The organism is Streptomyces sp. NPDC001532, from assembly GCF_040298625.1.
GTDB lineage: Bacteria > Actinomycetota > Actinomycetes > Streptomycetales > Streptomycetaceae > Streptomyces.
In genome coordinates, this window is record NZ_JBEPAL010000001.1 from 112515 (window position 1) to 227857 (window position 115343).

Annotated in this window: 97 protein-coding genes and 4 tRNA genes (2 of these 101 cut by a window edge); 26 read left to right on the top strand and 75 right to left on the bottom strand. The window is 71.8% G+C overall.

What is annotated here, in order from left to right:
- Both ABT232_RS00520 and ABT232_RS00525 read right to left on the bottom strand, forming a co-directional pair.
- On the bottom strand, positions 1–874 hold the 5' end (the start) of the coding sequence (locus tag ABT232_RS00520; protein WP_351833802.1) for a S41 family peptidase. 2321 nt of this gene lie to the left of the window's left edge; only the first 874 of its 3195 coding nucleotides appear in the window; the start codon lies at positions 872–874; its stop codon lies beyond the left edge, outside the window.
- A 45-nt stretch (positions 875–919) separates the two neighbouring features.
- Complete coding sequence (locus tag ABT232_RS00525; protein WP_351833804.1) at positions 920–1405, bottom strand: hypothetical protein; 486 nt, start codon at positions 1403–1405, stop codon at positions 920–922.
- A 139-nt stretch (positions 1406–1544) separates the two neighbouring features.
- Between ABT232_RS00525 and ABT232_RS00530 the strand changes: the two genes are divergently transcribed.
- Positions 1545–1919, top strand: coding sequence for a hypothetical protein (locus tag ABT232_RS00530; RefSeq protein WP_351833806.1), 375 nt, complete (start codon positions 1545–1547; stop codon positions 1917–1919).
- 10 nt (positions 1920–1929) lie between these two features.
- Here the strand turns inward: ABT232_RS00530 and ABT232_RS00535 are convergent, their stop codons facing one another.
- The 4 genes from ABT232_RS00535 to hrcA all read right to left on the bottom strand — a co-directional run bounded on the left by ABT232_RS00535 (position 1930) and on the right by hrcA (position 6035).
- Positions 1930–2679: a 16S rRNA (uracil(1498)-N(3))-methyltransferase gene (locus ABT232_RS00535; protein ID WP_351833809.1), complete on the bottom strand. Its 750-nt coding sequence runs from the start codon at positions 2677–2679 to the stop codon at positions 1930–1932.
- Positions 2676–3749, bottom strand: a complete 1074-nt coding sequence (locus ABT232_RS00540; RefSeq protein ID WP_351833811.1) for a nitronate monooxygenase — start codon at positions 3747–3749, stop codon at positions 2676–2678. The genes ABT232_RS00535 and ABT232_RS00540 overlap by 4 nt, the downstream gene beginning before the upstream one ends.
- 132 nt (positions 3750–3881) lie before the next feature.
- On the bottom strand, positions 3882–5018 hold the full coding sequence (dnaJ, locus tag ABT232_RS00545) for a molecular chaperone DnaJ (protein WP_351833814.1): 1137 nt from the start codon (positions 5016–5018) through the stop codon (positions 3882–3884).
- On the bottom strand, positions 5019–6035 hold the full coding sequence (hrcA, locus tag ABT232_RS00550) for a heat-inducible transcriptional repressor HrcA (RefSeq protein WP_351833817.1): 1017 nt from the start codon (positions 6033–6035) through the stop codon (positions 5019–5021).
- Positions 6036–6198: 163 nt separating this feature from the next.
- Here hrcA and ABT232_RS00555 point away from each other — a divergent pair, with 163 nt between their 5' ends.
- Together ABT232_RS00555 and ABT232_RS00560 are read left to right on the top strand one after the other, a co-directional pair.
- Positions 6199–6930: an MBL fold metallo-hydrolase gene (locus tag ABT232_RS00555; protein WP_351833819.1), complete on the top strand. Its 732-nt coding sequence runs from the start codon at positions 6199–6201 to the stop codon at positions 6928–6930.
- Positions 6931–6962: 32 nt separating this feature from the next.
- Positions 6963–7772, top strand: coding sequence for a DUF3097 domain-containing protein (locus ABT232_RS00560; protein WP_351833820.1), 810 nt, complete (start codon positions 6963–6965; stop codon positions 7770–7772).
- Here the strand turns inward: ABT232_RS00560 and hemW are convergent, their stop codons facing one another.
- The 4 genes from hemW to lepA form a co-directional block, all read right to left on the bottom strand.
- A complete protein-coding gene (gene hemW / locus ABT232_RS00565) occupies positions 7773–9005 on the bottom strand; it encodes a radical SAM family heme chaperone HemW (RefSeq protein WP_351833823.1) in 1233 nt (410 codons plus the stop codon).
- Between the two features lie 27 nt (positions 9006–9032).
- On the bottom strand, positions 9033–11033 hold the full coding sequence (locus ABT232_RS00570) for a SpoIIE family protein phosphatase (RefSeq protein WP_351833826.1): 2001 nt from the start codon (positions 11031–11033) through the stop codon (positions 9033–9035).
- Positions 11034–11312: 279 nt separating this feature from the next.
- Positions 11313–13187 (bottom strand): AMP-dependent synthetase/ligase, encoded by a 1875-nt coding sequence (locus ABT232_RS00575; RefSeq protein WP_351833828.1) that lies wholly within the window; start codon positions 13185–13187, stop codon positions 11313–11315.
- Between the two features lie 271 nt (positions 13188–13458).
- Entirely contained in the window at positions 13459–15327 is a 1869-nt protein-coding gene (lepA, locus tag ABT232_RS00580) for a translation elongation factor 4 (protein ID WP_351833830.1), read from the bottom strand.
- Positions 15328–15566: 239 nt separating this feature from the next.
- On the opposite strand from lepA, the gene rpsT reads away from it, so the two are divergent.
- Entirely contained in the window at positions 15567–15833 is a 267-nt protein-coding gene (gene rpsT, locus ABT232_RS00585; RefSeq protein WP_351833833.1) for a 30S ribosomal protein S20, read from the top strand.
- A 701-nt stretch (positions 15834–16534) separates the two neighbouring features.
- On the opposite strand, the gene ABT232_RS00590 is transcribed toward rpsT, so the two are convergent.
- From ABT232_RS00590 to leuS, 9 genes are all read right to left on the bottom strand, one after another.
- A complete protein-coding gene (locus ABT232_RS00590) occupies positions 16535–16933 on the bottom strand; it encodes a nuclear transport factor 2 family protein (RefSeq protein ID WP_351834773.1) in 399 nt (132 codons plus the stop codon).
- 66 nt (positions 16934–16999) lie between these two features.
- Positions 17000–17989 carry a DNA polymerase III subunit delta gene (gene holA, locus ABT232_RS00595; RefSeq protein WP_351833836.1) on the bottom strand — a complete coding sequence of 330 codons (990 nt, stop codon included), beginning with the start codon at positions 17987–17989 and terminating at the stop codon, positions 17000–17002.
- 85 nt (positions 17990–18074) lie between these two features.
- Positions 18075–18320: a hypothetical protein gene (locus ABT232_RS00600; protein WP_351833839.1), complete on the bottom strand. Its 246-nt coding sequence runs from the start codon at positions 18318–18320 to the stop codon at positions 18075–18077.
- 69 nt (positions 18321–18389) lie between these two features.
- Positions 18390–19235, bottom strand: a complete 846-nt coding sequence (locus ABT232_RS00605) for an arylamine N-acetyltransferase family protein (protein WP_351833840.1) — start codon at positions 19233–19235, stop codon at positions 18390–18392.
- Positions 19236–19239: 4 nt separating this feature from the next.
- Positions 19240–21918, bottom strand: a complete 2679-nt coding sequence (locus tag ABT232_RS00610) for a ComEC/Rec2 family competence protein (RefSeq protein ID WP_502975306.1) — start codon at positions 21916–21918, stop codon at positions 19240–19242.
- Between the two features lie 347 nt (positions 21919–22265).
- The gene (locus ABT232_RS00615) at positions 22266–23345 is read right to left on the bottom strand and encodes a helix-hairpin-helix domain-containing protein (protein ID WP_351833844.1); all 1080 of its coding nucleotides are present in this window, start codon (positions 23343–23345) and stop codon (positions 22266–22268) included.
- 474 nt (positions 23346–23819) lie between these two features.
- Positions 23820–24665 carry a DegV family protein gene (locus tag ABT232_RS00620; protein ID WP_351833846.1) on the bottom strand — a complete coding sequence of 282 codons (846 nt, stop codon included), beginning with the start codon at positions 24663–24665 and terminating at the stop codon, positions 23820–23822.
- Positions 24666–24747: 82 nt separating this feature from the next.
- Positions 24748–25512 carry a hypothetical protein gene (locus tag ABT232_RS00625; protein ID WP_351833849.1) on the bottom strand — a complete coding sequence of 255 codons (765 nt, stop codon included), beginning with the start codon at positions 25510–25512 and terminating at the stop codon, positions 24748–24750.
- Positions 25513–25782: 270 nt separating this feature from the next.
- Positions 25783–28662: a leucine--tRNA ligase gene (leuS, locus tag ABT232_RS00630; RefSeq protein WP_351833851.1), complete on the bottom strand. Its 2880-nt coding sequence runs from the start codon at positions 28660–28662 to the stop codon at positions 25783–25785.
- 396 nt (positions 28663–29058) lie between these two features.
- Between leuS and ABT232_RS00635 the strand changes: the two genes are divergently transcribed.
- Entirely contained in the window at positions 29059–30327 is a 1269-nt protein-coding gene (locus ABT232_RS00635; protein ID WP_351833854.1) for a cytochrome b/b6 domain-containing protein, read from the top strand.
- Entirely contained in the window at positions 30328–31941 is a 1614-nt protein-coding gene (locus ABT232_RS00640; RefSeq protein WP_351833857.1) for an NADH-ubiquinone oxidoreductase-F iron-sulfur binding region domain-containing protein, read from the top strand.
- Between the two features lie 62 nt (positions 31942–32003).
- On the opposite strand, the gene ABT232_RS00645 is transcribed toward ABT232_RS00640, so the two are convergent.
- From ABT232_RS00645 to ABT232_RS00690, 10 genes are all read right to left on the bottom strand, one after another.
- A tRNA-Ala gene (locus ABT232_RS00645) sits at positions 32004–32076 on the bottom strand.
- Positions 32077–32233: 157 nt separating this feature from the next.
- A complete protein-coding gene (locus ABT232_RS00650) occupies positions 32234–32467 on the bottom strand; it encodes a hypothetical protein (RefSeq protein ID WP_003976229.1) in 234 nt (77 codons plus the stop codon).
- 3 nt (positions 32468–32470) lie between these two features.
- On the bottom strand, positions 32471–32647 hold the full coding sequence (locus tag ABT232_RS00655) for a hypothetical protein (protein ID WP_351833858.1): 177 nt from the start codon (positions 32645–32647) through the stop codon (positions 32471–32473).
- 213 nt (positions 32648–32860) lie between these two features.
- Positions 32861–32933 (bottom strand) — tRNA-Ala (locus ABT232_RS00660).
- Positions 32934–33038: 105 nt separating this feature from the next.
- A complete protein-coding gene (locus ABT232_RS00665; RefSeq protein WP_351833860.1) occupies positions 33039–33716 on the bottom strand; it encodes a histidine phosphatase family protein in 678 nt (225 codons plus the stop codon).
- Complete coding sequence (gene rsfS / locus ABT232_RS00670; protein ID WP_351833862.1) at positions 33707–34153, bottom strand: ribosome silencing factor; 447 nt, start codon at positions 34151–34153, stop codon at positions 33707–33709. The genes ABT232_RS00665 and rsfS overlap by 10 nt, the downstream gene beginning before the upstream one ends.
- 102 nt (positions 34154–34255) lie before the next feature.
- Positions 34256–36046: an LCP family protein gene (locus ABT232_RS00675; RefSeq protein WP_351833865.1), complete on the bottom strand. Its 1791-nt coding sequence runs from the start codon at positions 36044–36046 to the stop codon at positions 34256–34258.
- Positions 36047–36062: 16 nt separating this feature from the next.
- Positions 36063–36710 carry a nicotinate-nucleotide adenylyltransferase gene (gene nadD / locus ABT232_RS00680; RefSeq protein WP_351833867.1) on the bottom strand — a complete coding sequence of 216 codons (648 nt, stop codon included), beginning with the start codon at positions 36708–36710 and terminating at the stop codon, positions 36063–36065.
- A gap of 58 nt (positions 36711–36768) precedes the next feature.
- Positions 36769–36933, bottom strand: coding sequence for a hypothetical protein (locus tag ABT232_RS00685; protein ID WP_351833868.1), 165 nt, complete (start codon positions 36931–36933; stop codon positions 36769–36771).
- 109 nt (positions 36934–37042) lie between these two features.
- Entirely contained in the window at positions 37043–37192 is a 150-nt protein-coding gene (locus ABT232_RS00690; RefSeq protein ID WP_351833870.1) for a hypothetical protein, read from the bottom strand.
- 135 nt (positions 37193–37327) lie between these two features.
- On the opposite strand from ABT232_RS00690, the gene ABT232_RS00695 reads away from it, so the two are divergent.
- Positions 37328–38470: a M48 family metallopeptidase gene (locus tag ABT232_RS00695; RefSeq protein ID WP_351833873.1), complete on the top strand. Its 1143-nt coding sequence runs from the start codon at positions 37328–37330 to the stop codon at positions 38468–38470.
- Positions 38471–38476: 6 nt separating this feature from the next.
- Here ABT232_RS00695 and ABT232_RS00700 read toward each other — a convergent pair whose 3' ends face one another.
- The 31 genes from ABT232_RS00700 to ABT232_RS00850 form a co-directional block, all read right to left on the bottom strand.
- Complete coding sequence (locus ABT232_RS00700; RefSeq protein ID WP_351833875.1) at positions 38477–39553, bottom strand: SCO2583 family membrane protein; 1077 nt, start codon at positions 39551–39553, stop codon at positions 38477–38479.
- 111 nt (positions 39554–39664) lie between these two features.
- Complete coding sequence (locus ABT232_RS00705) at positions 39665–40228, bottom strand: SCO2584 family spore wall biosynthesis protein (protein WP_450871579.1); 564 nt, start codon at positions 40226–40228, stop codon at positions 39665–39667.
- A gap of 144 nt (positions 40229–40372) precedes the next feature.
- Positions 40373–41659 (bottom strand): glutamate-5-semialdehyde dehydrogenase, encoded by a 1287-nt coding sequence (locus tag ABT232_RS00710; protein WP_351833879.1) that lies wholly within the window; start codon positions 41657–41659, stop codon positions 40373–40375.
- A gap of 61 nt (positions 41660–41720) precedes the next feature.
- The gene (locus ABT232_RS00715) at positions 41721–42185 is read right to left on the bottom strand and encodes a DUF8830 family protein (RefSeq protein ID WP_351834776.1); all 465 of its coding nucleotides are present in this window, start codon (positions 42183–42185) and stop codon (positions 41721–41723) included.
- A gap of 170 nt (positions 42186–42355) precedes the next feature.
- A complete protein-coding gene (gene proB / locus ABT232_RS00720) occupies positions 42356–43462 on the bottom strand; it encodes a glutamate 5-kinase (RefSeq protein ID WP_351834778.1) in 1107 nt (368 codons plus the stop codon).
- 47 nt (positions 43463–43509) lie between these two features.
- A complete protein-coding gene (locus tag ABT232_RS00725; RefSeq protein WP_351833881.1) occupies positions 43510–43881 on the bottom strand; it encodes a hypothetical protein in 372 nt (123 codons plus the stop codon).
- Positions 43882–43985: 104 nt separating this feature from the next.
- Positions 43986–44747, bottom strand: coding sequence for a S1 family peptidase (locus ABT232_RS00730; protein WP_351833884.1), 762 nt, complete (start codon positions 44745–44747; stop codon positions 43986–43988).
- A gap of 247 nt (positions 44748–44994) precedes the next feature.
- On the bottom strand, positions 44995–46185 hold the full coding sequence (locus ABT232_RS00735; RefSeq protein WP_351833886.1) for a glycosyltransferase family 2 protein: 1191 nt from the start codon (positions 46183–46185) through the stop codon (positions 44995–44997).
- 188 nt (positions 46186–46373) lie between these two features.
- Complete coding sequence (locus ABT232_RS00740; protein WP_351833888.1) at positions 46374–48488, bottom strand: hypothetical protein; 2115 nt, start codon at positions 48486–48488, stop codon at positions 46374–46376.
- 154 nt (positions 48489–48642) lie between these two features.
- Positions 48643–50139 (bottom strand): D-ribitol-5-phosphate cytidylyltransferase, encoded by a 1497-nt coding sequence (locus ABT232_RS00745; protein WP_351833891.1) that lies wholly within the window; start codon positions 50137–50139, stop codon positions 48643–48645.
- A 206-nt stretch (positions 50140–50345) separates the two neighbouring features.
- Complete coding sequence (locus ABT232_RS00750; RefSeq protein ID WP_351833894.1) at positions 50346–51521, bottom strand: hypothetical protein; 1176 nt, start codon at positions 51519–51521, stop codon at positions 50346–50348.
- Positions 51522–51612: 91 nt separating this feature from the next.
- Entirely contained in the window at positions 51613–53220 is a 1608-nt protein-coding gene (locus ABT232_RS00755) for an alkaline phosphatase D family protein (RefSeq protein ID WP_351833897.1), read from the bottom strand.
- 188 nt (positions 53221–53408) lie between these two features.
- The gene (locus ABT232_RS00760) at positions 53409–54890 is read right to left on the bottom strand and encodes an FG-GAP and VCBS repeat-containing protein (protein ID WP_351833900.1); all 1482 of its coding nucleotides are present in this window, start codon (positions 54888–54890) and stop codon (positions 53409–53411) included.
- Positions 54891–54939: 49 nt separating this feature from the next.
- Complete coding sequence (locus ABT232_RS00765) at positions 54940–56448, bottom strand: VCBS repeat-containing protein (RefSeq protein ID WP_351833903.1); 1509 nt, start codon at positions 56446–56448, stop codon at positions 54940–54942.
- A 77-nt stretch (positions 56449–56525) separates the two neighbouring features.
- Entirely contained in the window at positions 56526–57950 is a 1425-nt protein-coding gene (locus ABT232_RS00770; protein WP_351833906.1) for a VCBS repeat-containing protein, read from the bottom strand.
- Between the two features lie 191 nt (positions 57951–58141).
- Complete coding sequence (gene obgE, locus ABT232_RS00775; protein ID WP_351833909.1) at positions 58142–59578, bottom strand: GTPase ObgE; 1437 nt, start codon at positions 59576–59578, stop codon at positions 58142–58144.
- Positions 59579–59703: 125 nt separating this feature from the next.
- Positions 59704–59958, bottom strand: a complete 255-nt coding sequence (rpmA, locus tag ABT232_RS00780; protein ID WP_073938528.1) for a 50S ribosomal protein L27 — start codon at positions 59956–59958, stop codon at positions 59704–59706.
- Between the two features lie 14 nt (positions 59959–59972).
- Complete coding sequence (gene rplU, locus ABT232_RS00785) at positions 59973–60293, bottom strand: 50S ribosomal protein L21 (protein ID WP_004931419.1); 321 nt, start codon at positions 60291–60293, stop codon at positions 59973–59975.
- Between the two features lie 235 nt (positions 60294–60528).
- On the bottom strand, positions 60529–64788 hold the full coding sequence (locus ABT232_RS00790; RefSeq protein WP_351833912.1) for an Rne/Rng family ribonuclease: 4260 nt from the start codon (positions 64786–64788) through the stop codon (positions 60529–60531).
- A gap of 246 nt (positions 64789–65034) precedes the next feature.
- Positions 65035–65832, bottom strand: coding sequence for a TIGR03936 family radical SAM-associated protein (locus tag ABT232_RS00795; RefSeq protein WP_351833915.1), 798 nt, complete (start codon positions 65830–65832; stop codon positions 65035–65037).
- Positions 65833–65878: 46 nt separating this feature from the next.
- A complete protein-coding gene (locus ABT232_RS00800) occupies positions 65879–66874 on the bottom strand; it encodes a hypothetical protein (protein ID WP_351833917.1) in 996 nt (331 codons plus the stop codon).
- An 85-nt stretch (positions 66875–66959) separates the two neighbouring features.
- Positions 66960–68894 (bottom strand): TIGR03960 family B12-binding radical SAM protein, encoded by a 1935-nt coding sequence (locus ABT232_RS00805; RefSeq protein WP_351833920.1) that lies wholly within the window; start codon positions 68892–68894, stop codon positions 66960–66962.
- Positions 68895–69014: 120 nt separating this feature from the next.
- On the bottom strand, positions 69015–70214 hold the full coding sequence (gene rodA, locus ABT232_RS00810; protein WP_351833923.1) for a rod shape-determining protein RodA: 1200 nt from the start codon (positions 70212–70214) through the stop codon (positions 69015–69017).
- Positions 70211–72466, bottom strand: a complete 2256-nt coding sequence (mrdA, locus tag ABT232_RS00815) for a penicillin-binding protein 2 (protein ID WP_351833925.1) — start codon at positions 72464–72466, stop codon at positions 70211–70213. The genes rodA and mrdA overlap by 4 nt, the downstream gene beginning before the upstream one ends.
- A gap of 235 nt (positions 72467–72701) precedes the next feature.
- The gene (gene mreD, locus ABT232_RS00820; RefSeq protein WP_351833927.1) at positions 72702–73370 is read right to left on the bottom strand and encodes a rod shape-determining protein MreD; all 669 of its coding nucleotides are present in this window, start codon (positions 73368–73370) and stop codon (positions 72702–72704) included.
- Positions 73371–73385: 15 nt separating this feature from the next.
- A complete protein-coding gene (gene mreC, locus ABT232_RS00825; protein ID WP_351833930.1) occupies positions 73386–74336 on the bottom strand; it encodes a rod shape-determining protein MreC in 951 nt (316 codons plus the stop codon).
- Positions 74337–74451: 115 nt separating this feature from the next.
- On the bottom strand, positions 74452–75471 hold the full coding sequence (locus ABT232_RS00830) for a rod shape-determining protein (protein WP_006133575.1): 1020 nt from the start codon (positions 75469–75471) through the stop codon (positions 74452–74454).
- A gap of 354 nt (positions 75472–75825) precedes the next feature.
- Positions 75826–76239, bottom strand: coding sequence for a nucleoside-diphosphate kinase (gene ndk / locus ABT232_RS00835; protein ID WP_351833933.1), 414 nt, complete (start codon positions 76237–76239; stop codon positions 75826–75828).
- A 66-nt stretch (positions 76240–76305) separates the two neighbouring features.
- A complete protein-coding gene (locus tag ABT232_RS00840) occupies positions 76306–76662 on the bottom strand; it encodes a DUF4233 domain-containing protein (RefSeq protein ID WP_351833936.1) in 357 nt (118 codons plus the stop codon).
- Positions 76663–76667: 5 nt separating this feature from the next.
- Positions 76668–78182, bottom strand: a complete 1515-nt coding sequence (gene folC, locus ABT232_RS00845) for a bifunctional tetrahydrofolate synthase/dihydrofolate synthase (protein ID WP_351833939.1) — start codon at positions 78180–78182, stop codon at positions 76668–76670.
- A 90-nt stretch (positions 78183–78272) separates the two neighbouring features.
- Entirely contained in the window at positions 78273–80897 is a 2625-nt protein-coding gene (locus tag ABT232_RS00850; RefSeq protein ID WP_351833942.1) for a valine--tRNA ligase, read from the bottom strand.
- 136 nt (positions 80898–81033) lie between these two features.
- Here ABT232_RS00850 and ABT232_RS00855 point away from each other — a divergent pair, with 136 nt between their 5' ends.
- Positions 81034–81954 carry a hypothetical protein gene (locus tag ABT232_RS00855; protein ID WP_351833945.1) on the top strand — a complete coding sequence of 307 codons (921 nt, stop codon included), beginning with the start codon at positions 81034–81036 and terminating at the stop codon, positions 81952–81954.
- Positions 81955–82030: 76 nt separating this feature from the next.
- Here ABT232_RS00855 and ABT232_RS00860 read toward each other — a convergent pair whose 3' ends face one another.
- The 6 genes from ABT232_RS00860 to ABT232_RS00885 form a co-directional block, all read right to left on the bottom strand.
- A complete protein-coding gene (locus ABT232_RS00860) occupies positions 82031–82315 on the bottom strand; it encodes a hypothetical protein (protein WP_351833948.1) in 285 nt (94 codons plus the stop codon).
- Between the two features lie 189 nt (positions 82316–82504).
- Entirely contained in the window at positions 82505–83791 is a 1287-nt protein-coding gene (gene clpX / locus ABT232_RS00865; protein ID WP_351833951.1) for an ATP-dependent Clp protease ATP-binding subunit ClpX, read from the bottom strand.
- Positions 83792–83952: 161 nt separating this feature from the next.
- Entirely contained in the window at positions 83953–84633 is a 681-nt protein-coding gene (locus tag ABT232_RS00870) for an ATP-dependent Clp protease proteolytic subunit (RefSeq protein ID WP_351833953.1), read from the bottom strand.
- Positions 84634–84730: 97 nt separating this feature from the next.
- Complete coding sequence (locus ABT232_RS00875) at positions 84731–85342, bottom strand: ATP-dependent Clp protease proteolytic subunit (protein WP_351834781.1); 612 nt, start codon at positions 85340–85342, stop codon at positions 84731–84733.
- Positions 85343–85570: 228 nt separating this feature from the next.
- Positions 85571–86965 carry a trigger factor gene (tig, locus tag ABT232_RS00880; RefSeq protein ID WP_351833956.1) on the bottom strand — a complete coding sequence of 465 codons (1395 nt, stop codon included), beginning with the start codon at positions 86963–86965 and terminating at the stop codon, positions 85571–85573.
- A 201-nt stretch (positions 86966–87166) separates the two neighbouring features.
- Positions 87167–87243, bottom strand: a tRNA-Pro gene (locus tag ABT232_RS00885).
- 179 nt (positions 87244–87422) lie between these two features.
- On the opposite strand from ABT232_RS00885, the gene ABT232_RS00890 reads away from it, so the two are divergent.
- Positions 87423–87493: transfer RNA gene (locus tag ABT232_RS00890), tRNA-Gly, on the top strand.
- 92 nt (positions 87494–87585) lie between these two features.
- Here the strand turns inward: ABT232_RS00890 and ABT232_RS00895 are convergent.
- Positions 87586–87780, bottom strand: coding sequence for a hypothetical protein (locus ABT232_RS00895; protein ID WP_351833959.1), 195 nt, complete (start codon positions 87778–87780; stop codon positions 87586–87588).
- A 434-nt stretch (positions 87781–88214) separates the two neighbouring features.
- On the opposite strand from ABT232_RS00895, the gene ABT232_RS00900 reads away from it, so the two are divergent.
- On the top strand, positions 88215–89420 hold the full coding sequence (locus ABT232_RS00900) for an acyltransferase family protein (protein WP_450871611.1): 1206 nt from the start codon (positions 88215–88217) through the stop codon (positions 89418–89420).
- 18 nt (positions 89421–89438) lie between these two features.
- Here the strand turns inward: ABT232_RS00900 and ABT232_RS00905 are convergent, their stop codons facing one another.
- Positions 89439–89897: an HD domain-containing protein gene (locus ABT232_RS00905; RefSeq protein WP_351833963.1), complete on the bottom strand. Its 459-nt coding sequence runs from the start codon at positions 89895–89897 to the stop codon at positions 89439–89441.
- A 12-nt stretch (positions 89898–89909) separates the two neighbouring features.
- A complete protein-coding gene (locus ABT232_RS00910) occupies positions 89910–91139 on the bottom strand; it encodes a PP2C family protein-serine/threonine phosphatase (RefSeq protein ID WP_351833966.1) in 1230 nt (409 codons plus the stop codon).
- Between the two features lie 162 nt (positions 91140–91301).
- Here ABT232_RS00910 and ABT232_RS00915 point away from each other — a divergent pair, with 162 nt between their 5' ends.
- Entirely contained in the window at positions 91302–92549 is a 1248-nt protein-coding gene (locus ABT232_RS00915; RefSeq protein WP_351833969.1) for a GNAT family N-acetyltransferase, read from the top strand.
- Between the two features lie 61 nt (positions 92550–92610).
- On the opposite strand, the gene ABT232_RS00920 is transcribed toward ABT232_RS00915, so the two are convergent.
- Both ABT232_RS00920 and ABT232_RS00925 read right to left on the bottom strand, forming a co-directional pair.
- Complete coding sequence (locus tag ABT232_RS00920) at positions 92611–93420, bottom strand: Fpg/Nei family DNA glycosylase (protein WP_351833971.1); 810 nt, start codon at positions 93418–93420, stop codon at positions 92611–92613.
- Positions 93421–93455: 35 nt separating this feature from the next.
- Positions 93456–93944 carry a ribose-5-phosphate isomerase gene (locus ABT232_RS00925; protein WP_351833974.1) on the bottom strand — a complete coding sequence of 163 codons (489 nt, stop codon included), beginning with the start codon at positions 93942–93944 and terminating at the stop codon, positions 93456–93458.
- Between the two features lie 205 nt (positions 93945–94149).
- Between ABT232_RS00925 and ABT232_RS00930 the strand changes: the two genes are divergently transcribed.
- On the top strand, positions 94150–95634 hold the full coding sequence (locus ABT232_RS00930) for an amino acid permease (protein WP_351833977.1): 1485 nt from the start codon (positions 94150–94152) through the stop codon (positions 95632–95634).
- A 101-nt stretch (positions 95635–95735) separates the two neighbouring features.
- Here the strand turns inward: ABT232_RS00930 and ABT232_RS00935 are convergent, their stop codons facing one another.
- Positions 95736–97439: a protein kinase domain-containing protein gene (locus tag ABT232_RS00935; protein ID WP_351833980.1), complete on the bottom strand. Its 1704-nt coding sequence runs from the start codon at positions 97437–97439 to the stop codon at positions 95736–95738.
- Between the two features lie 79 nt (positions 97440–97518).
- On the opposite strand from ABT232_RS00935, the gene ABT232_RS00940 reads away from it, so the two are divergent.
- Positions 97519–98238, top strand: a complete 720-nt coding sequence (locus ABT232_RS00940) for a hypothetical protein (RefSeq protein ID WP_351833983.1) — start codon at positions 97519–97521, stop codon at positions 98236–98238.
- A 172-nt stretch (positions 98239–98410) separates the two neighbouring features.
- On the opposite strand, the gene ABT232_RS00945 is transcribed toward ABT232_RS00940, so the two are convergent.
- The gene (locus tag ABT232_RS00945; protein WP_351833984.1) at positions 98411–98995 is read right to left on the bottom strand and encodes a biotin transporter BioY; all 585 of its coding nucleotides are present in this window, start codon (positions 98993–98995) and stop codon (positions 98411–98413) included.
- Positions 98996–99378: 383 nt separating this feature from the next.
- Between ABT232_RS00945 and ABT232_RS00950 the strand changes: the two genes are divergently transcribed.
- The 5 genes from ABT232_RS00950 to ABT232_RS00970 all read left to right on the top strand — a co-directional run bounded on the left by ABT232_RS00950 (position 99379) and on the right by ABT232_RS00970 (position 105744).
- Complete coding sequence (locus ABT232_RS00950; protein WP_351833987.1) at positions 99379–100767, top strand: amino acid permease; 1389 nt, start codon at positions 99379–99381, stop codon at positions 100765–100767.
- Positions 100768–100881: 114 nt separating this feature from the next.
- Positions 100882–101523, top strand: a complete 642-nt coding sequence (locus ABT232_RS00955; RefSeq protein WP_351833990.1) for a superoxide dismutase — start codon at positions 100882–100884, stop codon at positions 101521–101523.
- Positions 101524–101714: 191 nt separating this feature from the next.
- Positions 101715–103898 carry an MMPL family transporter gene (locus tag ABT232_RS00960; protein WP_351833992.1) on the top strand — a complete coding sequence of 728 codons (2184 nt, stop codon included), beginning with the start codon at positions 101715–101717 and terminating at the stop codon, positions 103896–103898.
- Between the two features lie 5 nt (positions 103899–103903).
- Positions 103904–105109 (top strand): sensor histidine kinase, encoded by a 1206-nt coding sequence (locus ABT232_RS00965; protein ID WP_351833993.1) that lies wholly within the window; start codon positions 103904–103906, stop codon positions 105107–105109.
- Positions 105106–105744, top strand: coding sequence for a response regulator (locus tag ABT232_RS00970; protein ID WP_351833996.1), 639 nt, complete (start codon positions 105106–105108; stop codon positions 105742–105744). The genes ABT232_RS00965 and ABT232_RS00970 overlap by 4 nt, the downstream gene beginning before the upstream one ends.
- A 20-nt stretch (positions 105745–105764) precedes the next feature.
- Here the strand turns inward: ABT232_RS00970 and ABT232_RS00975 are convergent, their stop codons facing one another.
- Positions 105765–106376, bottom strand: a complete 612-nt coding sequence (locus ABT232_RS00975) for a histidine phosphatase family protein (protein ID WP_351833998.1) — start codon at positions 106374–106376, stop codon at positions 105765–105767.
- On the bottom strand, positions 106373–107827 hold the full coding sequence (locus ABT232_RS00980) for an FGGY-family carbohydrate kinase (protein ID WP_351834000.1): 1455 nt from the start codon (positions 107825–107827) through the stop codon (positions 106373–106375). Before ABT232_RS00980 ends, ABT232_RS00975 begins: the two co-directional genes overlap by 4 nt.
- A gap of 162 nt (positions 107828–107989) precedes the next feature.
- On the opposite strand from ABT232_RS00980, the gene ABT232_RS00985 reads away from it, so the two are divergent.
- The 8 genes in view from ABT232_RS00985 to ABT232_RS01020 are tightly spaced (at most 20 nt apart) and all read left to right on the top strand, a layout consistent with a single transcriptional unit that may run on beyond the window.
- Positions 107990–109411 (top strand): ABC transporter substrate-binding protein, encoded by a 1422-nt coding sequence (locus tag ABT232_RS00985; RefSeq protein WP_351834002.1) that lies wholly within the window; start codon positions 107990–107992, stop codon positions 109409–109411.
- A gap of 2 nt (positions 109412–109413) precedes the next feature.
- Entirely contained in the window at positions 109414–110292 is an 879-nt protein-coding gene (locus ABT232_RS00990) for a carbohydrate ABC transporter permease (RefSeq protein WP_351834005.1), read from the top strand.
- A complete protein-coding gene (locus ABT232_RS00995; protein WP_351834007.1) occupies positions 110289–111113 on the top strand; it encodes a carbohydrate ABC transporter permease in 825 nt (274 codons plus the stop codon). Before ABT232_RS00990 ends, ABT232_RS00995 begins: the two co-directional genes overlap by 4 nt.
- Entirely contained in the window at positions 111110–112192 is a 1083-nt protein-coding gene (locus ABT232_RS01000) for an ABC transporter ATP-binding protein (protein WP_351834009.1), read from the top strand. The genes ABT232_RS00995 and ABT232_RS01000 overlap by 4 nt, the downstream gene beginning before the upstream one ends.
- Complete coding sequence (locus tag ABT232_RS01005) at positions 112189–113013, top strand: DeoR/GlpR family DNA-binding transcription regulator (protein ID WP_351834011.1); 825 nt, start codon at positions 112189–112191, stop codon at positions 113011–113013. The genes ABT232_RS01000 and ABT232_RS01005 overlap by 4 nt, the downstream gene beginning before the upstream one ends.
- Positions 112991–114064 (top strand): ABC transporter ATP-binding protein, encoded by a 1074-nt coding sequence (locus ABT232_RS01010; RefSeq protein WP_351834014.1) that lies wholly within the window; start codon positions 112991–112993, stop codon positions 114062–114064. The genes ABT232_RS01005 and ABT232_RS01010 overlap by 23 nt, the downstream gene beginning before the upstream one ends.
- Complete coding sequence (locus tag ABT232_RS01015; RefSeq protein ID WP_351834017.1) at positions 114061–115101, top strand: 2-hydroxyacid dehydrogenase; 1041 nt, start codon at positions 114061–114063, stop codon at positions 115099–115101. The genes ABT232_RS01010 and ABT232_RS01015 overlap by 4 nt, the downstream gene beginning before the upstream one ends.
- A gap of 20 nt (positions 115102–115121) precedes the next feature.
- Positions 115122–115343, top strand: partial view of an FGGY family carbohydrate kinase gene (locus ABT232_RS01020; RefSeq protein WP_351834018.1) — the beginning only. Its footprint extends 1203 nt past the window's final position; 222 of the gene's 1425 nt are visible here — the first part of the coding sequence; its start codon is at positions 115122–115124; its stop codon lies beyond the right edge, outside the window.

Sequence of the window (115343 nt, forward strand, 5' to 3'; positions counted from 1 at the left end):
CCGCCCCGAACCAGCGGGCGGCGTTCACCTGGTACGGCTGCCGGTCGGTGCGCTGCCCGCCGAGCCGGATGTCGAGCCGGCGCGGCTCGGCGCCGTCGAGGTCGTCCAGCAGCCACAGTTCACCGGCGGCGGAGTAGACGACGCGGCTGCCGTCGCTCGCGGCGTGCCGGGCGTAGAAGCCGCCGAGGGGCGTGTGGCGGCGCAGGTCGGAGCCGTCGGCGAGGGAGGAGTAGACGGCGCCGGTGCCCTCGTGGTCGGAGAGGAAGGCGATCCGCTCGCCGGCCCAGAACGGGTACTCGATGTTCCCGTCCAGCTCCTCGTGCAGCCGGACGAACTCCCCGTCACCGCCGCGGTCGATCCACAGCTTGCCCGCCGTGCCGCCCCGGTACCGCTTCCACCAGGCGGCCTCGCGTCCCATCGGCGCGGACAGCAGCACCGTGTGCGGGCCGTGGGCGACGTCGCCGACGGGTCCGTACGGCAGCCGGCGGGAGGGGCCGCCGTCGAGCGGGACGGCGTGCGCCCAGCTGCGGCGCAGGCTGGCCTCGCCGTGGGTGGTGAGGGCGAGGACCTGCCCGTCGGAGGTCCAGCCGCGCACCTGGGTGCGCCAACTGCCCCAGTAGGTGAGCCGCTTGGACGGGCCGCCGTCGACGGGCGCGATGTGCACCTCGGGGGCGCCGTCGCGGGTGGAGGTCCAGGCGACGGTGGTGCCGTCGGGCGAGATGCGCGGCTGGTTCACCGGCATGTTGTCGGCGCTGACCCGCCAGGCCCGTCCGCCGTCGAGCGGTGCGAGCCACACGTCGTCCTCGGCGGTGAAGGCGACCAACTCGCCGTGCGGATGCGGAAATCGGAGATACCCCGGCGTCGGCTGTGTCACCCGATCACCCTATGCAGCCGCGGCCTCGCCGAACAGCGGTTTCGATCACTTCCCCGCGGGCCGGCACTGCGGGTCGCTCTGGCACCAGACGGTCCGGGTGACGGTCACCGTGACGTTCGGCTCGGGGCCGGAGCCGGGCGGCTGGTTCACCGGCGGGGTGCTCGGCGCGTCGCAGTCGCCGAGGCCCTTGACGTGGAACCACTCCTTGCCGTCCACTTTGGCGACGATGTCCCCGCGCACGCAGCGGCCGTTCACCGCGCGGGTCACCTTCCCGGTGACGGTGATGTCCTTGCCGTCGGAGGTCTCGCCCTCGCAGTCGACGTCGGCGACGGTGTCCTCGCTCGCGGTGGGCGTCGAGCGGCCGTCGTCCCCGAAGTCCGCGGTGCAGCTGAGCCATTGCACGTCGGCCTTCTGCCGCTCCAGCTCCCGGGTCACGGTCTCGTCCGTCGTGTACGCCACGGTCGCCGCGCTGAGCCCGCCCGGATCACACGCCACGGCCCCGCCCACGGCCACCACCGCCAGCGACGCCATCGCGACCGCCCGGCGTGCGCCCGACCGCCCCCGAACCCGCCTCAACACCCCCATGAAGGGCATGCTGCCACCGCCTCGCCGGTCGCGGAAGAGGGCTTACGGCCACGCACCGCGGTGCCCGGTCTCCTGGCCTGGCGGCATGCGCAAGAAGGGCAGTCCGAGGAAGCTCGTGGTGGACGAGGCGGCGACGTATCTGTGGGCCGTCCGGCACCGGCACGGCGGCGCCGGACGACCGTGCGAGGAGGTGCTCGGTCTGCACCGGGACGGAAGGCGGACACGGATCGTCTTCCGGCAGGGGCCCGGCCGGTCGGTGGAGGGCGGCTACCAGCCCGGCGGACATGTGATCGACGAGCACGGCAACGGGCTCAACCTGAATCAGCCGGGCAGCGTGCGCGCGCTCGTCGACGAGGCCGTCCGGCGCGGACTGCTGCCCGCCGCCGAGGCCTCGCGGGAGCTGGACGGCTGGGATCTGCTGCCGGCCGCCGCCGCACGCGCGGCGGCCTCCCGGCGGTAGCAGCCGCGGGTCAGGACCAGCGGCCCGTGCGGCCGAGGAGGAGGGCGGTGGCCGCGGTGCCGGCGGTCGAGGTGCGCAGCACGCTCCGGCCGAGGACGTACGCCTTCGCGCCGGCCTCCCGGAACAGCGCCAACTCGTCGGCTGCGACGCCTCCTTCGGGGCCGACGACCAGCACGATCTCGCCCTGCTCGGGCAGTTCGGCGGTGGCCAGCGGCTCGCTGCCGTGCTCGAAGTCGGAGTGCAGCACGGCGGCGAAGTCGGCCTTCGCGAGCAGCGCGGCGACCTGCTTGGTCGTCGCCGTGTCCGCGACCTCGGGGAAGCGGACCCGGCGGGACTGCTTGCCGGCCTCGCGGGCGGTGGCCCGCCACTTGGAAAGGGACTTCAGCCCCCGGTCGCCCTTCCACTGCGTGATGCAGCGGGCGGCCTGCCAGGGCACGATCGCGTCGACGCCGACCTCGGTCATGGTCTCCACGGCGACTTCCCCGCGGTCGCCCTTGGGCAGCGCCTGGACCACGGTGATCCGGGGCTGCTCCGGCGGCTCCTCGGAGTACGAGTCCAGCTGCACGATCAGCCGGTCCTTGCCCTCGGTGCCGAGCACCACGCAGTCCGCCCAGCGTCCGGCGCCGTCGGTGAGGACGACGTCCTCGCCCGGCTGGAGCCGCTTCACCGAGACGGCGTGCCGTCCCTCGGGGCCGTCGAGGACGTACCGGCCGCCGCCTCCCGCGTCGAAGTGCTCGACCACGAACACCGGTGCCGTCATCGCGCGCCACCGCCCGACAACGCTGTCCGCGCCGCCGCCAGTTCGGCCGCCAGCACCTCCACCAGCTGACCGGCGGGCAGCTCGCGGGCCATCCGGTGGCCCTGTCCCGCCCACAGCGCCATGCCCTGCGCGTCGCCGGCCTTGGCGGCGGCCTTGCGCAGCGGCGAGGTGAGGTGGTGGACCTCCGGGTAGGCGGCGGGGGCGTAGGGCCCGTGCTCGCGCATGAACCGGTTGACCAGTCCGCGCGCGGGCCGGCCGGAGAAGGCGCGGGTGAGTTCGGTGCGCGTGAACAGCGGGTTGGTCAGCGCCTGCTTGTGCACGGCCTGCGCGCCGGACTCGGGGGTGGCGAGGAAGGCGGTGCCGAGCTGGGCGGCGCTCGCGCCCGCGGCGAGGGCGGCGGCGATCTGGCTGCCGCGCATGATGCCACCCGCGGCGACGAGGGGCAGCCGGACCGCCTCGCGGATCTGGGCGATCAGGGAGAGCAGTCCGACGCCGGAGCCGTCGTTCTCGGGGATGTCGCGGTGGGTGCCCTGGTGGCCGCCGGCCTCCACGCCCTGCACGATCACCGCGTCGGCGCCGGCCTGTTCGACGGCGCGGGCCTCGTCGGCGGTGGTGGCGGTGACGAGGGTGAAGGTGCCGGCCCGGCGCAGCGCGTCCAGGGCGTCCCGGCCGGGGACGCCGAAGTGGAACGACACCACCGGCACCGGGTTGTCCAGCAGCACCGCGAGCTTGGCGTCGTAGCCGTCGTCCCGGCCGCTGTCCCGGTCGCCCAGCTCGGTCTCGTACCAGGCGGCCTCGCCGGCCAGCTGATGGGCGTAGACGTCGACGGCTGCGGGGTCCGCGTACTCCGGCTGCGGCAGGAAGAGGTTCACGCCGAAGGGGCGGCCCGTCAGCCCCCGCAGCTGCTTGATCTCCTGGTACATGCCGTCGGCCGTCTTGTACCCGGCGGCCAGAAATCCAAGCCCCCCGGCCTCGGACACGGCGGCGGCGAGCCGCGGCACGGAGACGCCGCCCGCCATGGGGGCCTGCACGATCGGATGGGGGAAGAGATCGGTCAGTGCGGAGGACATGACGGCATGTTGTCACGTCCTCCGATCAAGTCCGAATCCGGCCACCCTCCGGCATGTGCCGGAGGCATCACCGCGGCTCAGACCCCGCGCGAGAGGCTCCCGGCGCCCTTCGAGAGCGCCGGGCCGGCCGCCTCAGCGGCCGTTGAACGCGTCCTTCAGCCGCGAGAACAGTCCCTGCTGACCCGGCTGGAACTGTCCCGTCGGACGCTCCTCGCCGCGCAGCTTGGCCAGCTCCCGCAGCAGGCGCTCCTGCTCCGGGTCGAGCTTGTTCGGGGTCTGCACCTCGACGTGCACGATGAGGTCGCCCCGGCCGCCGCCGCGCAGGTGGGTGACGCCACGGCCGTGCAGCGGGATCGACTGACCGGACTGGGTGCCCGGACGGATGTCGACCTCCTCCATGCCGTCCAGCGTCTCCAGCGGCACCTTGGTGCCGAGGGCCGCCGCCGTCATCGGGATCGTCACCGTGCAGTGCAGGTCGTCGCCGCGCCGCTGGAAGGTCGGGTGCGGCAGCTCGTGGATCTCCACGTACAGGTCGCCCGCGGGGCCTCCGCCCGGACCGACCTCGCCCTCGCCGGCGAGCTGGATCCGCGTGCCGTTGTCGACACCGGCCGGGATCTTCACGGTCAGCGTGCGGCGGGACCGCACCCGGCCGTCGCCCGCGCACTCCGGGCACGGGTTCGGCACGACCGTGCCGAAGCCCTGGCACTGGGGGCAGGGCCGCGAGGTCATGACCTGGCCCAGGAAGGACCGGGTGACCTGCGAGACCTCACCGCGGCCGCGGCACATGTCACAGGTCTGCGCCGAGGTGCCCGGCGCCGCGCCCTCGCCGCTGCACGTGGTGCAGACGATCGCGGTGTCGACCTGGATGTCCTTGGTCGTCCCGAAGGCCGCCTCGTCCAGCTCGACCTCGATGCGGATCATCGCGTCCTGGCCCCGGCGGGTCCGCGAGCGCGGTCCGCGCTGCGACGCCGTGCCGAAGAACGCGTCCATGATGTCCGAGAAGTTCCCGAAGCCGCCCGCGCCGAAGCCGCCGGCACCCGCGCCGCCGCTCTGCGACAGCGGGTCGCCGCCGAGGTCGTAGACCTGCTTCTTCTGCGGGTCCGACAACACCTCGTAAGCGGCGTTGATCTCCTTGAACCGCTCCTGGGTCTTCGGATCGGGGTTGACGTCCGGGTGCAGCTCGCGGGCGAGCCGCCGGAAGGCCTTCTTGATCTCTTCCTGCGACGCGTCGCGGCGCACGCCGAGAACGGCGTAATAGTCCGTGGCCACTTACGACTCCGCCAGGATCTGTCCGACGTACCGTGCCACCGCTCGTACCGCTCCCATCGTTCCCGGGTAATCCATGCGGGTCGGTCCGACCACGCCGAGCTTGGCGACTGCCTCGCCGCCCGAACCGTAGCCGACCGACACCACCGACGTGGAGTTGAGTCCCTCGTGGGCGTTCTCGTGACCGATGCGCACGGTCATGCCCGAATCCTTCGCCTCGCCCAGCAGCTTGAGGAGCACCACCTGCTCCTCCAGCGCCTCCAGGACGGGCCGGATGGTGAGGGGGAAGTCATGCCCGAAGCGGGTCAGATTGGCGGTACCGCCGATCATCAGCCGCTCCTCGGTCTGCTCGACCAGCGTCTCCAGCAGCGTGGCGAGCACCGTCTGGACGGTACCGCGATCCTCCGGTTCGAAGCCCTCGGGCAGATCCTGCACCAACTGCGGCACATCCGTGAAGCGGCGGCCGGCGACCCGGCTGTTCAGCCGCGCCCGCAGATCCGCCAGGGACGTCTCGCCGAACGGCGCCGGGCAGTCGATCATCCGCTGCTCGACCCGGCCGGTGTCGGTGATCAGGACCAGCATCACGCGCGCCGGCGCCATCGACAGCAGCTCCACATGCCGCACCGTGGACCGGGTCAGCGACGGATACTGCACGACCGCGACCTGCCGGGTGAGCTGCGCGAGCAGCCGTACCGTGCGCGCCACGACGTCGTCGAGGTCGACGGCGCCGTCGAGGAAGTTCTGGATCGCGCGCCGCTCGGGCGCGGTGAGCGGCTTGACCTCGGCGAGCTTGTCGACGAAGAGCCGGTAGCCCTTGTCGGTGGGGATGCGCCCGGCACTGGTGTGCGGCTGGGCGATGTACCCCTCGTCCTCCAGGGCGGCCATGTCGTTGCGGACCGTGGCCGGCGAGACGCCGAGGCTGTGCCGCTCGGTGAGCGCCTTGGAGCCGACCGGCTCCTCGGTTCCGACGTAGTCCTGGACGATGGCGCGCAGCACCTGAAGCCGTCGTTCACTGAGCATCCGCGCACACCTCCAGCGGTACGTCCCCTTGGCGCTCCCCCTGGCACTCTGCGCATGCGAGTGCCAGCCTTACCCGGCCCAGTGTACGGCTGTCGGGTACGCCCCGGGCAAGGCCGGTCCGGCCGGCTCGTACCCGCGGGGGCGTCACGGTTAGCGTCGCGGTATGACGGTGACTTGGGAAGACCTGGGGTGGGAACGGCTCACGACCGGCGTCGGCCGCTGCCGCCTGCCGGGCTGGGACTGCACGGCCGGACTGGTGCTGGGGCACGGTACGGCGCTGCTGATCGACGCGGGTTCCAGCCTCGCGGAGGGCGCGCGGCTGCGCACCGAGGCGGAGGAACTGGCCGGCCGGCGTGTGACCCATCTCGCGCTCACCCATCCGCACTTCGACCATGTCTTCGGCGCGGCGGCGCTGGCCGGCGCGGAGGTGTTCGGGGCGGTCGGCGTGGAGACCGCGCTGACGTCCCGGCGGGCGCGCGCGGAGCTGCGGGCGGACGCGATCCGCAACGGCCTGGCGGAGCCGGCGGCGACGGAGGCCGCGGACACCCTCGTCGCACCCCGCCACCACGTCTCCGGCGAGTGGACCCTGGACCTCGGCGACGGGCAGCAGGTGCTGCTGGCCAACGTCGGCCCCGGGCACACCGCCCACGACCTCGTCGTCCTCGTGCCCGGCGACCCGGAGGTGGTCTTCTGCGGCGACCTGGTCGAGGAGTCCGGCGAGCCGCAGGCGGGCCCCGACGCCGTGCCGTCGCGCTGGCCGGACGCCCTGGACCGGCTGCTGTCCTTCGGCGGCGAGGACGCGCGGTACGTGCCGGGGCACGGGGCGGTGGTGGACGCGGCCTTCGTCCGCCGGCAGCGCGACGCACTCGCGGCCCGCTTCGGCGTGTCGCGCTGAGCGGGCCCGATGCCGTCCATATCGTCATCCGAATGCGCCAGTATTCCTCCGACCTGACCCCGCCGTGGAAGAAGCCCCAGCCCGTCCCCGAGGTCCCCGCGGAGCCCGGCCTGGTGGTCGAGGAGGCGGGGACCGGGTTCTGCGGCGCGGTGATCCGCTGCGAGGCGGGCACGGTCACCCTGGAGGACCGCTTCGGCAAGCACCGGGTGTTCCCGCTGGAGCCGCGCGGGTTCCTGCTGGAGGGCCGGGCGGTGACCCTGGTGCGGCCGCCGTCCTCCGGCCCGCAGCGGCCCGCCCGTACGGCCTCCGGCTCCGTCGCCGTCCCCGGCGCCCGCGCCCGTGTCGCCCGCGCCGGCCGGATCTACGTCGAGGGCCGGCACGACGCCGAGCTGGTGGAGAAGGTCTGGGGCGACGACCTGCGGGTCGAGGGCGTGGTGGTGGAGTACCTGGAGGGCGTGGACGACCTGGTGTCGATCGTCGCCGAGTTCGCGCCGGGCCCGGACGCGCGGCTGGGCGTCCTGGTGGACCACCTCGTGCCCGGCTCGAAGGAGTGGCGCATCGCCGAGTCCGTCACGAGCGAGCACGCGCTGGTCGTCGGCCACCCGTACATCGACATCTGGCAGGCGGTGAAGCCGGCGTCGGTCGGCATCCCCGCCTGGCCGTCGGTCCCGCGCGGCCAGGACTGGAAGACCGGCGTCTGCCGGGCCCTGGGCTGGCCGGAGAACACCGGGGCGGTGTGGCAGGCGATCCTGAAGCGGGTGAACTCCTACAAGGACCTGGAGCCGGCGCTGCTGGGCAGGGTCGAGGAGCTGATCGACTTCGTGACCGCCCCCGAGGGCTGATCAGTCCACCAGGTCCCGCACCACCGCGTCCGCCAGCAGCCGCCCCCGCAGGGTCAGCACCGCGCGGCCCGCCTCGTACGGCCCCTCCTGGAGCAGCCCGTCCGTCAGGGCCCGGCGGGAGGCCCGCAGGCCCTCCTCGCGGAGCAGGCCCAGCGGTACGCCCTCCCGCAGGCGCAGCTCCAGCAGGATCCGCTCGACGCGGCGGTCCTCGTCGGACAGCACCTCGCGGCCGGCGCCCGGCGACCTGCCCTCCGCCAGGGCCGCCGCGTACGCGCCGGGATGCTTGACGTTCCACCAGCGCACCCCGCCGACATGGCTGTGCGCGCCGGGGCCCGCGCCCCACCAGTCGGCGCCGCGCCAGTACAGCTCGTTGTGCAGGCAGCGGCCGGCCTCGGAGGTGGCCCAGTTGGAGACCTCGTACCAGTCGTACCCGGCCGCCGTCATCGCCTCCTCGGCGATCAGATAGCGGTCCGCGTGCACGTCGTCGTCGGTCATGGGGACCTCGCCGCGGCGGATCCGGCGGGCCAGCTGGGTGCCCTCCTCGACGATCAGCGCGTACGCCGAGACATGGTCGGGCCCGGCCCCGAGCGCCGCGTCGAGCGAGGCCCGCCAGTCGTCGTCGGACTCGCCCGGGGTGCCGTAGATCAGGTCGAGGTTGACGTGCTCGAAGCCCGCCGCGCGGGCCTCCGCCACACAGGCCTCCGGGCGCCCGGGGGTGTGGGTGCGGTCGAGGATCCGCAGGACGTGCTGCTTCGCGCTCTGCATGCCGAAGGAGATCCGGTTGAAGCCGCCCTGCCGCAGCTCGGCCAGGTAGGCCGGGTCCACCGACTCCGGGTTCGCCTCCGTGGTGACCTCCGCGTCGGCCGCGAGACCGAACTCCTCACGGATCGCGCCCAGCATCCGTACGAGATCGCCCGCGGCCAGCAGGGTCGGCGTGCCGCCGCCGACGAAGACCGTGCGGACCTCGCGCGGGTCGTCGCCGAGGACCTTGCGGGCCAGGCGGATCTCGTCGGTCAGGGTGTCGGCGTAGTTGTCGCGGGAGGCGAGGACGCCGCCGGTGCCGCGCAGCTCGGTGGCGGTGTAGGTGTTGAAGTCGCAGTAGCCGCAGCGGGTCGCGCAGTAGGGGACGTGCAGATAGAACCCGAGGGGGCGGTCGGCCGCCCCGGCGAGCGCGGACGCGGGCAGCGCGCCGTCGGCGGGGACGGGCTCGCCGTCGGGGAGTGCGGAAGGCATGTCCTCCATTGTCCCGCACCGCGCGTGCTACTCCGCCTGGAGCACCAGCAGCGCCAGATCGTCCTCCGGCGGCAGCCCGCCGAAGCCGTGCACCAGCTCTCGGATGCGTTCCGCGATCAGCTCCGCGCTCAGGCCCGCACAGCCGGCCAGCGCGGCCGCGAGCCCGTCGCCGTCGTCGAACTGGCGGGGGCCGCAGCGCCGCTCGGTGACGCCGTCGGTGACACAGAGCAGGGTGTCGCCGGGGAGCAGCTCGAAGGTCTCGCTGACGTACGTCTCGTCCTCGACGACGCCGAGCAGGGTCTGCGGGCCGGCGGCCGTGCGGACGGCGCCGTCGGGGCCGAGGACCAGCGGGAGCGGGTGGCCGGCGGAGGCGAGGGTGCAGCGGACGCCGCCGTCGAAGGGGACCAGCTCGCCGTAGAGCAGGGACAGGAACCGCGTCTGCGGGCCGTCGCCGGGGCCGACCGGGCCGGCCAGGGCGCGAGCGGCGGCGTCGGCGGCCTCGGTGGCGTCGTCGAGGAGGAGCTGGTTGAGGCGGTCCAGGACATCGGCGACCTGGTAGCCCTCGCGGGCCAGCAGCCGCAGCCAGGGGCGGGCCAGGCCGATGACGACGGCCGCCTCCGGGCCCTTGCCCTGGACGTCGCCGATGGCGAAGCACCAGCGGCCGGCCCCGGCGGGGAAGAGGTCGTAGAAGTCGCCGCTCGGGCCGCCCACGTCACAGGGCTCGTGCACCAGGGCGCTGCGCAGCCCGGGGATCTCCGCGACCGCGTCGGGCAGCAGCCCGCGCTGGAGGACGGAGCTGATGGTGACCTGCCGGGCGTACTGCCGGGCCGCGCCGATGGCCAGCGCGACCCGGCGGCTCAGGTCCTCCACGAGCCCGGTGACCTCGTCCGGGAACCCCGTGTCACCGTCCCGCCCGATGACCAGCGAACCCAGCGGCCGGCCTCCGGCGACGAGACGGAAGGCGAGGGCCGCGCCGGGAGCGGGTATGGCGGAGGGACCCGGCGCCGGGCGGCCGGGGCCGGGTTCCTCGCGGATGCCGGACCGCTCGCCGCCGTCCGCCGCCCGCTCCTCGTGCCGCTCCTCGTGCCGCTCCTCGTACCGCTCCTCGTGCCGGGGGTACGGGGCCGGGCCGCCGTCCAGATCCTCGCCGGTGTGCGGCGGCTCCTTCTCCAGGGCGTGGCGCAGCTCCTCCATGCGGTCCTCGCTGGCGTGCCAGACGCGGGCGAGCCGGGGGCCGGGGGCGCCGGTGCCGCCGTCGGTCCAGCGGCCGCGCCCCATCGCCTCGTCCTCCAGCCAGATCGCGCACCAGTCGGCGAGCCGCGGCACGAGGAGCTGGCCGGTGAGCGCGGCGACCAGGTCCTCGTCGAGCTGCCCGGCGAGCAGGTCGGACGCCTCGGCGAGGAAGGACAGCGCGCCCCGCCCCAGCCACTCCCGGTCGCGTTCCGCGCGCCGCGGCCGCGGGGCGAGCAGCCCGGCCACGCCGAGCGTGTCGCCGTACGCCGGGTCCGCTGCCTCCTCCTCGCCCGCCTCGCGCTCCGGGCCGCCGAGCCGCGCCCACACCGTCTTGGCGCCCCGCCGGTAGGTGACGCCCCAGGACTCGGCGAGGGTGGCGACGAGGCGCAGACCGCGGCCGTACTCGGGGGTCTCGTGGGCCGGGGCCGGGCCGGTGTCGCCGTCGCGCGGGGCACGGGCCGGATGCCGGTCGGTGACCTCGACGACGAGCGCGCCGGTCTCGGTCTCCAGCCGGTAGGCGAGTTCGACGTCGGTGCCGGCGTGCACCACGGCATTGGTGACCAGCTCGCTGACGATCACCGCGGCGTCCTCGCCGACCCGGTCCGCGCCGGGCAGTCCCAGCTCGGCCCACTCCCGTAACGCGGTGCGCAGCAGCCGGCGGCCGGCGCCGGGCGCGAGGGGGCTGCCGTCCAGGGACACGCACACCTGTGCGGACATCTGCGCAGGCGGGTACGCGGCGACGAAGTCGGCGCCCCAGTCCCGCGGCGACTCGCGTTGCGTCGGAATGGCCCCCATCTCCAGCTCCCCGAGCAGTCGGACGATCGGGTACGTCTCGATCGATGCCGACAGGGTGACAGACCGAACCGGTCCAGCAGCACGGAGTTATCGAAGTGGGCCGCCATGAGAGAGAACCGTGGTACGTGCGTGGTCGTATCCGGTTTCGACCGGGACCGGTTGACGCACGGTTTCGAGCATCCGACGGACACGGAAACCGCGCGGGCGGCCACGGTGAACCTTCCTCCGTGGCCGCCCGCGCGGTCGTGGCGGCCGGCTCGGGGCCGCCCGCGGGACCTGCTACGCCTCGCGCGTGCCCTCGTACATCTCCTCGATGAGGTGCTTGTACTCGCGCTCGACGACGGGCCGCTTCAGCTTCAGGCTCGGGGTGATCTCGCCGTGCTCCACGTCGAGGTCGCGCGGCAGCAGCCGGAACTTCTTGATCGTCTGCCAGCGCTGGAGCTGGGTGTTGAGCCGCTGCACGTACCCGTCGATCAGTTCGACGGTCGCGGGCGCGGCCACCACCTCGGCGTACGACTTGCCCTCCAGCCCGTGCTCCTCCGCCCAGCCCAGGATCGCGGCCTCGTCGAGGGCGATCAGGGCGGTGCAGTAGTTCCGGTCGGCGCCGTGCACGAGGATGTTGGAGACGAACGGGCAGACCGCCTTGAACGAGCCCTCGATCTCGGTCGGCGCGATGTACTTGCCGCCCGAGGTCTTGAACAGGTCCTTCTTGCGGTCGGTGATCCGCAGGTAGCCGTCGGCGGACAGCTCGCCGATGTCGCCGGTGTGGAACCAGCCGTCCGCCTCCAGCACCTCGGCGGTCTTCTCGGGCAGCCCGTGGTAGCCCTCCATGATGCCGGGGCCGCGCAGCAGGATCTCGCCGTCCTCGGCGATCCGCACCTCGGTGCCGGGCAGCGGCTTGCCGACCGTGCCGGTGCGGTAGGCCTCGCCGGGGTTGACGAAGGAGGCCGCGGAGGACTCGGTGAGGCCGTAGCCCTCCAGGATGTGGATGCCGGCGCCGGAGAAGAAGTAGCCGATCTCGGGTGCCAGGGCGACCGAGCCGGACACACAGGCCCGCAGCCGGCCGCCGAAGGCCTCGCGCAGCTTGGAGTAGACGAGGGTGTCGGCGACCTTGTGCTTGGCGGACAGCCCGAACGGCGCGGAGGCGGTGCCGGTGCGGCGGAAGTTGTCCTGGGTGACCTTGGCGTACTCGCGGGCGACTCCGGCGGCCCACTGGAAGATCTTGTACTTGGCGGCGCCGCCGGCCCGTGCCTTGGCGGCGACACCGTTGTAGACCTTCTCGAAGATGCGCGGCACGGCCGCCATGTACGTCGGCTGCACCACCGGCAGATTGTCGATGATCTTGTCGACCCGGCCGTCGACCGCGGTGACGTGCCCGACCTCGATCTGCCCGGAGGTCAGCACCTTGCCGAAGACGTGCGCGAGCGGCAGCCACAGGTACTGCACGTCGTCGGGGCCGACCAGGCCGGTCGCGGCGATCGCCTTCGCCATGTACGACCAGTTGTCGTGCGGCAGCCGCACGCCCTTGGGGCGTCCGGTGGTGCCGGAGGTGTAGATGAGGGTGGCGAGCTGGTCCTTGGTGATGGCGCCGACGCGCTGCTTGATCAGCCCCGGCTCCTTCTCCAGCCGGGCGGCGCCCCGGGCCTGGAGCTCGTCCAGGCTGAGCACCCAGTCGCCGGTCTCCACACCCTCGGCGTCCAGGACCACCACATGCGTCAGCTCGGGCAGCTCGTCGCGCTTCTCCCGCGCCTTGGCCAACTGCTCGGCGTTCTCCGCGATCAGCACCCGGCTGCCGGAGTCGGACAGGATGAACGCCGACTCCTCGGCGTTGGTCTGCGGATAGATCGTGGTGGTGGCCGCGCCGGCGCACATGATGCCGAGGTCGGCGAGGATCCACTCGATCCGGGTGGAGGAGGCGAGCGCGACCCGCTGCTCCGGCTCGACGCCCAGCTCGATCAGCCCGGCCGCGATGGAGTACACCCGTTCGGCCGCCTCCGTCCAGCTCAGCGACTTCCACTCGTCCGGGCCGTCGCCGGAGGCCGAGGGCACCGGGTAGCGGTAGGCCTCGGCGTCCGGTGTGGCGGTCACGCGCTCCAGGAAGAGGCCCGCGACGGACGGCGGACGGTTCTCGATCAGGGTCTGTGTGTCGGTCACGACATCCTCCGGGGCCCGCGGCGGTGCGGCTGGCTCAGTGCGAATTGTCTGCGGAAAGTCAGTAAGGCTTTTCACTCACGACGCGTTGTTTAACTCGCGAGTAACTAGCGAGCAGGGACAGGTTAGAGCCCGACCGGCCGCTGCGTAAGACTCCGCGCCCTGTCACTTCCTACAGAGAGCGCCCCGGCACATGCGCGAGGGGCCCGCCGCACTTTCGTACGAGGGGCCCCTCGGCGTCCGTTTCGTCGGTGACCGGGCGTGTAACCCTTGGTTACTTCTTGCCCTTGCCGGATCCCGCGCTCTCATCGCTGGAGAGCACGGCGATGAAGGCTTCCTGCGGAACCTCCACGGAACCCACCATCTTCATCCGCTTCTTGCCCTCCTTCTGCTTCTCCAGCAGCTTCCGCTTACGGGAGATGTCACCGCCGTAGCACTTGGCGAGGACGTCCTTGCGGATGGCGCGGATGGTCTCGCGGGCGATGACCCGGGAGCCGATGGCGGCCTGGATGGGCACCTCGAAGGCCTGCCGCGGGATCAGCTCGCGCAGCTTGGCGACCAGCCGCACACCGTAGGCGTACGCGGCGTCCTTGTGGGTGATCGCCGAGAAGGCGTCCACCTTGTCGCCGTGCAGCAGGATGTCGACCTTGACCAGGCTGGAGGTCTGCTCGCCGGTGGGCTCGTAGTCCAGCGAGGCGTAGCCGCGGGTCTTGGACTTCAGCTGGTCGAAGAAGTCGAAGACGATCTCGGCGAGCGGGAGGGTGTAGCGGATCTCGACACGGTCCTCGGAGAGGTAGTCCATGCCGAGCAGGGTGCCGCGCCGGGTCTGGCACAGCTCCATGATCGAGCCGATGAACTCGGTCGGCGCGAGGATCGTGGCGCGCACGACCGGCTCGTAGACCTCGTTGATCTTGCCTTCGGGGAACTCGCTCGGGTTGGTGACGGTGTGCTCGGTGCCGTCCTCCATGACCACGCGGTAGACCACGTTGGGCGCGGTGGCGATCAGGTCGAGCCCGAACTCGCGCTCCAGCCGCTCGCGGATCACATCGAGGTGGAGCAGACCGAGGAAGCCGACACGGAAGCCGAAGCCGAGGGCGGCGGAGGTCTCCGGCTCGTAGACCAGCGCGGCGTCGTTGAGCTGGAGCTTGTCCAGGGCGTCGCGCAGCTCGGGGTAGTCGGAGCCGTCCAGCGGATACAGACCGGAGAAGACCATCGGCTTCGGGTCCTTGTATCCGCCGAGCGCCTCGGTGGCTCCCTTGTGCTGGCTGGTGACGGTGTCACCGACCTTGGACTGGCGGACGTCCTTCACACCCGTGATCAGGTAGCCCACCTCGCCGACGCCCAGGCCGTCGGCCGGGAGCATCTCGGGCGAGTTGGTGCCGATCTCCAGCAGCTCGTGGGTGGCGCCCGTGGACATCATCCGGATCCGCTCACGCTTGTTGAGCTGGCCGTCGATGACACGGACGTAGGTGACCACGCCCCGGTAGGAGTCGTAGACGGAGTCGAAGATCATCGCGCGGGCGGGGGCGTCCTTGACGCCGACCGGCGCGGGGATCTCGGCGACGACCTTGTCGAGCAGCGCCTCGACGCCCAGGCCGGTCTTGGCGGAGACCTTCAGCACATCGCTCGGGTCACAGCCGACCAGGTTGGCCAGCTCCTCGGCGAACTTCTCGGGCTGCGCGGCCGGCAGGTCGATCTTGTTCAGCACGGGGATGATCGTGAGGTCGTTCTCCATCGCCAGGTACAGGTTGGCGAGGGTCTGGGCCTCGATGCCCTGGGCGGCGTCGACGAGGAGGATGGTCCCCTCGCAGGCGGCGAGCGACCGCGAGACCTCGTAGGTGAAGTCGACGTGCCCCGGGGTGTCGATCATGTTGAGGATATGCGTGTTGCCCTTGTCGTGGGTCGGCGCCCAGGGCAGGCGCACGGCCTGGGACTTGATCGTGATGCCGCGCTCGCGCTCGATGTCCATCCGGTCGAGGTACTGAGCACGCATCTGCCGCTGCTCGACCACACCGGTCAGCTGGAGCATCCGGTCGGCGAGCGTGGACTTGCCGTGGTCGATGTGCGCGATGATGCAGAAATTGCGGATCAGAGCCGGGTCGGTACGGCTCGGCTCGGGCACATTGTTAGGGGTCGCGGGCACGCAGGGTCCTGTCTCTTGAGGCGCCTTATGCCTCGGGTCGGATCGATACGTAGCTTCCATGGTCCCACGGGCGGCGACCGGCGACCGGTTTGGGCCACCGGCGAGGCCGCTGGTAGTCTGGGTGGCTGTGTCTCTTGCCCTCTCAGCGCGAGACACGACTCCGGAAATCACCTGGTACGGGACCCGATGGATCCGCTGGATCGCTCTGGCCCCGTGCCTGAACCTGAAAAGGCTCATTCGTGGCGAACATCAAGTCCCAGATCAAGCGGATCAAGACCAACGAGAAGGCTCGGCTGCGCAACAAGGCCGTCAAGTCCTCCCTGAAGACCGCGATCCGCAAGGCCCGCGAGGCCGCTGCCGCGGGTGACGTCGAGAAGGCCACCGAGTACCAGCGCGCTGCCGCGCGTCAGCTCGACAAGGCCGTCTCCAAGGGCGTCATCCACAAGAACCAGGCCGCCAACAAGAAGTCGGCGCTGGCTGCGAAGGTCGCGACCCTCAAGGGCTGAACCCCTTATCTGGTCTGATCGCCGGTAGGACCCAGAGCGGGCCCTCTCTCTCCGCTCCCGACCGGCACCCCGGATCCGTACGCGGCCTGCGTTCGCCACGCGGGTACGGACTCCACACGAGCTCGAACCGAAGGCCCCGCCGTCCCGCCCTTCCCCAGGGCGACCGGCGGGGCCTTCGGCGTGTCCGGCGTGCGCGGCAATCGGTGTGTGGTGTGCGGTGTCCGCGAGGGCTCGGTGTGCGGTGAGCGGTGTCCGCGAGGGCTCGGTGCCGGTGCCGGCCGGGGCCGGTGCCCGCGGGGCGGCTGGGGAGGCCGGTATCGGCGGGGGGCCAGGGTCCGGGGGCCGGTGTCCGGCGGCGGCCTGTGTCGGCTGGGGCCGGGGGCCGGTGTCCGCCGGCCCGTGTCGGCCGGGCCCGATGTTGGCCGGGGGCCCAGTGTCGGGCGAGGCCGGCGCCCGCCGGGGGCCCGCCGGGGGGTGCCCCCGGGGGCGTGTCGGCCGGAGCCCGGTGTCCCCCGGGGCCGTGTCGGCCGGAGCCCGGTGTCCCCCGGGGCCGTGTCGGCCGGAGCCCGGTGTCCCCCGGGGCCGTGTCGGCCGGAGGGCCGGTGTCCCCCGGGGCCGTGTCGGCCGGAGCCCGGTGTCCCCCGGGGCCGTGTCGGCCGGAGCCCGGTGTCCCCCGGGGCCGTGTCGGCCGGAGGGCCGGTCTACGACCAGAACTCGTCGGCCCGGTCCATGTCCTCGACGCACTCGTCCAGGTCGGTGATCTTCTCCCCGACGATCCGGAAGACGATGCCTCCGCCCTCGTCCATGTGCTTGTCGCCCCGGTCGGCGGTGGCGTGGTGCACGGAGACCGCGTGACCGCGACCGTCGACGAACACGTTCTGGAGCTCGACCCGGAACGAACCGCCGGTCTCCGAGAAGAGGCGGCCGTAGTACCCCTCGAGGATCGTGTCGATCCCCTTGTGGTCACCCGAGAGCGGGTGCGAGCCGGGAACGTGGTGCGTGCAGTCCCCGGTCATCATGCCGCGCAGGGTGTCCATGTCCCCGCGCGTGAAAGCGTCGTACCCCTTGCGGACCAGAGCCGCGTGCGGGTGTTCAGCCATGGTGATCGCCACCTCTCCGTTGCCCGGCGACATACGGCTGACACGCACGATTCTCCTCCCCCGCGGCTACGCCCGCCCCCGGGACCTCGCCGCCCGCGCGATGGCGACCACGGCCTTCTCCAGCGCGTACCCCGGGTCGTCCCCGCCGCCCTTCACACCGGCGTCCGCCTCGGCCACCGCCCGCAGGGCCATGGCCACGCCGTCCGGGGTCCAGCCCCGCATCTGCTGACGCACCCGGTCGATCTTCCACGGCGGCATGCCCAGCTCCCGCGCCAGATCGGCGGGCCGGCCGCCGCGCGCGGAGGACAGCTTGCCGATCGCCCGGACACCCTGCGCGAGCGCGCTGGTGATCATCACCGGGGCGACCCCGGTGGACAGCGACCAGCGCAGCGCCTCCAGGGCCTCGGCCGCCCGCCCCTCGACCGCCCGGTCGGCGACGGTGAAGCTGGAGGCCTCAGCACGGCCGGTGTAGTACCGCCCGACCACGGCCTCGTCGATGGTCCCCTCGACATCGGCGACCAGCTGCGACACCGCGGAGGCCAGCTCCCGCAGATCGCTGCCGATCGCGTCGACCAGCGCCTGGCAGGCCTCCGGTGTGGCCGACCGCCCGACCGCGCGGAACTCCTGCCGGACGAAGGCCAGCCGGTCCGCCGGCTTCGTCATCTTGGGACAGGCCACCTCGCGCGCGCCCGCCTTGCGCGCGGCGTCCAGCAGCCCCTTGCCCTTGGCGCCGCCCGCGTGCAGCAGCACGAGAGTGATCTCCTCGGCGGGCGCGCCGAGATAGGCCTTCACGTCCTTGACCGTGTCCGCGGACAGGTCCTGCGCATTGCGTACGACCACGACCTTGCGCTCCGCGAAGAGCGACGGGCTGGTCAGCTCGGCGAGAGTGCCGGGCTGCAGCTGATCGGGGGTCAGGTCGCGTACGTCCGTGTCGGCGTCGGCGGCCTTCGCGGCGGCCACCACCTCCTGCACGGCACGGTCGAGCAGAAGGTCCTCCTGGCCCACGGCAAGCGTCACCGGGGCGAGAGGGTCGTCGTTCGCAGTCTTCCTGGCCATCGGGACAAGCATGGCACGGGGCACTGACAGCGGGCGCCGGCGGCTGCGTCAGCCCATGTGACGGCGCCCGCCCGGGGCCGCGGGCCTACGGCTCCTCACGCCACCCGTCCCACTCCCCCGCGAACTCGTCCAGCTTCCGCGCGTCCAGCCGCCCGGCCTCGTCGGCGACGACGACGAGCCACTGCGCGTCCTCCGCGTCGTCCTCACCGGCCAGCGCGTCCCGCACCAGCTGCGGCTCCTCGTCCAGCCCGAACCGCTCCCCCAGCGCCTCGGCCGCCTCCTCCGCGGCGTCACGGTCGGGCAGCACCAGCACATGTCTCACATCGCTCACGGCACCATTCTCGGGCACGCCGAACCGGCCGCCGCACCCGCCACCGACCACCGGTGACCACGACGGGGGTCAGTCGCTCCCGTCCGAGGCACGCACCTGCGGCACCCGCTCCAGGACGATCCCGAACCGCTCCCGGTACACCGCCAGCACCTCCTCGTCGTCCCCCTCGCCGAACTCGAACTCCTCCCGCGTCCCGTCCGCCGCCGTCGTCTTCAGCTTCCGTCCGGACAGCGTGATCCGCCCGCCGTCCTCGGTGACCAGGGAGCACACCAGCGACCGGGTGAAGTGCGACTGCGGGGAGGTGCTGTGCCACCAGGCCCCGGTCACGAAGTCGGCGAGCACCCGCGGACGTGTCTCCAGCCGGTACTCGGGCTCGCCGTCCTTCCACACGTCCAGATCGAGTGCGTCCGCCGCCTTCGCGCCGCCCCGGACCCCGGCCGCGTCCGGTCCCGCCTCGACGATCCGGAACACGCCCCCGGGATCGCTCTGTTCGTGCCGGTCCTCGATCGCCAGCGGATAGTGGCTGTGCGCCCCGAACCCGACATCGGCCAGCCACTCCCCGGCGTCCACCGTCCGCACCCGCAGCGCGAGATGGTCGTACGGGACACCGAGCCGTCCCTCCTCCCCGTACACCCGCCCCGCCAGCAGCGTCACATCGAACCCCAGGGCGTCCAGCAACACGGCGAAGGCACCGTTGAGTTCGTAGCAGAATCCACCCCGTCCCGCGCCCACCACCTTGTCCAGCAGGCGCTTCTCGTCGAGCACGATCTCCTCGCCGAGGTGGACCGACAGATTCTCGAAGGGCACGGTCCGCAGATGCCGCAGATGCAGTTCGCGCAACACGTCCAGAGTGGGCCGGGCGGGCCGGGCGATGCCCAGGCGCTGAAGGTAGGCGTCGACCTCATCGGTGTTCATGCTCTCAGTGTCGCGCCACCCGCACCTCCCCGTCCGAGCCGACGACCGCCACCGCCCCGTCCCGGTCCGTCCGCAGCACCGCGGCACCCTGGGCCCGCAGCGCCGCCAGCGTGCCGGGCGCGGGATGGCCGTAGGGGTTGTCGGTGCCGCAGGAGATCAGCGCGAGACGCGGTGCCGTCAGGCGCAGCAGCTCGGGATCCTGGTACGCGGAGCCGTGGTGGGCCACCTTGAGGACGTCCACACCGCCGATCAGGCCCGCCGCCGGAGTGCGCAACAGGGCGCGCTGGGCCGGGGGTTCGAGGTCACCGAGGAGCAGCATCCGCAGGCCCGCCGACCGGACGAGCAGGGCGACGCTCGCGTCGTTCGGCCCCTCCGGCACCGGCGCCGCGGGCGGCGGCCACAGCACCTCCCAGGACAGGCCGCCACTGCGCCGCCGCTCGCCGGCGACGGCCCGGGTGACCGGGATCCGCCGCGCCGCCGCCGTCCTCCTGACGAACTCCGCCTGGTCGGCGGGCTCTTCGTACCCCGTCGTCTGGATCGCGCCGACCGAGCGTCCGCGCAGCACTCCGGGCAGTCCGGCCACATGGTCGGCGTGGAAGTGGGTGAGCACCACGAGCGGAACCCTGGTGATGCCCAGCCGCCGCAGACACCGGTCCACCGGCGCCGGATCCGGCCCGGCGTCCACGACCACTCCGGTGCCCTCGCCCGCCGCCAGCACGGTCGTGTCCCCCTGACCCACATCGCACAGCGCCAGCCGCCAGCCCGGCGGCGGCCAGCCGGTGATGACCCGGGTCAGCGGCGGCGGCTGCACCACCGCCAGCATCAGCAGCGCCCCGCACAGCGCGCACAGCCAGGGGTGCCGCAGCAGTCGCCGGCCGGCCGCCACGATCACCGCCGTCGCGCACAGCAGCAGCCCCGCGCCCGCCCAGCCGCCCGGCCAGTCCACGCCCGCGCCGGGCAGCGACGCCCCGGTGCGTGCGATGGTCGCGATCCATCCGGCCGGCCAGCTCGCGCACCAGGCCAGCGCCTCGGCCACCGGCATCGCCACCGGAGCGGCCGCCAGCGCCGCGAAACCCAGCACGGTCGCCGGTGCCAGCGCGCCCTCGGCGAGCAGATTGCACGGCACCGCCACCAGACTCACCCGCGCCGACAGCACCGCGACGACCGGCGCGCACACCGCCTGCGCCGCCGCGGCGGCCGCCAGCGCCTCCGCCAATCGTGGTGGCACCCGGCGTCGGCGCAGCGCCGCGCTCCACCTCGGGGCGAGCGTCAGCAGCGCCCCGGTGGCCAGCACCGAGAGCAGGAAGCCGTAACTCCGCGACAGCCACGGGTCGTACAGCACCAGCAGCAGCACCGCCGTCGCCAGCGCCGGGATCAGGGATCTGCGGCGGCCGGTGGCGAGGGCGAGCAGGGTGACGGCTCCGCAGGCCGCCGCCCGCAGCACGCTCGGGTCCGGTCGGCACACCACGACGAACCCCAGTGTGAGCGCTCCGCCGAGCACCGCGGTCCCGCGCAGGGAGACTCCGAGCCGTGGCGCCAGTCCCCGCCGCTCGGCGCGCTGGGCCAGCCCGGGCGGGCCCAGCAGCAGGGCGAGCACGATGGTGAGGTTGCTGCCGGACACCGCCAGCGTGTGAGCGAGGTCCGTCTCCCGGAACGCCTGGTCCAGCTCCGGTCCGATCCGCGAGGTGTCCCCCACCACCAGTCCCGGCAGCAGGGCCCGCGCGTCCGCCGGCAGCCCGTCCGTCGCCTCCCGCAGCCCGGCCCGCAACCGCCCCGCGAACCGCTGGGTCGATGACGGCCCCACCACCACCTCCGGCGCCGTCCCTGCCCTCACCCGCAGCACACCCGCGATCCGGTCACCCCCGACCGCGGCCGGCGCCAACCGCCCGGTCACCCGCACCCGAGTGGACGGCAACAGCCGAAGCCAGGACGCCCGCACAGCTTGGGCCCGGGCGGCTCCGCCGGACTCGTCGCGGGACGAGCCTGCGACCGCGGGCGCCGCCGGCGCACCGAACCGCACACCAGGCAGCCCCTCGGCCCGGAGCGCCGCCTTCTCGGCCGCTGCCCTCACCGCACCCAAGGGCACCCCGCCAGGCGACCTCCCCTCAGGAGACCCCACAGCAGCTCCGGCCTTCCCGTAACGCAAGCCGTCGCCCTCAGGCACCCGCGCGGCGGATGCCCCCACCACACTCGTACGCACCCTGTCTGGCGTCTTCCCGGCCAGGTGCGGCACCGCGGCGCCGGCCCCCGCACCAGGCAAGCCCACGCCCCCAGGCACCCGCCCGGCAGACCCTCCCACCGCGCTCGCGCGCACCCCGCCGGGCTCTTTCCCGGACTGAGGCACCGCCTCCCCAGGCCCCGCGTCCACGATCACCAGCACCGGCGCCCGAGTCTCCGTCATCGTCGCCGCCGCACTCGACACCGCCCGCGGCACCCCGGTCGCAGTGGTCGGCGCCACCACCCCCCGGACCTCTCCCCGCACCAGCACCGAGGTCCGGGCCAGGCGGTTACCGGTGACCCGGGGACGGGACAGCCGGGGGTCCGAGGTGAGCTCGACCTCGGCCGTCACCGTGGCGTAGGTCCGCGCGAGTCCCGGCACCGGTCCCCGGCGCAGATCCGCTCCGTGCAGCCCCGCCGAGGCGGCGGCCCCGGCGACGCAGAGCAGGACGGCGGCGGCAGACACCCGCGGCCACCCGGTCGGCACCCTGCGGGCCGGCCACCCCGTCGGCACCCTGCGGGCCGGCCGCCCGGTGCCCGCGGGCATCGCGGCCCGACCGAGACGGGACCCCCGTCGGCCAAGCCCCGCCACCAGCAGCGCACCGGCCACGACCGTGCACCCCGTCACCACCCCGACGGCCCATCCCGCCGGTGCCCCGAGCAGCAGCGCCGCCGTCGCCCAGGCCGCGAGTGCGGGCGCCACGAGCCGTAGGTCCGCCGGCCCCTCCTGACGCGGATGGGCCGCTCCCAGCCGGTTCCCGGACGCCGCGTGCACCGCGTGCCGGCCCACGGCGCGCGGCTCCTCCCCGTGCCTCATGGCTGCACGAGATTCCGCAGGTCGGCGAAGCGGCGCTCGCCGATGCCGTTGACCTCCCGCAGTTCGTCCACCGAGCGGAAGCCGCCGTGCCGGATGCGGTAGTCGACGATGTGCTGGGCCAGCACCGGACCGACGCCGGGCAGGGTGTCGAGCTGTTTCACCGTGGCGGTGTTGAGGCTGACGGGGCCGGCCGGTGCCGTCCCGGTGGCCGGAGCACCTGCCGGAGGCGCCGCGGCCGAGGCGGGGCCGCCGACGACCACCTGCTCGCCGTCCACGAGGAACCTCGCCCGGTTCAGCCCTCGAAGGTCCGTGCCCGGCCGTACTCCGCCCGCCGCCTCCAGGGCGTCCACGACCCGCGCCCCGGCCGGCAGCCGGTGGATCCCGGGCTCCCGCACCTTCCCGCTGACGTCCACCACGATCTCGGTGGCGGGCGTAGCGCCGACGGCCACGCCGGGTGCGGCCGTCGACCCCGCCTCAGGGCCCCCGCCCGCGTGCCCGTGCTCGCGAGCGGCCGCCGCCTCCACCACCTCCGGTGGCGGTACCGTCTCGGTCCGCCCGCTCCAGAAGTGCTGCGCGGCGAACCCGGCTGCGACGACGAGCAGGACGGTCAGCGCCACCACACTCCGGCGCTCCAGCCCGACCCTGGCCTGCAACCACAGCGGCATCCGCTCCCGCAAGGCCAACCCGGCCCGCTCCCGCCAGGACCCGCCGGGCACCCCGACGGCCGACGCCTCGACGACAGACGCCGCAGCGGGCTCCCCTACGACCCCAGACCCCGGCTCCACCGACGGCCCCACCCCCGGCTCCCGCCCCCGCTCTCGCTCCCACTCCCGCAACGCGAGCCCGGCCCGCTCCCGCCAGGACCCGCTGGGCACCCCGACGGCCGACGCCTCGGCGACAGACGCCGCGGCGGGCTCCCCTACGACCCCAGACTCCGGCTCCACCGACGGCCCAACCCCCGGCTCCGGCCCCCGCCCCAGCTCCGGCTCCCGCTCCCGCTCCCGCAACGCGAGCCCGGCCCGCTCCCGCCAGGACCCGCCGGCCACCCCGACGGCCGACGCCCCGACGGCAGACACCTCTGCGACGGACTCCCCGACGGCAGACACCTCTGCGACGGACTCCCCGACATCGGGCACCCTGGCGACGGACGCCCCGACGGCCGGCGCCCCGGCAGACCCTCCAGCGACCCCAGACTCCGGCCCCGCCGACAACCCCGCCTCCGGCTCCACCGACAACCCCACCCCCGCCCTTTCCCCGAACAGCACCCGCGCCCGGCGGCGCAGTTCGTCGGCGGAGGCGTGCCGCTGCCGGGCGGCGCCCACGGCGCCCGCTGCTCGCGAGGGCGTACGGCGTCGACGGGTCCGGCCGTCGGAGGCGGGGCCCCGGCCCGGGCCGCTGGTGGCGGACGTGGTGCGTGTGCGTGATCGAAGTGCCATGCGACGAGGATCGGACAGCTCCCCGCCCTCGCGATGATCTTGGTCAATTCCCGGGGAGAACCGCCCGGTTGTGGACAACCGCGTCACCCGTGAGAGGGCACCGCCCGGCGTCCGTCACCGCGAGGAGACCACAACTCCCAGCAGTCCGGGCCCGGTATGCGCCCCGATGACCGCGCCGACCTCGCTCACATGCAGCTCCGCCAGCCCCGGCACCCGCGCCCGCAGCCGCTCGGCCAGCGCGGCGGCACGGTCGGCCGCGGCGAGGTGGTGGACGGCGATGTCGACGGGGGCGACACCCGCCCGCTCGGCGACGATCTCCTCCAGCCGGGCGATGGCCTTGGACGCCGTCCGCACCTTCTCCAGCGGCCCGATCCGGCCGCCGTCGAGCTGGAGCAGCGGCTTCACCGCGAGCGCGGAGCCGAACAGGGCCTGCGCGGTGCCGATCCGGCCGCCGCGGCGCAGATACTCCAGGGTGTCGACGTAGAAGTAGGCGTCGGTGCCGGCGGCTCGCTTCTCCGCCGCCGCGACGGCCTCGTCCACGGAGCCGCCGGATTCCGCCGCCTCGGCCGCGGCCACCGCGCAGAAGCCCAGCGCCATGGCGATCATGCCGGTGTCGACCACCCGTACCGGCACCGGTGCCTCTTTCGCCGCGAGCACCGCCGCGTCGTAGGTGCCGGACAGTTCGGCGGAGAGGTGGAGGGAGACGATCCCGGACGCGCCCGCCTCGGCGGCCTTGCGGTAGGTCTCGGCGAACTGCTCGGGGCTGGGGCGCGAGGTGGTGACGGGCCGTCGCTTCTGGAGCGCCTGGGCCAGCGAGCGGGTCGAGATCTCGGTGCCCTCTTCGAGCGCGCGGTCGCCGAGGACCACGGTCAGGGGCACCGCGGTGATGCCGTGGCGCTCCATCGTCCGCGGCGGCAGGTAGGCCGTTGAATCGGTGACGATCGCGACATGGCGGGACATGAGCTGGAGGTTACCTGGCGTAGCGCCCGGACGGCAGCCCGGCCCTCTCACCTGCGCCGGAACGCGGCCGACGAGGGCCGCCTCAGGTGGTGCTCTCGGGGCGCGGCTTCTTCTGCCAGGGGTAGGCCGGCCGCGGGTCCGGCGGAGTGATGGCCGGGCGGGCCGGCTCGTCGGCGGTCCGGGTCTGCGGGGTGTCCGGCCAGGTCTGCTGCCGCGCGGCCGGATCGGCGGCGGGGTCCGCGGCCGGCGCGGCGGGCCAGGGCGGCGGCGGGGTGGCGCCGGCGGTGGCCGCGGGGGGCTCCTCCGTGGTCCAGTGCCGCAGGGCGCCGGTCTCCACGTCGATCTGGGCGCTGAGCGAGTCGAGGTCGTCGTCCGCGAAGTGGCGGGCGCGGTCCCGGGCGGCCCAGCGCAGGGAGTCCGCCGAGCGGGTGATGCGCTCGGTGCGCTCGCGCAGGGCGGGCAGCCGCTCGGCGAGGGTGGCCCGGTCCGGCTCGGTCTCCAGGCGCCGCAGTTCGGCGTCCAGTTCGTGGCCGTGGGCGCTGAGCCGCTGGAAGAGGCCGAGCGACTCCTTCAGGGACTCGTCCTCGGGGGCGCCCGCGTGCAGCGCGTCCTGGGTGGCCCGCATCGAGGTGCGCAGCTTCAGCCGGAGCTGGGCGAGCTCGCCGACCGGGCCGGGCTGGGCGAAGGACTTGGCGCGCAGGGTGTGGTCCTCGACGGTGCGCCGGGCCTGGGTGATCGTGCGGTCCACGCCGCGCTTGGCGGCGCCGACGGCCTTCACCGTGGCGTACACCCCGAGTGCCACGAAGAGCACGAAGAGCAGGGCCACCACTGCGATCACTGCTTCCACGACGCTCCTCCTCGGCCCTTGCGCTCGCCGCGGCACTCGCCGCGCCGCTCTTCCACGGTAAACGCAGCGGGCAGGTCCGGAGTTCCGGAAGAACCCCGAACCTGCCCGCATCGATCCCCGAGCGCACCCCTAGGGGACACGCCAGACGCTCGTCACCGCGTCACCGCGTCGTCACATCACCGCGTCGTCGAGTCACCGGCAGCATCACGCCACCGCGTCACACCACGCCATCACGTCACCGCGTGACCACGCCATCACGTCACCGCGTCATCACGCCGGAACGATGTTCACCAGCTTCGGCGCCCGCACGATCACCTTGCGGATCCCGGCGCCGTCCAGCGCCGCGACGACCTTCTCGTCGGCCAGCGCGACCTTCTCCAGCTCCTCCTCGGAGATGCCCGGGGAGACCTCCAGACGCGCCTTGACCTTGCCCTTGATCTGGACGACGCAGGTGACCGTCTCGTCCACGACGTACGCCGGGTCGGCGACCGGGAAGTCCTGGTGGACGACCGAGCCGGTGTGGCCCAGCTTGCGCCACAGCTCCTCGGCGATGTGCGGGGCCAGCGGGGCGACCAGCAGCACCAGCGGCTCGGCCACCGACCGCGGCACGGCGCCGCCGGTCTTGGTCAGGTGGTTGTTCAGCTCGGTGACCTTGGCGATGGCGGTGTTGAACCGCATGCCCTCCAGGTCGCCGCGGACACCGTCGATCGCCTTGTGCAGCGCGCGCAGCGTCTCCTCGTCGGCCTCGGCGTCGGAGACCGTGATCTCGCCGGTCGCCTCGTCGACGATGTTGCGCCACAGGCGCTGCAGCAGCCGGAACTGACCGACCACCGCGCGGGTGTCCCACGGCCGGGAGACGTCCAGCGGGCCCATGGCCATCTCGTACAGGCGCAGGGTGTCGGCGCCGTACTCGGCGCAGATCTCGTCCGGGGTGACGGCGTTCTTCAGGGACTTGCCCATCTTGCCCAGCAGCCGGGAGACCTTCTCGCCCTGGTAGTAGAAGGCGCCGTCGCGCTCCTCCACCTCGGCGGCCGGCACCGCGATGCCGCGGCTGTCCCGGTAGACGTAGGCCTGGATCATGCCCTGGTTGAACAGCTTGTGGAACGGCTCGGCCGAGGAGATGTGCCCCAGGTCGAACAGCACCTTGGACCAGAAGCGCGCGTACAGCAGGTGCAGCACGGCGTGCTCGGCGCCGCCGACGTACAGGTCGACGCCGCCGTGCGGCAGGCCCTCGCGCGGGCCCATCCAGTACTGCTCGATCGCCGGGTCGACCAGCTTCTCGGAGTTGTGCGGGTCCAGGTAGCGCAGCTCGTACCAGCAGGAACCGGCCCAGTTGGGCATGGTGTTGGTCTCGCGGCGGTACTTCTTCGGCCCGTCGCCCAGGTCCAGGGTGACGTTGACCCAGTCCTCGTTGCGGGACAGCGGGGTCTCGGGCTGGGTGTCGGCGTCGTCCGGGTCGAAGGTGCGCGGGCTGTAGTCCTCGACCTCGGGCAGCTCCAGGGGCAGCATCGACTCGGGCAGCGGGTGGGCGATGCCGTCCTCGTCGTAGACGATCGGGAAGGGCTCGCCCCAGTAGCGCTGGCGGCTGAACAGCCAGTCGCGCAGCCGGAAGTTGACGGTGCCCTCGCCGATGCCCTTGCTCTGCAGCCAGTCGGTGATGCGGGCCTTGGCCTCGACGACGCCCAGGCCGTCCAGGGAGACCTCGTCGCTCGCCGAGTTGACGATCTTCGCGTCGTAGGAGGCGAAGGCGTCGTCCCAGGTCGAGGGGTCGGTGCCGCGGCCGTCGCTGGGCTGGACCACACAGCGCATCGGCAGCTCGAAGGCGCGGGCGAAGGCGAAGTCGCGGGTGTCGTGAGCCGGGACGGCCATGATCGCGCCGGTGCCGTAGCCCATCAGGACGTAGTCGGCGATGAAGACCGGGACCTGTTCGCCGTTGACCGGGTTGGTGGCGTAGGCGCCGGTGAAGACGCCGGTCTTGTCCTTGGCGTCGGCCTGCCGCTCGACGTCGGACTTGGAGGCGGCCTGCGCGCGGTAGGCGGCGACGGCCTCGGCCGGGGTGGCGTGCCCGCCGGTCCACACCTGGTGGGTGCCCTCGGGCCAGGCGGCCGGGGTGACCTCGTCGACCAGCGGGTGCTCGGGCGCCAGCACCATGTAGGTGGCGCCGAACAGGGTGTCCTGGCGGGTGGTGAAGACGGTGATGTGCTCGCCGCCGACGGGGAAGTCGACGCGGGCGCCCTCGGAGCGGCCGATCCAGTTGCGCTGCTGCAGCTTGATGGCCTCGGGCCAGTCCAGCTCGTCCAGGTCGTCCAGCAGCCGGTCGGCGTAGGCGGTGATGCGCATGTTCCACTGGCGCAGCTTGGCCTTGAAGACCGGGTAGTTGCCGCGCTCGGAGCGGCCGTCGGCGGTGACCTCCTCGTTGGCCAGCACGGTGCCCAGGCCGGGACACCAGTTGACCGGCGCGTCGGAGGCGTAGGCCAGGCGGTACTCGCCCAGGACGTCGGCGCGCTCGGTGGCGCTCAGCTCGTTCCAGGAGCGGCCGCCGGGCACCGCGCGCTCACCGGACTCGAAGGCGGCGACCAGCTCGGCGATGGGCCGGGCCTTCTTCGCCTCCTCGTCGTACCAGGAGTTGAAGATCTGCAGGAAGATCCACTGGGTCCACTTGTAGTAGTCCGGGTCGATCGTGGCGAACGACCGGCGCTTGTCGTGGCCCAGGCCCAGCCGGCGCAGCTGGGCCTTCATGTTCTCGATGTTGGCCTCGGTGGACACGCGCGGGTGCGTGCCGGTCTGCACGGCGTACTGCTCGGCGGGCAGGCCGAAGGCGTCGAAGCCCAGGGTGTGCAGGACGTTGTGGCCGGTCATGCGCTGGAAGCGCGCGAAGACGTCGGTGGCGATGTAACCCAGGGGGTGGCCGACGTGCAGGCCCGCACCGGAGGGGTACGGGAACATGTCCATGATGAACTTCTTGGGCTTGGCGGCCAGTTCCGGGTCGCCCGCCAGGTCACCGCTCGGGTTCGGCGCCGCGTAGGTGCCCTCGGCGTCCCAGAAGTCCTGCCAGCGTGCCTCGATCTCCGCGGCCACGGCGGCCGTGTAGCGGTGCGGCGCGGCATCCGCGGACATGCCAGTGGTGGCTGCGGGGTTCGTCTCGCTCATGATCCTCAAAGCTCCATCGATCGTCTCTGCCTACGGCTGTCGAGAAACGAAAAATCCCCTCGCACAGGAGGGGACGCCGCGCCGATGCCGGCCACTCGACTCGTCCGGTGGCCGGGACTGATCAGCGCGGCCCGCTAAGCAGAAGGCGTACGGCACGCATGGCGTCAGGGTACCGCAGGGCCGCGCGGGGCCGCGACGACGTTCCACGAGCCCCGGCGGGCCCGGAAAAGCTGAACCAAGGTCAAGGGTTACTTCGCGTAACAGCCACTAAGGGGCATCACAACAACCGCATTGTCATTTGATAACAACGCAATAACTCAAACCTCGTACCCCTCGGTAGGTCGCGACCTAGAGTGCCGCGCGGGACCGCTTTACGAATCCGCTCGGAGTTGCCCCATGAACTCTCGTCGCAGTAACAGCACGCTCGCCAGACCGGGCCGGTCGACCACCGGCGCGGCATCGGCGGCCGTGCTGGTCCTCATACCCGTGCTCGTCCTGGCCGGAGGTGACACCTTCCGCGAGTTCCTGAACTTCGGCGCGGGCGTGCTCAGCCTGGTGTCCCTGAGCTGCTCGGTGATCTGGGGCCTGATGGCCCAGGACCGGATCTTCCTCAACGCGCGCCAGCGGATCATCGGCCAGGCCGTGCACCGGACGACGGCGGTCGCCTCGATCGCCTTCCTGTTGCTGCACGTCATCACCAAGCTGGCGCTCGACCACGTCGACCTGCTCGCCGCGCTGATCCCGTTCTCGCTCGGCGTCACCGGAAGCGCCGGCCTGATCGGGCTCGGCTCGCTGGCCGGACTGCTCATGATCTTCGTGGGCATCACCGGCGCCCTGCGCAGCGCCTTCGCCTCCCCGGCCCCGGTCGCCGCCCACTGGCGCACCATGCACATGCTGGCCTACCCCGCCTGGTGCGCGGCGCTGGTCCACGGCCTGTTCGCGGGCCGCCAGGCCAAGCCGGTCTTCGTGTTCCTCTACGGCCTGTGCCTGGTCGCCGTCATCGCGGCCCTGGCGCTGCGCGCGGCGCCCCGACCGGTCAAGCGCGAGGTCGCCGACCGGCTCGCCGCACTGCTCGGCGGCGGTGAGCCGCAGGGCCGCGAGGACCTGGACGCGAGCCGCGCGCGGGGAGCCGCCCCGTCCGCCCGGCCGGGCCGCGAGGCACCGCGCGGGGGCCACGACGGCACCCGCGCGGGCTACGACAACCCGCGCCCGTACGAGACCGCGGAGCGCTCCGCCGAGTCCACCGGCGGTTTCGCGGCCGCCTACCGCGCGGTGTCCACCCCGCGGCCCCGGCAGGGCTTCGGGACCGACCGCACCCCGGGGACGGACCCGACCGGCCTCCAGCCCACCGAAGCGCTGCCCCGCGTGGACAGCGCCTGGCCGATCCCGTCCCCGCCGCCGGTCGGCGAGGCACCCCGGTCGGCGTACGACCCCCTCCAGGACACCGGACACACCATCCCGGCCTATGGCAATCCGGGCACCGAGGGCTTCCCCGTCAGTGATGTGTACGACACCACTGAGTCGAACGCCCTCTACGGCACGTACATCCCGGACGACACGTACGACAACAGCGGTCCCGCCACACAAACACTGCCCGGTGCGTCCTACGACTTCGACGCACCGGGTACTGCCGAACCTTGGAACACGCCTTCCGGAGGCTTTTAGGTGAACGAGGCCCTGCCCGACGTACCCGAAGTCCGCGTGGTCGGGCTTCCTCAGCTCACGTCGGGCTTCGACCTTGTCGAAAGACTCGATCTGCCCATGCACCTCAAGGTGCACGGGCCGCTCGAACCGCTCGGCGGCGAGCAGCTCGCACAGCTCGCCGAACGCATCAATCTCAGGGGCCGCGGCGGCGCGGGCTTCCCCTTCCACAAGAAGCTGCGGTCGGTCGCCGAATCGGCGATCCGCCGCGGCGTGCGCCCGGTGGTCGTGGTCAACGGAAGCGAGGACGAACCGGCCTGCCGCAAGGACACGGTGCTGATCAACCGCGCCCCGCACCTGATCCTGGACGGCGCCCTGCTGTGCGCCGAGGCCCTGGGCGCCCGCACGCTCGTGGTGGGGGTCACCCGGGAGTCCACCCAGCGCTCCATGGAGGCCGCGCTCGCCGAGCGCGGCCTGAGCAACGGCCGCCGCTCGGCGCTGCGCGCGCGCGTCCAGCGCAATCCGGTCCGGATGGTCACCGGGGCCGCCGCCTCCCTGATCCGCTCGATCGACGGCGGCCCGGCCATCCCGCCCGGCCGCAAGATCAGCGCCTCGCAGAGCGGCGTGGGCGGCGCGCCCACCCTGCTGTCGAACGCCGAGACGTTCGCGCAGCTGGCCATCGCCGCGCGGATCGGCCCGGAGCGCTACGGCAACACCGGCCTGTACGACGAGCCGGGCACCGTGATGCTCACGGTGTCCGGCGCGGTCGCCCGGCCCATGGTGATCGAGGTCCCCACCGGCGTGCCGCTGCGCTACGTCCTCCAGCTCGCCGGCGCCCCGCCGGTGCCGCAGGGCGTGCTGACCGGCGGCTACCACGGCAAGTGGATCGACGCGGCGACCGTCGACGAGGCGATCGTCTCCCGCAACTCGCTGGACGCGGTGGGCGGTTCACTGGGCGCCGGGGCGATCCTGCCGATCGGGCAGGAGACCTGTCCGCTGGGCGAGTCGCTGCGGGTGGCGCAGTGGCTGGCCGAGGAGAGCGCGGGCCAGTGCGGCCCCTGCTACCTCGGCCTGCCGGCCGCCGCGCGCGGACTTGAGGACATCCTGAACGGCGGCGGACCGGCCGCCCTGGAGGCGGTGAAGCAGGTCGCGAAGAACGTGAAGCGGCGCGGCGCCTGCTCGCACCCGGACGGCTCGGCGATGTTCCTGGAGTCGACCATCAAGGCGTTCACCGACGACCTGGCCGCGCATGTCCTCGGCAACGGCTGCGGACGGCCCGTGCAGGGCGTCCTGCCGCTCTTCGAGGGCGGCATGGGCCCGACCGGCGCCCCGGGCGGCGGCACCGCCGAGGAGAACGGCCCGAGCCGTCAGAAGATCTACGTCGACTGGACGCTGTGCCGGGGGCACGGCCTGTGCGCCGACATCCTCCCGGAGGTCTTCGAACTGGGCGCCGACGGCTTCCCCACCGTCGCCCAGGCGGCCGTCCCCCGGTACGCCGAGGCGAAGGCCCTGCGCGCGGTCCGCCGCTGCCCGGCGCTCGCTCTGCGCCTGGAGGAGGACACCCGCTCCCAGCAGCCGGCCCGCAGCAATCTGCCGGTGCTGTCCCAGGGCCGCGGCCGCCGCGCGCTCGGCCGCTGAGCGGAGGGCGGGACATACGAAAAGATCCCGCCGGATCGTTTCCGATCCGGCGGGATCTGCTGTGGAGCTAAGGAGAATTGAACTCCTGACCTCCTGCATGCCATGCAGGCGCTCTACCAACTGAGCTATAGCCCCTTGCGGTGTGCCGTCCGCTTCGGTTTCCCTTGCGGGTTTCCCTCGCGGCGACACAGAGAACATTACACGGTCCCCCCGGTGGAACACCAAATCGTTTCCAACATGCCCGGATTCAGGGCACTATGTCCGAATCTGGTGGCCGGTACCGAGGCGGGAGTCAGGCCGTCACGAAAGAGTAGAACCGCTTGAGGGTGCAGTGCTCCTCCAGGAGCCGGCCGTAGATCGGCTCGCCCTCCAGCTCGCGGTAGGTCTCGATCGGGTCGCCTTTTATGATCAGCGCCCGCGCGCATTCCTCGCACCAGTACTGGTAGTCGGGGTTCACCGGTTCCATGTCGCGGACGATCGGCGTGCCACTGCCGCACCAGTCGCACTTCCGCCTGTGTGCACCCATCGATCAGCTCCAGCTGTGGCCGCAGGCCGTGCACACGTAGGAGATCCCGCCGTTGTCGCCGAGGACTTGGGCGACATGCGCGGAACCGCAGGAAGGGCAGCTGAGCCGGGTGACCGTGCCGTGTATCAACGCTGCTTCACCGAGGAGGTGGCCGCCCTCCTCAGGGATGCTCGCAGGCATCGCTACTCCCTCCCGTCGGGCCGCGTCCCCTTCCGGCCGTTTGATTCTGCCACGACCGGAGCGACACGGTCAGCGACGCCTCGGTACCAGTCCGGACACGGCACCCGCCGACACTCCACCACAGAGGTATACGCCTCTTGGGCCTCATGTGCTCAACAGCTCAAGAGCTCAGACGAAAAATCCCGCCCCCCTGCGGGGGACGGGATTCAACCGTGGAGCTAAGGAGAATTGAACTCCTGACCTCCTGCATGCCATGCAGGCGCTCTACCAACTGAGCTATAGCCCCATCTGTTCTTCCCGCTTGGCGGGCCGAACAAGAAGAACTTTAGCCTGCGACCTGCCGGAAAGTGAAATCCGGGCCCCCGGGGCCCGGAGTCCGCGCCGTCACGGCTCAGTCGTCGTCGCCGAGCACCGGCTCCGGCAGGGTGCCGGCGTTGTGCTCCAGCAGCCGCCAGCCGCGGGCGCCCTCGCCGAGCACGGACCAGCAGCAGTTGGACAGGCCGCCGAGGCTCTCCCAGTGGCGGGCCTCCAGGCCGAGCAGCCGGCCGATGGTGGTGCGGATGGTGCCGCCGTGGCTGACCACGACGAGCGTGCCGTCGTCGGGCAGCTTCTCGGCGTGCCGGAGCACCACCGGGGCCGCGCGGTCGGCGACCTCGGTCTCCAGTTCGCCGCCGCCGCGGCGCACCGCCTCGCCGCGCTTCCACGCGGCGTACTCCTCGCCGTGCCGGGCGATGATCTCGTCGTGCGTCAGGCCCTGCCAGACGCCCGCGTAGGTCTCCCGCAGGCCCTCGTCGAGGGTCACGTCGAGGCCGGTGAGGGCGGCCAGTTCGGCGGCGGTGTTCGCGGCCCGCCGCAGGTCCGAGGCGACGATGGCGTCGGGCCGCAGCGAGGCCAGCAGGCGGGCGGCCCGGCGGGCCTGGGCGACGCCGGTCTCGGTGAGCTCGACGTCCGTGGTGCCCTGGAAGCGGCGCTCCACGTTCCACGAGGTCTGCCCGTGCCGCCACAGGATGACGCGGCGGCCCCGGCCCTGGTTCCCGGCGGTCACCTCACCGGTGGGGCTCACCGCCACTCACCGTCCGCTTCGGCGGCGTCGTCGGCGGCCTGGAGCTTGGCGTGCTCCTCGGCCTTGCCGCGCGTGGCCTTGGCGTCGGCGGGCAGCTCCAGCTCCGGGCAGTCCTTCCACAGCCGCTCCAGGGCGTAGAAGACACGCTCCTCGCTGTGCTGGACGTGGACGACGATGTCGACGTAGTCGAGCAGGATCCAGCGGGACTCGCGGTCGCCCTCGCGGCGCACCGGCTTGGCGCCGAGTTCCTTCTGGAGCCGTTCCTCGATCTCGTCGACGATCGACTTGACCTGGCGGTCGTTGGGCGCGGACGCCAGCAGGAAGGCGTCCGTGATCGACAGGACGTCGCTCACGTCGTAGGCGATGACATCGTGCGCGAGCTTGTCGGCGGCCGCCTGGGCGGCGGTGGTGATGAGCTCCAGCGAGCGGTCGGTTGCGGTCACTACACGGCTTTCCCTAGGCGGTCAGTTGCCTTCAAGGGTCTCACGACCGCAGAGGGGGCCCCACGCCGTTTCGCGGGACCCCCGAACGCCTGCGCTATGGGGCTACGAGGACGGGTCGTAGTCCTGGCCCAGGACCACCGACACGTTCGCGTTGGCGGAGACCTCGCCCTTGGTGACCGCGCTCGCGGGCAGGCCCAGGGTCTTGGCGACCTCGATGGCGTTCTCCTTGTCGGCGGCCTGCGCGTAGGTGACCGTGGAGGTGGCCCGGGCGCTGCCCGCCGCTCCGCCTCCCAGGAAGGTGAAGCCGCCGTTGAGGAGCACCACGCGGGCCTTCTCCGTGTTGTCCTTCACACCGCTGGCGTTGCGCACCGAGACGCGGACGGCCGCGCCCTGGTCGGGGCTCTTGGCGGTGCCGCCGAGGACGTCCTCGACCACGCTGTCGCTCGCCTCCGCGGTGAGCGTGCCGTCGGTCTGGACGGGCAGCAGCGCGGTCTTGTAGGCGCCGCTCTTGGCGAGGTCGGCCAGGGCGGCGAGGAAGGTTCCGAGGTCCTTGTCGGTGAGCGGCGGTTCGAGGATCTGCGCCAGCGTCTGCACGGTGGTGGTGGCCGCGTCGGCGTCCGACGACATCTTGCGCAGCACGCCCTGCATGACCTGCCCGAACCGCGCCAGCTGGGCGTTCTGGGCCTCGCCGGGGGCACGGTAGGTGGCGTAGGCGACGGCCATCTTGCCGCTGAGGGTCTGGCTCTTGCCCTGGCTGACCAGGGGCGACTGGCCCTTTTTCTCGGCGGCCGGGTCGGGCACGTCGGTGTCGGTGTCGACCTCGATGTTGCCGACGAGGTCGACCAGGATCTCCAGGTAGGGCGTGTCCAGCCGCCAGGTGCCCTGGATGGAGGTGCCGAGGACGGTGTCCAGGGCCTCGCGGGTGCCGGAGGAGCCGTCGTCCTCGACCGACTTGGCGAGCGTGGTGGTGCCGTCGTCGCCGGTCAGGGCGAGGGAGTTGGGCAGCAGGACGGTGGTGCCCTGCTCGGTGGTGGTGTTGTCGACCAGCAGGGCGGTGGAGGTGCCGCCCTTCTTGGTGTCGTGCAGGTGGACGACGAGCACGTCGCGCTTCTGGGCGCCGCCGGCCGTCGTGCTGCCGGTCTTGTCGTCGGAGGAGGACAGTCCGGGCAGCTTCCCGGCGTACCAGAGCCAGCCGGCGCCGCCGACCGCGACCAGGGCGAGGACCACGACGAGGGCGACGAGCCGGCTGCGGGCGCGGCGCCGGGCCTCCTCGCGGCGCTCGGTGCGGTTCTCGGTGAACGCCAGCCAGTCGATGACGTCCTCGGAGTCGCCGTCGGGCTCCTCCACGAACGCGAACTGCTCGGTGCGGTAGTCGCGGTCCTCGCGGTGGAAGTCCTCCCGCGCGGGGGCGGTGCGGCCGTCCTCGTCGGCGGGCCGGGCCTGCTGCGGGATGTAGGCGGTCTGCTCGGCGACGCGCGGCTGCGGGGCGGCGGCCGCGGCGCCCTGCCCGTAGGGGTCGTGGGCGTCCTGGGACCCGTGGGAGCCGTAGCCGTCGTAGCCGCCGTCGTACGAGGACGGCACCGGCGGCTGCTGCCCGGTCCCGTAGGGGTCGTAGGCGGGTGCGGGCGGCTGCTGGCCGGTGGCGTACGGGTCGTAGCCGTAGCCCTGGGAGGCCTGCGGATGGCCCTGCTGCTGCCCGTAGGGGTCGTAGGACTGCGTGCGGTCGTAGGACTGTGCGGGGTCGTAGGACTGTGCGGGGTCGTAGGACTGCCCCTGCGGCGGCTGCTGCGGCACCTGCCGGTAGACAGGCCGGCCGTACTCGTCATAGCCGACGAGCTCGTACGGGTCGCCCTCGTACTCCGACCCGTAGCCCGCGTCGTATCGGTCGTTCACCGGTGCCCCTCTCGGCTCACTCGCCGCGGTACAGCTCGCGCTTGGTGATGTAGCGCACGACTCCGTCCGGCACCAGATACCAGATGGGGTCGCCCTTGGCGACTCGCGCACGGCAGTCCGTGGACGAGATGGCGAGGGCGGGGACCTCGACGAGCGAGACGATGCCCTCCGGGAGTCCGGGGTCGTTCAGGTGGTGCCCCGGACGGGTGACTCCGATGAAGTGTGCCAGGGAGAACAGCTCTTCGGTGTCCCGCCAGGTGAGGATCTGGGCGAGGGCGTCGGCACCGGTGATGAAGAACAGGTCCGTGTCGGGGTTGAGCGCGCGCAGATCCCGCAGGGTGTCCGTGGTGTAGGTGGGTCCGCCGCGGTCGATGTCGATGCGGCTGACCGAGAACTGCGGGTTCTCGGCGGTCGCGATGACCGTCATCAGATAGCGGTCCTCGGCCGGGGAGACGGCGCGGTGGCTCTTCTGCCACGGCTGGCCGGTCGGCACGAAGACGACCTCGTCGAGGTGGAACTGCGCGGCGACCTCGCTCGCGGCCACCAGGTGGCCGTGGTGGATCGGGTCGAACGTTCCGCCCATGACGCCCAGGCGGCGCTTGCCGCCGCTCGCTGCCCGCGGCGAGTCGTTCGCCGGACCGGTAGGCATGTCCTGCTTCCCCATGCGTGCAGACCCTACCGGCCCGGTCTGTGTGCTCCGACGGCCGGACTCGACCCGGACCTCAGCGGTCGCGGTTGAAGCGGGTGGTGACCCACAGGAGCAGCAACAGGACGACGAACGCACCGCCCCCGGTGAGCAGCGGGTTGAGGCTGTCGTGGTTGCCGCCGTGCTCCCCGCCCTCGGAGGCGAGGGTGACCAGCTGGGCGGCGGTGGTGTGGAGGCTCATCTTCGTCAGGACCTATCGCTGTGGGCGGGATAAAGATGTCGGCCCATCGTAAGCGGGCGGCTCCGCGGCGATCACCCCGACTCCGCCGTCGGGCAACCCCGGCGGTCCGTCAGTCGTCCTTCCGCCTGTAACCCCGCAGCAGGATCCAGGCGGCCAGCACACAGCCCAGCAGCATCACGACCAGGATGATCCGCAGGAGATTCCCGGCCCCTTCCTGCTCGGCGGCCATGAGCCAGGCGGACGCGGCGTTGTGGTCCATGACGTGGTACTCCTTCGCTGTGCTGCCCGTCCACGGTATCTCCGCCTAGGCTGGGCCCTGCTTCGGGGGCACGGCCAGGCCCACGGTCCGGGCGCGGAGCCCGTACCGGGCACACCGACGCGACAGGGGGACACGATGTCCTACGACGGCCATCCGCGGACCGGGCCCGGGCATCCGCCGGGCAGACGGCGCCGGCGCTTCCCGGAGATCTCCTCGCGGGCGTACGAGCACCCGGCCGACCGTTCCGCGCTGGTCGCCCTGCGCCGGCTGAGCGGCTTCGACACCGCGTTCAAGGCGCTCAGAGGACTGCTGCCCGAGCGGAGCATGAGGCTGCTGTTCCTGTCCGACTCGGTGCGCGTCTCGGAGCGGCAGTTCCCGCATCTGCACGCCATGCTCCTGGACGCCTGCCACATCCTGGACCTGGAGAAGGTCCCGCCGATGTACGTCCAGCAGGACCCGCAGCCGAACGCGATGTGCGTCGGCGTGGACGAGCCGGTCGTCGTGGTCAGCACGGGCATGGTCGAGCTGCTGGACGAGGAGGAGATGCGGGCGGTGATCGGCCACGAGGTCGGCCACGCGCTGTCCGGTCACTCCGCCTACAGCACGCTCCTGCTGTTCCTGACGAACCTGGCGTCGCGGGTGGCGTGGATCCCGCTGGGCAATGTCGCGATCATGGCGATCGTGACCGCGTTGCGCGAGTGGTTCCGCAAGTCGGAGCTGTCCGCCGACCGCGCGGGCCTGCTGGTCGGCCAGGACCTGCACGCCTCGCTGCGCGGCCTGATGAAGCTGGCGGGCGGCGGCCATCTGCACGAGATGAACGTGGACGCGTTCCTGGAGCAGGCCGAGGAGTACGAGGCGAGCGGCGACCTGCGCGACTCGGTGCTGAAGATCCTCAATGTGCTGCCCCGCTCGCATCCCTTCGCCACCGTCCGCGCGGCCGAGCTGAAGAAGTGGGCGGCCACCCGGGACCACCAGCGGCTGATGGACGGCCACTACCCGCGGCGCGGCGAGGACCGGGACGCCAAGGTCTCGGACGGTCTGCGGGAGTCGGCGGCGCACTACGCGTCGGAGGTGCGCGGCTCCAAGGATCCGCTGATGAAGCTGGTCACGGACATCGCGGGCGGCGCCGGGGACCTGGGCGGCCGGGTGCGGCGCGGTTTCACCGGCTTCACCGGCGCGCGGGCCTCCGAGGACCGACCCGCCGACGACCGCCCGGCCGGGAACCGCCCCGCCGACGACCGCCCCGCCGAGGACGAGGACGTCGAGGGTCAGGCGTAGCAAGCTTCAGACCTTCGGCTGGGCGCTGTCCGCCAGGGTGCCGCACAGTGCCGTGGCGCCGTCGGAGGCGTACGGGTCGGTGCCGGCCGGGAGGCCCGCCTCGGCGGTCTGGCCGGCCAGCAGCGGGCGCAGCCGGTCGCTGGAGTTCTCGGCGCAGGACAGCGGCCCGGCCTGGAGGTGCGAGCCGACCACCTGGGCCTGGTGCAGACGCAGGTCCTCCCGGTCGAAGCGGAAGTGCAGCTCGCGGCGGACGGTGAAGAGCGAGGCCTCGGCCGCGCCGCCGGCCTCGGGCGGCCGCAGCGCGTACACGAAGGTGTGGTCGGCGGTGACCTCCAGGGTGGCCGCGTCGGTCTCCTCGGCGTACAGGCTGCCGCGGACGCGGATGCGGGGGTCGGCGAGTTCGGCCTTCGCCGGGTCGAAGCGGACCAGCCAGCCGGTCGGGGCGTGCTGTCCGTCGGCGGTGGGCTGGTCGAAGCTGCGGTCGAACTGGTCGAGTTGGTCGGGGTCGAGCAGCACCCGTACGGGCCGTACCTGGCCGCCGGTCAGCACCTCGGGGTAGAGCGAGGAGCGGACGACGTAGTCCTTGGCGGTGCTGAGGGCGCTGAGCACCTGGCCGTCGGAGAAGTGGGCGGTGCGCCGGGCGGCGGGCAGCGGGATGCCCTCGGCGCCGACGCGGTACTGGGCGGCCGGACTGGAGGCGTACAGGTGTTCGGTGTCGGGGGTGCCGGGGACGGGTCGCTGCGGGACGAGCGGGATGACGGTCATCCGCAGCGGTTCGACGGCGGGCTGCCGGGCGGTCTGGGCGGACTGGTAGGGGTGGCGCACCCCCATGTAGACCGCGGTGCCGAAGGCGACGGCCACCAGCAGGACCAGGATCAGGGCCTGCCGGGACAGCCCGCGGTGCCTCGGGGGACGGCGGCGGACGGCGGGCGCGTGGTCGGAGACCCGTTCGCGCGCGGAGTACTCCTGGAGGCGGGCAGCGCGGACGAAGGACTCGTCGAACACGACGGATCGGTACTCGTCGTCTGCACCGTTGGGGGCGCCGTCGGGTGTCCCCTCAGGTGGGTCTCCAGGCCCGCCCATATCTTCAGGGTAGGTCTCGCGGAGCCCCGGTAAACGCCTGGCCGCAGGACACTTTCCGGCAGGCGCCCACCGGGCCGGATTCCGTCCGTGCGAGGCCTGTTGAGGCCCCTGTCAGGGGGTGCGGGGCACCGCCGGGACGGCGGGCTGGGAGTAGTCCGCGGAGGCCGACGGAGTGGCCGTGCCGCCCTGCTCCAGGTTGGTGGAGGCGGGCAGCGGGGCGTCCTGGCGGCCCGAGGAGGCGCCTCGGTAGACGGCGGCGAAGGCCAGTGCCACCATGCCGACGCCCATCACCACGGCGAGCAGCCAGGCGACCGGGCGGTGCCAGCGGGCCTGCTTGCCGTAGGCCCCGGTGCCGGGCTCCGGGCCGTCGGCGAAGTCCGGGTCGTCGAGGGTGTCCAGTTCGCGGTCGCGGCCGTAGCCGCCCGCCCCGTCGCCGCCGTACCCGTCGTCGTAGCGCTCGCCGCGGCCGCGGGCCCGGCGGGCCTCGGCGTCCGCTCTGGCCTGGGCGGCGGCAAGGAGGCGTTCCACGGCGGTCGGCTCATGCACCGCGGCCGCGCGTACGAAGGCCTCGTCGAAGACCACGGAGGCGAACTCTTCGTCCGACACTCCGCGGTCGTGGTCGTCGTCGGGCTCCCAGCCGTCAGGGAACGGCGTACCCCCCACGTCCTCCGGCACGGATCCAGAGTAGACCTGGGGGGTCAATTTGGGCAGACGGTATGGAAATTCATCCGGTGGGTGAGACACCGTGCGGGAGGCGCACTCGGGACGAACCCGGCGCGCGCCGGCCGGTACGCGCCTGCCCGGTGCCGGTGCGCTCGCTCAGCGCCGGATGTGCCCGTCGCCGGTCACGATGTACTTGGTGCTGGTCAGCTCGGGCAGGCCCATCGGGCCCCGGGCGTGCAGCTTCTGCGTGGAGATGCCGATCTCGGCGCCGAAGCCGAACTGGCCGCCGTCGGTGAACCGGGTGGAGGCGTTCACGGCGACCGTGGTCGAATCGACCAACTGGGTGAACCTGCGGGCGGCCTGCTGCGAGGTGGTCACGATGGCCTCGGTGTGACCGGAGGTCCACAGCCGGATGTGCTCCACGGCCCGGTCCAGCGAGTCGACGACCGCGGCGGCGATGTCGTACGACAGGTACTCGGTCTCCCAGTCCTCCGGCGTCGCCTCCACGACCGTCGCCCGGGAGTCCTTGGCGTACGCCATCACCCGCTCGTCGGCGTGCACGGTCACCCCGGCCTCGGCCAGGGCGTCCAGGGCGCGCGGCAGGAACTCGGCGGCGATGTCCTGGTGGACCAGCAGGGTCTCGGCGGCGTTGCAGACGCCGACCCGCTGGGCCTTGGAGTTGATCAGGATCTCGACGGCCATGTCGAGGTCGGCCTGCGCGTCGACGTAGACGTGGCAGTTGCCGGTGCCGGTCTCGATCACCGGGACGACGGACTCCTGGACGACCGCGTTGATCAGGGAGGCGCCGCCGCGCGGGATGAGCACGTCGACCAGGCCGCGGGCCCGCATCAGCTCGCGCACGCTGTCCCGGCTCTCGCCGGGCACCAGCTGGACGGCGTCGGCGGGCAGTCCGGCCCCGCCCACGGCGTCGCGCAGCACCCGCACCAGCGCGGTGTTCGACCGGTAGGCGGAGGAGGAGCCGCGCAGCAGCACCGCGTTGCCGGACTTCAAACACAGGGCGGCGGCGTCCACGGTCACGTTCGGCCGGCCCTCGTAGATGATCCCGACGACGCCGAGCGGCACCCGGATCTGGCGCAGGTCGATGCCGTTGGGCAGCGTGGAGCCGCGCACGACCTCGCCGACCGGGTCGGGCAGCGCGGCGACGTCCCGGACGTCGGAGGCGATCGCGCGGACCCTCTCGGGGGTGAGGGTGAGCCGGTCGATCATGCCCTCGCTGGTGCCGGCCTCCCGGGCCCTCGCCACGTCCTGGGCGTTGGCCTCGACGATCTCGCTGGTGCGGACCTCCAGCGCGTCCGCGATGGCGAGCAGCGCGTCGTCCTTCACGGACCGCGGCAGCGGCGCGAGGTCGGCGGCGGCGGCCTTGGCGCGGTAGGCGGCCTGGGTGACCGGGGACATCGAGTCGTACGGCGAGAGCGTGGTCATGAGGGAAGGGTAGTGCGCCGCGGGCGCCGCTTCCTCGGTCGTTCCACACCCCGAGACGGGATCAAAACGGGTGAACTCCGACAGGGCTGGCCGGCGGCGGGCCGTAGCCCTCGGCGATGCGCTGGTGGTAGGTGGCCCGGTCGATGACCTCCAGGCCGACGATCTCCCAGGGCGGCAGCCCGGCGGTCTGCCGGTGCTCGCCCCACAGGCGCAATGCCACGGCCGCCGCGTCGTGCAGGTCGCGGGCCTCTTCCCAGTAGCGGATCTCGGCGTGATCGCCCGCGTATCTGCTGGTCAGCAGGAAGGGATGGTCGTGGGCGAGCTGTTCCAGGGCTCGCCGGACCTCGGTCAGCGGGGCGGCCTCGCCGGAGACACTGAGGGTGACATGCCACAGCCGGGGCAGGTCCGCGGGCCCCTCGCCCTCGAAGCGGGCCCCGGCCGACACACTGGTCAGCGGGGCCCGGTCCGCTCCGGCCGCCGCACGGGAGCCGGCACCACCGCGGGACGCCGCCGCCCCAGGGCGCACTCGTCTCACGACGGCCTCCTTCACGCGCGCGGAATGTACCTTCGAGTCAAAGTTGAGCAGGCCGTCGCGGATCGCGTGGCGGTTTTGCGGAACGTCCACCACCCGGAGCGGATGATTCGCCGCAAGAAGGACACCAGTGCGGATGTCCTCACGCGCCTTCGCGGACGCTCTTACGGGTTCAGCAGCACCAGGTCGTCCCTGTGTACGACCTCGCGTTCGTACGCCGGGCCCAGGTCGCGGGCCAGCTCCCGGGTGGAGCGGCCGATCAGCAGGGGGATCTCCTTGGCGTCGAAGTTGACCAGCCCGCGGGCCACCGCGTGCCCGGCGCCGTCGCGCAGCTCCACCGGGTCACCCGCGGTGAAGTCGCCCTCGACCGCGGCGATGCCGGCGGGCAGCAGCGACGTACGGCGCTCCACGACGGCCCGCACCGCCCCCTCGTCCAGGGTCAGCGCGCCCTGCGGGGTGGAGGCGTGCTGGAGCCACAGCAGGCGGTCGGCGGAGCGGCGGCCGGTGGGGTGGAAGTAGGTGCCGGTGTCCTGGCCGGCGAGGGCGTCGGCGGCGTGCACCGCGCTGGTCAGCACCACCGGGATGCCGGCCGCGGCGGCGATCCGGGCGGCCTCCACCTTGGTGACCATGCCGCCGGTGCCGACCCCGGCCTTGCCGGCGCTGCCGATCTCGACGTCCGCGAGGTCCCGCGGTCCGCGCACCTCGGCGATCCGGGAGGTGCCGGGTGTGCTGGGGTTGCCGTCGTAGACGCCGTCCACGTCGGAGAGCAGCACCAGCAGGTCGGCGTGGACGAGGTGGGCGACGAGGGCGGCGAGCCGGTCGTTGTCGCCGAAGCGGATCTCGTCGGTGGCGACCGTGTCGTTCTCGTTCACGACCGGGAACGCGCCCATCGCGAGCAGCTTGTCCAGGGTGCGGGAGGCGTTGCGGTGGTGGGCCCGGCGGCTCATGTCGTCCGAGGTGAGCAGCACCTGGCCGACGCGCACGCCGTAGCGGGCGAAGGAGGCGGTGTAGCGGGCGACCAGGAGGCCCTGGCCGACGCTGGCGGCGGCCTGCTGGCGGGCCAGGTCCTTGGGCCGGCGGCGCAGGCCCAGCGGGGCCAGCCCGGCGGCGATGGCGCCGGAGGAGACCAGCACGATCTCCCGCTCCCCGCCGCTGCGCACCTTGGCCAGGACGTCGACCAGCGCGTCCACGCGGTCGGCGTCCAGCCCGCCCGAGGCGGTGGTCAGCGAGGAGGAACCCACCTTGACGACGATCCTGCGGGCCTCGCGCACGGCCTGCCTTGCCCCTGACACCTTGCTGCCTGTCCCCTCGCCTCGCGTCACATGCCCACCAGGCAATCTACGGGAACGGGAAGTACCGCGCGTACTAGGTCCAGGCTGCGGACACACCGGCAACGACGACCGACCGGCGGGCGGCGACGGCGTGTGTTCCCGTGCCCGGAGAGCTTGCCTACATCGTTGCTGTCGCTGTGGACGATGCGTACAGAGCACCCCTGGTCGGCCAGCGACCTCAACTTCTGCGCCACCGCGTCCCGGTGCGGGGCGAACGCCGCCACCCGCACCGTGGCCGTTCCGGCACAGGAAAGATTGTCAAGGATATCCACCACGATATCCCCGGTCTGCCGCGGGAAGAAGGAGCACTTCACCTCTCCCGCTTTTCCTTCGGTGAAGCATTTCTCGTTCTTGGCCATCGCCGCCAAGTCGTGAACCCAACTCGTGCGTGCGCGGGCGGGCGGGCGGGATGCGGCGATGCCCGCTGCGCCGGTCAGCGGGCATCGCTCGGGTACGGGATTCGTCAGAAGTCCCGCATGACTCCGTTGATCCAGTCCAGGCTGTCGGGCACGGAGGAGTAGACCGTCCGCCCCGCCGAACAGTTCACGGGGTCGCCCTGCGGAAGCCTGGAGACCACACCGATCTGGTAGCGCGCACCGTCGACCAGCTTGAACAGGGGGCCGCCGGAGTCCCCATGGCACGGCTTTCCGTCGATCGCCGTTGTCAGGATGCCGGGGAAGGAGTTGTCCACGACGCGCTCGGTTCCCCGACGCAGTCGGTAATCACTGTCGCCGCTGGTCGAGTTCACTCCGTAGCCGAAGACGTAGGTCGTCGCACCGACCTCGGAGTGCTTCGTCGCCATGCTCACGGGCTCCGCGTCCGCCGACCGGTTGAGCTTGATCAGCGCCAGGTCGTGGTCGTCACGCGACTTCGTGAGGGACACGCCGACAACGCCCCCGCCGCTGTCCGCGTAGACGCTCTTCACCCGCACCTTGAGCCTGCTGTAGTCGTACTTGTCCCCGTCGCCGCTGTTGGCTCTGACGCAGTGTTTGGCAGTGAGGATCCAGTGGTTGTCGACTATCGATCCGCTGCAGTTCGGTTTTCCGTCGAGCGATATCGCGGCCATACCGCGGGACTCGGGCAAGGTGCCACCGATGATCCGCGTTTCTGCCGTCCCGTCAGCGCTGCTCACCGAGGGCGCGGTCAAGGCCCCCTGACGCTCGTGCGGCTGAGCCGACGCCGGTGTCAGCGCCCCCACGAGCGGCACCAGGAGTGCCGCGAGCACAGCAGTCCGACGGATTCTGCGGCTACGCATCCATGTCCCCCTGACATGTTTCGCATGAGGCGGAAGTTACTCATGCGTTGAGGTGGACATGAACCTACCTGAACATTTGAGCGAATCATTAGTTCCGTAACCGGATGGCTGAAAAATAACGAACAGGCTCAAAAGAATCTCAAAAGAATGGGGCTTTCGGCTGCCGTACATCAGGCGGCGAAAGGGCCGACGTCGCACCGCTCCCACCTCGTGGGGCTCAACGCCGCAGCATGCGCCGCGCCTTGCGGACCGCGCGGCGCAGAAGTGCGGCCGCGGCCGTCGGCTCGCGGTAGCCGTCGTAGTCGCGGGCCTCGCGGGGTTCGGCGAGGTAGAGGGAGTCAGGGAGGCCGGCGGCGGGGTCGCGGAAGTGGGGGTAGGCCAGATAGAGGCGGCGGCCGCGGTTCTCCTGGACGGCCGCGGGCTGCTTCTTGGAGCGGATGAACTCCAGTACGTCCACCAGGAGATCCGCGCGGCCCTCGGCCACCAGGTGCAGCCGCAGCCGCTCGTCGACCCGGAGGCGGCGGGCCACGCTCTCGGTCCAGTACGCGTCCGTGAGCGGCTTGGCCAGCTCGAACTTGTGCCGGCGGACCTTGTCGTCGTCCTTGAGGAACTTCGGGCCGAACTGCGGCAGCAGGGTGATGAGGAACGGCCGCACCATCAGGGTGTCGCGCCGCTCGCCCGGCGGCACGAGGTCGGCGATCAGCCGCATCAGCGCGCGGGCGGAGTCGAAGCGCAGGGAGTAGCCGCCGGTCTTGGTGACGTGCTTGCCGTCCGCGCGGCCCACCAGGTAGTAGCAGGTGTGGTCGGCGATGACGGAGACGCCGTCGGCGCGCAGATAGGCCTCCATCGTGAACAGCGCGTCCTCGCCGGTCCACAGCGACTCGTCGAACCGCATGCCGTGCCGCTCCAGGAACTCCCGCCGGAACAGCTTCTGCGCGCTGAGCGTGAACTTGATGTTGGAGGAGAAGACGTCGGTCCGCTCCAGCGTCCGGCCCCACATCGACTGCGGCGGCTTGCGGTTGATGCCCTCGACCCGGCCGAGGACCACGTCCGTGCCGTTGCGGTCGGCCATGGCGACCATCCGCTCCAGCGCCTCCGGGCCGAGCCGGTCGTCGGCGTCCAGGAAGAACACGTACCGCCCGGCGGCCTTGCCGAGGCCGGTGTTGCGCGGGCCGCTGGGGCCGCCGGAGTTCTCCTGCCGGATCACCGTGACCGCCATGGGCGCGCGGGCGGCGAACTCCTCCAGGCACTCCCCCGTGCCGTCCGTGGAGCCGTCGTCCACCGCCACGACCTCCATGCGCGCGGGGTCGATGGTCTGCGCCTCGACCGACGCGAGGCAGTCGACCAGGTACGGCATGGCTTCGTACGCCCCGATGATCACGGTGACATCAGGCTGCGTCACGGGCACGTTTCCCCCTCGTCGACGGGATATTTCTCCCGTATCTCCCTATTGGCTACCTGGAAGACGGTTGATCGGGGCAAGCGGTTGCCCGGCGCCCACCCCTTCGTGGCCCACATCACAGTACGAACGCGGCATGAAAAGGGTTCGGCCCCCGAGGGAGATCCCTCGGGGGCCGAACCGCTCGGCGTGTGGCCTCAGCCGGCCGTCACACCGTCCGTCTCACCGCTCGTCGCCACCCGCTGGCCGGGCACCGACTGCTGCTCCGGCAGCGCCGGCTGACCGGACACCGCCAGGAGCCGCGACTCCTGGCCGAGGTTGCGGGTCTCCGCCTTGATCGACAGGTTCGCCACGGCGGTGTTGAACTGGTCGATCGACTTCGGCTCGTCGGGGCCGAGCAGGTACTCCTTCAGCTCCTTGCGGTCCTCCGCCAGCGGGTCGCCGGCCGGGTCCCGTACGGCGTCCAGCAGCTCGCCCAGTTCGGTCGCGCCGTTGGAGAGGATCACCGCGGCGCGCACCGCGGTGTTCTGCCGCTTGAACTCCTCCACGCCGAGTTCCGCGGAGTCCGTCACCGCGTACGGCTTGCCGCTGGCGATGAAGTCGGAGACCACGGAGGAGATGTCGGAGACCATCGCCTCGGAGACGTTGAAGCAGTCGTACAGCCGCGGCTCGGCGCCGGTGATGATCCGGTGCTCCCAGGCCGGGAAGGCCCGCCAGTAGGCGTCGTTCCACTCGGCGCGCAGCCGGGCGACCTCTTCGTGGCGGGCAACGTCCACGAGTCCGTCGCGGGTCGCCTCGGCCTCGTCGCGCTTGTCGCGGCCGCTGCCGGCCAGCTCGGCGAGGCGGGCCTCGATCCGGTCCAGCTCCGCCTTGGCGGCGGTCTGGGCGGCGGCGTCGACGGTGAACCGGGCGTCCGCGGCGCGCTCGGCGGCGGCCTTCTCGACCAGGGCCGCGACGCGCTGGTGGGCGGCCTTGGCGTCCTTGCTGACGGTGCCGGTGAACGGGTGCGGCTTGTACAGCACGCGGACCGGCGGCTCGGCCGTCACCAGCCGGGTCACGATGTTCTCGCCGGCCAGCACCAGGGAGGTGTTGCCCGGGTTGCCGTCCCAGCCCTCCCAGGTGGGGGCGTAGAGCACGGTCGGGATGCGGTCAGCGGGCGCGCCCCGCCACGGCTGGATCGGGGCGAGCTGCGGGCGGCCGACCTCGACGATGTCGTCGTCGCGGACGCCGACGTCGGCGATGGCGTAGCGGTCGCGGCCGGCCCGGCCGGCGGTCCACACCTCGTCGTAGACCTTGCTGAACGGGTTGACGCTGGCCAGCTTGTCGCTGTCGCCGTGGCCGATGAAGACGTGCTTCATGGTGGGCACGCGCAGCATGTGGATGTTCTTGCCGACGTTCGCCGCGTACAGCGCGACGCGCACCGTGGACAGGTCCATGTTCATCAGGTGCACCCCTCCGGGCACGCAGACGACCGGGACCGTGGTGGGCGCCAGGTTGTTCAGGATGGCGCGCTCACGCAGGATGATCAGCGGCTTGGAGTCCAGCTTCTCCATGGTCTCCAGCCACATGTTGACCTGGTACGCGGAGTCGCGGGAGCCGGAGAAGTACAGCACCGTCTCGGGCCGGTACTCGCGCAGCCAGTCGTCGACGGCCTCCAGCACCACCTCGGCGCGCGGCGGGATCTTCCGGCCGCGCACGTACGGGGCGAGCACGAGCACGTAGCCGACGCCCAGCACCAGCGTGGCGCCGATGCCGGCGAAGCCGACGGCGGGCAGGTCGGCGGCCGCGGCGACCAGCACACCGACGACGGCGGCGAGGTCGAGGTGGAGCATCTTCTCCGCGGAGCGGTGCAGCAGCTTGCGCGGCGGGGCGTCCGGGATGCGGATGCGGGACTTCAGGTCGATGTTGCGGGTGGCGACCGGCATCCGGCGGCGGCTGCGGATCAGGGTGACCAGGGCGCCGTGCGGGGCCTGGAGACCGTAGAAGGCGATGAAGCAGGCGACCGCGCCGTAGAAGATCAGGTCGTCCGAGAGGGACAGCCGGGCCAGCAGCAGGACCAGCAGGAGCTGCCGGATCAGGAAGCGGATCGACAGACCCGCGCGCACCTTGCTGAGGCGGTTGATCAGGTAGCTGCCCTTGCGGTGCAGATAGTGGTCCGCCAGGTACGTCACGGCGGCCGCGGCCGCGAAGGCGGGAGTGCTCGGGACGAGCGCGGCCAGCATGAGGGCCGGAAAGCCCAGGATCATGAGGACCGCCGCGGCCAGCTCGGCCGCGCTGCCCACCCGGGCGACGCGTATAGCGGTGGAGATCACGGAGAAACCTGCTCTGGGAGGGGGAATGCCGGTTTTGTGCTGGAATGCAGCGACTTTGTGCAGAATTCGGGGATGTACGGATTCAGGCCCCCGCGAACACCCGGTGAACGAGCGGACGCAGAGGCCTGAATTCCATAAACCTATTTACCGATTATTACACGTCGGCCTGGCGGTCCAGGACACTGGCCAGCGCCTGCTCGAAGCCGGAAGCCTTGCTCGCACCGGCCGTCGGGTCCTGCTGGCGGACGTCGATGACATGGCCCGTCAGCTCGGACAGCAGCACGTCCAGCGAGGTACCGGCGACCGCCTCCGAGGAGAGCAGGCTGCCCGCGGGCTCCTGGCCGAAGGCCTTGGTCCGCATCGGGGTGGCGGTGCGCTCGGGGTTGATGCAGTTGACGCGGATGCCGTCGCCGGCCCACTCGTCGGACAGCGCCTGGGTGAGGTTCACCATGGCGGCCTTGGTGGAGGAGTACAGGCTGTACTCGGCGCGGCCGCGGGTGTAGCTGCTGGAGGTGTAGAGCAGCAACTGGCCCTTGGTCTCCGCCAGGTACTTGTACGACGACCGGGCGATCTGCACCGGGGCCAGGTAGTTGACCTTCAGCGCCTCCTCGATGGTGGCGTTGTCGGTCTCGGCCAGCTTGCCGATGCGCAGCACACCGGCGGTGTTGACGACGTAGTCGATCCGGCCGGTCTCGGCGTAGGCCTTGGACAGCGCGTCGTCGACCTCCTCCGGGTTCTCCACGTGCGTACCGGTGGTGGAGCGGCCCAGGGCGTAGACGTTGGCGCCGAAGGACCCGGCCAGTTCGGCGATGTCCTTGCCGATGCCGTAGGAGCCGCCGAAGATCACGATCGTCTTGCCGGTCAGCAGCTCGCGGTAGGCGTCCTCGCCGACCTGCTCGGGCGCGGCGGTGGAGGCGAGCTGGAAGAGCTTGTCGGCGATGAAGACGTCGACGGGCTGAGTGACCTTCATGTTGTACTCGTCACCCGCGACGACGTGGATCGGCACGTCCGGCAGGTACTTGAGCACGACCGAGCAGTCGTCGGTGGCCTGGAAGTTGGGGTCGCCGGAGGCGACCTCGTAGGCCCGCTTGATGGTGGACAGCTTGAAGGCCTGCGGGGTCTGGCCGCGGCGCAGGCGGGAGCGGTCCGGGATCTCGGTGATGAACTCGCCGTCCTCACCGTGGGTGCGGGTCACGATGATGGTGTCCGCGGACGGGATGGCGACGTCGACGGCCTGGTAGCGGTCCAGCGCGGCGACGCAGTCGTCGATGACGCGCTGCGACAGCAGCGGGCGCACGGCGTCGTGGAAGAGGACGTTGACGTCCTCGCCCTCGGCCAGGCCCTCGCCCAGCGCGGAGATGGCGCGCTCGGTGGTCTCGTTCCGCGTCGTGCCACCCTCGATGATCTTGGACACCTTGGTGAAGCCGGCCTTGGCGACGATCTTCTCGACGTCCGGCACGTAACCCGGCGCCATCAGGACGATGATGTCGTCGATGGAGTCGGCCTTCTCGAAGGTGGTCAGGGTGTGCTCGATGACTGCCTTGCCGGCGATCTTCAGCAGCTGCTTGGGGATCGACAGACCCACCCGCTGACCGGTGCCACCGGCCAGGATCACTGCGGTGGTACGGGGCTTGGCTATGTGCTGGGACACAGGTGACCTACCTTGGGGCGACAGGGAACCTGGAAATGGTCCCACTTGTGGTTACCGCAGTGCAAGGTGAGCGACCGCCGACGCATATGTGCGCGCAACCTGTCATTCACCTTGCACTCCTGGTGATTGGCGAGAGGGTTCCGACGACGGCCTCCGCCGCCCCGGGAATTGCTGTGAGTAAGTCCACAGAAGTCCGTGTTGGGGCTTCAGCGGCGCCGCAGCCTCCTCAGGCACCGGTGCCCGAGCACCCTCACCAGATCCATCGACGGCGTCTGGTGAACGGTACGCGCCTTCACGGGCGCCGTGTGCCGCACCGGTGCCGCGGCCGCCGCCGCGAGCACCCCGTACAACGCGCGCGCCGCCACCTCGGGCGCGATCCGCGGCTCGGCCGGCGGCCGCCCCTCGCCCGACGGCACGGCCGACAGCAGCGCGGGATCGCCGACCACCCGCACGCCCAGCGCGGCGATCCGCCCGGCCATCTCCGCGCCGATCCCGGCGGCGGCCTCGACGGCCCACCGGGGCGTCGAGATCCTCACGTCCTGGGGCGAGGGACTGCACGAGTTCTTCATATGCATCACCGCGCCGTGCCGGACCAGCCGTGAATACAGCTCGTCGGGCAGCTCATTGCCGCGGAATTCCATGTTGAGATTGCGCAGCATTTCGGTCTCGGCGAGGGTGAGCGATCGATTCGCCGCGTCCGGAACGGCTTCCAGGAGATTCCCCGGCAGGCCCAGAAGCGCCTCGAAGACGCGCAGCAGACCGTCCCGGTCCCGGTCGTCGACCACCACCACGGTGACCCGCTCGGGACCGACCACCCGCGCCCACCGCTCCACCAGCCGGTCGTGCCGGTGCCGGCGCCAGAAACTCGGGTTGGGCTTGTCGTACGGCGGCTTGCGGAGCATGTGCTCCAGCCACTCCTCGTAGCGCATGCGCAGCCCGTTCTGCACATACTGCTGCCACTGCGAGGGCATGATCCGCGCCAGCGGGCGCAGGGTGATCAGCACCCGCACCCGGTCACCGCCGAGCTGGTCGACGATCCGGGCGACGGTGGCCTCGTCCTCGGCGTCGGCGAAGAACTCGCTGCTGATCACCGAGGTGTGCCCGCCGGTGGCCCGCACCTGGTCCAGCAGCCGCGTCCAGTGCCGGTCGGTGGGCACCGCGTCGCCCATCATCGCGGGCCGCGCGCAGGCGGCGAGGGCGGCCTCCATCGGGTGCCGGGTGTGCGCCGGGAACGCCACACCGTGGGCGGGCAGCCGGTCACGGGCGGCGAACAGCGCGCCCTGGATGGCGGTGGTGCCCGTCTTGTGCGGGCCGATGTGCAGCAGCCGGGTGCCCCGGGGCAGCGCGGCGGGCAGGGTGAGTCTCTGACAATCCGTCTCCATGGTGAAGGGACGGTAAGAGGCGTGTCTGAGGCTGAGCTGAGAACGCCCTGGGACTCCGGTGAGTCCCAGGGCGGCCGGCCGGCGCGGCGGCTCAGACCCGCTCGACCCCGGGCCTGCCCGCCTCCACCCGCAGCCGGGCCAGAGTGGACGGCGTGGCGGTGGGTGAGCGGACGGTGTCGACGATCCGCACCTGGGCGTCGATGCCGTCGCGGCGGATGTCGAAGAGGTGGTAGCCGCGGTGCGCGTCGAGCAGCTTCCAGTGCGGGTTGTCCGGCAGCCGCGGGTCCCACTCGCGGTGGAAGGCGTCCTGGTCCTGGTCGCCGTTGCTGGAGATCGAGGTGCCGACGAACTCGGCGCCGACCACCGCGGAGCCGGGGTCGGCGAAGTCCACCTTGAGGTCGCTGACCATCGTCAGATGCCGGTCGCCGGTGAGCACCACCGGGTTGCGCACCGCGCGGAACTCCTCCAGGAACCGGTTGCGCTCGGCCTGGTAGCCGTCCCAGGCGTCGTAGTACCACTGCTTGCCCTCGCCGACCAGGAGATCGGTCTCGGCCATCATGATCTGCGAGGCGATCAGGTTCCAGCGGGCCGGCGAGCCGTGCAGGGAGTCGAGCAGCCACCGCCGCTGGCCGGCGCCGAGCATGGTGAGCGACGGGTCCATGGCACCGGCCTGGGTGGTGGCCTGGTCGCTGCGGTACTGCCGGGTGTCGAGGACGTTCAGCCGGGCGAGGCGGCCGAACTCCAGCCGGCGGTACATCCGGATGTGCGGACCGTCCGGGATCGCGCTCGCGCGCACCGGCATGTGCTCGTAGTACGCCTGGTAGGCCGCGGTCAGCCGGGCGGTGAAGGCGTCGTGGGTCTGCTTGTCGGGGTCCTGCGGGATCTCGCCGGCGAAGTCGTTGTCGACCTCGTGGTCGTCGAAGGTCACCACGAAGGGCGCGTTGGCGTGCATCGCCGCGAGGTCCGGGTCGCTGCGGTACTGGGCGTACCGGTTGCGGTACTGCGTCAGGGTGTACGGCTCCCCGGTGCCCTCGTGGCGGCGCGGGGCCGTCGCCGACGGCCCGGACTCGTAGATGTAGTCGCCGACGAAGAGCACCGCGTCGGGGTCCTGGTCGAGCATGTCGGCGTACGGGGTGAACCAGCCGTGCTGCCAGTTCTGGCAGGACGCGAGGGCGAGCCGCACGGTGCCGCCGGAACTGGTGCGCGAGGGCGCGGTGCGGGTGCGCCCGGTCGGAGAGAGCTGCCCGCCGGCCCGGAAGCGGTACCAGTGGGTCCGGCCGGGACGCAGGCCCCGGACGTCCACGTGCACGCTGTGCCCGTACTCGGGACGGGCGTACGCGGTTCCGTGCCGTACGGACTTCCGGAACCGCTCGTCCTCGGCGATCTCCCACTCCACGGCGACCACCCGGTCGGGCATGCCGCCGCCGTTCAGCGGGTCCGGGGCGAGCCGCGTCCACAGCACCACGCCGTCGGGCAGCGGGTCACCGGAGGCGATGCCGAGGCCGAACACACCGTCCGGCAGCGGGGTCTCGGCGGCGCGTGCGGCGGACGGCAGCCACAGCTGCGCGGAGGCCGCGGCGCCGAGCGCGGCGGCACCGGCGGTCAGGAAGCGGCGCCGGCCGGGCGACGCGGGTCCGGCCGGTCTCGCGGAGTCGACGGTGGGGGCGGGTCCGGGTTCGGATGCGGTCACTCCGGTCATCGCGGGGAACTCCCTTGCCACAGCAGCCTCTTGGACACTCCGGAAGCTCCCTGTCCGGTCGGGCCGCGGGCTGAACGCGGGAAAGCGCGTGCATGACAACTGGAGAGACAACAGAAGACCCGCTGCGGCGAGGGGCGCCCATGGACGCGCCCTCGCCGCGACGGGTCCGGCAGTCGGCCGGCGTCCGGTCAGTAGGCGAAGCCGGCGCCGAGCTTGGCGCCCGTCGCCACCGTGCCGAGGGTGCCGTGGCCGAAGGTGATCGAGCCGGTCGTGGCGATCCCGGTGGAGGTCGGCTTGAAGACCCACACCGACCCGGCGCCGGTGTTCTCCCCCGGCGCGCCCACGGCCAGTTCGGCACGGCCGTCGTGGTTCACGTCGAGCAGGCGGGTGGCCCCGCCGAACCGGTCGGCGCTCTCGGCGGTGCCCGGCACCCCGTCGTCGTTCTGGCCGAACGACCGGGCACCGGTGCCGGACAGACCGCCGGCGGCACCGCGCAGCACGACCGAGGAGCCGGCGGCGCTCAGGCCGTCGTAGTCCTCGCCGGGCACGCCCGTGGCCACGTCCGCGTAGCCGTCGCCGTTGATGTCGGCGACCGAGACGTCGGTGCCGAAGGCGTCGTCGTTCTCGGCGACGCCCGGGATGCCGGCGCTGTCCTGGTTGAGCAGCTTGGCCTTGGTGCCGTCGGGGCCGTTCGCCGTGCCCGGCACGTAGGTGATCAGGCCGCCGACCGCGAGCGGGATGTCCACGTCGCTGTCGTAGCCGTCGACCGGGCGGCCGACGACCACGTCGTCGATGCCGTCGCCGTTCACATCGCCGAGGTCGAGGGACTCCCCGCCCTCCAGCCGGTAGCCGTCGGAGCCGATCACCGACCGGGGCTCCGCGAGCCCGTTCGGCGTGCCCTTGAACACCTTGATGTGGCGCATGTCGTACTCGTCGCCGTGGTGAGCGGCCGCGACGAGGTCGGTGATGCCGTCACCGTTGACATCGCCCGTGGCCATGTCCATGAAGCGCGGGTCGGAGCCGTCCGCGACGCTCCCCGTCCCGCCGCCGGCCGCACCGTCCCGCCCGAACGGGCCCTTCGCCACCACCAGCTTCCAGTGGTCGTCCACGGTCACCAGTTCCGGCGCACCGTCCCCGTCGAAGTCCCCGGCGGCCAGGTTGCCCGCCGCGCCCACGGAGTCCCACATCGAGTTGCCGGTGGTGAGCGTGGCACCGCCCACGAGCCCTTGGGCGCCGCCCCAGACGACCTGCACCGACCCCGAGTCGGCGGTGGCGTTGTCCTCGCCCGCCGCGCCGACGACCAGGTCGGTGTACCCGTCCCGGTCGAGGTCGGCCGTGCTGACCGCGCTGCCGAACGTGTCGCCCGCCTCGGCGTCGTCGGGCACGCCCGCGCTGTTCTGCGTCCACACCTGCTTGCTGGTGGTGCTCAGCCCGCTCGCCGTGCCGTACAGCACGGCCACGTACCCGGCCTTCACCTTGCCGTCGACGGTCGCCTCCGGCGCCGCGACCGCCAGGTCGGCGTACCCGTCGCCGTTGAAGTCGTCCCGGAGTTCGGCGGCCGCCGCGGGTCCGGCCGCCGAGGCCTGCACGGCCGGGACGGCGACCACGCCGGTCACCGCCATGACGACGGCGAGCCCGGTGCGCCAGGAGGCGGCCCTGCGGTAGGTCATGTGATCTCTCCTCGTTCTGTACGTGCGCGCGGCGAAGTTCCGGTGGCGGTCAGTCGCTCAGCGAGCCGCCGAAGGCCGACCCGGTCACGGGCGCGCCCATCGTGGTCGCGCCGAACGTCGTGGCGCCGGTCGCGGTGATGCCGGTGGAGGTGGCCGCGAAGACCCACACGGCACCGTTGTTCGCGTTCTCCGCCGGGTCGCCGACGACCAGTTGGTGCCTCTTGTTCTGGTCCGGGTCGACCAGGGCCGTCGTCGCTCCGAAGCGGTCACCCGACTCGGCGGCGCCGGGCACCCCGGCCGTGTTCTGGCTGAACACCTTGGCCCCGGTGCCCGTGAGCCCCTGTGCGCTGCCGCGCAGCACCAGCACGCTGCCCGCGTCGGTGAGTCCGTCGAAGTCCTCGCCGGGCAGACCCGTGGTCACGTCCTGGTAGCCGTCGCCGTCGATGTCGGCGACGGACAGGCCCGAGCCCATGCCGTCGCTCCACTCCCCGGCGCCGGGCACACCCGCGGTGTCCTGGTTGATCCAGACCGGCTTGCGGGTGGTGGACACGCCGTTCGGGCCGCCGTAGACGACGCCGACCGCGCCGCCCTTGACCGGGAGGTCCATGTCGTAGTCGGTGCCGTCGATCGAGTGGCCGATGACGATGTCCGCGTAGCCGTCCTTGTTCAGATCACCGACCTCGATGGCGTCGGCGCGCATGCTCCGGCCCTGGGCGTCCTTGACGAAGCCCTTGTAGGTGAACCCGGAGGGACCGCCCGTCAGCAGGACGACACCGCCGGAACCGCTGTCGAGGTCGGTGTGGTGGGCGTCGACGGCCAGGTCGGCGTAGCCGTCGCCGGTGATGTCACCGGCGGCGAACCCGGAGGCGTACCAGAGCTCGTCGCCCGGGACGAGCGTGAACGGCTCCGAGCGTGCCCCGCCCCCGTCCCGCCCGAACGGACCGCGCAGCACCAGGCCGTCGCCCTGCTCCGGGTCCCCGTACCGCTCGCCGCTGACCACCACGTCCGGGTTGCCGTCCCTGTCGTGGTCGGCGACGGCGAAGCCGCCGCTGCCGTGCGGGGGGACGTCCTTGAGCAGGGTCGGCGCGGCCGACAGCCCCTGCGGGCCGCCCCAGTGGACCACCACGACACGCCCCTGATAACCGTTCACCGGCGCGTTCACCATCGACAGAAGGTCGGCGTAGCCGTCCCGGTCGAGGTCGCCGCTGTGGAGGCTGGAGCCGTACCAGGTGAACTGCCGATCCGTCGGCCGGTCCGCCCAGGTCAGCACCTGCTTGCGGGAGGTCGACAGACCGCTCGCCGAGCCGTACACCACACTGATCGCGCCTGCGTTCGCCAGCGTGCCGACCTTGCTGCGCGGGGCGCCGATCGCCTGGTCCGGGTGGCCGTCGCCGTTGAAGTCGTCGTGCAGCCGCTTGGGGCTCGGGGTGGTGGCGGTGGTGGCGGTGGTGGCCGCCGGGGTGGCGGCGCCGGCCACGGGGACTGTGACCGCGCCCGCGAGGAGCGCGACACCGGTCGCGAGGGCCAGCCGGGCGCGGCGGTGGGATGTCGAAGTCATGGAAGTCTCGTCTCTGCGTGGAGCATGGGGAGGGCGGGGAGCATGGGGAGGGCGGGGAGCATGGGGAGGGCGGGGCGTCAGGGCGAGAGTGAACGGCCCAGCCACGCACCGGCCTTGACCTGGCCGAGCGTGCGGGCGCCGAAGGAGAACGAGCCGCCGGTCTGGACGCCGGCGGAGGAGGTCCGGAACACCCAGACCGCCCCGGCCCGCTGGTCCTCGCCGACCGCCGCCACCACCGGCTCGGCCCGGCCGTCGGCGTCGCTGTCGACGAGCGCGGCGTTCTCCGCGAACATGTCGGCCGACTCGGCGGTTCCGGGAACTCCGGTGGTGTGCTGGCTGAGGACCACCGTGCCGGCGCCGCTCGGCCCCTGCGGCCCGCCCGGTACGACGGCGAAGGTGCCCGCGTTGTCCAGCCCGGCGAAGTCCTCGAACGGGATGCCGGCCAGGATGTCGCCGTAGCCGTCGCCGTCGACGTCACCGATGGCGAGACTGCGGCCGAAGCCGTCACCGGCCTCCTGGACGCCCGGCACGCCGGGGCTGTCCTGGCTGATGACGCGCGGGACGGCGACGGCGGGCCCGTCGGCGGTGCCGGGCAGGACGCCCAGCGTGTCCCCGCCCGTGACGATGTCCGCGCGGCCGTCGCCGGTGACATCGCCGACCGCCAGCGAGACGTCCCCGACGGGGACCGGGCGGCCCTGGGCGTCGCGCAGGATCCGCGGCTCCCCCAGGCCCGCTCGGCTGCCGCGCACCTGGTTGAGCTGGTAGCCGTAGTTGTGGTCGTCGTCCCAGTCGAAGGTCCGGGCGAGCGTGACGAGGTCGGTGATGCCGTCGCCGTCGGTGTCACCGGCCACCACGTCGTCGAGGTTCATGTCGCCCTCGACCAGCGCGGTACGGGCGGTGCGGGCCGGGACGCCGTCCCGGCCGAACGGGCCGTAGGCGACACGGTCCTGCTGGAGGAGGTCGCGGTGCCCGTCGCCGTCGAAGTCGCCGGAGACCGTCCGGCCGCCCTGGTACGCGGACGTCCCGAGGAGCCGCAGCACGGTGCCCGAGGCGAACCCGTTCGGCCCGCCCCACAGCACGGTGTTGCTGCCGGTGCGGACGATGCCGTCGGTCCGCCAGGCCTCGCGCCGGGACTCGACCACGAGGTCGGTGTACCCGTCCCCGTCGAGGTCGTCGGCGGTCAGGGACTCACCGAAGCCGTCGTCGGTCTCGGGGGTGCCGGGCACACCCGGAGACGCCTGGTGGAACACCTTCTTGCCCGCGCCCAGCCCCTCCGGCGCCCCGTACAGCACGGCCACGTACCCGGCCTTCGCCCGGCCGCTCACCGTGGCGTTCGGCGCGCCGACGGCCACGTCCTCGTAGCCGTCGCCGTTGAAGTCCTGCCGCACGGTCACCCGGTCCGCGGCACGGGCGGGCACGGGCAGGACCGTGACCGTGGCGGCGAGCAGGGCGAGGGCGACGACGACACTGCGTCCCAGCCGGGGCGCTACGGGATCGGGCACGTCGACTCCGGGAATCGAGAGGGCGGTTGACGGCGGAGAGGATCAAGATCCTCATCCGTACGCCCTGTTCGACTCACGGACACACAGGTTGGTTGCCCCGGGATACGCCGTGAGTTTCCACGGAGTTCACCGGAGTGCGGACCACCGAAAGAGCCCGGGCCGCTCGAAGCGGTCCGGGCTCTCCCAGCGGCCTAGAACGGCTCGAAGTCGTCGAACTCGCGCTGCACGTCGTCCCGCTCCGCCTGCCGGTCGCGACGCCGCTGCGCCGCCGGACGCTGCTCCTCCAGCCGGTGGTCCTCACCGCGCCGGCCGAGCATCTCGGCGCCCGCCATCACGGACGGCTCCCAGTCGAAGACGACCGCGTTGTCCTCGGGGCCGATGGCCACGCCGTCGCCACCGCGGGCACCCGCCTTCATCAGCGCCTCCTCGACACCGAGGCGGTTGAGCCGGTCGGCGAGATAGCCGACGGCCTCGTCGTTGTTGAAGTCGGTCTGCCGCACCCAGCGCTCCGGCTTCTCGCCGCGCACCCGGAACAGCCCGTCCTCCTCGCGTACGACGGTGAAGCCCGCGTCGTCCACGGCCTTCGGCCGGATGACGATCCGCGTCGCCTCCTCCTTCGGCTTGGCGGCGCGCGCCTGGCCGACCAGCTCGGCGAGGGCGAACGACAGCTCCTTCAGACCGATGTGCGCCACCGCCGACACCTCGAAGACGCGGTAGCCGCGCGCCTCCAGGTCCGGCCGCACCATCTCGGCGAGGTCCTTGCCGTCCGGTACGTCGATCTTGTTCAGCACGACCATCCGCGGCCGGTTGTCCAGCCCGCCGTACTGCCGCAGCTCCTCCTCGATGATGTCGAGGTCGGAGACCGGGTCGCGGTCGGACTCCAGCGTCGCGGTGTCCAGCACGTGCACCAGCACACTGCACCGCTCCACATGCCGCAGGAACTCCAGGCCGAGGCCCTTGCCCTGGCTGGCGCCGGGGATCAGACCCGGCACGTCGGCGATGGTGTAGACGGTCTGGCCGGCGGTGACGACGCCCAGGTTCGGCACCAGCGTGGTGAACGGGTAGTCGGCGATCTTCGGCCGGGCCGCGCTCAGCACCGAGATCAGCGAGGACTTGCCCGCGCTCGGGTAGCCGACCAGCGCCACGTCGGCGACGGTCTTCAGCTCCAGCACGACATCGCGCAGGTCGCCCGGCTCACCGAGCAGCGCGAAACCGGGCGCCTTGCGCCGCGCGGACGCCAGCGCCGCGTTGCCGAGACCGCCGCGGCCGCCCTGGGCGGCGATGAACGACGTGCCGTGCCCGACCAGGTCGGCGAGCACGTTGCCGGCCTTGTCGAGGACGACCGTGCCGTCCGGCACCGGCAGCACCAGGTCCTGGCCGTCCTTGCCGGAACGGTTGCCGCCCTCGCCGGGCTTGCCGTTGGTGGCCTTGCGGTGCGGGGAGTGGTGGTAGTCCAGCAGCGTGGTCACGGACTGGTCGACGGTCAGGATGACGTCGCCGCCACGCCCGCCGTTGCCGCCGTCCGGACCGCCGAGCGGCTTGAACTTCTCACGGTGGACGGAGGCACAGCCGTGACCTCCGTTACCCGCGGCGACATGCAGTTCGACGCGGTCCACGAAGGTGGTCATGGTGGGGTGCCTCCAGAAGCCGTACGAGGTTGTCTGTCCTGCTTAACACGCGAAAGGCGGACCCGCCTTCCCGCCCGGGAAGTGAGGTCCGCCTCGCGAAAGTGTTCGGTGCTGAATCAGGCGATTCAGGCGACCGGAACGATGTTCACGACCTTGCGGCCACGGCTGGTGCCGAACTGCACCGCACCGGCCTGCAGGGCGAACAGCGTGTCGTCGCCGCCGCGACCGACACCGGCGCCCGGGTGGAAGTGGGTGCCGCGCTGGCGGACCAGGATCTCACCCGCGTTGACGACCTGACCGCCGAAGCGCTTCACGCCGAGCCGCTGGGCGTTCGAGTCGCGACCGTTCCGGGTGGACGATGCGCCCTTCTTGTGTGCCATCTCTCCTCAGTCCCTTACTTCGCAGCCGCGGGGATCTCAGTGACCTTGATCGCCGTGTACTGCTGGCGGTGGCCCTGACGACGGCGGTAGCCGGTCTTGTTCTTGTAGCGCAGAATGTCGATCTTCTGGCCCTTGTGGTGGTCCACGACCTCGGCCTGGACCTTGATGCCGGCCAGCACCCACGGGTCGCTGGTCACAGCGTCGCCGTCGACAACGAGCAGGGTCGAGAGCTCGACCGTGTCGCCAACCTTGGCAGTGGAAATCTTGTCAACCTCAACGATGTCGCCGACAGCAACCTTGTGCTGGCGACCACCGCTGCGCACGATGGCGTACACGCGGATCTCTCTTTCGCTCGGAGAACGGCACCCCCGCAGGCCAGCCAACCGGCGCACCGGCGCGCGGACGGCCTCTCCCGGTCACTGCCCGTGCCCGGAAGGAAGAGGTTTACGGGGATGTGGCGTGGTCAATGGACACGCCGACGGTCAAGGTTACGGGGCCGCGGCCGAGGGGGTCAAACCGGGCCCCTCGGGTGTGCGGCCGGTCACACGACCGGCCGCACACCCGAGGGCATCAGCCCTCGTCGGTGGAGGCCGAGACGGAGGACACCGTCTGCTCGGCCGCCGCCGTCTTCTTCGACGCGGTCTTCTTGGCGGTGGTCTTCGCCGCCTTCTTGGCCGTCGTCTTCTTTGCGACGGTCTTCTTGGCCGCCGTCGTCTTCTTGGCCACGGCCTTCTTGGTGGCGGCCTTCTTCGCCGTCGCCTTCTTCGCCGCCTTACGGGCCGTCTTCTTGGCCGGAGCGGCCTCCTCGCCCTCCGCAGCCTCCGCGGCCTCGGCAGGCTCCTCGGCGTCGGCGGACACCGCCTCGACGGCGGCCTCCCTGGCCTCCACCAGAGCCTGCTCGGCCTCCTCGGCGGCCTGCTCGGCGACCGTGGACGCGGGGACGACCACGACGGCCGCCTCCTCGGACGTGGTCGGCGCGGTGGCCTTGCGCACCGCACGGCGGCGCGGACGGGCCGGCGCGGCGACCTCGGCGGGCGCCTCGGCGGCGCTCTCCGCGGGCGTCTCGGCGACCTCGGCGGCCGGAGCGGCCTCCGGGGCCACCTCGGGCACGGTCACCACGGCGGCCTCCGCCGCCGCGGGCGAACCGGCCGGCGCGGACACCTTGCGGGTGGCCCGACGGCGGGTACGGCCCTTGGGCGCGGCCTCCTCCGCGGGGGGCGCCTCGACGACCGGAGCCTCGGCGGCCGGCGCCTGCGCGGCGGCGGCCTCGACGACCGGGTCCTCGACGGCCACCGGCTCGGCGTGCGCCTCGGCGGCCGGCTCCGGCAGCACCGGACGCGCGGCCTCCTTCTCGGCGGTCACCCGCTGAGCGGTGGGCGCCGCGGCGGCCTCGGCGCGCGGCGCGCCCGCCGGAGCGGACGCCCGGCGGCTCGCCCGGCGCCTGCCCCGACCGCGCACCGCGGCCTCGGCCTCGGCGACGCTGCTGTACAGCTCCTCGTCCGGGGCGAACTCGGGTGCGGGCAGCGCGACCGGCTCGGCGGCCTCCGCCGCGACCTCGGCCTCGGACTCCGCCTCCTGCTCCGCCGTCTCGACGGGCTCGGCGACGGCCACGGCCTCGTGGTCGTGCTCGTGCGGCAGCTCGGCGGCACCGGCACGGGCCCGCTTCTTGCGCTTGCCGCCGCCACCGGCGGCCGTCGGCTGCTCCATGTGGACGATGACACCGCGGCCGTTGCAGTGGACGCAGGTCTCGGAGAACGACTCCAGCAGCCCCTGGCCGACCCGCTTGCGGGTCATCTGCACCAGGCCCAGCGAGGTCACCTCGGCGACCTGGTGCTTGGTGCGGTCCCGGCCCAGGCACTCCAGCAGCCGGCGCAGCACCAGGTCCCGGTTGGACTCCAGCACCATGTCGATGAAGTCGATCACGATGATGCCGCCGAGGTCGCGCAGCCGGAGCTGGCGCACGATCTCCTCGGCCGCCTCCAGGTTGTTCCTCGTGACCGTCTCCTCCAGGTTGCCGCCCTGGCCGGTGAACTTGCCGGTGTTGACGTCGACGACGACCATCGCCTCGGTCCGGTCGATCACCAGCGAACCGCCGCTGGGCAGCCAGACCTTGCGGTCCAGCGCCTTGGCGAGCTGCTCGTCGATCCGGTAGGTGGCGAAGACGTCGACCTCGCTGGTCCACTTCGACAGCCGCTCGGCCAGGTCGGGCGCCACGTGCGAGACGTAGCCGTGGATGGTCTGCCAGGCCTCGTCGCCGCTGACGACGACCTTGGTGAAGTCCTCGTTGAAGATGTCGCGGACGACCCGGACGGTCATGTCCGGCTCGCCGTAGAGCAGCGTTGGCGCGTTGCCGCTCTTCGCCCTCTTCTGGATGTCCTCCCACTGCGACTGGAGCCGCTCGACGTCACGGCGCAGCTCGTCCTCGCTGGCGCCCTCGGCGGCGGTGCGCACGATGACGCCCGCGTCCTCGGGGACGATCTTCTTGAGGATGGTCTTCAGCCGGGCCCGCTCGGTGTCGGGCAGCTTGCGGCTGATGCCGGTCATGGAGCCCTCGGGCACGTACACGAGGTAGCGGCCCGGCAGGGAGACCTGGCTGGTGAGGCGGGCGCCCTTGTGGCCGATCGGGTCCTTGGTGACCTGCACCAGGACCGACTGGCCGGACTTCAGGGCGGACTCGATACGGCGCGGGCCGTTGGCCATGCCCAGCGCCTCGAAGTTGACCTCGCCGGCGTACAGGACGGCGTTGCGGCCCTTGCCGATGTCGATGAAGGCGGCCTCCATCGACGGCAGCACGTTCTGCACCTTGCCGAGGTAGACGTTGCCGACGTACGAGGTCGACTGCTCCTTGTTGACGTAGTGCTCGACGAGCACGTTGTCCTCGAGGACGCCGATCTGCGTGCGGTCGCCGTGCTGGCGCACGACCATCACCCGCTCGACGGCCTCGCGGCGGGCCAGGAACTCGGCCTCGGTGATGATCGGGACGCGGCGGCGGCCCTGCTCGCGGCCCTCCCGGCGGCGCTGCTTCTTCGCCTCCAGGCGGGTCGAGCCCTTGATGGACTGGACCTCGTCGGACGGCTCGCGCTCGGCGGCCTTGCGCGGCTCACGGACCTTGACGACGGTGCGCTCGGGGTCGTTGTCGCCCGGCTCGACGTCGACGGAGGCGTCACCGGCACGACGGCGGCGGCGACGGCGACGACGGCTGCCGGCGGTCGAACCGCCCGCCTCGTCGCGGCCCTCGTCCTCCGCGGTGTCCTCGGCGTCCTCGGCGTCCTGCTCGGCGGTGTCCTCGGCGTCCTGCGCGGCCTGCTCGGCGGCGGTCTCCTCGGGCTCCTCGCCGTACTCGCCGGCCTCGTCGGCCAGGTCGCCGCGGCGACGACGACGGCCACCGCGGCGACGGCGGCGCCGGGAACCGGTGTCCTCGGACTCCTCGCCCTCGGCGGCCTCGTCCTCGGCCTCGTCCTCCTCGGCCGGAACCTCGGCGGCGGTCACGACGGGCGCCTCGGCGGGCTTCTCGGCGGTCCGGGCCTCGGGCTCCTCGCCGGCGGCGGCACCACGGCGCCGGCGGCGGCGCCGCGAGCCGGGCTGCTCGGCGGTGAACTCCTCGGCGCCGATGACCTCGCCGACCTCGGGGGTCTCGGTGGTCCCGGCCTCCTCCGCCGCCTCGGCGGCGGCCTCGGCGGCGGCGCGCTCCGGCGTCTGGAACCTGGGCTGGGTGAAGACCGGCGGCTGGAACACGGCCACGGCGGGGCGTGCCGGACGCTGCGGCGCGTCACCGGCGGCGGGCGGCGTGGGCTCGGAGAACCCGGTGGCGGCCTTGCGCACGACCCGGCGGCGACGGCGCGGGCCGGCGCTCTCCTCGGGCTGCTCCTCGACCGGGGCGGCGGCGGGGGCAGCGGCCTCCGGCGCCTTCTCCACGGCGGCGGGCGCCTCGACGGCCGGAGCCTCGGCGGCGGCGGCCTGAGCGGGCGCCTCGGCGGGCGTCTCGGCGGGCGCGGTCACCCGGCGGGTGGCACGGCGGCGGGTACGGCCCTTGGGCGCGGCCTCCCCGGAGGCGGGCGCCTCGACAGCGGGCACCTCGACAGCGGGCACCTCGACGGCAGGCGCCTCGGCAGCGGTCTCGACGGCCTCGGCGACCTCGGCGGCCTCCGGAGCACCGGCGGGCGCGGACGCACGACGGCTCGCACGACGACGCGTACGGCCGGCGGGCGCGGCGGGCTCCTCCACGGCGGCGGGCGTCTCGACGGCGGGCGCCTCGACGGCCTCCGTCTTCTCGTCGGCCTTCTCCTGCGCACCCGCGGCGGCCGGCGCCACCACGGTCTCGGCGGCCTCGGGGGCGCCGACCGGGGCGGTCGCACGACGGGTGGCCCGGCGGCGGGTACGCGGCGGGGCGGGCTCCTCGGCGGCCGGCTCCGCCACCTCGGCGGCGGGCGCGACGGGCGCGGCGGCGGGCACCACGGTCTCGGCGGCCTCGGCGGCCTCCGGAGCACCGGCGGGCGCGGACGCCCGGCGGGTCGCACGACGACGCGTACGGCCGGCGGACGCGGCGGGCTCCTCCGCGACGGCAGGCGTCTCGGCAGGCGTCTCGGCGGGGGTCTCCTGGACCGCCTCCGCGAGGTCCGCCGTCTCCTCGTCCTCGACGTCGCTCGACGCGAGGTCGGCGGCTTCGGCGGCCGGTATGGCCGGCGCGACGGTCTCCGCCGGGGCGTCGGAGGCACCGGTGGGCGGGCCCGCCGGGCGCGACGCGGCACGGCGCCGGCGGCGCGGCGGCAGCGTGTCGCTGGGGGTGTTGTCGGTAGTGGAACCCTCGGTGGGTTCGGTCGGTTCGAGCATGCGGGCGTTTCTCCCGTCAGGCTCCCGGGCGCCGCGCCTGGTCCGGCGGTGTGCCGGTGACGTCCGCGGCTCGCGCGATGCGCGACTGCCGCCGTCCGGGGCGCGGGCGCCGCACGGGAGCTCTCTGTGTCCTGTCTCGCCGGTTCCGTACGCCGAATGCGCACGGCCTGGCGAAAGTCTTCTGGTCGGTGCGCTGCCCGACCCAGGTGGCTCCCGAGTACGAGGGCGGCGCTACGACGTCCGTCCCTACGCGGGACCTTCCGGCGTCGGCGCCGTCGCGGCGGCAGCCGGAGCGGCCGTTGTGAGGGCCGCCGCTGCCTCGCGGTCGGGCGCGAGCGGGTCGGTCACCGTGCCGGTCTCTTCATCGAACAGCCCCTGCGCCAGCCTGGTCACCGCTGCGGGGACCGGCGGCGCCAGGTCGGCCACGGCGCGGAGACCGGACAGGACGTCGTCGGGTCGTACGGCAGGCGTCACGTGCCGAACAACCAGCCGCAGTATCGCACAGGGCCCGTCGGTCGGCCTATCAGCCAGCGAACTCTGTGTCTCGTCCGGGTCGAGGCTCTCCAGACTCGCGACGGCCGGGCGGGCGTCGAAGGTGCGCATCCCGTTCTTGGTCAGGCGCTGTACCTCGACCGCTTCGGCGGCGTTGAACGCCGCCACCGCGCGGGCCGCCTCCGCCGGCTCCACCCCGGCCAGCAGCAGCTCCCAGACGGAAGCCGTCAGCCGGTCGGCGAGGCCGGAGGTGCGTGCCTCGACCGCGTCGACGATGTCGAGCCCGGTGGGCAGCGACTCGTCGAGCAGTTCCCGCAGCCGCTGGGGGTCGCGCACCGCGGTGAGCGCGATCTCCAGGTACTCCGCCTCACTGCCGGTGCCGGTGGGTGCGGCATTGGCGTACGACACCTTCGGGTGCGGGGTGAAGCCGGCCGAGTAGGCCATGGGCACCTCGGCGCGGCGCAGCGCCCGCTCGAACGCGCGCTGGAAGTCGCGGTGGCTGGTGAACCTCAGGCGGCCGCGCTTGGTGTAACGCAGTCGAATGCGCTGCACCGCAGGTGCGGGCGGCGGGCCTTCGGGCTGTCGCTTGCCCAGTGTCCTAGTCCTTCGTGAGTGGGGTCGTACTCCTACCAAGAGTACGTGCCTCGACGGGTACGGGTTCCCGCCGGGCCTCCCCGAACAGCATCCGGCGGACGTCCCGGCGGGCCTGGCGGACGCTCTCCCGGGCGGAGTCGAGGGCGTGCCGGGCGGCCCGGCCGACACCGCGCGCCGCCTGGGCGACGGGCCGCAGCACCGCGTCCCGCACCGCGTGGCCGACCGGGGTCAGCACGGTCCGGTACACCCAGCGCACCGGCTCCACGAAGATCCACCGGAAGAGGGTCGCGAGGAACCGTCCGACGGCGAGGGAGATGTGCCCGGCGATCCGCCAGGCGTGCCCGAGGGCCGTGCCGACCTCGCGGGCGACGACCGCGAGCACCCGTCCCACGGGCACCAGGATCCAGCGCCACACGGCGACCGCGGGCAGCACGAACAGCACCCGCAGGGTCCAGTGCACCGTCCACGCGACGGCCCGCCCGAGCGGCAGGAGGACCCACTCGAAGAGCCACACCGCGGGGACGACGAACAGGTACCGCGCCAGCCATCGCAGCCCGTGCCCGAGCGGGGTCAGCAACCGGTCGTACACCCAGGTCAGACCGGCCGCGACGGCCCGGGCGAGCCAGGCTATCCCGTGCCCGACCGGAGTCAGCACCCAGCGGTACAGCCACACCGCGGGCACCACGACGAGCCACTTCAGCAGCCATCCGAGGCCTCGGCCGGCCGGTAGCAGCACCCACCGCCACAGCGCCACCAGCGGCCAGACGAACAGCGCCTTCCCGAGCCAGGCCAGGGCCCGGCCGAGCGGGCGCAGCACGGTGTCGTTCAGGAACCGCCCGAGGACGACCAGCGCGTCCCACACCATCCGCAGCGGCACGACGACGACCAGCGCGACGATCCGCACCGGCAGCCGGATCGCGACGACGAGACACCCCTCGGGGGCCCGCTCCTCGTCCCGCCGCTCCACCCGTCCGGCCCGCGGCGCCTTCTCCAGATCCATACCGTTCAGGACACACGGAGGGCCCCCGCCGTTCCGGCGAGGGCCCTCGCGTCACCAAGGTGTTACGCGCCTGCTGTCGGGCGGCTCACTTCACGACCGTCAGCGGCAGCAGCTTCTTGCCGGTGGGGCCGATCTGGATGTGGGTGTCCATCGCGGGGCACACACCGCAGTCGAAGCACGGCGTCCAGCGGCAGTCCTCGACCTCGGTCTCGTCGAGGGCGTCCTGCCAGTCCTCCCAGAGCCAGTCCTTGTCGAGACCGGAGTCCAGGTGGTCCCAGGGCAGGACCTCCTCGTAGGTGCGCTCGCGCGTGGTGTACCAGTCGACGTCGACGCCGAACGGGGCGAGCGCCTTGTCCGCGCAGCCCATCCAGCGGTCGTAGGAGAAGTGCTCGCGCCAGCCGTCGAAGCGGCCGCCGTCCTCGTAGACCGCGCGGATGACCGCGCCGATGCGGCGGTCGCCGCGGGAGAGCAGGCCCTCGACGATGCCGGGCTTGCCGTCGTGGTAGCGGAAGCCGATCGAGCGGCCGTACTTCTTGTCGCCGCGGATCTTGTCGCGGAGCTTGGCCAGCCGGGCGTCGGTCTCCTCGGCGCCGAGCTGCGGCGCCCACTGGAACGGCGTGTGCGGCTTGGGCACGAAGCCGCCGATGGAGACCGTGCAGCGGATGTCGTTGGAGCCGGAGACCTCACGGCCCTTGGCGATGACGTTGATGGCCATGTCGGCGATCTGGAGGACGTCCTCGTCGGTCTCGGTGGGCAGGCCGCACATGAAGTACAGCTTCACCTGACGCCAGCCGTTGCCGTACGCCGTCGCGACGGTCCGGATCAGGTCCTCCTCCGAGACCATCTTGTTGATGACCTTGCGCATGCGCTCGGAGCCGCCCTCGGGGGCGAAGGTCAGACCGGAGCGGCGGCCGTTGCGGGTCAGCTCGTTGGCCAGGTCGACGTTGAAGGCGTCCACGCGGGTCGACGGGAGGGACAGGCCGATCTTGTCCTCCTCGTAGCGGTCCGCGAGGCCCTTGGCGATGTCGCCGATCTCGCTGTGGTCCGCGGAGGACAGGGACAGCAGGCCGACCTCCTCGAAGCCGGTCGCCTTCAGGCCCTTCTCCACCATGTCGCCGATGCCGGTGATGGACCGCTCGCGCACCGGGCGGGTGATCATGCCGGCCTGGCAGAAGCGGCAGCCGCGGGTGCAGCCGCGGAAGATCTCCACGGACATCCGCTCGTGCACGGTCTCGGCGAGCGGGACCAGGGGCTGCTTGGGGTAGGGCCACTCGTCGAGGTCCATGACGGTGTGCTTGGAGACCCGCCACGGAACGCCGGAACGGTTCGGTACGACCCGGCTGATGCGGCCGTCCGGCAGGTACTCCACGTCGTAGAAGCCGGGGATGTACACCGCGCCGGTCTTCGCCAGGCGCAGCAGCACCTCCTCGCGGCCGCCGGGGCGGCCCTCCGCCTTCCACTCGCGGATGATCTTCGTCATGTCGAGCACGGCCTGCTCGCCGTCGCCGATGACGGCCGCGTCGATGAAGTCGGCGATCGGCTCCGGGTTGAACGCCGCGTGTCCGCCGGCCAGCACGATCGGGTCGTCCAGACCCCGGTCCTTCGCCTCCAGCGGGATTCCGGCCAGGTCCAGAGCGGTGAGCAGGTTGGTGTAGCCCAGCTCTGTGGAGAAGCTCACGCCGAGCACGTCGAAGGCCTTGACGGGACGGTGGCTGTCCACGGTGAACTGCGGGACGCCGTGCTCCCGCATCAGCGCCTCCAGGTCCGGCCACACGCTGTAGGTGCGCTCGGCGAGGACGCCCTCCTGCTCGTTGAGTACCTCGTAGAGGATCATGACGCCCTGGTTGGGCAGTCCGACCTCGTACGCGTCCGGGTACATGAGCGCCCAGCGCACGTCGCAGTCGTCCCAGGGCTTGACGGTGGAGTTGAGCTCTCCACCGACGTACTGGATCGGCTTCTGCACATGCGGGAGCAGCGCTTCGAGATGCGGGAACACCGACTCAGCTGACTCGACAGACATCGCGGGACTTTCGTGAGCTGACTGGGGTACCCCCGGCCGGAGGCTGGGGGAGGGTGACCATCAAGCGTAACGCGGCCCGGAAGCTGTCCCGCCCGCCCGGACGCCCTCACCCCCCTTCGATCACGCCGACATCGGCCGTTGCACCCGGATCGACTGCAACAGACCCACCGCCACCCACACCGCGAACATCGACGAACCGCCGTACGAGACGAACGGCAGCGGCAGACCGGTGACGGGCATGATGCCGAGGGTCATGCCGATGTTCTCGAAGGACTGGAAGGCGAACCAGGCCACGATCCCGGCGGCGACGACCGTGCCGTACAGATCGCTGGTCTCGCGGGCGATCCGGCAGGCCCGCCACAGCACCACGCCGAGCAGCACGATGATCAGGGCGCCGCCGACGAAGCCCAGTTCCTCGCCGGCCACCGTGAACACGAAGTCGGTCTGCTGCTCCGGCACGAACTGGCCGGTGGTCTGCGAGCCCTGGAACAGCCCGGAGCCGGTCAGCCCGCCGGAGCCGATGGCGATCCGGGCCTGGTTGGTGTTGTAGCCGACGCCGGCCGGGTCGAGCTCGGGGTTGGCGAAGGCGGCGAAGCGGTTGATCTGGTACTCGTCCAGGATGCCCAGCTGCCACACCGCGATGGCGCCGGTCGCGCCCGCGCCGATCAGCCCGAAGATCCAGCGGTTGGAGGCGCCGGAGGCGAGCAGCACGCCCAGCACGATCACCACCATCACCATGACCGATCCGAGGTCGGGCATGAGCATCACGATCAGCATGGGCACGGCGGCCAGGCCCAGCGCCTGCACCACCGTGCGGTGGTCCGGGTGCTGTTTGTCGCCGGCGTCCACCCGGGCCGCCAGCAGCATCGCCATGCCCAGGATGATGGTGACCTTCACGAACTCCGAGGGCTGGAGCGAGAAGCCGCCGCCGATCACGATCCAGGAGTGGGCGCCGTTGACGGTGGAGCCCAGCGGGGTGAGCACCATCAGGATCAGGAAGACCGAGGCACCGTAGAGGATCGGCACGGCGGTGCGCAGGGTGCGGTGGCCGAGCCAGACGGTGCCGATCATCAGGGCGATGCCGATGCCGGTGTTCAGGATGTGCCGCAGCAGGAAGTAGTACGGGTCGCCCTGGTTGATCTCGGTGCGGTTGCGGGTCGCCGAGAACACCAGCACCGAGCCGATCAGCGACAGCGCGATCGCGGCCAGCAGTATCGGCCAGTCGAGCCGGCGGGCCATCGAGTCGCGGGCGAACACCCGCGTCCAGCCCGCGCGTTCGGGGCCGTAGCCGGAGACCTGGAAGCTGTTGACGCCGGTCATGACTGGGTCCTCCGGCCTCGGCTCCCCCGTCGGCGGCTTCGCCGGCGGGTCTCACGGTTGCCCGTCTCCGGCGAGGGCACGGTCGCCGCGGTCTGCTGCTGCTCCGCCGGGTTCTCCGGCGCCTGCTGGCTGGCCTGCTGCTCCTTCGCCACGTCCTTGGGGAGCTTGGGCGAGGTGATGGAGCCGTCCGCCTGGATCTTCGGGAGGTCCTTCTGCGGGGTGGGCAGCAGGGCGTTCTTCTTGTCGATGGCGCCGTCGTCGGAGACGCCGTACAGCGCGTCGTAGATGTTCCTGACCGCCGGGCCGGAGGCGCCGGAACCCGTACCACCCTGGGAGATCGTCATCACGATCGCGTAGTCCTTGGTGTAGGTGGCGAACCAGGAGGTGGTCTGCTTGCCGTAGACCTCGGCCGTACCCGTCTTGGCGTGCATCTCGATCTCGTCCTGCGGCCAGCCGCCGAAGCGCCAGGCGGCGGTGCCCCGGGTGGCGACGCCGGCGAGGGCCTCGTCCATCTGGGCGAGGGTCTGCTTGCTGACCGGCAGCTTGCCGTGCGACTCCGGCTCGATCTCCGCGATCTGCTTGCCGTCCGGGCTGACGACGGCCTTGCCGACGGTCGGGGTGTAGAGGGTGCCGCCGTTGGAGATGGCCGCGTAGATGGTGGCCATCTGGATCGGGGTCACCAGGGTGTCGCCCTGGCCGATGGAGTAGTTGATCTCGTCACCGGCGCGCATCTTGTTGCCTTCGAGGCAGTTCTCGTAGGCGATCTTCTCGACGTAGTCGCCGTCCTTCTTGCCGGTCTTGCACCAGGCGTCCTTGTTGGCCTCCCAGTACCGCTGCTTCCACTCGCGGTCGGGGACGCGGCCGGTGACCTCGTTGGGCAGGTCGACGCCGGTCTCCTTGCCGAGGCCGAACTGGTGGGCGGCCTTGTAGAACCAGTCCTTGGGCTTGCCCTTGGGGTTGATGCCGCCGTCCTTCTGCCACTCGCTGTGCGCGAGCCGGTAGTAGACGGTGTCGCAGGAGACCTCCAGGGCGCGGCCGAGGCCGATCGGACCGTGGTTCTGCGACTCGAAGTTCTTGAAGACCTGGCCGCCGACGGAGTAGGAGCTGGAGCAGTCGTAGCGCCCGTCGAAGTCGTAGCCCGCCTGCACCGCGGCGGCCGTGGAGACCACCTTGAAGATGGAGCCGGGTGCCGCCTGACCCTGTATGGCCCGGTTCAGCAGCGGGTAGTTGGAGTCCTTGCCGGTGAGCTTGTCGTAGTCCTTGGCGGAGATGCCGCCGACCCAGGCGTTGGGGTCGTACGTCGGGTTGGACGCCATGGCGACGATCCGGCCGGTCTTGGCCTCCATCACCACGACCGCGCCCGCGTCGGCCTTGTACCGCTCCTGGGTGTTGCGGTCCCACTCCTTGCGGGCGGTCTTCATCGCCTCGTTCAGCTCGTACTCCGCGACGCGCTGGACGCGGGCGTCGATGCTGGTGACCAGGTTGGAGCCGGGCTCGGCGGCGTCGGACTCGGCCTGGCCGATGACCCGGCCGAGGTTGTCCACCTCGTAGCGGGTGACGCCGGCCTTGCCGCGCAGCGCCTTGTCGTACTGCCGCTCCAGGCCGGAGCGGCCGACCTGGTCGGAGCGCAGATACGGCGAGTCGGTGTCCTGGGCCTGCTGGATCTCCTCGTCGGTGACCGGGGAGAGGTAGCCCAGCACCTGGGCGGTGTTGGACTGACCGGGGCTCGGGTAGCGGCGCACGGCCTGCGGTTCGGCGGTGATGCCGGGGAAGTCCTCGGCCCGCTCGCGGATCTGGAGGGCCTGGCGGGGCGTGGCCTCGTCGGTGATGGGGATCGGCTGGTAGGGCGAGCCGTTCCAGCAGGGCTGGGGGGTCTCGGCGTCGCACAGCCGGACCTTCTCCTGGACCTCCTTGGGCGTCATCCCGAGCACGGCCGCGAGCTTGGTGAGGACGGCTTCGCCGTCGTCCTTCATCTTCATCAGCTCGGTGCGGGAGGCGGAGACGACCAGCCGGGTCTCGTTGTCGGCGAGCGGCACGCCGCGGGCGTCCAGGATGGAGCCGCGGACGGCGGGCTGGACGACCTGCTGGACGTGGTTGCCGGAGGCCTCCTTGGCGTACTCCGAGCCCTGCCGGATCTGGAGGTACCACAACCGGCCGCCGAGGGTGCCGAGGAGGGAGAGGACGAGGATCTGGATGACGATGAGCCGGATCTGGACGCGTGGTGTGCGCCCGGTCTCGGGAATGTTGGTCACTGCGGCTGCTCCCCCTCTCGGAGCGCGGACGGTCGCGGCGTCGACGGTCGCGGCGTTGACGGTCGTGGTGCGGACGGTCGTGGTGCGGACGGGTGTGGTGCGGACGGGTGTGGTGCGGACAGGTGTGGTGCGGACGGATGTGGCGCGGACGGGTGTGTGGATACGAGTGAGGAACGACGGGCCGATACGGCGCGGTTCCTGCTGGGTTCACCCGCTCGGGTGAACTCCGCCCTGGTCACAGCCGCTTGACCCCCTTGATGCGCCCGGCGCGGGCGGTGCGGGCGCGGGCCACCTTCACTCTGAGGCCGCGCTGTCCGCCGATGCGCAACCCGGTGCCGGAGGCGAGCCAGCCGGCGGAGATGTCGGTGCCCTGGGCGGCGGGGCTGGTCTCGGCGAGCGGGTCGTTCTCGGCGCGCCGGGCCAGCGCCATGATGCCGGGCACCACGAACGGCGCGAGCAGCAGGTCGTAGAGGGTGGCGGTGAACAGCAGGCCGCCGAGGCCGACGTTGCGGGCGGCAGTGTCGCCGACGAGGGCGCCGACACCGGCGTACATCAGCGTCGTACCGATCGCGGCGACGGCCACCACGGCGAGCGGGCCGGTGGCCGACTTCAGCCGGCCGTTCTCCGGCCTGACCAGGCCGGCCAGGTAGCCGACGACGCACAGCACCAGCGCGTAGCGGCCGGCGGCGTGGTCGGCGGGCGGGGCCAGGTCGGCGAGCAGGCCGGCGGCGAAGCCGACGAGGGCGCCGCCGACATGGCCGTAGACCAGGGCGAGGCCGAGGACGGTGAGCAGCACCACGTCGGGGACGGCGCCCGGGAGGTGCAGCCGGGCCAGCACGCTGACCTGGAGCACCAGGGCGACGACGATCAGGGTGGCGGAGAGCAGGATCCGGTTGAAGCGCATGAAGGTCAGCTCCCCCTACTGGTCTTGCGGCTGGGACTCGCCGTCGCCCTGCGGCTCGGCCCCCGGTGTGACCGTCACCGTCACGGTGGGCGTCGGGGTCGGCTTCGGCTTGGCGGGCAGGACGGTGTCGCGCGGGTCCTTCGCGGGTGTCTGCACGACGATGCCGACGATGTCGAGCTTGGTGAAGTCGACGAACGGCGTGACGTACAGCGTGCGGGTCAGGTCGCCGCCGGAGGGGTCGACGCGGGAGACCACACCGACCGGGACGCCGGGCACGAACGGCTTGTCGGCCTGCGAGCCGAAGGTGACCAGACGGTCGCCCTTCTTGATCTGGGCCTTGCCGTTGAGGAGTTCCACGCGCAGCGGCCGGTCGCCCTGGCCGGAGGCGAAGCCCAGTTCGTCGTTGCCCTCCATCCGGGTGCCGACGGTGAAGTCGGGGTCGCTGGCGAGCAGCACGGTGGCGGTGTTCGGGCCGACGGTGGTGACCCGGCCGACGAGTCCGTCGCCGTTGAGGACGGTCATGTCGCGCTTGATGCCGTCGTTGGCGCCGATGTCGACGGTGATGGTCCAGGAGAAGCCCTGCGCGGCTCCTATGGCGATGACTTCGGCGCCCTTGATGCCGTACTGGCCCGCGCCGGCGACCTTCAGCATCTTGTCGAGCTGCTGGAGCCGGCTGCGGTTGCGGTCGTCGCTGCCGAGCTTCGCCTTGAGCGCCGCGTTCTCCTTCTCCAGTTCGGCCATCCGGTCGTGCCGTTCACCGGAGTCGCGGACCGCGGCGATGGCGTTGCCGACCGGGTCGACCGCGGACGACACCCCGTTCTCGATCGGGCCGAAGACCGTGGCCGCGGCGCGCCGGGCACCGTCGACCGGTGAGTCCTCCCCGCCGCGGATGTCCACCGTGATCAGTGCGAACGCGATGGCGATCAGCAGCACCAGGAGCAGCCGGCTCTCTCGTGTGTCCCTCACGTGCGGCGGCCGTGCCCTTCCTCATAGGAACTGGTGTGTGAAGCTTGTGCCTCTATACCAACGATCCGCCGTACGAGAGGAGATCGTCTCGTACGGCGGAATCGTCACGTCGGGGTCATCGACGCGGCTGGGCGTCGAGCACCTGCTGCAACGCCTCGAACTCCTCGACGCACTTGCCGGAGCCGAGCGCCACGCTGTCCAGCGGGTCCTCGGCGATGTGGATCGGCATGCCCGTCTCGCGCCGCAGCCGCTCGTCCAGACCGCGCAGCAGCGCTCCGCCGCCGGTCAGAACGATTCCGCGGTCCATGATGTCGCCGGACAGCTCGGGCGGACACTTGTCGAGGGTGGTCTTCACGGCGTCCACGATCGCGTTGACCGGCTCCTCGATCGCCTTGCGCACCTCCGCTGCGGAGATGACGACGGTCTTGGGCAGCCCGGAGACGAGGTCGCGGCCGCGGATTTCGGTGTGCTCGTCGGTGTCGAGGTCGTACGCCGAGCCAATGGTGATCTTGATCTGCTCGGCCGTCCGCTCACCCAGCAGGAGCGAGTACTCCTTCTTGATGTGCTGGATGATCGCGTTGTCCAGCTCGTCGCCCGCGACCCGGATGGACTGGGCGGTGACGATGCCGCCGAGGGAGATGACCGCGACCTCCGTGGTGCCGCCGCCGATGTCCACCACCATGTTGCCCGTGGCCTCGTGGACCGGCAGGCCGGAGCCGATGGCGGCCGCCATGGGCTCCTCGATGATGTGCACCTGACGGGCGCCGGCCTGGGACGACGCCTCGATGACGGCGCGCCGCTCGACGCCGGTGATGCCGGAGGGCACACAGACGACGACGCGCGGCCTCGCGAGATACCGCCGCTTGTGGATCTTCAGGATGAAGTAGCGGAGCATTCGCTCGGTGATCTCGAAGTCGGCGATGACGCCGTCCTTCAGCGGACGCACGGCGACGATGTTGCCCGGCGTCCGGCCGATCATCTTCTTCGCTTCGGCACCGACCGCGAGGATGCCACCGGTGTTGGTGTTGATCGCGACGACGGACGGCTCGTTGAGTACGATCCCGCGACCCCTGACGTACACCAGCGTGTTGGCGGTCCCGAGGTCGACAGCCATGTCACGGCCGATGAACGACATTGAGTTCCCCATCAGGATTCGTCTGGCCTTCCCACGGAGCTTTTGAGGGCTTGTCAGGTCGGCGAGGTGGGTGCTGTGACGTGAAGGCTTCCATCGTAGACGCGCCTTCGCGAACACTGCGCGAGGGTCTTCGCCATTGTCAGCAGATGGCGCGCCACCTCGCTTGTGGAGACGGTCCATCGGGGGCACCCGTTCCCCCGATCGCCACGCATATGCCGATCGACGGCCGAAAACGCACGGCCGATTCCGGTCGGGGATCCGGTCGAGCTGACGCCCCCTCAGGAAAATCCTCGAGAAATTCGCAGAAGAGGGCGTCGCTGGCACCCGGAACCGCCGCCCGGCGGCCGGGCGGGGTCAGGCGCGGCCGGGGAAGAAGATCTTGACCTCGCGCTCGGCCGACTCCTCGGAGTCGGAGGCGTGGATCAGGTTCTCGCGGACGATGACACCGAAGTCGCCGCGGATGGAGCCCGGAGCGGCGGCGATCGGGTCGGTCGGGCCGGCCAGCTGGCGCACACCCTCGATGACCCGCTCGCCCTCGACGATCAGGGCCACGACCGGGCCGGAGGACATGAACGCCACCAGCGGCTCGTAGAACGGCTTGCCCTTGTGCTCGCCGTAGTGCTGCTCCAGGGTCTCCTGGTCCAGGGTGCGCAGCTCCAGCGCGGTGATCTGCCAGCCGGCCTTTCGTTCGATACGGCTGATGATCTCGCCGGTCAGGCCACGACGGACAGCGTCGGGCTTGAGGAGGACGAGGGTGCGCTGGGTCACGACGGACTCCTTAGAAAACAAGGGTTGTGCGGGGTGATGAGGCTACCCTGCGGCCCCGCGCCGCTGTCACGCAGCGTCAGCCTGAGCGGAATCCGCCTGCGCGGCGAACCGGGCCTTCGCCTCGTCCACCTTCCGCCCGAAGTGCACCGAGGCCCACCACAGCGCCGCGAACAGCACACCCATGAAGAACATCGTCGGCACCACGAAGCCGGAGGCGATCAGCGCGATCTGGAGCGCCCAGCCCAGGGCGACCCCGCCGGGCCGGGTGACCATCCCGCACAGCACCAGGCACAGGAACATCGCGATCCCGCTGACCGTCCACACCGTCGACATGGACAGGTCGGGGTCCTTCATCGCCACCAACCCGGCGAAACCGATGATGAAGAACTCACCGATCAGCGTCGAAGCACACAGCGTACGCATGAGAATCAGCCCTTCCCCAGCAGCAGCCGGGCCTCTCCGACGGTGATCACGGACCCGGTGACCAGCACGCCACCGCCCGAGAACTCGCCCTCTTCCTCCGCCAGGGTGATCGCCGCCTCCAGCGCGTCCGGCAGCCGCGGCTCGACCTGCACCCGCTCCTCACCGAACACCTCGACCGCGATCGCGGCCAGCTCGTCGGCGTCCATCGCGCGGTGGCTGGAGTTCTGGGTGACCACGATCTCCGCGAAGACCGGCTCGAAGGCCTCCAGCAGGCCCCGCACGTTCTTGTCGCCGCTCGCGCCGACCACTCCGATCAGGCGGCTGAACTGGAACGCCTCACCGATCGCGTCGGCCGTCACCCGCGCGCCCGCCGGATTGTGCGCGGCGTCCAGCACCACGGTCGGGGACCGGCGCACGACCTCCAGCCGGCCCGGCGAGGAGACCGCCGCGAACGCCTTGCGGACCGTCTCGATGTCCAGCGACTCGGCGCGCTGCGCGCCGACCCCGAAGAACGCCTCCACCGCGGCGAGCGCCACGGCCGCGTTGTGCGCCTGGTGGGCGCCGTGCAGCGGCAGATACACCTCGGTGTACTCGCCGCCCAGCCCGCGCAGCGTCAGCATCTGCCCGCCGACGGCCACCTGCCGGGCCACCACACCGAACTCCAGGCCCTCGCGGGCCACCGTGGCGTCCACCTCGACGGCCTTCTTCAGCAGCACCTGCGCCGCGTCCACCGGCTGCTGCGCCATGATCACGGTGGCGTCCTGCTTGATGATCCCGGCCTTCTCGCCGGCGATCGCGCCGGGCGTGTCACCGAGCCGGTCGGTGTGGTCCAGGTCGATCGGGGTCACCACGGCGACATCGCCGTCGATCACATTGGTCGCGTCCCAGGAGCCGCCCATCCCGACCTCGACGACGGCCACGTCGACGGGCGCGTCCGCGAACGCGGCGTACGCCATGCCGGTCAGCACCTCGAAGAAGGACAGCCGGTACTCCTGCGCGGCGTCCACCATCTCCACGTACGGCTTGATGTCCTGGTACGTCTCGATGAACCGCTCGGCGGAGATCGGCGCGCCGTCCAGACTGATCCGCTCGGTGATCGACTGGACGTGCGGCGAGGTGTACCGCCCGGTGCGCAGCTCGAAGGCGCCGAGCAGGGCCTCGATCATGCGGGCGGTGGACGTCTTGCCGTTGGTCCCGGTGATGTGGATCGACGGGTACGACCGCTGCGGGTCGCCCAACACGTCCATCAGCGCGGCGATCCGGCTGACCGACGGCTCCAGCTTGGTCTCGCCCCAGCGGGTCGCCAGCTCCGTCTCGACCTCGCGCAGCGCCCGGTCGACCTCCGGGTCCTCGGGGCGCGCGGGCACGTCGGCCTGCGGGGCACCGCCCTGGGTGCGCAGGGTGCGGCTGCCGGCCTCGATCACCGCGAGGTCCGGGTCGCGGGTCGTCTCCGCCTCGATGATCTCCTCGAAGGGGTCGAGGGGGTCGGGCTGGTCGTGGTTGCCGGGGTTGTCGCTCACGGGGCCAGTCTACGGAGGGGTGGTGACAAAGAGACACGAAGGCCCCCGGTGCCGACACGGCACCGGGGGCCTTCTTCCGCGGATCGGCGGTTACGCCTGCGGCAGCTTCTCCAGCTGGGCGGTGATCCGGGTGATGTCCTCCTCCGCCTTGGCCAGGCGGGTGCGGATCTTCTCCACCACGTTCTCCGGCGCCTTGCCCAGGAACGCCTCGTTGCCGAGCTTCGCCGTGGCCTGCGCCTTCTCCTTCTCCGCAGCGGCCAGGTCCTTCGCGAGCCGCTTGCGCTCGGCCGCCACGTCGATCACGCCGGAGAGGTCCAGGGCCACCTCGACGCCCGCGACCGGCAGGGTCGCCGTCGCAGAGAAGCCCTCGCCCTCCGGCTGGAGGCGCAGCAGCTGGCGGATGGCGGCCTCGTGCGGCGCGAGGGCCGTACCGTCCAGGGCCAGCCTCGCCGGGACCCGCTGGCCGGGCTGGAGGCCTTGGTCGGCGCGGAAGCGGCGGACCTCGGTGATGACGGACTGGAGCGTCTGGATCTCCCGCTCCGCGTCCGCGTCCCGGAAGCCGCTGTCCTGCGGCCACTCGGCGATGACGACGGACTCGCCACCGGTCAGCGTGGTCCACAGGGTCTCCGTCACGAACGGCACGACCGGGTGGAGGAGCCGCAGGGTGACGTCGAGGACCTCGCCGAGGACCCGCTTGCTGACCTCGGCCGGCTCACCGCCCGCCTGGAAGGTGGTCTTGGACAGCTCGACGTACCAGTCGAAGACCTCGTCCCAGGCGAAGTGGAACAGCGCGTCCGAGAGCTTCGCGAACTGGTAGTCCTCGTAGTGCGCGTCGACCTCGGCGACCACGGAGTTCAGCCGGGACAGGATCCACCGGTCCGTCGAGGACATCGTCGACGCGTCCGGCAGCGGCCCGTCGACCGTCGCGCCGTTCATCAGCGCGAAGCGGGTGGCGTTCCAGATCTTGTTGGCGAAGTTGCGGGAGCCCTGCACCCAGTCCTCGCCGATCGGCACGTCGACGCCCGGGTTGGCGCCGCGCGCCAGGGTGAAGCGGAGCGCGTCGGAGCCGTACTTGTCCATCCAGTCCAGCGGGTTGACGACGTTCCCGAAGGACTTCGACATCTTCTTGCCGTTCTGGTCACGGACCATGCCGTGCAGCGCGATGGTGTGGAACGGCGGGGTGCCGTCCATCGCGTAGAGGCCGAACATCATCATCCGGGCGACCCAGAAGAAGAGGATGTCGTAGCCGGTGACCAGGACGGAGTTCGGGTAGAACTTCGCGAGCGACTCGGTCTGCTCCGGCCAGCCGAGCGTGGAGAACGGCCACAGGCCGGAGGAGAACCAGGTGTCGAGGACGTCGGAGTCCTGACGCCAGCCCTCGCCGGACGGCGGCTCCTCGTCGGGGCCGACACAGACGACCTCGCCGTCCGGGCCGTACCAGACCGGGATGCGGTGGCCCCACCACAACTGCCGCGAGATGCACCAGTCGTGGAGGTTGTCGACCCAGTCGAAGTACCGCTTCTCCATCTCCTGCGGGTGGATCTTGACCTTGCCGTCGCGGACGGCGTCGCCGGCCGCCTTGGCGAGCGGGCCGACCTTGACCCACCACTGCATGGACAGCCGCGGCTCGATGGTGGTCTTGCAGCGCGAGCAGTGGCCCACGGAGTGGACGTACGGCCGCTTCTCGGCGACGATCCGGCCCTCGGCGCGCAGCGCGGCGACGATGGCGGAGCGGGCCTCCAGGCGGTCCAGGCCCTGGAAGGGGCCGTGCGCGGTGATGACGGCGTGCTCGTCCATGATCGTGATGGACGGCAGGTCGTGACGCTGGCCGATCTCGAAGTCGTTCGGGTCGTGGGCGGGGGTCACCTTGACCGCGCCGGTGCCGAACTCGGGGTCGACATGGGTGTCCGCGACGACCGGGATGGAGCGGTCGGTCAGCGGCAGCTTGACCAGCTTGCCGATCAGGTGCTTGTACCGCTCGTCGTCCGGGTGCACGGCGACGGCGGTGTCACCGAGCATGGTCTCGGCGCGGGTGGTGGCGACGACGATGGTCTCGTCCCCGTCGCCGTACTTCATCGAGACCAGCTCGCCGTCGTCGTCCTGGTACTCGACCTCGATGTCGGAGATCGCGGTCAGACAGCGCGGGCACCAGTTGATGATGCGCTCGGCGCGGTAGATCAGCTCGTCGTCGTAGAGCCGCTTGAAGATGGTCTGGACGGCCTGGGACAGGCCCTCGTCCATGGTGAACCGCTCACGCGACCAGGCCACGCCGTCGCCGAGGCGGCGCATCTGGCCGGAGATCTGGCCGCCGGACTCGGCCTTCCACTGCCAGACGCGCTCGACGAAGGCCTCACGGCCCAGGTCGTGCCGGGACTTGCCCTCCTTGGCCAGCTCCCGCTCGACGACGTTCTGCGTCGCGATGCCGGCGTGGTCCATGCCCGGCTGCCACAGCGTCTCGAAGCCCTGCATCCGCTTGCGGCGGGTCAGCGCGTCGATCAGCGTGTGCTCGAAGGCGTGCCCGAGGTGCAGGCTGCCGGTGACGTTCGGCGGCGGGATGACGACGGTGAACGGCGGCTTCTCGCTCTTCGCGTCGGCCTCGAAGTAACCCCGCTCTACCCAGCGCTCGTACAGCTTCCCCTCTACCTCGGCCGGCGTGTACTGGGTCGGCAGTTCGGTGGTGGTCGCTGGCGGCTGCTGCTGAGTGTTCTCGGTCACGGGCTCAGTTTAGGGGTGTCACGGCGCGGTCCCGAAACCCGATTCCTTCGTAACAGTGCCCACCCCGATGCGGTGCGTTCGCGCCGGCTGGGCCAGGATGTCAGGTACGCATAAGCTTCTGGAGGGGAACCCAGTAATGAGCTACAACCAGCCGGGCCCGTACGGCGGGCAGCCCCAGCAGCCCGGACCGTACGGTCAGCCGGGCCCCTACGGCCAGCAGCCGCAGGCACCCCAGCCCGGCTACGGCTACCCTCAGCAGCCCGGCCAGCCGCAGCCCGGTTACGGCTACCCTCAGCAGGCCCCGCAGGGTGTCCCGCCCCAGCAGCCCCCGTACGGCCAGGCCCCCTACGGCGCACCCCAGCCCCCGGCTCCGGCCGACGGCAAGAAGAAGACGGGCCTGATCGTCGGCGCGGTGGCGGTCGTGGCGGCGATCGCGGTCGGCGCGTACTTCGTCCTCTCGGGGAGCAGCAGCGGCAGCGGCTCCGCCGTCGCCGACGACGGGCCGCACAAGCTGATCACGCCCGAGACGGTGCTCGGCGGCGACTACAAGCGCATGGGTGAGAACCAGGAGCCCGAGGACGCCTCGTCGAGCGACGCCAAGGACCTGGCGAAGAGCGGCGTCACCGACGCCAAGGCCGTCAGCACCATGTACTCGACGATCGACCTCACCGACCCCGAGGCCCTCGAGGACCCGACGGTGATCGCCTCGTCCAAGGCTGTGACGTTCGTCGGTCTCTACGGCAAGGTGAAGGACCCGGAGAAGGCGATCGACACGGCCTTCGCCGACATGAAGAAGGAAGCCGACGGCGACATGAAGTTCGTCGGCGACGCCGAATCCGTGGAGCCGGACAGTCTCGACGGTGCCGTCATGAAGTGCCAGAAGGCCCAGGCCAAGAGCGAGGTCACGGGCGCCACCGACACTCAGTACATGTGCATGTGGGCCGACTACAGCACGATCGGCATGGCCGTTCCCGCCGTGGGCGGCAAGGGCATCGACCTGGAGGCCTCCGCCCAGGTCACCGCGGACCTGCGCAAGGACGTCCGCGTCAAGGCCTGACGCCCGCACAGCTCCGCACGACAGAAGGCGGCCCGGCACCAAGCCGAGCCGCCTTCGTCATGCGCTCAGCTCCGGATCAGGCCCGCTTGCAGGCCGGCATCGACACCGAGCCGGGCACGTCGAGCTTCGCCAGTGCCTGGATGCAGAGAGGGTTGGCCATCTTGCCCACACCTGTGTCGATAGCCCCGTAACCGCAAGCCTGCTTCACCTTCGGACCGGCGAAGTATCCATGGCTGGCGACATAGCTGGTGCAGGCACTCTGCGTGGCGCTCGCCGGCGAGGCCACGAGGATCGGCAGCGCCCCTGCGGCCACCACCACACCGGCCCCCGCGACCAGGCGCTTGACCCGCTGGAAAATCATTCGGATTCCTCCCGTTTCATGCAGCCGGACGCTCGAATGCACGTCCGACTTGGTCGGGTAGATCCGATCAGGAGTACGGGGTCGGCTCAAGCTCCCGCCGGAACGGTGACTCGATCCGGTCGGTTCCGGTCCGACACGCCGACGGGCAGGCACCCGGCCTCGGATGCCTGCCCGTCGTCGCTGGAATGCTCAGGCCGTCTTCTGCTCCCCCGCCCCCCGCCCCCGTGCGTCCCGCGGGATCAGGGTCGGGTTGACGTTGGAGTGGACGACGTCCGCCGTGATGACGACGCGGGCCACGTCCTTGCGGGACGGGATCTCGTACATCACGCCCTGGAGGACTTCCTCCATGATGGCGCGCAGGCCGCGGGCGCCGGTCTGGCGGAGGATGGCCTGGTCGGCGATGGCTTCCAGAGCCTCGCGCTCGAAGTCCAGCTCGACACCGTCGAGTTCGAAGAGCCGCTGGTACTGCTTCACCAGCGCGTTGCGGGGCTCGACGAGGATCTGGAGGAGGGCTTCGCGGTCCAGGTTGTGCACGCTCGTGATGACCGGGAGGCGGCCGATGAACTCGGGGATCATGCCGAACTTGACCAGGTCCTCGGGCATGACGTCCTCGAACTGGTCCTTGGCCTCCAGCTCGCGCTTGGAGCGGATCGTCGCGCCGAAGCCGATGCCCTTGGCGCCGGCCCGGGACTCGATGATCTTCTCCAGTCCCGCGAACGCACCGCCCACGATGAACAGCACGTTCGTCGTGTCGATCTGGATGAACTCCTGGTGCGGGTGCTTGCGGCCGCCCTGCGGCGGGACCGACGCCGTCGTGCCCTCGAGGATCTTCAGCAGGGCCTGCTGGACACCCTCGCCGGAGACATCGCGGGTGATCGACGGGTTTTCGCTCTTACGGGCGACCTTGTCGATCTCGTCGATGTAGATGATCCCGGTCTCGGCCTTCTTGACGTCGTAGTCGGCCGCCTGGATCAGCTTCAGCAGGATGTTCTCGACGTCCTCGCCGACGTAACCCGCCTCGGTGAGCGCGGTGGCGTCGGCGATCGCGAACGGGACGTTCAGCATGCGGGCGAGGGTCTGGGCCAGCAGGGTCTTGCCGGAGCCCGTCGGGCCCAGCAGGAGGATGTTGGACTTCGCCAGCTCGATGGCGTCGTCACGGCCGCTGCCGCCGCCGTTCTCACCCGCCTGGACACGCTTGTAGTGGTTGTACACCGCCACGGAGAGGGCCTTCTTCGCGGCCTCCTGGCCGACGACGTACCCCTCCAGGAACTCGTAGATCTCGCGCGGCTTGGGCAGTTCCTCCCAGCGGACCTCACTGGTCTCCGCGAGTTCTTCCTCGATGATCTCGTTGCAGAGATCGATGCACTCGTCGCAGATGTACACACCAGGGCCTGCGATGAGCTTCTTGACCTGCTTCTGGCTCTTGCCGCAGAACGAGCACTTGAGCAGATCGCCGCCGTCACCGATGCGTGCCACGGTGTGCTTCCCCTTCGCCTGGGAGACGCCTAGGTCCAGCGGCTCCTGGTGCTGCCTTATGTCCGACGGTACCTTGCCGAGCCCCCCGTTCGGGCCCCCCTTGGCAGGGTTCACTTTGACGTGCACCGTGCCAAGGGGCGGCATAGCCTACGGGGTCCGCGTCAGCGGACGGAGGCGTTGTTCATCTTGCGGGTGGAGATGATCTGGTCGATCAGCCCGTACTGCAGCGCGTCCTCGGCCGTGAGGATCTTGTCGCGCTCGATGTCCTCGCGGATCTTCTCGACCGGCGTGGTCGAGTGCTTGGCCAGCATCTCCTCCAGCTGCGCGCGCATCCGCAGGATCTCGTTGGCGGCGATCTCCAGGTCGGAGACCTGACCGCGGCCGGTCTCGCTGTACGGCTGGTGGATCAGCACACGGGCGTTCGGCAGCGCCATGCGCTTGCCCGGCGTACCGGCGGCCAGCAGGATCGCGGCGGCGGAGGCCGCCTGGCCCATGCAGACCGTCTGGATGTCGGGCTTGACGAACTGCATCGTGTCGTAGATCGCCGTCAGCGCGGTGAAGGACCCGCCGGGGCTGTTGATGTAGACCGAGATGTCCCGGTCGGGGTCCATCGACTCCAGGCACAGCAGCTGCGCCATGACGTCGTTGGCGGAGGCGTCGTCGATCTGCACGCCGAGGAAGATCACGCGCTCCTCGAAGAGCTTCGCGTACGGGTCGTACTCGCGGATGCCCTGGGAGGTGCGCTCGACGAAGCGCGGGATGACGTAACGGGACTCGGCCGAGGGGCCGGTGTACTCGGCGCGCGCACGGTCGTAGATGCCGCTGCCGGGGAAGTCGTTCACGGTGTCTCCTGAAAAGGCTGGGGCGGTGGCTGGGGTGCGTCGGAGGCGTCGGGCCCACAAGGGGCCGTCAGGGCCGAAGGAGAGGCCGCTACGGCCCTCAGGAGCCCGCCCCGGTGCCGCCGCCGCCCGGCATACCGGCGGCCGTGGCGATCACGTCGTCGATGAGGCCGTACTCCTTGGCCTCCTGGGCGTCGAACCAGCGGTCGCGGTCCGAGTCGCGGGTGATCTGCTCGACCGACTGACCGGTGTGCAGGGACGTGAGCTCCGCCATGCGCTTCTTGGTGTGCAGCAGCCGCTCGGCGTGGATCTTGATGTCCGAGGCCGAGCCGGCCAGACCGGCGGAGGGCTGGTGGATCAGGATCTCGGCGTTCGGCAGGGCGAAGCGCTTGCCGGGGGTGCCCGCGCTGAGCAGGAACTGGCCCATCGAGGCGGCGAGACCCATCGCGATGGTCACCACGTCGTTCTTGATGTACTGCATGGTGTCGTAGATCGCCATGCCGGCCGTGATCGAACCACCGGGGCTGTTGATGTAGAGGTAGATGTCCTTGTCCGGGTCGGAGGCAAGGAGCAGCAACTGCGCGGTGATCTTGTTGGCGATGTCATCGTCGACCGGCTGGCCGAGGAAGATGATCCGCTCGCCGAGCAGCCGGTTGTAGACCTGGTCGCCGAGGCCACCACCGATGGAAGGCTCGCCGGCGGCGGAGGGCATCAGATTCGTCACGTATCCACCTGCTCGTCTTACGACGGCGCCGGGCCGTCTCACGTGTACTACGTATTCATGGACCCTAACGCGGTGCTCCCTTCGGGGAATCCCGTGTAGGGGGGTGTTCGCCGGGGGCGTAGAGCCGTGCGGTCCCGGGCCGCGCAGGGAACGCCGACGGGCCCCGGGTCAGATACCCGGGGCCCGTCGTGTCACGCGTCAGAGCCGGAGCGCGGCTCAGCCCTCGGACTTCTCCTCGGCCGCGGCCTCGGTGGCCTCCGCGGTCTCGGCGGCGGCCTCGGGGGCCTCCTCGTCCTCGTCCTCGTCCTCGAGGTCGACGATCTCGCCGTTGGTGTCCTTCACCGTGGCGGCCTCGACCACGACGGCCAGGGCCTTGCCGCGGGCGACCTCGCCGACGAGCAGCGGGACCTGGCCCTGCTCGACGACGGCCTGGGCGAACTGGTCGGGGGACATGCCGGAGGAGGCGGCGCGCCGCATGAGGTGCTCGGTGAGCTCCTCCTGGTTGACGTTGAGCTTCTCCTGCTTGACCAGCTCGTCGAGGACGAACTGGGTCTTGATGCCCTTGACCGCGGCCTCGCGGGTCTCGGTCTCGAACTCCTCGGCGGTCTTGCCCTGGAGCTCCAGGTACTTGTCGAGGGTCAGGCCCATCTGGCCCAGCTGGTGGTGCTCGAGGTTGTGCTTGCGGGTGTTGACCTCGTCCTCGAGCAGCTTCTCGGGGACCGGGACCTCGACCAGCTCGAGCAGCTTCTCCAGGACGCGCTCCTGCGCCTGGGTGGCCTGGTCGAACTGCTTCATGTTCTCCAGGCGCTTGCGGCTGTCCGCCTTCAGCTCGTCCAGGGTGTCGAACTCGGAGGCGAGCTGCGCGAACTCGTCGTCCAGCTCCGGCAGCTCACGCTTGGCGACCTGGGTGACCTTGACGGTGACCTCGGCCTCCTTGCCGGCCGCGGAGCCGCCCTTGAGCTCGGAGGTGAAGGTGGCCTCGCCACCGGCCTCCAGGCCCTTCACGGCGTCGTCGATGCCTTCCAGCAGCTCGCCGGAGCCGATGGTGTAGGAGACGCCGCTGGCGACGCCGTCCTCCAGGACCTCGCCCTCGACCTTGGCCTCCAGGTCGACGGTGACCACGTCGCCGTCCTCGGCGGCGCGCTCGACCGGGGTGGTCGAGGCGAAGCGCTCGCGGAGCTGCTCGACCGACTTCTCGATGTCCTCGTCGGTGACCTCGACGGCGTCGACCTCGACCTCGATGCCGGAGTAGTCCGGGATCTCGATGGCCGGGCGGATGTCGACCTCGGCGGTGAAGTTCAGCGTCTCGCCGTCCTTCAGCTCCGTGATGTCGACCTCGGGCTGGCCGAGGACGTTGAGCTCGGCCTCGTTGACCGCCTCCGTGTAGAACTTCGGAAGCGCGTCGTTGACCGCCTCCTCCAGCACGGCGCCACGGCCGAACCGCTGGTCGATGACCCGGGCGGGAATCTTGCCCTTGCGGAAGCCCTTCACCGTGACCTGCTGGTTGATCTTCTTGTACGCCGCGTCGAGGCTGTCCTTGAGCTCCTCGAAGGGCACCTCGACAGTGAGCCGAACCCGGGTCGGGTTCAGGTTCTCCACGGCGCTCTTCACGGTTCGGTCTCCTTGTGGCTGACTGCTCGGGTTCTGCCGGGGCCAGACTGGTCCGGCGGATTTCGCCGCCCGGAGGAGTTCTCAGGCCGTCTCGGCCGGACACACGGGCGTGCAGCTTGCATAGTAACGGCAGCGGCTACACCACCCAAAAGGCGATCACACATGGTGGCGGAAGACGATCACTGAAGGTGACCGTGTGGCTGGTCGGGGTGGCGGGATTTGAACCCACGGCCTTCCGCTCCCAAAGCGGACGCGCTACCAAGCTGCGCCACACCCCGTCTGGTGCGACACGTAGGCTACATGCCCGCGGACAGCGCGTCCGCTGGATTACGCGGGTGCGGGCGGGCCGTTTCCGCGGGCGGAACCGGCGCGGCGCGGGAAGGGGTGTGCGGCGAGGCGGACCGACCCGCTACGATGCCTGCAGTGCCGCGGTCACCCGACCAGCGGCGCGCTGTGTGCGGGCGTAGCTCAATGGTAGAGCCCCAGTCTTCCAAACTGGCTACGCGGGTTCGATTCCCGTCGCCCGCTCGGTACCGCTCAGGGCCGGCCGGAGGTGTGATCCTCCGACCGGCCCTGCGGCGTTCCCGGAATGTGTTCCGGGCGCGTTCGGGGGCAGACGCTCAGAAACTGATCGAGTTGATCATTTCCGCTATCGAGTTGAGGAAACGATTGATCGACGGGGCCATGCCGGACGAGGCGAGGAAGAACCCGAAGAGGATCGCCACGACCGCGGGTCCGGCCTTGATCGAGCCGCCGCGGATCATCACCACCAGAATGATCGCCAACAGCAGCACCACTGACAGTGAAATGGCCACAACAGATCACACCCTCCGGACGGTCCGCTCTCCCGGCCGGGGGACGCCAGCCCCGCACACCCCCGCCAGAACCATCGTGCCACCAACCAGGCCGCCCTATGCGGTTCGTGACGCAACGTCGGTGACGACTGTGTCGTGCCGGGACCCGTCGGACGGCGTCAACGGCCGTCCCGCGGGAGGCCGTGGAGCCGTTGCCGGGCATGAGCGCGACAGGAATGGAACAGGGTGGTTTCCATGTCCACACAACATGTGCACAGATAAATCGAATTGTCCCCAAGAGCCCATTTCACCTGCGGTTTCATCGGCCCGGCCCTGTGTCGACCATCACGCCCGAGGCAATGACAGCCGGCGTAAAACTGGGGTAGCCGAGCTTTAAACCAAGAATGACGTCCAGGGTTTTACGGGACCCCACAGACGACGCTAGGGTGCCTCAGATGTTTCACGCCGCCTCCTCCCGCCGCAGGGCGCCGCTTCCACCGGCACAGTCGCCGGCATCGGGAGTGCCGAGCCCGCGCTCACCGCAGAGCCCGCAGTCCGGCAAGCAGCGCGACGCGTTCTTCGACAACGCCAAGTACCTGGCGATCGTGCTGGTGGCCATAGGCCACGCCTGGGAGCCGCTGAAGGGTGACAGCCGCATCCTGGAGGGCGTGTACACGGTCGTGTACACCTTCCACATGCCGGCGTTCATCATCATCTCCGGCTTCTTCTCCCGCAGTTTCGACATGCGCCCGAGCCGGCTCAAGCGGCTCATCACCGGCGTCGCCGTGCCGTACATCCTCTTCGAGACGGCCTATCCGCTGTTCAAGCGCGTGGTCGACCACGACCCGGGCCAGGAGATCAGCCTGCTCGACCCCTGGTACCTCACCTGGTTCCTGGTCGCGCTGTTCCTGTGGCGGCTGACCACGCCGATCTGGAACCTGGTGCGCTGGCCGCTGCCGATCGCGCTCGGTCTGGCGATGGCCGCCTCGGTCACCCCGGAGATCGGCAACGACCTGGACCTCCAGCGGGTGCTGCAGTTCCTGCCGTACTTCGTGCTGGGCCTGTGCATGAAGCCGGAGCACTTCCATATGGTGCGCCGGCGCTCGGTGCGCATCGCCTCGGTGCCGGTCTTCGCGGTGGCGCTGGCCGTCGGCTGGTGGGCCGTGCCGCGGATGAACACCGCCTGGTTCTACCACCGTGACGCCGCCCAGGAGCTGGGTGTGCAGTGGTGGGTCGGACCGGTGATGGTGCTGGCGATGTTCGGCTGCTCGCTGGTGCTGACCGCCTGCTTCTTCGCCTGGGTGCCGCGCCGCCACCTGTGGTTCACCGCGCTCGGCGCGGGCACGCTGTACGGCTATCTGCTGCACGGCTTCGTGGTGAAGGCCGGCGAGTACCGCGGCTGGTTCGAGCACGACTGGCTGCACCGGCCGCTCGGCCAGATCTTCGTGAGCGCGGTCGCCGCGGTGGTCGTGACGCTGCTGTGCACCAAGCCGGTGCAGCGGGTGTTCCGGTTCGCCATGGAGCCCAAGATGGAGTGGGCCTTCAAGCAGGACGCGGCCCAACTCGCCCGCGACCGCCGCCAGAACGAGAACGGCGAAAGCGGCGGCAACCCCGGCAAGAGCGACAAGAGCGACAGCACGCGCGAAACCGCCCGCGTCTGAGACCGGTTCGCCCTGGCGTCACCCACCGAGACCGAGAAGTGCCCGCATCCGCGCGTACTTCTCGGTCAGTCGTTTCCGCGTCGGCTCGTCCAGGACGGCCAGCCGGTCCGGGTCGGCGTTGTGCGCCAGGTCCGCCTCCTTCACCAGCAGCGCGCCGGGCGTGGCGAGGATCCGGGCCGCGTAGGCCTCCGGCGGCTCCCCCGCCCGTTTGGTGACCGCCCGCACGATGTCCTTCGTACGCCCGCTCAGCGGGGCCTGGGCCAGCCACTGCTCGGGGAGCGCGGCGTCCTCGACGGCGTCGTGCAGCCAGGCGGCGGCGATCTGCTCGTCGTCGCCGCCGCGGGCGCGGACCCCCTCGGCGACGGCCTGGAGGTGTTCGGTGTAGGGCCGGCCGGCCTTGTCGGTCTGGCCCTGGTGGGCGGCGCGGGCCAGCGCCTCCACCTCGGTGAGGGGCAGGGTGCGCGGGGTCTCGGTCACCCCGCCAGTGTCTCAGCGGACCGTGGAGCGCGCCTGTGCCTGTGCGTGTGCCTGGGCCTGCACCTGGGCCTGTACCTGGGCGGTGGGGCCCTCGCGGCAGATCAGCAGCAGGGCCCGGTCGTCGTTGACGTCCTTGGCGACGGCCTCGATGAGGTGCCAGGCGGCGCCGTGGAAGCCGCCGGCGACATAGCGGTCGGCCTCACCGGTGAGGCGGTCGATGCCCTCGACGATGTCCCGGTCGGAGGTCTCCACCAGGCCGTCCGTGAACAGCATCAGCACGTCCCCGGGCCGCAGCGAGCCCTTGACCGGGTCGAACTGGGCGCCCTCGTACACGCCGAGCAGGGGGCCCTCGGCCGCCTTCTCCTCCCAGCGGCCGCTGCCGGCGCTCAGCTGGAGGCCCGGCGGATGCCCGGCCGAGTACAGCTCGTAGTCCCCCGAGTCCAGGTCGAGGACCAGGTGGATCGAGGTCGCGAAGCCCTCGTCCCAGTCCTGGCGGAGCAGATAGCCGTTGGCGGCCGGGAGGAAGGCGTGCGGCGGCAGCGAGCCCAGCAGGCCGCCGAAGGCGCCGGACAGCAGCAGGGCGCGGGAGCCCGCGTCCATGCCCTTGCCGGAGACGTCGGTGAGCACGACCTCCAGGGTGCGGCCGCCGTTGGTGCGGGCCGCGACCACGAAGTCGCCGGAGAAGGACTGGCCGCCGGCCGGGCGCAGCGCCATCTCGCGGTGCCAGCCCGCGGGGAGCTTGGGCAGCCGGCTCTGGGTGCGGATGCGCTCGCGCAGGTCGAACAGCATGGTGCCGCCGCGCCGCCACGGCACGCCGACCCGGCTGCGGAACTGGGCGATCAGCAGTCCGAACATCCCGCACGCGGCGACCACGAGCACCACACCGGGGGTGACCCGGGAAGGGCCCTCGGTGTAGGGGCCCAGCTGGATCGACTCCACGATCAGCGCGGTCGCGGCGGCCGCGTACAGGCCGAGCAGGCTGGCCGGGCGCAGCAGCAGGCCGCCCGCGACGATCGGCAGGACCAGCGCGGCCGGGGAGCACCACACCGGGTTGGCCAGCGTGGTGACCGCGATCAGCGGGACGGTGAGCAGCAGACCGGCCAGCGCGATCCAGTCGGAGCCGTCACCGCGGAAGTAGTCGACGGCGCTTCTGCGCAGGCCGACGCGGGCCCGGTGCCACTGAATCTTCCACCGGGCCGGGAACGTCTCGGCCGCCGCGCGCCGCCCTCGTCCTGCTGCCATTAGTTCGGGACCCTATCCATCGGACCAGTCGCTTGGCACGGGAGGTCCCACTTGTCCCCCGTCCGAGGCTCGACTTCTCAGTGAACTTCACGGAAGGACACCACGCCGCCGCCTGCCGGAAATTGCCTGGCTGGTCCCCCAATGCACTGGTAGGCATGGACCATGGCGATGGCGAGTGAGTGGTCGGACGGACTGCGCGTCCTGCGGCCGGACGACTGGGACGTGTGGTACGACACCCTGCTCCGCGCGTTCGGCGGCGTGCCGGAGGCGGCCGAGGAGCGCGAACTGTGGCGGGAGCTCACCGAGTTCGACCGTTTCCTGGGCGTCTGGGACGGGGCGGACTGCGTGGGCACGGCCGGGGCGTTCTCGTTCCGGCTGACCGTGCCCGGCGGGGCCTCGGTGCCGGCGGCCGGCGTGACCATGGTGGGCGTGGCGGGGACGCACCGGCGGCGCGGGGTGCTGACCGCGATGATGCGGCGGCAGCTGGACGACGTCCGCTCCTGGGGCGAGCCGCTGGCGGTGCTGACCGCCTCCGAACCCGACATCTACGGCCGGTTCGGGTACGGCGCGGCGTCGTACTCGTTGCGCGCCGAGATCGACACCGCCCGGGTCCGGCTGTCGGTGCCCGCGGGGACCGATGACGTACGGCTGCGGTACGCGGCGCCCGCCGATGTCCTCGACGCGTGCGAGGCGGTCTACGCCCGGCTGGTACCGCGGCGGCCGGGGATGCTGGCGCGGCGGCCCGGCTGGGAGCGGGTCGGGCTGCTGGACCCGGAGGGCGAGCGGGACGGGGCGTCGCCGTTGCAGTGCGTGGTGGCCGAGCGGGACGGGCGCATCGAGGGGTACGCGCGGTTCCGGGTGAAGGTCGGGTGGGGCGAGAGCGGGCACGACGGCACGGTCGTGCTGGAGGAGTTCGCGGCCCTGGATCCGGCGGTGGACGCGGCGCTGTGGCGGTTCCTGTTCGGGATCGACCTGACGTCGACGCTGGTGGTGCGTTCCCGGCCGGCCGACGACACCTTCCGGCACCTGGTGTCCGACATCCGGCGGTGCCGTCCGCGGATGCGGGACTCGCTGTATCTGCGGCCGGTGGAGGTCGGGGCCGCGCTGGAGGCGCGGACCTATCTCGCGCCGGTGGACGTGGTGCTGGAGGTCCGGGACGACTTCTGCCCGTGGAACGCCGGGCGCTGGCGGCTGAGCGGGGACGCCAAGGGCGCTTCGTGCGAACGGACGACGGACCCGGCCGACCTGGCGCTGTCCGCGCGGGAGCTGGGGTCGGCGTATCTCGGCGGGGTGACCCTGAGAGCGCTGGGGGCCGCCGGGCGGGTGCGGGAGCTGCGGGCCGGGGCGCTGGACGAGGCGTCGGTGGCGTTCAGGACGCACATGGCGCCGTGGCTGCCGCACGGCTTCTAGGCGCGCGCCGGGCGCCGCGGGGCGGGCGGGAACCGTCCGGCAGGGCCCGGGCGAGGACGGGTCAGCTCCGCTGGCAGGTGGGGCACCAGAAGAGGTTGCGGGCGGCGAGGTCGGCGGTGCGGATCTCGCCGGCGCAGATGTGGCAGGGCAGGGTGGCGCGGCGGTAGACGTACACCTCGCCGCCGTGGTCGTCGACGCGCGGCGGGCGGCCCATCGCCTCGGGGGTGTGTTCGGGGCGGACGGTGTCGATGCGGTTGTTGCGCACGCCCTCGCGCATCAGCTCGACGAGGTCGGCCCAGAGGGCGTGCCACTCGGCGCGGGTGAGGTCCTTGCCCGCGCGGTAGGGGTCGATGCCGTGCCGGAAGAGGACCTCGGCGCGGTAGACGTTGCCGACGCCGGCGATGACCTTCTGGTCCATCAGCAGGGCGGCGATGGTGGTACGGCTGCGGGAGATGCGCCGGTGGGCCGCGTCCGGGTCGGCGTCCTCGCGCAGCGGGTCCGGGCCGAGGCGGTCGTGTATCGCCTGCTTCTCGGCGTCGGTGATCAGCGCGCAGGTGGTCGGGCCGCGCAGGTCGACGTAGGCGGTGGTGTTCGCGAGGCGGAGCCGGACGGTGTCGGTGGGCGGCGGCGCGGGGGCGTCGCCGAAAGCCACCTTGCCGAACAGGCCGAGGTGGATGTGGACCCAGTCGGCGTCCCGGAAGCGCAGGAAGAGGTGCTTGCCGTGCGCCTCGGTCGCGGTGAGGACGCCTCGGTCCAGCAGGTCCGCGGCGTCCGAGAACTTGCCCTGAGGGCTGGTGACCCGGGGGGCCGTGCCAAGGAAGCGGGCGGCGTAGTCCTGCGCCAGCCGGTGAATCGTGTGCCCCTCTGGCACGGCTCCTGGTTCCTTCCAGCCCTTCGGGGGCGGTGTCAGTCCTGCTGCGGGTGGTGCGCCGGGATCGGCGGGAGGTCGCCGGTGGTCTCGTAGCCGGCCAGCATGTCGATGCGGCGGATGTGGCGCTCGTCGCCGGAGAACGGCGTGTTCAGGAAGACCTCGACGAACTTGGTCGCCTCCTCCTGGGTGTGCATGCGCGCGCCGACCGCGACGACGTTGGCGTCGTTGTGCTGGCGGCCCAGCTCCGCCGTCTCCGCGCTCCAGGCGAGGGCAGCACGGACGCCCTTGACCTTGTTCGCGGCGATCTGCTCGCCGTTGCCGGAGCCGCCGATCACGATGCCGAGGGCGTCGGGGTCCGCGGCGGTGCGCTCCGCGGCACGGAGGCAGAAGGGCGGGTAGTCGTCCTGGGCGTCGTAGATGTGCGGGCCGCAGTCGACGGGGTCGTGGCCCGCCTCCTTGAGCCATTCGACGAGGTGGTTCTTGAGTTCGAAGCCGGCATGGTCCGAGCCGAGATACACGCGCATGGGATGAGTGTGACATGCGCGCCGCAGGGCAGCCGGGTGGGGTGTCAGCGCCGAAAAATGTGAGCAAGACCACCGAACCTCAGGAAAACCTCAAGTAACGATCCGGAATCAAAGGTTCAAGAATCTGTTCGCCTCCGATTCACTGGTCCGACTCGTACGCCGCTTGTACGGGAATCTGCTCACCCGGCGCAAAGGAATCCGTCCCATGACTTCGCAGCCGACCCTGACCAAGGCCGACGACGGCCACGGAGGCCCCGGAGGAACCGGCGATCCCGGTTCCGGTTCCGGTTCCGGCCTTCAGGCAGGGCTCAAGAATCGCCATCTGTCGATGATCGCCATCGGTGGTGTCATCGGCGCCGGACTCTTCGTGGGGTCCTCCTCCGGCATCGCCACCGCCGGTCCCGGCATCCTCCTGTCGTACGCGCTCGTCGGCACGCTCGTGGTGCTGGTGATGCGCATGCTCGGCGAGATGTCGGCCGCCAACCCGACCTCGGGCTCGTTCTCCGCGCACGCCGACCGCGCGCTCGGCCGCTGGGCCGGCTTCTCCATCGGCTGGCTCTACTGGTTCTTCTGGGTCGTGGTGCTCGCGGTCGAGGCGACCGCCGGTGCCGTGATCCTGGAGGGCTGGGTGCCCGCCGTACCGCAGTGGGCCTGGGCGCTCATCGTGATGCTGGTGCTCACCGGCACCAACCTGGTCTCCGTCGGCTCGTACGGCGAGTTCGAGTTCTGGTTCGCCGGCATCAAGGTCGTCGCCATCGGCGCCTTCATCGTCATCGGCGGCCTGGCCGTCTTCGGTGTGCTGCCCGGCGTCGACAGCGAGCAGGCGGGCCTGTCCAACCTCACCGAGCACGGCGGCTTCCTGCCCAACGGGCCGGGAGCGATCCTGACCGGTGTGCTGCTGGTCGTCTTCTCCTTCATGGGCAGCGAGATCGCCACCCTCGCGGCAGGTGAGTCGGAGGACCCGCAGCGGGCCGTCACCAAGTCCACCAACAGCATCATCTGGCGGATCGCCGTCTTCTACCTCGGCTCGATCCTGGTCGTGGTCTCCCTGCTGCCCTGGGACTCCGAGTCCATCCAGGACAAGGGCTCCTACGTGGCCGCCCTGGACTCCCTGGGCATCGCGCACGCCGGTCAGATCATGAACTTCATCGTGCTGACCTCGGTGCTGTCCTGTCTCAACTCCGGCCTCTACACCGCCTCCCGGATGGCCTTCTCGCTCGGCCAGCGCGGCGACGCGCCGAAGGCCTTCGCCCGGACCACCCAGCGCGGTGTGCCGCGGACGGCGATCCTGGTCTCCGTGGTGTTCGGGTTCGTGGCCGTGTTCTTCAACTACAAGTTCCCGGACTCCGTCTTCCTCTTCCTGGTCAACTCCAGCGGCGCGGTCGCGCTCTTCGTCTGGCTGGTGATCTGCTTCTCGCAGCTGCGCATGCGGAAGATCATCCAGGCCGAGGCGCCGGAGAAGCTGGTCGTGAAGATGTGGCTGTACCCGTACCTGACCTGGGCGACCGCCGCGCTGATCGTCTTCGTCCTCGGCTACATGCTCACCGACACCGAGCACGACGGCCGCAAGACCGTGCTGCTGTCGCTGCTGGTCGCCGCGGTGGTGCTGGTCATCGCCGTGGTCCGGCAGAAGACCGGCGCCGGCCGGAGCGCGGAGCACGCGGAGCATGAGGAGGTGCGCGCCGGCTGACGCCCGCGCCGCCTCGCGCGCAGAGGGTCCCGCGGCACCGGCCGCGGGGCCCTCTCGCCGTTTCCGGCCCTCTCGGCGTTTCCGGGACCGCTCCGGCGCGCTCACAGCACGGTGAAGCTCCGCTTGACGTCGTCGTAGATCCGCAGCGCCTGCGCCTCCACGCCCGGCTGGTACCAGGTGTTGATCTGGTACGACTTCCCCTTCGCGGTGAAGCCCAGCAGCCGGGCGTGCCAGTCGACGCCCTCCAGCGTGAAGGTGTACTCCCACACCACCGCCGGGTGGCCGCGGAACTCGGTCTCCGCCAGCCGGATCTTGACGTAGTCGCGGCCCTGCCGGGCGTTGCGCTCCGAGGTGCGCCAGGTCTCCATCAGGTCGCCGCGGGCCAGCGCGGACCGGCCGACGAGCTCCTGTGCGCCGTCCGGGGAGGTGTAGTGCACCTCCGCTCCCGTCTTCACGTCCCGGCGCCAGCCCTCGGGCGGTGCCCAGGCGTAGCCGCCCGCCTCCCGGCGGCTGCCCGGCGGCAGGCTCGGAGGCCGGCTCGGAGGCCGGGAGGTGCCCTCGACGGTGGGGGCGGCGGGCGTGGTCGTGGTCGCGGTGCCGGCCGGTGAGCCCGCCGACCGGTCCTCGCCGTCGTCAGGGGCGCCGGAGGTCGCGGTGAGCACGGCCACGGTGACCACGGCGGCCGTGAGGACACCGGTGGCGGCCAGCACCGCCCGCGTCCGGACGGGCCGGGCGCGTCCGGACGCGGACGAGGGGCGCGGGACGGGGTCTCGGTCGAGCGTCGGGGCCGTGGCCGTGGCCGGAGCACGGGCCGGGCCCTGGGCTCGTTCTTGACCCTGTTCCGGAGCCGCTTCCGGAGCCGGTTCCGAGGCCGGGCCCGGGTCCTGCGGGGCCGGGGGCCGGACGAGGAGCGGGGTCGGCTTGAGGGTCGGGGTCGGCGGGGGGTGGGCGACCGGGCGCAGGGCCGCTTCCACGGCCTCCAGGTCCGGCCGGGCCGCCGGGTCCTTGGCGAGGAGGGCGGCCAGCAGCTCGTACAGCGGGCCCGCGGTGGCGGGGAGGCGCGGTTCCTCGTAGAGGACGGCGTGCAGGGTCGCGAGGGTGGTGGCGCGGGAGAACGGGGAGAGGCCGGCGAGGGCCGCGCAGAGGGTCGCGCCGAGCGACCAGATGTCGGAGGGCGGGCCCTGCGGGCGGCCGGAGACGCGCTCGGGGGCCATGTAGTCGGGCGAGCCGACGAGCATGCCGACCATGGTGAGCGCCTTGGCGTCCTGGATCGCGGCGATGCCGAAGTCGGTGAGCACGACGCGTCGGCCGTCCGGCCCGACCAGGACGTTGCCGGGCTTGATGTCGCGGTGCAGAACGCCCCGGGCGTGCACCTCGCGCAGGGCGGCGACCAGCCCGAGGCCGATGCGGGCCGTCTCGCGCGGGTCGAGCGCGCCCCGCTCGTCCATGATCCGTTCCAGGGAGCGGCCGGCGATCAGCTCCATGACGATCCACAGCCGTTCGCCCTCGTCCACCACGTCGTAGACCCGTACCACGTGGGGATGGTCGATCCGGGCGCTGGCGCGGGCCTCGCGCAGGACGCGCTCCCGGCGGGTGCGGGCGTCCTCCGCGTCGAGACCGTCGATCCGCATTTCCTTGACGGCGACTTCCCGGTCGAGTATTTCGTCGGCGGCCCGCCACACCCGCCCCATTCCTCCCTGGCCGATACTCTCGACCAGTCGGTAGCGCCCTGCCACAAGTACTCCCGGAAATCCCGGCAATTCGCTGCACCCCCATACTGGCGCTATTTCCAGCCGTACCAGCATAGTGCGGCGAAATCTTGTGGTACCTCTTCAAGTGCCGCGAATTCAGGCGCGGCACTTGGGGGACGAGGGGGACGCGAACATGAGTTCTCACCGCAGGACGGCCATCGCGGGATCGCTGGTCGTGGCATCTTTCTCGGCCGTGGTGATCTTCTCCACCACGGCCGGGGCGGAGGACGGCGGATCCGGCAGCGACAAAGGGGGAAAGGTCGTCGAACAGGCGCCGGCGGGAGTCGAACTGACCACGCTGCTGCCCGAACAGGTCTCCGTCGACAACAGTTCGAAAAAGACGGAGATCACCACGACGGTAAAGAACGGGGGAACCAAGGAGAGCGACGCCGTCCGGCTCCTGGTCGTCGGTTTCGACGGTCTTCGGGTCAATGAAGTGAAGGGCTGCACGGAAATTCCCGAAAAGGATCTGCCGGAAGGTTCGAACAGCGGTTTCAGCTGTGCGGTCGGGAAACTCGGCGCCGGTGAGTCGCGGTCGTACGACGTCGACGCGAGTTACGACCTGAGCAAGGAGGGGAAGATCTGCCTGCCGGTGCAGAGCGCCGACGGGAGCACGACGTTCTGGCAGCAGGGTCCGGTGCCCTTCGGTACGGCGAACCCCTCGCCGAACGCCCCGGCCACTCCCCTGCTGCTCGGCACCGACAACAAGCCGGTGGCGCCGGGCGGCGACGAGCTGCCGAGGACCGGTGTGGCGCGGGAGGCGCTGCTGCCGCTGGGCGCGGCCGGTGCGGCACTGGTCGCGGCGGGCGCGGCCGGCGTGTGGTGGACACGGCGGGAGCGGGCCACCGGCTAGGGGGTGTCTCGTCGATCACGCCGGGAGCCCGGCATGATCGGCGAGACGCCCCCTAGGGCCTGTCAGACAGGCCCTCAGGGGTGTCCGCGCCGAACGAGAAGAGGCTCGCCGGAAGGTCGTCGCTGGGCGACCCGGCGAGCCTCCTGGTGCCGCCTGGGACCAGGCGGTGCGGTCAGCGCTTGTTGACGAACTTCCAGGCGGTGGGCAGCGCGCCCATCGCCAGGGCGGCCTTGAGGGCGTCGCCGATCAGGAACGGGGTGAGGCCGGCCGCGATCGCCGCGGAGGCGGACATGCCGGTGGCGAGGGCCAGGTAGGGAACGCCGACGGCGTAGATGATCGCCTCGCCGAGCAGCATCGCGCCGGCCATCCGCCACGGGGAGCGGTCGGCGCCGCGGCGGGCCAGGGCGCCGACGGCGGCGGCGGCGAGCATCATGCCGACGATGTAGCCGAAGGACGGCATGACGCCGGAGGTGCCGCTCGCGAACCACGGCACACCGGCGAGGCCGGCCAGGGCGTACAGGGCGAGGGAGAGGAAGCCGCGGCCGGCGCCGAGCGAGGTGCCGACGAGCAGCGCGGCGAAGGTCTGGCCGGTCACCGGGACCGGGGAGCCGGGCACGGGCACCGAGAGCTGGGCCGCGAGGCCGGTGAGCGCGGCACCGCCGGCGACGAGGGCGATGTCGCGGACGCGGGAGGCCGGAAGCAGGTCGGCGAGGACCTGGCCCGGACGGGCGAGGGACGGGGCGGTGGCGGTGCTCATGGGGACTCCGCGAGTGAGGGCGGTACGGGACACCGTGACGCTAACCCAGGGCACCTGAGCCGATCACCGTTACCGGTCGACAAAGGCTGGAGCGCGGCTGTGGTGGGGTGCTCACAAAGGGTGCCGGTTACACGTGCCGCGGCGTGATGCCGGTCACTGAGGTGGGGACGTGTGCGTCACGTGGGGCGGGGCAGGGTCGGCTGTGTGGTTCCACCAATCCGTGGCAGTGAGTGGAGCCGTACACTCCGTATCCTGTGCGTCCGCATAGTGAACGGCGACGTCCTGTGGCCGGGACCGCCGCCCAGACTGTGGGCGTTTTATCCGTCCCCTACCCGCCCCTCCCCCTGTCCCCGTACGCCTCACGTGATGGACGAGCCGCGCCCATGCCCAGCACCACCGCACAGGAGACACCGCCGCAGGCGGACGCCTCCCTCTCCCACGGCCTGAAGCAGCGCCACCTGTCGATGATCGCCCTCGGCGGCGTGATCGGCGCGGGCCTCTTCGTCGGCTCCGGCGCCGGTATCGCCGCCGCCGGCCCCTCGATCGTCGTCGCCTACGTCCTCTCCGGCCTCCTGGTGATGCTGGTGATGCGGATGCTCGGCGAGATGTCCGCCGCCTACCCGTCGTCGGGCTCCTTCTCCGCGCACGCCGAGCGGGCGATCGGCCCGTGGGCGGGCTTCACCGCCGGCTGGTCGTTCTGGGTGCTGCTGTGCACCGCGGTCGGCCTGGAGGGCATCGGCGCCGCGAAGATCGTCAGCGGCTGGCTGCCAGGGACGCCCGAGTGGGCGTGGGTGGCGCTGTTCATGGTGGTCTTCTGCGGGGCGAACCTGGCGGCGGTGAAGAACTTCGGCGAGTTCGAGTTCTGGTTCGCCGCGCTGAAGGTCCTCGCGATCTCGCTGTTCCTGGTGCTGGGCGTGCTCGCCATCCTGGGCGTGCTGCCGGGCACCGACGCGCCGGGCACCGCGAACCTCACCGGCGAGGGCGGTTTCCTGCCGGGCGGCGGTGAGGGCCTGGTGATCGGACTGCTCGCCTCGGTCTTCGCCTACGGCGGCCTGGAGACGGTCACCATCGCGGCGGCCGAGTCCGAGGACCCGGTGCGCGGGGTGGCGAGCGCGGTCCGGACGGCGATGTGGCGTATCGCGCTGTTCTACATCGGCTCGATGGCGGTCGTGGTGACGCTGGTGCCGTGGGACTCGAAGGACATCGTCGAGAAGGGCCCGTACGTGGCCACCCTCGACCATCTGGGCATCCCCGGCGCGGGCCAGCTGATGAACGTGGTGGTGCTGGTCGCGCTGCTGTCCGCGATGAACGCCAACATCTACGGCTCCTCGCGCATCGCGTACTCCCTGGTGGAGCGCGGGCAGGGGCCGAAGGCGCTGGGCCGGGTGTCGGGCGGGGTGCCGCGGATCGCGGTGCTGGTGTCCTGCGTGTTCGGCTTCGCCTGCGTGGTGCTCAGCTACTGGCGGCCGGACGACGTCTTCCCCTGGCTGCTGAACATGATCGGCGCGGTGATCCTCGTCGTCTGGATCTTCATCGCGGTCTCGCAGCTCCGGCTGCGCCGCCGGGTGGAGCGTGAGGCGCCGGAGAAGCTGGTCGTGCGGATGTGGGCGTTCCCGGTGCTGACCTGGGTGGCGCTGGCCGGCATGGCGGCGATCTTCGTGCTGATGGCCCGGGAGCCGGACACCCGGGTGCAGTTGTACTCGACGGGCGCGATGACGCTGCTCCTCGCGGTCGTCGGATACCTCTGGCAGCGCTCCCGCGCCCGGAGCTGACCTGAGCTGACCGGATCCGACCCGCCGAAGCCCCCGTGTGATCCACACGGGGGCTTTTTGCTGTTAGCTTGTTGTTGCAAGTTACTTGCAATAAGAGGTCGGAGGGGACCCGCCATGCCCGTCTACACGCTTCCTGAACTGCCGTACGACTACTCCGCACTCGCCCCCGTGATCAGCCCGGAGATCATCGAGCTGCACCACGACAAGCACCACGCGGCCTATGTGAAGGGCGCCAACGACACGCTGGAGCAGCTGGCCGAGGCGCGGGACAAGGAGCAGTGGGGCTCGATCAACGGCCTGGAGAAGAACCTGGCCTTCCATCTGTCGGGCCACATCCTGCACTCGATCTACTGGCAGAACATGACCGGTGACGGCGGCGGCGAGCCGCTGGCCGAGGACGGCGTGGGCGAGCTGGCGGACGCCATCGCCGAGTCCTTCGGCTCCTTCGCCCGCTTCAAGGCGCAGCTGTCCAAGGCCGCGGCCACCACCCAGGGTTCGGGCTGGGGCGTGCTGGCCCACGAGCCGCTGAGCGGCCGGCTGATCGTGGAGCAGGTCTACGACCACCAGGGCAACGTCGGTCAGGGCGCGACCCCGCTCCTGGTCTTCGACGCCTGGGAGCACGCCTTCTACCTCCAGTACCGCAACCAGAAGGTGGACTTCATCGACGCCATGTGGGCCGTGGTGAACTGGCAGGACGTGGCCCGCCGTCTCGAGGCCGCGAAGTCCCGCCCGGACGTGCTGCTGCCGGCGCCCTGACCCGCCCCCGAGCGTCCTGCCTCGTGATCGTCTTCTCACCCTTCACGGCGGCGGGCGGAACGGCGGCGAACCCCCGCGAGGACCTGACTCGCGGGGGTTCTCCGTACCCACCGGGTCAACCGATCGGTGGACCGCAGGTTCCACCGGCCACCTCTGTCCCCCAACTGCCCTGGCCGACAAGGCTCTAGGGCATGAACTCACTCATTGTGCGCATGGCGCGTGCCAGCGCCCGCCGCCCCTGGCGGGCGCTCGCCGGCTGGCTGGTGTTCGTCGTGCTGTGCCTGGCGGCGGGCAGTGCCGCCGGCCTCCACAGCGCGAAGACCGCGGACTACCGGGTCGGCGAGGCCGGCCGGGCGGAGGCGATGGCGGCCGAGGGCGGTCTGGAGCGCAGGTCCACCGAACAGGTGCTGATCTCCGCCCGCTCCGGAGCCCTCGACGAGCGAGCCGCCCGGGCGGCGGCCCGGGAGCTGACCGCGCGGATGGAGCGGCTGCCCGAGGTGGCGGCCGTCGCCGGCCCGGTCCGCTCCCCCGGCGGCCGGACGCTGCTGGTCGAGGTGGCCCTCAGGGGCGAGGAGCGCGACGCCAAGGACAAGGTCGACGCGCTGCTCGCGCAGACCCGGGCCGTCCAGCAGGACCACCCGGAGCTGCTGCTCGCCGAGACCGGAAGCCCCTCCATCAGCAAGGGCGTCGACCGGCAGCGCGGCGAGGACCTCGCGCTGTCCGAGAAGATCACGCTGCCCGTCATCCTGATCACCCTGCTGGTCGTCTTCGGCTCGCTCACCATGGCCGCCGTGCCGCTGCTGCTGGCGCTGTCGTCGATCGCGGCGGCCGTCGGGCTGTCGATGGCCGCCTCGCACCTCTCGCCCGACACCGGCGTCGGCACCAACGTCATCCTGATGATCGGCCTCGCGGTCGGCGTCGACTACACGCTCTTCCACCTGAAGCGCGAGCGCGAGGAGCGGGCCCGGCACGGCGGCCGGCTCAGCTCCGAGGCGCTGGTCGAGCTGGCGGCCGCCACCTCCGGGCGGGCGGTGGTGGTCTCCGGGCTCGCCGTCGTCGCCTCCACGGCCACGCTCTACCTGGCCTCGGACGTGATCTTCTCCTCGCTCGCCACCGGCACCGTCCTGGTGGTGCTCGTCGCCGTGGCCAGCTCCCTGACCGCGCTGCCCGCGCTGCTGACCCTGCTGGGCAGGCGGGCCGAACGCCGGGACCGGCGGCGCGCGGACCGCGGCAGGCCGGTCAGGCCGCCGCGCGGCGCGGACGGCGGCCGGATCTGGACCGCGCTGCTGCGGCCCGCGGCCCGGCATCCGCTCGGCACCCTCTGCGTCGCGGCCCTCGCCCTGCTCGCCCTGGCCCTCCCGCTCACCGGTCTGCGCATCACCGAGATGAGCCGGGACACGCACTCCCGCGAGATCCCCGCGATGAAGGTCTACGACCGGCTCAACGAGGAGTTCCCGGACCGGCGGGTCACCCACCAGGTCGTCGTGCGCGCCGGCGCCGAGCGGCGGGCGGAGGTCGGCGAGGCCCTGGTCCGGCTCGCCGCGCTGGCCGACCGCGACCCGCTGTTCAGCGGGGCGTCCCCGGTGCGGACCTCCGCCGACGGCACGGTGAGCGCTCTCGAACTGAGGGTGCCCCACCTCGGCAACTCCGGCCAGGCCTACACCTCCCTGGACCACCTGCGCGACGACTACCTGCCCGTCACCGTCGGCCGGATCGGCGGCGCCGCGTACGGCGTGACCGGCGACGTGGCCCGGTACACCGACTATCCGGCCCACCAGAACGCCAGACTGCCGCTGGTGCTCGGCGCGTTGCTGCTGGTGACCTTCGCGATGACGCTGTGGGCGTTCCGCTCGGTGGTGCTCGCGCTCCTCGGGGTCGTGCTGAACCTGCTGTCCGCGGCGGCCGCGCTCGGGCTGCTCGTGCTCGTCTTCCAGGAGACGTGGGCCGAAGGGCTGCTGGACTTCGACTCCACCGGCTCGATCGGGTCCCGGGTGCCGCTCTTCCTGTTCGTGATCCTGTTCGGACTCTCCATGGACTACCAGGTGTTCGTGGTCAGCCGGATCCGCGAGGAGGTGCTGGCCGGCGTGCCGACCCGGCAGGCGGTCCTGGAGGGCATCCGCCGGTCCGCGAGCGTGGTGACCAGCGCGGCGGTGGTGATGACGACCGTGTTCGTGAGCTTCGTCCTCCTGCACATCATCGAGATGAAGCAGATCGGGTTCGTGCTCGCCGCGGCCGTCCTGCTGGACGCCTTCGTCGTACGGATCCTGCTCCTGCCGGCCGCGCTGCTGCTGCTCGGCGAGCGCACCTGGTGGCCGGTGCGGCCGGCCGAACCCGCGAAACCCGCCGCCCAGAAGGAACTGGCCGACGTACGTTGACCGGTATGACCATGCTCGCCGGGACCTCGGCCGACACGTTCTGGGCCACCTCGCTGCGCCGCTGGAACGCGGTGTGCTGGGTGCTGTTCGCCGCGATGGCCGTCGGCATCACCGTGATGGGCCGACCGGGCGGGACCACCTACGCGGCCCTCACGTTCCTCGGGTGCGTGGCGCTGTGCCTCGCGGTCCTGGTCCGCTTCCCCGGCAATCCCGTCGTCCGGCCGCACGGCTACCTCACCGTGCTGGTGCTCGCGCTCAGCGGACTCGCCTATCTGCGCACCAGCTACGCGGCCCTGTTCATGGTGACGCTGCCGCACTACTGGATGTTCGGGCGGACCCCGCGCGCCTCGATGGTGTTCCTCGCACTGGCCACCGCCGGGACGCTCGGCGGGGGCTGGGTGCGGCAGGGCTCGTCGGCGGAGTTCTTCGGCGAGACGGCGGTGTCCACGCTGATCGTCGTCGCCGTGGGTGTGCTGATCGGGCTGTGGGCGCACGCGGTGGTCGCGCAGAGCGCCGAACGCGCCCGGCTAATCGGTGAGCTGGAGCGGACCCAGGCCCAGCTGTCCGAGGCGCACCAGCGGCAGGGCGCGGCGGACGAGCGGGAGCGCATCGCGCGGGAGATCCACGACACGCTCGCGCAGGGGTTCGCGTCCATCGTCGTCCTGGCCGAGGCGGCCCGCGCCGGGCTCGGCACGGACCCCGAGCGCAGCGACCGGCAGCTGCGCTCCATCGAGTCGACGGCCCGGGAGAACCTCGCCGAGGCGCGGGAGCTGGTCGGCGCGGCAGCGGGTCGGGGCGGGGCGGTGTCCGGGCCCGTGACCGAGACCCTGCGCCGGATCCTCGGCCGCTTCGCGGAGGACACCGGGCTCACCGTGGACGCCGAGCTGACCGAGCTCGACTGCGACCAGCAGACCCGGATCGCGCTGCTGCGCTGCACCCAGGAGTCCCTGGCCAACGTCCGCAAACACGCCCGCGCCTCCACGGTCGGCGTGGTGCTGGCCCGGTTGCCGTACGAGGTGGAGCTGGAGATCACCGACGACGGGATCGGGTTCGCGGTGGAGGAGTCGGCGGGCTTCGGGCTCGACGGGATGCGCAAGCGGCTGGCGGAGCTGGGCGGCCGGCTGACGGTCACCAGCTCGATCGGGGACGGGACAAGGGTGCTGGCGACGATTCCGGTCGCGGGCCGGGCGGACGGCGAGGGAGCGCGATGAGCGGGAGAGCACTGCGGATCGTCGTGGTGGACGACCACACGGTGATGCGGGCCGGGGTGATCGCCCTGCTGGCCGGCGAGGACGGCATCGAGGTCGCCGGCGAGGCGGGCGACGGCCGCGCGGGCCTGGACCTCGTCGCGCGGCACGACCCGGACGTGGCGCTGGTGGACCTGCGGATGCCGGTCCTGGACGGAGTCGCGACGACCACCGAGATCACCGCCCGGCACCCGCGCACCCGGGTCCTGATCCTCACGACGTACGACACCGACGCGGACATCGAACGCGGCGTGGAGGCCGGGGCCATCGGCTATCTGCTCAAGGACACCACCCGGGAGCAGCTGGTGGAGGCGATCCGGGCGGCGGCGCGCGGGGAGACGGTGCTCGCGCCGCGCGTCGCGGAGAAGCTGGTCGCCCGGATGCGGCGGCCGGTCCAGGATCCACTGACCGCCCGCGAGACGGATGTCCTGAACGCGGTGGCCGACGGCCTGACCAACGCCGAGATCGGCCGGCGCCTGGTCATCACCGAGGCCACGGTGAAGACCCATCTGCTGCGCCTGTTCGCCAAGCTCGACGTCAACGACCGGACGCGGGCGGTGGTGGTGGCCCTGGAGCGCGGACTGCTGCGACGGCCGTGACCAGGGCCGGAGAGACACCCCTAGGCGTCGCAGGGCACGTTGAGGGAGAGCAGGGCGGCCTGGCCGGCGTCGAGGCGGAGTTCGGTGAGCGCGGCGTTCTGAAGTCTCGGCAGGACCCTGCGGTAGTCGCCGAGCGGGATGCCGAGCAGCCGGCACAGCACCAGCCGCAGCAGGGAGTTGTGGGCGACGACCAGGACCCGTTCGCCGGAGTGCGCGGCGGCGATGCGGTGCAGGGCGGCGGTGCCTCGGCCGGCGGCGGCCGTGGGGTCCTCGGCGCCGGGGAAGGGGTGGGCCACCGGGTCGGCCCGGTAGGCCCGCGCGTGGGCCGGGTCCGTATCGGCGAACTCGGCGAGCGTGCGGCCCTCCAGCACCCCGAAGTCGCATTCGCGCAAGTCGGGTTCGCGGTGCGGGGTCAGTCCGAGCGCCCGGCAGGCGGGCTCGGCGGTGGCGACGGCCCGGGACAGCGGGGAGGTCCAGACGGCGTCGACGGGGTGCGCGGCGGCCCAGCGGCCCAGGGCCTCGGCCTGGGCGCGGCCGGTGTCGGTGAGGGCGATGTCGCTGACGCCGGCGTAGCGGTTCTCGGCGTGCCAGACGGTCTGTCCGTGGCGGGCGAGGAGGAGGGTGGCGGTCATGAGTCGGCAGTATCGCGCTCGGCCCGGGCCCGCGCATGTGCCGCCACCGGCCGCGGCAGCCAGCCGCGCGTCTCCAGAGCGGTCAGGAGGCGCAGATAGGGGCCGGTGTAGCGGGTGCTGTGGCGAGAACGGGGGTGGACGGTGGTGCGGATGCGGACCATGCGGTCGGTGGTGTCGGTGAGCGGGGCGGTGGGGCGGGTCAGCGCGTGGCAGGCCAGCGCCGCCATGCCGAGGGCCGGTTCGGGGTGTTCGGGGACACGGGCGGGACGGCCCAGGATGTCGGTGCGCAGCTGGGTCCAGTAGGGGCTGCGGGTGGCGCCGCCGGTGAAGGTGAGGGGGCCGTCGAGAGGGGCGCCCAGGTGGTGGAGGTAGTCCAGGCAGAGGCGTTCGGCGAGGCCGACGCCCTGGAGGAGGGCCGCCCACAGATCGGCGTCACAGGCGGGCTCGCCCAGCAGCAGGGCGGTGGCGCCGGGGGCGCGGAAGGGGAAGCGTTCGCCCGGGGAGACCAGCGGGTAGGCGACCGCTCCGGCGGGTTCGAAGGCGGCGGCCCGGCGGTCCAGCGCGGCGGGGTCCGCGCCGGGGAAGCGGGCGGTGAGCGCGCCCGCCCCGACGCCGGACGCGCCGCCGGGCAGCCAGTGCCCGTCCGGTGAACGGTGGTTGTAGACCACTCCGGAGGCGTCCCGCACCGGCCGCCGCGCCGCGCCCTTGAGCACCAGCGTGGTGCCGAGCACCGAGTTCCAGGCGCCCTCGCGGAGCGCGCCGGAGGCGATCTGGGCAGCGCAGCCGTCGGTCATCCCGGCGAGCACGGGGGTGCCGGCGGGGATGCCGGTCGCCTCGGCGGCGGCCGGATGGACCTCGCCGAGCCGGGTGCCGGGACGGACGACCTCGGGGAGGGCGGAGGCGGGCAGGCCGGGGACGTCGGGCCAGGCCTCCGCCGCGACGTCGTACGCCGTCTTCAGCGCATGGCTGGAATCCGTCGGTACCGGTCGTCCCACCAGCCGGGCGGTGACGACGTCCGGCTGGTGGGTGACGCGGCCCGGTCCGTGCGCCGCCGTGAGCCAGAGCGCCTTGGGCAGCGCCCAGGTGTCCTGCACGGCGAGCCCGGCCGCCCGCAGCCGCGCCGCCTCGGCCGCCGCGCGGCCGTCGTCGTACATCAGCGCCGGGCTCACCGGCCGCCCCGCGCCGTCCGTCAGCAGCACGGTTCCGGAGGTGCCGCACACCGCGAGCCCGCCGAGCCGCGCGCCCGAGGCGGCCGGCGCGCGCAGCGCCTGCCGGGCCGCCCCGCACACCGCCGTCCACCACGTCCGGGGGTCCTGTTCGTGCCGCACCCCGTCGCGCCGGCCGCCGACCGGCACCGCGCCGGAGCCGAGGACCGTGCCGTCCGCGGTGACGACGAGCGCGCGGACGCTCTGGGTGCCGAGGTCGATTCCCAGCCAGCCCTGTTCCGCCATTCCGGCCTCCCAGCCTCCCGCACCGGCGTGTGAACTTCTCACTCTGCAATGAGATTTCCGGGTGCGCGAGGGATTGACGCCCAAGTTCCGCCGTTCCACTCTCGGTTAGCGAGTCGACTCCCTGCGTAAGTTCCGACCGGCCCGGACCGACGGAGGTCACGGATGGACACGCACCGGCACGACCGCCGCCGCTTCCTCGCCCTCACCGCCGCCGCGGCCGCGGCGCCCCTGCTCACCGCGTGCGGTGCCGGGTTCGGCGGGAACGAGGGCGGGAGCGACGGCTCGGCCGCCGACGACGTCACCGGTTCCTTCGACTGGCGGCGGGAGAAGGGCACCACCGTCAAGGCGCTGCTGAACAAGCACCCGTACACGGACGCGCTGCTCGCCGATCTGAAGTCGTTCACCGAGAAGACCGGCATCGAGGTCGAGTACGACGTCTTCCCCGAGGACAACTACTTCGACAAGCTCACCGTGGACCTCTCCAGCGGCCGGGCCTCGTACGACGTCTTCATGCTCGGCGCGTACATGGTCTGGCAGTACGGCCCGCCGGGCTGGCTGGAGGACCTCGGCCCGTGGATGCGCAACTCCTCCGCCACCGGCGACGAGTGGGACCAGGCCGACTTCTTCCCGAACCTGCTCCAGGCCGACCAGTGGTCGCTGAAGGCGGGCGCGCCGCTCGGGCGGGGCGGGCAGTACGCGCTGCCGTGGGGCTGGGAGACCAATGTGGTCGCCTACAACACGGAGGTCTTCCGCAAGCTGGGCCTGCGGCCCGCCGAGAGCTTCGACGAGCTGCGCGAACTGGCCGAGACGATCAAGCGGAAGGCTCCGGGCGCGGGCTTCGACGGCATGTACGGGATCGCCGTGCGCGGCTCGCGGAGCTGGGCCACCATCCACCCCGGCTTCATGACGATGTACGCCCGGTACGGCCTGAAGGACTTCACCGTCGACAAGGGCGCGCTCACCCCGGCGATGAACTCCCCCGAGGCCGTCGCGTTCACCGAGGACTGGGCCGACATGGTCCGCCGCGGCGGGCCGCCGTCCTGGACGTCGTACACCTGGTACCAGTGCTCCAGCGATCTCGGCGCGCTCAAGGCCGGGATGCTGTTCGACGCGGACACGGCCGCGTACTTCCAGGCGGTGGAGGGCGCCGGACCCGCCTCCGGGAAGATCGCCTTCCATCCGGGGCCCAAGGGGCCGGACGGATCGCTCGACACCAACATGTGGATCTGGTCGCTCGGCATGAACGCCCGCAGCGAGCGCAAGAGCGCGAGCTGGCTGTTCCTCCAGTGGGCGACCGGCAAGGAGCATCTGCGGCGCGGCGCGCTCAGCCACAACCACATCGACCCGGTGCGCCGGTCGATCAGCCAGGACGGCGCCTACAAGGACAAGATGCGCGGCCTGCCGGGCTTCATCGAGACCTTCGAGGAGGTCGTCGACCGGACGAGGATCCAGTTCACGCCGCAGGCGCAGTTCTTCGACGCGACGACCAGCTGGGCGGCCGCGCTCCAGGAGATCTACGGCGGCAAGGGCGCGCGGCCGGTCCTCGACGGTCTCGCGGACGACCTCGCCTCGAAGGTCGGCTAGCCGTGCGGCTCGCGCTGCGCCCCTATCTGCTGATCGTCCCGGCGCTGCTGCTGACCTGCGGAATCCTCTATCCGTTCGGGCTCGGCCTGTACTACACGCTCTTCGACTTCGCGGCGAGCAAGCCGCAGCCGGACATGGTCGGCCTGGACAACTACCGGACCGTCCTCACCGAGGAGTCCTTCTGGAACTCGGCGTGGGTGACGGTCCTGTACGCGGTCGGGGCGGCCGGGTTCGAGACCGTGCTCGGGGTGGCGGTCGCGCTGCTGCTGAACCGGTCGTCATGGGTGGGGCGGGTGCTGGAGAAGATCCTCATCCTGCCGCTGATGATCGCCCCGGTGATCGCCGCGATCATGTGGAAGCTGATGCTCCAGCCGTCGGTCGGGGTCGTCAACCATCTGCTGGAGCCGGTCGGGCTCGGCGGTGTGCAGTGGACGGACACCCCGGCCGGGGCGCTGCTGTCGTCGATCGCCGTGGACGTGTGGGTCTACACGCCGTTCGTGGCGATCCTGGCGCTGGCCGGGCTGCGCTCCCTGCCCGCCTCCCCCTTCGAGGCGGCGGCCGTGGACGGGGCGGGCTGGTGGTACACCTTCCGGCGGCTGACGCTGCCCATGCTGTGGCCGTACGTCCTGGTGGCGCTGATCTTCCGGTTCATGGACTCGCTGAAGGTGTTCGACATCATCTACGCCCTCACCGAGGGCGGGCCCGGCGACTCCACGATGGTGCTCCAGATCCGGGCGTACCTGGAGGCGATCCGCTTCCAGCGGTACTCGTTCGGCATCAGCTACACGATCGTGCTGTGGGCCGTGGTCTACCTCGCCGCGATGGTGCTGGTGAGGCACCTCGGGCGGATCCAGCGCCGGGCCGCGGAGGTGACCAGGTGAAGGGCCGGTGGCTGGGGTGGCTCGCGGACGCCGCCCTCGTCCTGTACTTCCTCTTCGCGCTGTTCCCGATCGCCTGGATGGTGATCCTCTCCCTGAAACCCGCCGACCAGCTGTTCTCCACGTACTTCTCCTTCACCCCGACCCTCGACGCCTACCGGACCGTGCTCGGCGACAGCGAGGGCGTCCCGTTCACCCGGTTCTTCGTCAACAGCCTGGTGGTGTCGCTGGGCGCGGTCGCGCTGTCGCTGCTCGTCGGGCTGCCGGCCGCGTACGCCTCGGCGCGCTGGCGGTTCAAGGGCTCGGACAACCTGATGTTCACCCTGCTGTCGTTCCGGTTCGCGCCCGAACTCACCGTGATCATCCCGCTGTTCGTGCTCTACCAGAAGCTGGGGCTGTTCGACACCTATGTCGGGATGGTGTGGGTGCTCCAGCTCGTCACCCTGCCGCTGGTCGTCTGGATCATGCGCTCCTACTTCGCCGACCTCAGCCCCGAGCTGGAACAGGCCGCGCTGCTGGACGGCCACACCCGCAGACAGGCGTTCTTCCGGGTGGCGTTGCCGCTGGTCAGGCCGGGCATCGCGGCCGTGTCCCTGCTGGCGTTCATCTTCGCCTGGAACAACTTCGTCTTCCCGCTCATCCTCACCTCCAGCGAGGCCCAGACGGTGACCGTGGGCGCGCTGTCCTTCCTGGGCGGCGACCGGCCCAAGTACCACCTGACGGCGGCCGCCGCGCTGGTCTCCGTCGTACCGCCGCTGCTGCTGGCGCTGCTCATCCAGCGGTACCTGGTGCGCGGGCTGTCGTTCGGGGCGGTGAAGTCATGACGGTGTCGCTGCGCGGGATCCGCAAGACCTACGGCAAGGTCACGGCCCTCGACGGGCTCGACCTGGACGTCGCGGAGGGCGAGTTCCTCTGCCTGCTCGGCCCGTCCGGCGCCGGCAAGACGACCACCCTGAAGACGGTCGCCGGGCTGGAGCCGCCCGACACCGGGTCCGTCGCCATCGGCGGGCGGGACATGAGCGGTGTCGAACCCTACGACCGGGGCGTCGCCATGTGCTTCGAGAGCTACGCCCTCTACCCGCACCTCTCCGCGTACGACAACCTCGCCTCCCCGCTGCGCTCCCCGCGCCACCGCGTCCCGCCCGCCGAGGCCCGGCGGCGGATCCACGAGGTGGCCGAACTCCTCGGCGTCGGGCACCTGCTGGACCGGCCGGTCGGCCAGCTCTCCAACGGGCAGCGGCAGCGGATCGCCCTCGGCCGGGTGCTGGTCCGCCCGGCCCGCGCCTTCCTCCTCGACGAACCCCTCTCCCACCTCGACGCCAAGCTGCGCCAGCAGATGCGGGCCGAGCTGAAGGCGATCGGCGCGGTCCGGCGCACCACGACGCTGTACGTCACCCACGACTCCGTGGAGGCACTGGCGCTCGGCGACCGGATCGGGGTGATCCGGGACGGGCGGATCGTGCAGACGGGGACGCGGGAGGAGATCTGGCACCGGCCCCACGACACCGAGGTGGCGCGGGCGTTCGGCCGGCCGCGGATCAATCTGCTGCCCGGTGTGGTCGAGGGCGGGGTGTTCCGCTCGCCGGACGGGGCGGTCGCGCTGCCCGTGGCCGCGCCGGCGCTCCCCGAGGCGCTGGCCGGCGTCCGCCCCCGCGATCTGACGCTGGGCGACGGGCCGGGGCACACCCTCGCCGGGACGGTGTACGTCACCGAGGTCCTCGGCCGGTCCGTGGAGGTGACCGTGCGCCTGGGTGGCCACCAGGTGTCCCTGGTCGCCTCCCGCGCCGAGGCCGCGGGACTGCGTCCGGACGATCCCGTACGGCTGTCGGTCCGGCCTGAGAGCCTGCTGCTGTTCGAGGCCGACCGGCCCGGACGACCAGGACGACGGATCGGAAGACGATGAGCGGCGGCAACGTGTTCCAGGGACCCGCGGTCCGGCAGGCCGCCATGGCCGAGCGGGTGCTCGCGGAGGGCTCGGCGACGGCGGCGGAACTCGCCGAGCGGTTCGGGGTGAGCCTGATGACCATCCACCGGGATCTCGACGAGCTGGAACGGCAGGGCATCGTACGGAAGTTCCGCGGCGGGGTGACCGCGCAGCCGTCCGGGGTGTTCGAGTCGAACGTGCAGTACCGGCTGAAGACCATGCGGGCGGAGAAGGCCGCCGTGGCCGACCGGGCGATGCGGCTGATCGAGCCCGGCATGGCGATCATGCTGGACGACTCCACCTCCACCCTGGAGATAGCCCGCCGGCTGCGCCTGGGCGAGATCACCCCGCTCACCGTCGTCACCAACTTCCTGGAGGCCGTCAACCTCCTCGCCGATCAGCGCGGCATCCATCTGATGGCGCTCGGCGGCGACTACGACCCGCTGCACTCCTCCTTCCTCGGCGTCTCCTGTGTGGCGGCGGTGCAGCAGCTGCGGGTGGACGTCTGCTTCGCCTCCACCTCGGCCGTGCACGCCGGGCACGCCTACCACCAGGAGCAGCACATCGTGTCCGTGAAGCGGGCGATGCTCGACTCCGCCGCCCGCAACGTCCTGCTGATCGACCACACCAAGCTGGGCCGGGTCGCCCTGCACCGCGTCGTGCCGCTGTCCCGCTTCGACCTGCTGCTGGTCGACGACGGGGCGTCCGCACAGGCGCTGCGCGACCTGGACGAGCACAAGGTCCGCTACGAGGTCTGCTCGACGAAGGGCGCCGCCGATGACCGAGCTGGAGCTACGTGACCTGCGCAAGACCTACCGTCCGCGCGGCCGGCCGCCGGTCGACGCGGTGCGGGGCCTCGACCTGGGCTTGCGCTCCGGCGAACTGCTGGGGCTGCTCGGCCCGTCGGGCTGCGGCAAGTCCACCACCTTGCGGATGATCGCCGGCCTGGAGGCGGTGACCGGCGGGGACATCCTCGTCGGCGGGACGTCGGTGACCGGGCGGCCCGCGCGGCGGCGCAACATCGGCGTCGCGTTCGAGAACTACGCGCTGTACCCGCCGCTGACCGTGGCGGAGAACCTGGCGTTCGGGCTGAAGGCGCGGGGCCACCGCAAGGACGTGGACCGCAGGGTCGGCGACATGGCGGAACGGATCGGCCTGACCGGCATCCTGGACGCCCGGCCCGCCGGCCTGTCCAGCGGGCAGAAGCAGCGCGTCGCCCTCGCCCGCGCGCTCGTCCGCGAACCCGACGTGCTGCTCCTGGACGAGCCCCTCTCGCATCTGGACGCGGCCCAGCGCGACAGCACGCGCCGCGAACTCAAGCGCATCCAGCGGGACCTGGGGCACACCACGATCCTGGTCACCCACGACCAGGAGGAGGCGCTGTCGCTCGCCGACCGGATCGCCGTGATGAGGGACGGCGTGATCCAGCAGCTCGGCACCCCGTACGAGATCTACGACAGTCCCGCCACCGTGTTCGTCGCGGACTTCGTCGGCGAGCCGGCGATCAACCTGCTGCCCGCCACCGCCGGTGACGACGGCCGCGCCCGCCTCTCCGCGGCGCTGCGCCTGCCGCTGCCGGTGCCGGTGGCGGCCGGCCGCGCGGTGGTCGTCGGCATCCGCCCCGAGGACCTGTCGCTGACCGGCGCCGACGGCCTGCCCGCCCGGGTGCTGGCCCACGAGCCGCTGCTGGAGTCGGGCATCGCGACCGTCGAACTCGGTGGCGTCGACCGGCCCGTCACCGTGCTCACCGGCCCCGAGGTGCGGCTCGCGCACGGCGAACCGGTCCGGATCACCGCCGACCCCGACCTCACCCATGTCTTCGACGCCGAGACGGGAGCTGTGCTGCGATGACCTCAGAGACGACGACCTCGGGCCCGGTCCGGGTGGTGGCCGCCGGCGACCACTTCGTGCTGCCGTCGCTGATCGCGGAGGCGGTCCGGCGCGAGCACCCGGCCGAGGTGGTGGAGGTGCGGCTGGGCTGGCCGCTGGAGCCGTTCGGCCCGGTGGCGGAGGTGTCCGAGGCCAGCGACGCGGAGGACGAGCTGATCGAGGCGCTGGCCGGGGCGCGGGTCCTGGTCACCCAGATGGGCCCGGTCACCGAGCGCGTCCTGGACGCCTCGCCGGAGCTGCGGCTGGTCGTGGTCTGCCGGGGCGGCCCGGTCAACGTCAACCTCGACGCGGCCAAGGCCCGTGACGTGCGGGTCTGTTACGCGCCCGGCCGCAACGCCGCCGCCACCGCCGAGTTCACCGTCGGGCTGATGCTGGCCGCGCTGCGCCGCATCCCGCAGGCCCACGACCTGCTCGCCCGGCGGGGCAGCTGGGCGGGCGCGACGTACTACACGTACGAGCACAGCGGTCTGGAGCTGGAGGACCTGCCGGTCGGGCTGATCGGGTACGGGGCCGTGGGCAGCCGGGTCGCGCGGGTGCTGTGCGCGTTCGGCGCGCAGGTCATGGTGTACGACCCGTACGTCCGCGGCGAGATCCACGGGCTGCGGGTCGGCACGCTCGGCGAACTGCTGCACCGCTCCCGGGTCGTCACCCTGCACGCCCGGCTCACCGCCGAGACCCGCGGACTGATCGGCGCCCGCGAGCTGGCGCTGCTGCCGCCCGGCGCGGTGGTGGTGAACGCGGCGCGCGGCCCGCTGCTCGACGAGGACGCGCTGTGCGACGCGCTGGAGAGCGGCCGGCTGTCGGCGGCGGCGCTCGACACCTACGCGCACGAGCCGCTCCCGCCCGCGTCACGGCTCCTCGCCCTGCCCGACCGGGTGGTGCTCACCCCGCATCTGGGCGGGGCGTCCCGCGCGGTGGCGGAGAAGGCGGCGCGGATCGCCGCGGCGGAGGTGGGGCGCTGGCTGCGCGGGGAGCCGCCGGCGCACTGCCTGACCTGACGGCCGGCCGGGAGGCGGACATGTACGTAGGGATCGATGTGGGCACGTCCATGGTGAAGGCCGCCGGGTTCGACGGCGGCGGCCGGGAACTGGCCGTCGCGGCCCGCCCGGTGGGCCTCGCGCTGCGCGGCGGGGCCGTGGAGCAGGACATGGAGGAGGTGTACGCGGCGGTCGTCGCCGTCCTCGGCGAGCTGACCGCCCGGGTCCCCGAGCCGGTGGAGCTGGCCGGGCTCACCGGGCAG

Excerpts from the sequence above, each read along its gene's own strand:
- ABT232_RS00685 (WP_351833868.1), bottom strand. The coding sequence starts at position 36,933 with ATGAGCCTCCACACCACCGCCGCCCAGCTGGTCACCCTCGCCTCCGAG.
- hrcA (WP_351833817.1), bottom strand. The coding sequence starts at position 6,035 with ATGCTCAGTGAACGACGGCTTCAGGTGCTGCGCGCCATCGTCCAGGAC.
- ABT232_RS01005 (WP_351834011.1), top strand. The coding sequence starts at position 112,189 with ATGAGCGGCGGCAACGTGTTCCAGGGACCCGCGGTCCGGCAGGCCGCC.
- ABT232_RS00840 (WP_351833936.1), bottom strand. The coding sequence starts at position 76,662 with ATGCGTACGCTGTGTGCTTCGACGCTGATCGGTGAGTTCTTCATCATC.
- ABT232_RS00945 (WP_351833984.1), bottom strand. The coding sequence starts at position 98,995 with ATGAGCACCGCCACCGCCCCGTCCCTCGCCCGTCCGGGCCAGGTCCTC.
- ABT232_RS00655 (WP_351833858.1), bottom strand. The coding sequence starts at position 32,647 with ATGCCTGCGAGCATCCCTGAGGAGGGCGGCCACCTCCTCGGTGAAGCA.
- ABT232_RS00700 (WP_351833875.1), bottom strand. The coding sequence starts at position 39,553 with ATGGGCGGGCCTGGAGACCCACCTGAGGGGACACCCGACGGCGCCCCC.
- leuS (WP_351833851.1), bottom strand. The coding sequence starts at position 28,662 with ATGAGCGAGACGAACCCCGCAGCCACCACTGGCATGTCCGCGGATGCC.
- hemW (WP_351833823.1), bottom strand. The coding sequence starts at position 9,005 with ATGCCTTCCGCACTCCCCGACGGCGAGCCCGTCCCCGCCGACGGCGCG.
- obgE (WP_351833909.1), bottom strand. The coding sequence starts at position 59,578 with ATGACCACCTTCGTGGACCGCGTCGAACTGCATGTCGCCGCGGGTAAC.
- ABT232_RS00940 (WP_351833983.1), top strand. The coding sequence starts at position 97,519 with ATGAGTTCTCACCGCAGGACGGCCATCGCGGGATCGCTGGTCGTGGCA.
- ABT232_RS00590 (WP_351834773.1), bottom strand. The coding sequence starts at position 16,933 with ATGGCTGAACACCCGCACGCGGCTCTGGTCCGCAAGGGGTACGACGCT.
- ABT232_RS00560 (WP_351833820.1), top strand. The coding sequence starts at position 6,963 with ATGCGCCAGTATTCCTCCGACCTGACCCCGCCGTGGAAGAAGCCCCAG.
- ABT232_RS00790 (WP_351833912.1), bottom strand. The coding sequence starts at position 64,788 with ATGCTCGAACCGACCGAACCCACCGAGGGTTCCACTACCGACAACACC.
- ABT232_RS00975 (WP_351833998.1), bottom strand. The coding sequence starts at position 106,376 with ATGACCGCCACCCTCCTCCTCGCCCGCCACGGACAGACCGTCTGGCAC.
- ABT232_RS00935 (WP_351833980.1), bottom strand. The coding sequence starts at position 97,439 with ATGCTGGTACGGCTGGAAATAGCGCCAGTATGGGGGTGCAGCGAATTG.
- rpmA (WP_073938528.1), bottom strand. The coding sequence starts at position 59,958 with ATGGCACACAAGAAGGGCGCATCGTCCACCCGGAACGGTCGCGACTCG.
- ABT232_RS00860 (WP_351833948.1), bottom strand. The coding sequence starts at position 82,315 with ATGATTTTCCAGCGGGTCAAGCGCCTGGTCGCGGGGGCCGGTGTGGTG.
- ABT232_RS00750 (WP_351833894.1), bottom strand. The coding sequence starts at position 51,521 with ATGGAGACGGATTGTCAGAGACTCACCCTGCCCGCCGCGCTGCCCCGG.
- ABT232_RS00710 (WP_351833879.1), bottom strand. The coding sequence starts at position 41,659 with ATGACCACGCTCTCGCCGTACGACTCGATGTCCCCGGTCACCCAGGCC.
- ABT232_RS00800 (WP_351833917.1), bottom strand. The coding sequence starts at position 66,874 with ATGGATCTGGAGAAGGCGCCGCGGGCCGGACGGGTGGAGCGGCGGGAC.
- ABT232_RS00950 (WP_351833987.1), top strand. The coding sequence starts at position 99,379 with ATGCCCAGCACCACCGCACAGGAGACACCGCCGCAGGCGGACGCCTCC.
- ABT232_RS00805 (WP_351833920.1), bottom strand. The coding sequence starts at position 68,894 with ATGTCTGTCGAGTCAGCTGAGTCGGTGTTCCCGCATCTCGAAGCGCTG.
- ABT232_RS00690 (WP_351833870.1), bottom strand. The coding sequence starts at position 37,192 with ATGGACCACAACGCCGCGTCCGCCTGGCTCATGGCCGCCGAGCAGGAA.
- ABT232_RS00830 (WP_006133575.1), bottom strand. The coding sequence starts at position 75,471 with ATGTCGTTCATCGGCCGTGACATGGCTGTCGACCTCGGGACCGCCAAC.
- ABT232_RS00965 (WP_351833993.1), top strand. The coding sequence starts at position 103,904 with ATGACCATGCTCGCCGGGACCTCGGCCGACACGTTCTGGGCCACCTCG.
- ABT232_RS00530 (WP_351833806.1), top strand. The coding sequence starts at position 1,545 with ATGCGCAAGAAGGGCAGTCCGAGGAAGCTCGTGGTGGACGAGGCGGCG.
- ABT232_RS00570 (WP_351833826.1), bottom strand. The coding sequence starts at position 11,033 with ATGGGGGCCATTCCGACGCAACGCGAGTCGCCGCGGGACTGGGGCGCC.
- ABT232_RS00765 (WP_351833903.1), bottom strand. The coding sequence starts at position 56,448 with ATGACTTCGACATCCCACCGCCGCGCCCGGCTGGCCCTCGCGACCGGT.
- ABT232_RS01010 (WP_351834014.1), top strand. The coding sequence starts at position 112,991 with ATGACCGAGCTGGAGCTACGTGACCTGCGCAAGACCTACCGTCCGCGC.
- ABT232_RS00970 (WP_351833996.1), top strand. The coding sequence starts at position 105,106 with ATGAGCGGGAGAGCACTGCGGATCGTCGTGGTGGACGACCACACGGTG.
- ABT232_RS00955 (WP_351833990.1), top strand. The coding sequence starts at position 100,882 with ATGCCCGTCTACACGCTTCCTGAACTGCCGTACGACTACTCCGCACTC.
- mreD (WP_351833927.1), bottom strand. The coding sequence starts at position 73,370 with ATGCGCTTCAACCGGATCCTGCTCTCCGCCACCCTGATCGTCGTCGCC.
- ABT232_RS00605 (WP_351833840.1), bottom strand. The coding sequence starts at position 19,235 with ATGAACACCGATGAGGTCGACGCCTACCTTCAGCGCCTGGGCATCGCC.
- ABT232_RS00980 (WP_351834000.1), bottom strand. The coding sequence starts at position 107,827 with ATGGCGGAACAGGGCTGGCTGGGAATCGACCTCGGCACCCAGAGCGTC.
- ABT232_RS00855 (WP_351833945.1), top strand. The coding sequence starts at position 81,034 with ATGAGCTACAACCAGCCGGGCCCGTACGGCGGGCAGCCCCAGCAGCCC.
- ABT232_RS00925 (WP_351833974.1), bottom strand. The coding sequence starts at position 93,944 with ATGCGCGTGTATCTCGGCTCGGACCATGCCGGCTTCGAACTCAAGAAC.
- ABT232_RS00985 (WP_351834002.1), top strand. The coding sequence starts at position 107,990 with ATGGACACGCACCGGCACGACCGCCGCCGCTTCCTCGCCCTCACCGCC.
- nadD (WP_351833867.1), bottom strand. The coding sequence starts at position 36,710 with ATGGGGAAGCAGGACATGCCTACCGGTCCGGCGAACGACTCGCCGCGG.
- ABT232_RS00535 (WP_351833809.1), bottom strand. The coding sequence starts at position 2,679 with ATGACGGCACCGGTGTTCGTGGTCGAGCACTTCGACGCGGGAGGCGGC.
- ABT232_RS00525 (WP_351833804.1), bottom strand. The coding sequence starts at position 1,405 with ATGGCGTCGCTGGCGGTGGTGGCCGTGGGCGGGGCCGTGGCGTGTGAT.
- ABT232_RS00760 (WP_351833900.1), bottom strand. The coding sequence starts at position 54,890 with ATGACCTACCGCAGGGCCGCCTCCTGGCGCACCGGGCTCGCCGTCGTC.
- ABT232_RS01000 (WP_351834009.1), top strand. The coding sequence starts at position 111,110 with ATGACGGTGTCGCTGCGCGGGATCCGCAAGACCTACGGCAAGGTCACG.
- ABT232_RS01015 (WP_351834017.1), top strand. The coding sequence starts at position 114,061 with ATGACCTCAGAGACGACGACCTCGGGCCCGGTCCGGGTGGTGGCCGCC.
- ABT232_RS00960 (WP_351833992.1), top strand. The coding sequence starts at position 101,715 with ATGAACTCACTCATTGTGCGCATGGCGCGTGCCAGCGCCCGCCGCCCC.
- ABT232_RS00900 (WP_450871611.1), top strand. The coding sequence starts at position 88,215 with ATGTTTCACGCCGCCTCCTCCCGCCGCAGGGCGCCGCTTCCACCGGCA.
- ABT232_RS00725 (WP_351833881.1), bottom strand. The coding sequence starts at position 43,881 with ATGGCCAAGAACGAGAAATGCTTCACCGAAGGAAAAGCGGGAGAGGTG.
- ABT232_RS00555 (WP_351833819.1), top strand. The coding sequence starts at position 6,199 with ATGACGGTGACTTGGGAAGACCTGGGGTGGGAACGGCTCACGACCGGC.
- ABT232_RS00915 (WP_351833969.1), top strand. The coding sequence starts at position 91,302 with ATGGCGATGGCGAGTGAGTGGTCGGACGGACTGCGCGTCCTGCGGCCG.
- ABT232_RS00930 (WP_351833977.1), top strand. The coding sequence starts at position 94,150 with ATGACTTCGCAGCCGACCCTGACCAAGGCCGACGACGGCCACGGAGGC.
- ABT232_RS00540 (WP_351833811.1), bottom strand. The coding sequence starts at position 3,749 with ATGTCCTCCGCACTGACCGATCTCTTCCCCCATCCGATCGTGCAGGCC.
- ABT232_RS00875 (WP_351834781.1), bottom strand. The coding sequence starts at position 85,342 with ATGCCCTCCGCCGCCGGCGAGCCTTCCATCGGTGGTGGCCTCGGCGAC.
- ABT232_RS00650 (WP_003976229.1), bottom strand. The coding sequence starts at position 32,467 with ATGGGTGCACACAGGCGGAAGTGCGACTGGTGCGGCAGTGGCACGCCG.
- ABT232_RS00635 (WP_351833854.1), top strand. The coding sequence starts at position 29,059 with ATGAACTCTCGTCGCAGTAACAGCACGCTCGCCAGACCGGGCCGGTCG.
- holA (WP_351833836.1), bottom strand. The coding sequence starts at position 17,989 with ATGGCCAGGAAGACTGCGAACGACGACCCTCTCGCCCCGGTGACGCTT.
- ABT232_RS00910 (WP_351833966.1), bottom strand. The coding sequence starts at position 91,139 with ATGGCAGCAGGACGAGGGCGGCGCGCGGCGGCCGAGACGTTCCCGGCC.
- ABT232_RS00755 (WP_351833897.1), bottom strand. The coding sequence starts at position 53,220 with ATGACCGGAGTGACCGCATCCGAACCCGGACCCGCCCCCACCGTCGAC.
- ABT232_RS00695 (WP_351833873.1), top strand. The coding sequence starts at position 37,328 with ATGTCCTACGACGGCCATCCGCGGACCGGGCCCGGGCATCCGCCGGGC.
- ABT232_RS00620 (WP_351833846.1), bottom strand. The coding sequence starts at position 24,665 with ATGTCCCGCCATGTCGCGATCGTCACCGATTCAACGGCCTACCTGCCG.
- rodA (WP_351833923.1), bottom strand. The coding sequence starts at position 70,214 with ATGACCGGCGTCAACAGCTTCCAGGTCTCCGGCTACGGCCCCGAACGC.